The sequence below is a fragment of the Nitrospira sp. genome (genome assembly GCA_016788885.1).
Taxonomy (GTDB): domain Bacteria; phylum Nitrospirota; class Nitrospiria; order Nitrospirales; family Nitrospiraceae; genus Nitrospira_A.
This window is the reverse complement of sequence record JAEURX010000006.1, coordinates 1-115,343: the sequence shown is the minus strand read 5'-3', so window position 1 is coordinate 115,343 and position 115,343 is coordinate 1. Positions and strand designations below refer to the sequence as shown.

103 protein-coding genes and 1 pseudogene are annotated in these 115,343 nt (G+C 59.9%); 64 read left to right on the top strand and 40 right to left on the bottom strand.

From position 1 onward, the window contains the following. Positions 1 to 118 precede the first annotated feature (118 nt). The 6 genes from JNL86_01015 (at position 119) to amrB (ending at position 6,130) form a co-directional block, all read left to right on the top strand. Positions 119 to 1,246, top strand: coding sequence for a hypothetical protein (locus JNL86_01015; GenBank protein MBL8041483.1), 1,128 nt, complete (start codon positions 119 to 121; stop codon positions 1,244 to 1,246). A gap of 5 nt (positions 1,247 to 1,251) precedes the next feature. Next, a complete protein-coding gene (locus JNL86_01010; protein MBL8041482.1) occupies positions 1,252 to 2,490 on the top strand; it encodes a hypothetical protein in 1,239 nt (412 codons plus the stop codon). Then, positions 2,487 to 3,137 carry a hypothetical protein gene (locus JNL86_01005; protein MBL8041481.1) on the top strand — a complete coding sequence of 217 codons (651 nt, stop codon included), beginning with the start codon at positions 2,487 to 2,489 and terminating at the stop codon, positions 3,135 to 3,137. The genes JNL86_01010 and JNL86_01005 overlap by 4 nt, the downstream gene beginning before the upstream one ends. Next, positions 3,134 to 3,979 (top strand): hypothetical protein, encoded by an 846-nt coding sequence (locus JNL86_01000; protein MBL8041480.1) that lies wholly within the window; start codon positions 3,134 to 3,136, stop codon positions 3,977 to 3,979. The genes JNL86_01005 and JNL86_01000 overlap by 4 nt, the downstream gene beginning before the upstream one ends. Before the next feature lie 5 nt (positions 3,980 to 3,984). Further along, positions 3,985 to 4,740: a hypothetical protein gene (locus JNL86_00995; protein ID MBL8041479.1), complete on the top strand. Its 756-nt coding sequence runs from the start codon at positions 3,985 to 3,987 to the stop codon at positions 4,738 to 4,740. Positions 4,741 to 4,897: 157 nt separating this feature from the next. Then, positions 4,898 to 6,130, top strand: a complete 1,233-nt coding sequence (gene amrB, locus JNL86_00990; GenBank protein MBL8041478.1) for an AmmeMemoRadiSam system protein B — start codon at positions 4,898 to 4,900, stop codon at positions 6,128 to 6,130. Positions 6,131 to 6,669: 539 nt separating this feature from the next. Here amrB and JNL86_00985 read toward each other — a convergent pair. Further along, positions 6,670 to 7,017: a hypothetical protein gene (locus JNL86_00985; GenBank protein ID MBL8041477.1), complete on the bottom strand. Its 348-nt coding sequence runs from the start codon at positions 7,015 to 7,017 to the stop codon at positions 6,670 to 6,672. Between the two features lie 121 nt (positions 7,018 to 7,138). Further along, on the bottom strand, positions 7,139 to 7,690 hold the full coding sequence (locus tag JNL86_00980; GenBank protein ID MBL8041476.1) for a peptidylprolyl isomerase: 552 nt from the start codon (positions 7,688 to 7,690) through the stop codon (positions 7,139 to 7,141). Between the two features lie 254 nt (positions 7,691 to 7,944). Here JNL86_00980 and JNL86_00975 point away from each other — a divergent pair, with 254 nt between their 5' ends. The 7 genes from JNL86_00975 (at position 7,945) to JNL86_00945 (ending at position 18,685) form a co-directional block, all read left to right on the top strand. Then, a complete protein-coding gene (locus tag JNL86_00975) occupies positions 7,945 to 9,474 on the top strand; it encodes an MBL fold metallo-hydrolase (GenBank protein ID MBL8041475.1) in 1,530 nt (509 codons plus the stop codon). A gap of 213 nt (positions 9,475 to 9,687) precedes the next feature. Next, positions 9,688 to 11,298: an SAM-dependent DNA methyltransferase gene (locus JNL86_00970; protein ID MBL8041474.1), complete on the top strand. Its 1,611-nt coding sequence runs from the start codon at positions 9,688 to 9,690 to the stop codon at positions 11,296 to 11,298. Beyond that, positions 11,295 to 12,563: a restriction endonuclease subunit S gene (locus JNL86_00965; GenBank protein ID MBL8041473.1), complete on the top strand. Its 1,269-nt coding sequence runs from the start codon at positions 11,295 to 11,297 to the stop codon at positions 12,561 to 12,563. The genes JNL86_00970 and JNL86_00965 overlap by 4 nt, the downstream gene beginning before the upstream one ends. A 5-nt stretch (positions 12,564 to 12,568) precedes the next feature. Further along, positions 12,569 to 13,492: a HipA domain-containing protein gene (locus JNL86_00960; GenBank protein ID MBL8041472.1), complete on the top strand. Its 924-nt coding sequence runs from the start codon at positions 12,569 to 12,571 to the stop codon at positions 13,490 to 13,492. Continuing rightward, positions 13,489 to 14,259, top strand: coding sequence for a hypothetical protein (locus tag JNL86_00955; GenBank protein ID MBL8041471.1), 771 nt, complete (start codon positions 13,489 to 13,491; stop codon positions 14,257 to 14,259). Before JNL86_00960 ends, JNL86_00955 begins: the two co-directional genes overlap by 4 nt. Next, complete coding sequence (locus JNL86_00950) at positions 14,260 to 17,445, top strand: type I restriction endonuclease subunit R (protein MBL8041470.1); 3,186 nt, start codon at positions 14,260 to 14,262, stop codon at positions 17,443 to 17,445. A 112-nt stretch (positions 17,446 to 17,557) separates the two neighbouring features. After that, on the top strand, positions 17,558 to 18,685 hold the full coding sequence (locus JNL86_00945) for an NADH:flavin oxidoreductase/NADH oxidase (protein MBL8041469.1): 1,128 nt from the start codon (positions 17,558 to 17,560) through the stop codon (positions 18,683 to 18,685). A 23-nt stretch (positions 18,686 to 18,708) separates the two neighbouring features. Here JNL86_00945 and JNL86_00940 read toward each other — a convergent pair whose 3' ends face one another. Continuing rightward, on the bottom strand, positions 18,709 to 19,950 hold the full coding sequence (locus JNL86_00940) for an MFS transporter (protein ID MBL8041468.1): 1,242 nt from the start codon (positions 19,948 to 19,950) through the stop codon (positions 18,709 to 18,711). 188 nt (positions 19,951 to 20,138) lie between these two features. Between JNL86_00940 and JNL86_00935 the strand changes: the two genes are divergently transcribed. The 8 genes from JNL86_00935 (at position 20,139) to JNL86_00900 (ending at position 31,333) form a co-directional block, all read left to right on the top strand. Next, positions 20,139 to 23,558: an AsmA-like C-terminal domain-containing protein gene (locus JNL86_00935; protein ID MBL8041467.1), complete on the top strand. Its 3,420-nt coding sequence runs from the start codon at positions 20,139 to 20,141 to the stop codon at positions 23,556 to 23,558. 51 nt (positions 23,559 to 23,609) lie between these two features. Then, the gene (locus JNL86_00930; GenBank protein MBL8041466.1) at positions 23,610 to 24,767 is read left to right on the top strand and encodes an aminopeptidase P family protein; all 1,158 of its coding nucleotides are present in this window, start codon (positions 23,610 to 23,612) and stop codon (positions 24,765 to 24,767) included. A 79-nt stretch (positions 24,768 to 24,846) separates the two neighbouring features. Next, positions 24,847 to 25,821, top strand: a complete 975-nt coding sequence (sdhB, locus tag JNL86_00925) for a succinate dehydrogenase iron-sulfur subunit (GenBank protein ID MBL8041465.1) — start codon at positions 24,847 to 24,849, stop codon at positions 25,819 to 25,821. A gap of 5 nt (positions 25,822 to 25,826) precedes the next feature. Further along, on the top strand, positions 25,827 to 26,267 hold the full coding sequence (locus JNL86_00920; GenBank protein ID MBL8041464.1) for an archease: 441 nt from the start codon (positions 25,827 to 25,829) through the stop codon (positions 26,265 to 26,267). Between the two features lie 48 nt (positions 26,268 to 26,315). Further along, on the top strand, positions 26,316 to 27,767 hold the full coding sequence (locus tag JNL86_00915) for an RtcB family protein (protein ID MBL8041463.1): 1,452 nt from the start codon (positions 26,316 to 26,318) through the stop codon (positions 27,765 to 27,767). 86 nt (positions 27,768 to 27,853) lie between these two features. Further along, positions 27,854 to 28,210, top strand: coding sequence for a PilZ domain-containing protein (locus tag JNL86_00910; protein ID MBL8041462.1), 357 nt, complete (start codon positions 27,854 to 27,856; stop codon positions 28,208 to 28,210). A gap of 29 nt (positions 28,211 to 28,239) precedes the next feature. Next, the gene (locus JNL86_00905; GenBank protein MBL8041461.1) at positions 28,240 to 28,974 is read left to right on the top strand and encodes a hypothetical protein; all 735 of its coding nucleotides are present in this window, start codon (positions 28,240 to 28,242) and stop codon (positions 28,972 to 28,974) included. Between the two features lie 232 nt (positions 28,975 to 29,206). After that, positions 29,207 to 31,333, top strand: coding sequence for an EAL domain-containing protein (locus tag JNL86_00900; GenBank protein ID MBL8041460.1), 2,127 nt, complete (start codon positions 29,207 to 29,209; stop codon positions 31,331 to 31,333). Here the strand turns inward: JNL86_00900 and JNL86_00895 are convergent. The 3 genes from JNL86_00895 to JNL86_00885 form a co-directional block, all read right to left on the bottom strand. Further along, positions 31,299 to 32,996, bottom strand: a complete 1,698-nt coding sequence (locus JNL86_00895; GenBank protein ID MBL8041459.1) for a tetratricopeptide repeat protein — start codon at positions 32,994 to 32,996, stop codon at positions 31,299 to 31,301. The genes JNL86_00900 and JNL86_00895 overlap by 35 nt on opposite strands. 102 nt (positions 32,997 to 33,098) lie before the next feature. Beyond that, the gene (gene sthA / locus JNL86_00890) at positions 33,099 to 34,517 is read right to left on the bottom strand and encodes a Si-specific NAD(P)(+) transhydrogenase (protein ID MBL8041458.1); all 1,419 of its coding nucleotides are present in this window, start codon (positions 34,515 to 34,517) and stop codon (positions 33,099 to 33,101) included. After that, positions 34,517 to 35,386, bottom strand: a complete 870-nt coding sequence (locus tag JNL86_00885; protein MBL8041457.1) for an HDOD domain-containing protein — start codon at positions 35,384 to 35,386, stop codon at positions 34,517 to 34,519. The genes sthA and JNL86_00885 overlap by 1 nt, the downstream gene beginning before the upstream one ends. Positions 35,387 to 35,496: 110 nt before the next feature. On the opposite strand from JNL86_00885, the gene JNL86_00880 reads away from it, so the two are divergent. The 3 genes from JNL86_00880 to JNL86_00870 all read left to right on the top strand — a co-directional run bounded on the left by JNL86_00880 (position 35,497) and on the right by JNL86_00870 (position 37,392). Further along, positions 35,497 to 36,024, top strand: coding sequence for a hypothetical protein (locus JNL86_00880; GenBank protein ID MBL8041456.1), 528 nt, complete (start codon positions 35,497 to 35,499; stop codon positions 36,022 to 36,024). A gap of 130 nt (positions 36,025 to 36,154) precedes the next feature. Then, positions 36,155 to 37,078: a CoB--CoM heterodisulfide reductase iron-sulfur subunit B family protein gene (locus JNL86_00875; protein ID MBL8041455.1), complete on the top strand. Its 924-nt coding sequence runs from the start codon at positions 36,155 to 36,157 to the stop codon at positions 37,076 to 37,078. Further along, positions 37,075 to 37,392, top strand: coding sequence for a cupin domain-containing protein (locus tag JNL86_00870; protein ID MBL8041454.1), 318 nt, complete (start codon positions 37,075 to 37,077; stop codon positions 37,390 to 37,392). Before JNL86_00875 ends, JNL86_00870 begins: the two co-directional genes overlap by 4 nt. 2 nt (positions 37,393 to 37,394) lie before the next feature. Here the strand turns inward: JNL86_00870 and JNL86_00865 are convergent, their stop codons facing one another. The 7 genes from JNL86_00865 to JNL86_00835 all read right to left on the bottom strand — a co-directional run bounded on the left by JNL86_00865 (position 37,395) and on the right by JNL86_00835 (position 44,079). Next, positions 37,395 to 38,156: a DUF3365 domain-containing protein gene (locus tag JNL86_00865; GenBank protein MBL8041453.1), complete on the bottom strand. Its 762-nt coding sequence runs from the start codon at positions 38,154 to 38,156 to the stop codon at positions 37,395 to 37,397. 19 nt (positions 38,157 to 38,175) lie between these two features. Beyond that, the gene (locus JNL86_00860; GenBank protein MBL8041452.1) at positions 38,176 to 39,237 is read right to left on the bottom strand and encodes a transporter substrate-binding domain-containing protein; all 1,062 of its coding nucleotides are present in this window, start codon (positions 39,235 to 39,237) and stop codon (positions 38,176 to 38,178) included. Further along, positions 39,207 to 39,761: a hypothetical protein gene (locus JNL86_00855; GenBank protein ID MBL8041451.1), complete on the bottom strand. Its 555-nt coding sequence runs from the start codon at positions 39,759 to 39,761 to the stop codon at positions 39,207 to 39,209. The genes JNL86_00860 and JNL86_00855 overlap by 31 nt, the downstream gene beginning before the upstream one ends. A gap of 137 nt (positions 39,762 to 39,898) precedes the next feature. Continuing rightward, a complete protein-coding gene (locus JNL86_00850) occupies positions 39,899 to 40,246 on the bottom strand; it encodes a hypothetical protein (GenBank protein MBL8041450.1) in 348 nt (115 codons plus the stop codon). Positions 40,247 to 40,360: 114 nt separating this feature from the next. Continuing rightward, positions 40,361 to 41,332, bottom strand: a complete 972-nt coding sequence (locus tag JNL86_00845; GenBank protein ID MBL8041449.1) for a multicopper oxidase domain-containing protein — start codon at positions 41,330 to 41,332, stop codon at positions 40,361 to 40,363. 172 nt (positions 41,333 to 41,504) lie between these two features. Then, positions 41,505 to 42,173: a Crp/Fnr family transcriptional regulator gene (locus tag JNL86_00840; GenBank protein ID MBL8041448.1), complete on the bottom strand. Its 669-nt coding sequence runs from the start codon at positions 42,171 to 42,173 to the stop codon at positions 41,505 to 41,507. Between the two features lie 28 nt (positions 42,174 to 42,201). After that, positions 42,202 to 44,079: a transketolase gene (locus JNL86_00835; GenBank protein ID MBL8041447.1), complete on the bottom strand. Its 1,878-nt coding sequence runs from the start codon at positions 44,077 to 44,079 to the stop codon at positions 42,202 to 42,204. A gap of 332 nt (positions 44,080 to 44,411) precedes the next feature. Between JNL86_00835 and pyrR the strand changes: the two genes are divergently transcribed. The 11 genes and pseudogenes from pyrR (at position 44,412) to JNL86_00780 (ending at position 57,238) form a co-directional block, all read left to right on the top strand. After that, on the top strand, positions 44,412 to 44,972 hold the full coding sequence (gene pyrR, locus JNL86_00830; protein ID MBL8041446.1) for a bifunctional pyr operon transcriptional regulator/uracil phosphoribosyltransferase PyrR: 561 nt from the start codon (positions 44,412 to 44,414) through the stop codon (positions 44,970 to 44,972). A gap of 14 nt (positions 44,973 to 44,986) precedes the next feature. Then, positions 44,987 to 45,907: an aspartate carbamoyltransferase catalytic subunit gene (locus JNL86_00825; GenBank protein MBL8041445.1), complete on the top strand. Its 921-nt coding sequence runs from the start codon at positions 44,987 to 44,989 to the stop codon at positions 45,905 to 45,907. A 56-nt stretch (positions 45,908 to 45,963) separates the two neighbouring features. After that, the gene (locus JNL86_00820; GenBank protein ID MBL8041444.1) at positions 45,964 to 47,256 is read left to right on the top strand and encodes a dihydroorotase; all 1,293 of its coding nucleotides are present in this window, start codon (positions 45,964 to 45,966) and stop codon (positions 47,254 to 47,256) included. A gap of 12 nt (positions 47,257 to 47,268) precedes the next feature. Further along, on the top strand, positions 47,269 to 47,772 hold the full coding sequence (locus JNL86_00815; protein MBL8041443.1) for a DUF4149 domain-containing protein: 504 nt from the start codon (positions 47,269 to 47,271) through the stop codon (positions 47,770 to 47,772). A 9-nt stretch (positions 47,773 to 47,781) separates the two neighbouring features. Then, a complete protein-coding gene (gene carA, locus JNL86_00810; GenBank protein ID MBL8041442.1) occupies positions 47,782 to 48,966 on the top strand; it encodes a glutamine-hydrolyzing carbamoyl-phosphate synthase small subunit in 1,185 nt (394 codons plus the stop codon). Between the two features lie 43 nt (positions 48,967 to 49,009). Further along, positions 49,010 to 49,927: pseudogene (gene sppA, locus JNL86_00805) on the top strand (signal peptide peptidase SppA). 50 nt (positions 49,928 to 49,977) lie between these two features. After that, positions 49,978 to 50,958 carry a M48 family metallopeptidase gene (locus JNL86_00800; GenBank protein MBL8041441.1) on the top strand — a complete coding sequence of 327 codons (981 nt, stop codon included), beginning with the start codon at positions 49,978 to 49,980 and terminating at the stop codon, positions 50,956 to 50,958. Between the two features lie 21 nt (positions 50,959 to 50,979). After that, complete coding sequence (gene carB, locus JNL86_00795; GenBank protein MBL8041440.1) at positions 50,980 to 54,249, top strand: carbamoyl-phosphate synthase large subunit; 3,270 nt, start codon at positions 50,980 to 50,982, stop codon at positions 54,247 to 54,249. 136 nt (positions 54,250 to 54,385) lie between these two features. Beyond that, complete coding sequence (greA, locus tag JNL86_00790) at positions 54,386 to 54,862, top strand: transcription elongation factor GreA (protein MBL8041439.1); 477 nt, start codon at positions 54,386 to 54,388, stop codon at positions 54,860 to 54,862. Positions 54,863 to 54,941: 79 nt separating this feature from the next. Then, positions 54,942 to 55,742, top strand: a complete 801-nt coding sequence (locus JNL86_00785) for an SAM-dependent chlorinase/fluorinase (protein MBL8041438.1) — start codon at positions 54,942 to 54,944, stop codon at positions 55,740 to 55,742. Positions 55,743 to 56,089: 347 nt separating this feature from the next. After that, positions 56,090 to 57,238, top strand: a complete 1,149-nt coding sequence (locus JNL86_00780) for an efflux RND transporter periplasmic adaptor subunit (GenBank protein ID MBL8041437.1) — start codon at positions 56,090 to 56,092, stop codon at positions 57,236 to 57,238. 24 nt (positions 57,239 to 57,262) lie between these two features. Here the strand turns inward: JNL86_00780 and JNL86_00775 are convergent, their stop codons facing one another. After that, the gene (locus tag JNL86_00775) at positions 57,263 to 58,489 is read right to left on the bottom strand and encodes a hypothetical protein (GenBank protein MBL8041436.1); all 1,227 of its coding nucleotides are present in this window, start codon (positions 58,487 to 58,489) and stop codon (positions 57,263 to 57,265) included. Between the two features lie 175 nt (positions 58,490 to 58,664). Next, positions 58,665 to 60,047 carry an adenosylmethionine--8-amino-7-oxononanoate transaminase gene (gene bioA / locus JNL86_00770; GenBank protein MBL8041435.1) on the bottom strand — a complete coding sequence of 461 codons (1,383 nt, stop codon included), beginning with the start codon at positions 60,045 to 60,047 and terminating at the stop codon, positions 58,665 to 58,667. A 142-nt stretch (positions 60,048 to 60,189) separates the two neighbouring features. Here bioA and lepA point away from each other — a divergent pair, with 142 nt between their 5' ends. The 11 genes from lepA to JNL86_00715 all read left to right on the top strand — a co-directional run bounded on the left by lepA (position 60,190) and on the right by JNL86_00715 (position 71,660). Beyond that, positions 60,190 to 62,001, top strand: coding sequence for an elongation factor 4 (gene lepA, locus JNL86_00765; protein MBL8041434.1), 1,812 nt, complete (start codon positions 60,190 to 60,192; stop codon positions 61,999 to 62,001). After that, positions 61,998 to 62,774: a signal peptidase I gene (lepB, locus tag JNL86_00760; protein ID MBL8041433.1), complete on the top strand. Its 777-nt coding sequence runs from the start codon at positions 61,998 to 62,000 to the stop codon at positions 62,772 to 62,774. The genes lepA and lepB overlap by 4 nt, the downstream gene beginning before the upstream one ends. Beyond that, a complete protein-coding gene (gene rfaE1 / locus JNL86_00755) occupies positions 62,744 to 63,808 on the top strand; it encodes a D-glycero-beta-D-manno-heptose-7-phosphate kinase (protein MBL8041432.1) in 1,065 nt (354 codons plus the stop codon). Before lepB ends, rfaE1 begins: the two co-directional genes overlap by 31 nt. Beyond that, a complete protein-coding gene (gene kdsB / locus JNL86_00750; GenBank protein MBL8041431.1) occupies positions 63,789 to 64,580 on the top strand; it encodes a 3-deoxy-manno-octulosonate cytidylyltransferase in 792 nt (263 codons plus the stop codon). Before rfaE1 ends, kdsB begins: the two co-directional genes overlap by 20 nt. Before the next feature lie 31 nt (positions 64,581 to 64,611). Then, the gene (locus tag JNL86_00745) at positions 64,612 to 66,213 is read left to right on the top strand and encodes a CTP synthase (GenBank protein MBL8041430.1); all 1,602 of its coding nucleotides are present in this window, start codon (positions 64,612 to 64,614) and stop codon (positions 66,211 to 66,213) included. Between the two features lie 149 nt (positions 66,214 to 66,362). After that, entirely contained in the window at positions 66,363 to 67,196 is an 834-nt protein-coding gene (kdsA, locus tag JNL86_00740) for a 3-deoxy-8-phosphooctulonate synthase (protein MBL8041429.1), read from the top strand. 23 nt (positions 67,197 to 67,219) lie between these two features. After that, positions 67,220 to 68,200 (top strand): KpsF/GutQ family sugar-phosphate isomerase, encoded by a 981-nt coding sequence (locus JNL86_00735; protein ID MBL8041428.1) that lies wholly within the window; start codon positions 67,220 to 67,222, stop codon positions 68,198 to 68,200. Between the two features lie 32 nt (positions 68,201 to 68,232). Further along, positions 68,233 to 68,847 carry a CDP-diacylglycerol--glycerol-3-phosphate 3-phosphatidyltransferase gene (pgsA, locus tag JNL86_00730; GenBank protein MBL8041427.1) on the top strand — a complete coding sequence of 205 codons (615 nt, stop codon included), beginning with the start codon at positions 68,233 to 68,235 and terminating at the stop codon, positions 68,845 to 68,847. 48 nt (positions 68,848 to 68,895) lie between these two features. Further along, positions 68,896 to 69,498 (top strand): glycerol-3-phosphate 1-O-acyltransferase PlsY, encoded by a 603-nt coding sequence (gene plsY, locus JNL86_00725; GenBank protein MBL8041426.1) that lies wholly within the window; start codon positions 68,896 to 68,898, stop codon positions 69,496 to 69,498. Between the two features lie 29 nt (positions 69,499 to 69,527). Beyond that, on the top strand, positions 69,528 to 70,166 hold the full coding sequence (locus JNL86_00720) for a TrkA C-terminal domain-containing protein (GenBank protein ID MBL8041425.1): 639 nt from the start codon (positions 69,528 to 69,530) through the stop codon (positions 70,164 to 70,166). A gap of 90 nt (positions 70,167 to 70,256) precedes the next feature. Beyond that, positions 70,257 to 71,660, top strand: coding sequence for a Do family serine endopeptidase (locus tag JNL86_00715; protein ID MBL8041424.1), 1,404 nt, complete (start codon positions 70,257 to 70,259; stop codon positions 71,658 to 71,660). Positions 71,661 to 71,702: 42 nt separating this feature from the next. On the opposite strand, the gene JNL86_00710 is transcribed toward JNL86_00715, so the two are convergent. Both JNL86_00710 and radC read right to left on the bottom strand, forming a co-directional pair. Continuing rightward, a complete protein-coding gene (locus tag JNL86_00710) occupies positions 71,703 to 73,808 on the bottom strand; it encodes an elongation factor G (GenBank protein ID MBL8041423.1) in 2,106 nt (701 codons plus the stop codon). A gap of 133 nt (positions 73,809 to 73,941) precedes the next feature. After that, positions 73,942 to 74,658 (bottom strand): DNA repair protein RadC, encoded by a 717-nt coding sequence (gene radC / locus JNL86_00705; protein MBL8041422.1) that lies wholly within the window; start codon positions 74,656 to 74,658, stop codon positions 73,942 to 73,944. A 185-nt stretch (positions 74,659 to 74,843) separates the two neighbouring features. On the opposite strand from radC, the gene JNL86_00700 reads away from it, so the two are divergent. The 5 genes from JNL86_00700 (at position 74,844) to JNL86_00680 (ending at position 78,113) form a co-directional block, all read left to right on the top strand. Next, the gene (locus JNL86_00700; GenBank protein MBL8041421.1) at positions 74,844 to 75,017 is read left to right on the top strand and encodes a hypothetical protein; all 174 of its coding nucleotides are present in this window, start codon (positions 74,844 to 74,846) and stop codon (positions 75,015 to 75,017) included. 336 nt (positions 75,018 to 75,353) lie between these two features. Then, entirely contained in the window at positions 75,354 to 75,926 is a 573-nt protein-coding gene (gene rsmD, locus JNL86_00695; GenBank protein ID MBL8041420.1) for a 16S rRNA (guanine(966)-N(2))-methyltransferase RsmD, read from the top strand. Further along, entirely contained in the window at positions 75,923 to 76,411 is a 489-nt protein-coding gene (coaD, locus tag JNL86_00690) for a pantetheine-phosphate adenylyltransferase (protein ID MBL8041419.1), read from the top strand. The genes rsmD and coaD overlap by 4 nt, the downstream gene beginning before the upstream one ends. Further along, positions 76,408 to 77,601, top strand: a complete 1,194-nt coding sequence (locus JNL86_00685; protein ID MBL8041418.1) for a pyridoxal phosphate-dependent aminotransferase — start codon at positions 76,408 to 76,410, stop codon at positions 77,599 to 77,601. The genes coaD and JNL86_00685 overlap by 4 nt, the downstream gene beginning before the upstream one ends. Positions 77,602 to 77,729: 128 nt before the next feature. Beyond that, entirely contained in the window at positions 77,730 to 78,113 is a 384-nt protein-coding gene (locus tag JNL86_00680; protein MBL8041417.1) for a transcriptional regulator, read from the top strand. Positions 78,114 to 78,222: 109 nt separating this feature from the next. Here the strand turns inward: JNL86_00680 and JNL86_00675 are convergent, their stop codons facing one another. From JNL86_00675 to purH, 4 genes are all read right to left on the bottom strand, one after another. Next, positions 78,223 to 78,675, bottom strand: a complete 453-nt coding sequence (locus JNL86_00675) for a hypothetical protein (GenBank protein ID MBL8041416.1) — start codon at positions 78,673 to 78,675, stop codon at positions 78,223 to 78,225. Positions 78,676 to 78,723: 48 nt separating this feature from the next. Continuing rightward, positions 78,724 to 79,371 (bottom strand): threonylcarbamoyl-AMP synthase, encoded by a 648-nt coding sequence (locus tag JNL86_00670; GenBank protein MBL8041415.1) that lies wholly within the window; start codon positions 79,369 to 79,371, stop codon positions 78,724 to 78,726. A 24-nt stretch (positions 79,372 to 79,395) separates the two neighbouring features. Continuing rightward, entirely contained in the window at positions 79,396 to 80,673 is a 1,278-nt protein-coding gene (purD, locus tag JNL86_00665; GenBank protein MBL8041414.1) for a phosphoribosylamine--glycine ligase, read from the bottom strand. 212 nt (positions 80,674 to 80,885) lie between these two features. Beyond that, complete coding sequence (purH, locus tag JNL86_00660) at positions 80,886 to 82,430, bottom strand: bifunctional phosphoribosylaminoimidazolecarboxamide formyltransferase/IMP cyclohydrolase (GenBank protein ID MBL8041413.1); 1,545 nt, start codon at positions 82,428 to 82,430, stop codon at positions 80,886 to 80,888. A gap of 359 nt (positions 82,431 to 82,789) precedes the next feature. Here purH and JNL86_00655 point away from each other — a divergent pair, with 359 nt between their 5' ends. Continuing rightward, positions 82,790 to 83,692 carry an OmpA family protein gene (locus JNL86_00655; protein MBL8041412.1) on the top strand — a complete coding sequence of 301 codons (903 nt, stop codon included), beginning with the start codon at positions 82,790 to 82,792 and terminating at the stop codon, positions 83,690 to 83,692. A 4-nt stretch (positions 83,693 to 83,696) separates the two neighbouring features. Next, complete coding sequence (locus JNL86_00650) at positions 83,697 to 84,947, top strand: hypothetical protein (protein ID MBL8041411.1); 1,251 nt, start codon at positions 83,697 to 83,699, stop codon at positions 84,945 to 84,947. A gap of 58 nt (positions 84,948 to 85,005) precedes the next feature. Here JNL86_00650 and JNL86_00645 read toward each other — a convergent pair whose 3' ends face one another. The 3 genes from JNL86_00645 to JNL86_00635 all read right to left on the bottom strand — a co-directional run bounded on the left by JNL86_00645 (position 85,006) and on the right by JNL86_00635 (position 90,627). Further along, positions 85,006 to 86,190, bottom strand: a complete 1,185-nt coding sequence (locus JNL86_00645; GenBank protein ID MBL8041410.1) for an NnrS family protein — start codon at positions 86,188 to 86,190, stop codon at positions 85,006 to 85,008. A gap of 144 nt (positions 86,191 to 86,334) precedes the next feature. Further along, the gene (locus tag JNL86_00640; GenBank protein ID MBL8041409.1) at positions 86,335 to 87,261 is read right to left on the bottom strand and encodes a hypothetical protein; all 927 of its coding nucleotides are present in this window, start codon (positions 87,259 to 87,261) and stop codon (positions 86,335 to 86,337) included. A 336-nt stretch (positions 87,262 to 87,597) separates the two neighbouring features. Beyond that, positions 87,598 to 90,627, bottom strand: coding sequence for a hypothetical protein (locus JNL86_00635; protein MBL8041408.1), 3,030 nt, complete (start codon positions 90,625 to 90,627; stop codon positions 87,598 to 87,600). Between the two features lie 392 nt (positions 90,628 to 91,019). Between JNL86_00635 and JNL86_00630 the strand changes: the two genes are divergently transcribed. From JNL86_00630 to JNL86_00620, 3 genes are all read left to right on the top strand, one after another. Next, positions 91,020 to 94,472 (top strand): DNA polymerase III subunit alpha, encoded by a 3,453-nt coding sequence (locus JNL86_00630; GenBank protein ID MBL8041407.1) that lies wholly within the window; start codon positions 91,020 to 91,022, stop codon positions 94,470 to 94,472. 38 nt (positions 94,473 to 94,510) lie between these two features. Beyond that, positions 94,511 to 95,479: an acetyl-CoA carboxylase carboxyltransferase subunit alpha gene (locus JNL86_00625; GenBank protein ID MBL8041406.1), complete on the top strand. Its 969-nt coding sequence runs from the start codon at positions 94,511 to 94,513 to the stop codon at positions 95,477 to 95,479. 267 nt (positions 95,480 to 95,746) lie between these two features. Continuing rightward, complete coding sequence (locus tag JNL86_00620) at positions 95,747 to 97,063, top strand: porin (protein ID MBL8041405.1); 1,317 nt, start codon at positions 95,747 to 95,749, stop codon at positions 97,061 to 97,063. Between the two features lie 278 nt (positions 97,064 to 97,341). Here the strand turns inward: JNL86_00620 and JNL86_00615 are convergent, their stop codons facing one another. Continuing rightward, positions 97,342 to 97,932 carry a ferritin-like domain-containing protein gene (locus JNL86_00615; GenBank protein ID MBL8041404.1) on the bottom strand — a complete coding sequence of 197 codons (591 nt, stop codon included), beginning with the start codon at positions 97,930 to 97,932 and terminating at the stop codon, positions 97,342 to 97,344. A gap of 8 nt (positions 97,933 to 97,940) precedes the next feature. After that, complete coding sequence (locus JNL86_00610; GenBank protein MBL8041403.1) at positions 97,941 to 98,141, bottom strand: hypothetical protein; 201 nt, start codon at positions 98,139 to 98,141, stop codon at positions 97,941 to 97,943. A 107-nt stretch (positions 98,142 to 98,248) separates the two neighbouring features. Here JNL86_00610 and hrpB point away from each other — a divergent pair, with 107 nt between their 5' ends. The 3 genes from hrpB (at position 98,249) to def (ending at position 101,902) form a co-directional block, all read left to right on the top strand. Continuing rightward, positions 98,249 to 100,747 (top strand): ATP-dependent helicase HrpB, encoded by a 2,499-nt coding sequence (gene hrpB / locus JNL86_00605; GenBank protein ID MBL8041402.1) that lies wholly within the window; start codon positions 98,249 to 98,251, stop codon positions 100,745 to 100,747. 106 nt (positions 100,748 to 100,853) lie between these two features. Next, complete coding sequence (locus JNL86_00600) at positions 100,854 to 101,402, top strand: ACT domain-containing protein (GenBank protein MBL8041401.1); 549 nt, start codon at positions 100,854 to 100,856, stop codon at positions 101,400 to 101,402. A gap of 2 nt (positions 101,403 to 101,404) precedes the next feature. Then, positions 101,405 to 101,902, top strand: a complete 498-nt coding sequence (def, locus tag JNL86_00595) for a peptide deformylase (protein ID MBL8041400.1) — start codon at positions 101,405 to 101,407, stop codon at positions 101,900 to 101,902. On the opposite strand, the gene JNL86_00590 is transcribed toward def, so the two are convergent. Beyond that, on the bottom strand, positions 101,903 to 102,349 hold the full coding sequence (locus JNL86_00590; GenBank protein ID MBL8041399.1) for a sel1 repeat family protein: 447 nt from the start codon (positions 102,347 to 102,349) through the stop codon (positions 101,903 to 101,905). A 253-nt stretch (positions 102,350 to 102,602) separates the two neighbouring features. After that, the gene (locus JNL86_00585; GenBank protein ID MBL8041398.1) at positions 102,603 to 102,995 is read right to left on the bottom strand and encodes a hypothetical protein; all 393 of its coding nucleotides are present in this window, start codon (positions 102,993 to 102,995) and stop codon (positions 102,603 to 102,605) included. Between the two features lie 163 nt (positions 102,996 to 103,158). Here JNL86_00585 and JNL86_00580 point away from each other — a divergent pair, with 163 nt between their 5' ends. Beyond that, positions 103,159 to 103,974, top strand: coding sequence for an rRNA pseudouridine synthase (locus tag JNL86_00580; GenBank protein MBL8041397.1), 816 nt, complete (start codon positions 103,159 to 103,161; stop codon positions 103,972 to 103,974). A 287-nt stretch (positions 103,975 to 104,261) separates the two neighbouring features. Continuing rightward, complete coding sequence (locus tag JNL86_00575; protein ID MBL8041396.1) at positions 104,262 to 104,699, top strand: hypothetical protein; 438 nt, start codon at positions 104,262 to 104,264, stop codon at positions 104,697 to 104,699. A gap of 107 nt (positions 104,700 to 104,806) precedes the next feature. Here the strand turns inward: JNL86_00575 and JNL86_00570 are convergent, their stop codons facing one another. The 3 genes from JNL86_00570 to JNL86_00560 all read right to left on the bottom strand — a co-directional run bounded on the left by JNL86_00570 (position 104,807) and on the right by JNL86_00560 (position 107,372). Further along, entirely contained in the window at positions 104,807 to 105,223 is a 417-nt protein-coding gene (locus JNL86_00570; GenBank protein MBL8041395.1) for a hypothetical protein, read from the bottom strand. 114 nt (positions 105,224 to 105,337) lie between these two features. Continuing rightward, positions 105,338 to 106,246 carry an alpha/beta hydrolase gene (locus JNL86_00565; GenBank protein ID MBL8041394.1) on the bottom strand — a complete coding sequence of 303 codons (909 nt, stop codon included), beginning with the start codon at positions 106,244 to 106,246 and terminating at the stop codon, positions 105,338 to 105,340. A 370-nt stretch (positions 106,247 to 106,616) separates the two neighbouring features. Continuing rightward, a complete protein-coding gene (locus tag JNL86_00560; GenBank protein ID MBL8041393.1) occupies positions 106,617 to 107,372 on the bottom strand; it encodes an MBL fold metallo-hydrolase in 756 nt (251 codons plus the stop codon). 214 nt (positions 107,373 to 107,586) lie between these two features. Between JNL86_00560 and JNL86_00555 the strand changes: the two genes are divergently transcribed. From JNL86_00555 to JNL86_00545, 3 genes are all read left to right on the top strand, one after another. Then, complete coding sequence (locus JNL86_00555) at positions 107,587 to 107,766, top strand: hypothetical protein (protein MBL8041392.1); 180 nt, start codon at positions 107,587 to 107,589, stop codon at positions 107,764 to 107,766. Between the two features lie 29 nt (positions 107,767 to 107,795). Next, positions 107,796 to 107,987, top strand: coding sequence for a hypothetical protein (locus JNL86_00550; GenBank protein ID MBL8041391.1), 192 nt, complete (start codon positions 107,796 to 107,798; stop codon positions 107,985 to 107,987). Positions 107,988 to 108,132: 145 nt separating this feature from the next. After that, complete coding sequence (locus tag JNL86_00545) at positions 108,133 to 108,681, top strand: hypothetical protein (protein MBL8041390.1); 549 nt, start codon at positions 108,133 to 108,135, stop codon at positions 108,679 to 108,681. 26 nt (positions 108,682 to 108,707) lie between these two features. Here JNL86_00545 and JNL86_00540 read toward each other — a convergent pair whose 3' ends face one another. From JNL86_00540 to JNL86_00500, 9 genes are all read right to left on the bottom strand, one after another. Then, positions 108,708 to 109,214 (bottom strand): hypothetical protein, encoded by a 507-nt coding sequence (locus JNL86_00540; protein ID MBL8041389.1) that lies wholly within the window; start codon positions 109,212 to 109,214, stop codon positions 108,708 to 108,710. Continuing rightward, positions 109,204 to 110,289 (bottom strand): DUF2252 family protein, encoded by a 1,086-nt coding sequence (locus tag JNL86_00535; protein ID MBL8041388.1) that lies wholly within the window; start codon positions 110,287 to 110,289, stop codon positions 109,204 to 109,206. The genes JNL86_00540 and JNL86_00535 overlap by 11 nt, the downstream gene beginning before the upstream one ends. A 100-nt stretch (positions 110,290 to 110,389) precedes the next feature. After that, positions 110,390 to 110,668, bottom strand: a complete 279-nt coding sequence (locus tag JNL86_00530; protein ID MBL8041387.1) for a DUF2442 domain-containing protein — start codon at positions 110,666 to 110,668, stop codon at positions 110,390 to 110,392. Continuing rightward, positions 110,584 to 110,934, bottom strand: coding sequence for a DUF4160 domain-containing protein (locus JNL86_00525; GenBank protein ID MBL8041386.1), 351 nt, complete (start codon positions 110,932 to 110,934; stop codon positions 110,584 to 110,586). Before JNL86_00525 ends, JNL86_00530 begins: the two co-directional genes overlap by 85 nt. Before the next feature lie 321 nt (positions 110,935 to 111,255). Further along, on the bottom strand, positions 111,256 to 112,656 hold the full coding sequence (gene hflX, locus JNL86_00520; GenBank protein ID MBL8041385.1) for a GTPase HflX: 1,401 nt from the start codon (positions 112,654 to 112,656) through the stop codon (positions 111,256 to 111,258). A gap of 774 nt (positions 112,657 to 113,430) precedes the next feature. Continuing rightward, entirely contained in the window at positions 113,431 to 113,643 is a 213-nt protein-coding gene (locus JNL86_00515; GenBank protein ID MBL8041384.1) for a hypothetical protein, read from the bottom strand. 161 nt (positions 113,644 to 113,804) lie between these two features. After that, entirely contained in the window at positions 113,805 to 114,797 is a 993-nt protein-coding gene (locus JNL86_00510; GenBank protein ID MBL8041383.1) for a restriction endonuclease, read from the bottom strand. Between the two features lie 57 nt (positions 114,798 to 114,854). After that, entirely contained in the window at positions 114,855 to 115,178 is a 324-nt protein-coding gene (locus tag JNL86_00505) for a hypothetical protein (GenBank protein ID MBL8041382.1), read from the bottom strand. Between the two features lie 54 nt (positions 115,179 to 115,232). Further along, positions 115,233 to 115,343, bottom strand: a 111-nt coding sequence (locus tag JNL86_00500) for an IS3 family transposase (protein MBL8041381.1), incomplete at its 5' end; no start/stop codon positions are given.

The following is a 115,343-nucleotide window of genomic DNA, read 5'->3' as shown; positions in this document are numbered from 1 at the left end:
CTCAAAACGCCCTGCACCGAGGCCGCAAGGCGCGAGAGCCTCGAACCGTACCGGGAGTTGTACGGTGAGGGGAGCGAGCAACTGAGAACGAAGCTGTAGGGCGTTTCAGCAACCGATTATGGCGCATAGTTACACACCAGGCCTGACCGTCACCGAGCGAACGACCGTCCGCCGTCGGCGCATTCTTCCGTTGCCGGGCACCGTGCTTGTGAAGGTGGGCGACACCGTGCGGGCCGACACCGCCGTGGCTCGCGCCGAGTTGCCGGGAAAGGTCGTGCCGCTCAACCTGGCCAATCAGCTCGGCATCGCGCCGGATGAAATCAACGACTACCTCGTCAAAAAAGAAAAAGACTCCGTCCAGAAGGACGACGTGCTCGCTGAAAACAAACCCTTCATCAAATGGTTTAAGACCGAAATCCGCTCGCCGATCACCGGCAAGGTGGAATCCGTCTCGACCATTACCGGCCAAGTCCTGTTGCGCGAGCCACCGAGGGTGTTGGAGCTACGCGGCTACATCGACGGCGCCGTGGCTGAGGTGCATCCCGACCAGGGTGTCACAGTAGAAAGTACGTGCAGCCTCGTGCAAGGCATCTTCGGCATTGGAGGAGAAACGAGCGGCGAACTGATCATGGGCGTCAAGGCGCCGGATCAACCGCTCCTGCCGGAACAGCTCAACCCATCGATGAAGGGCAAGGTCGTCGTCGGAGGCGCGTTTCTCTCGGCAGCCACCATGGCGCGCGCCAAGGAACTCGGCATCGTCGGCCTGGTCGTCGGGGGCATCCATGACAAGGATCTGCGCGCGCTGCTCGGGTATGACCTGGGCGTTGCGATCACCGGCACCGAGCAGGTCGGCTTCACGCTCATCCTGACGGAAGGGTTCGGTACCATTCCCATGGCGCCCAAGACGTTTGCACTGCTCTCCGCCCATGCGGGACAAAAGGCGTCAATATCGGGGGCCACGCAGATCCGGGCCGGCGTCATCCGCCCTGAAATCATCATTCCACATAGCGGCCCAGCTGCCGCGACAAAACTCGCGCAAGCCGAGCGGGAAGGGATTCAACTCGGCGATCCGGTCCGCATCATCCGCGACCCGCTGTTCGGCAAGATCGGCGCCGTCTCAGGACTGCCGTCGGAGTTGCGCGCCATTCCGACCGAAAGTGAAGTCCGTGTGCTTGAAGTCCGCTTCCCCGACGGCACGACGACCGTGGTGCCGCGCGCCAATATCGAAGTGATCGAAGGAGCCTGAACCGCGTGCTGCATCGCTTCCTCATCCTAGTCTTTATGTTCTGCCTGCCGGCGCTCCTGCCGCCGTTCGCCCAAGCGCAGACCATGCCGCAGCAACTGCGTGTGATCGATACCCCCAGCGACGGAGGTGGGAGTCTCACAGTGCTCTGGGCTCCTTCCGCAACTGATAGTGCCACCACGAAATATCAAATCCTGGTTCATGAAGGCGGTCTTCCCCAAGACCCAACGGCATGGAAAGTCGTGGCAGAATTTCCTGCCAATACGCGCTACGTCCGCGAGGGCAAGTCGGCCTGGTGGACGAGAACCGGGGATCCCAATGACCATCAGTTTCTGATCAAAAACGGCAAAGGCATGGAAGTCAAATCCGGCCAGCCCTATGCCGTCACCGTCGCGTCGGTTAGCGGGCAGGAACGATTGATTGCCCCGCCCGTTGTCGCCTCCGCGGAACCGAACTGGATGAATTGGAACCAGGTGAACAACCTCGTGCTGGCGTTGATGTTCGGCGCGATCGTGTTTTACGCCATCAGCCTGGCCAAGCGAAAAGAGATCTTTCTGCGCCGCATTCCCGGTTTGGATGCCGTCGATGAAGCCATCGGGCGAGCGACGGAATTGGGCAAACCGGTGCTCTACATGACCGGCGCGCACGACATGAACGATCCCTCAACCATTGCCGCCGCCGTGATCCTGGGACGCGTCGCCAAGAAGGCCGCCTCGTACGAAACGGAATTGCTGGTGCCCCATCGGGAGCCGATCACGATGGCGGTCTGCCAGGAAATCACCAAGCAGGCCTACATGGAAGCGGGGAAACCGGACCTGTTCAAAGATGACGCGAACTTTTTCATCACCAGCGACCAGTTCAGCTATACCGCGGCGGTCGACGGCATCATGCTGCGGCGAAAACCGGCAGCGAACTTTTTCATGGGGTCGTACTTTGCCGAATCGCTCCTGCTGACGGAAACCGGCGCAAGCACGGGGGCCATTCAAATCGCCGGCACCGACTCGGACCACCAGTTGCCGTTTTTCGTGACCACCTGCGACTACACCCTGATCGGCGAGGAACTGTATGCCGCCAGCGCCTACCTCTCGAAGGAACCGATCCAGATCGGCACACTGCGCGGGCAGGATCTCGGCAAGGCGTTCATTCTGAGCGTCATCGGGATCGGAACGCTGCTGGCCACCGTCGCCGTGCTCACCGGGAACGGCTGGGCACAGCCGCTGCTGGACCTGTTTAAGGATCTCAAATGATTTTCCTTCGCCGACAACTCCCGCTGCTCATCACCATGATTACGGGACTGGTCATGGCAGCCCAATACTACGTGCCGCATCCGGCCTCCGAACAACTGCTCACCACTGTCACCAAGTGGCTCCAGATCATCGGCGGGTTCGCGCTCGTCCTCGGCATCACCAGCCTGTTCCACGTGCATGCAGCCAAGATCCGCCGGAAGGAAGCCGGTTGGGTCTACAACCTGGTGCTGTACGTCGGCATGCTCGGCACGATCATCGTGGGACTCTGGAATAACGGCAAGGAAAGTATCGATGGCGCGTTGACCTCGTTCGGTTGGGTCTACTCCTATACGCTCGTGCCGCTGCAAGGCACCATGTTCGCCATCCTGGCCTTCTTCATTGCCTCTGCCGCCTACCGCTCGTTCCGTGCGCGAAGCCGTGAAGCCGCCGTGCTGTTGGTGGCCGCCGTCATCGTGATGATGGGACGCGTGCCGCTCGGCGAATATATCCTGCCGCTCAGCGGCGACCTGTCGAGTTGGATTTTGAATGTCCTGAACGCCTCCGTGCGGCGAGCGATTCTGATCGGCGTGAGCCTGGGCGCCGTCGCCCTCTCGTTCAAAATCATCTTCGGCGTGGAACGCTCCTACCTCGGCGGGGGCAAGGAATGACGTTCGCCGAGCGTATGTTGCGCATCGACCGGCGGATCATCTTTCTGGTGATCGGCCTCTGCACGCTTGTGCCGCTGCTGTTCCCGGTCGGATTGCCTATCAAGATTTCCTCCGAAGTACGCGGCGTCTACGACTATATCGAAGGACTGCCCGAAGGATCGGTCTTTCTCCTCTCGTTGGATTTCGATCCCGCATCCAAACCGGAACTCTATCCGCAAGCCATTGCGATTTTGCGCCACGCGTTTAAGAAGAACCTGCGCGTCGTGGCCATGACGCTTTGGGTCTCAGGCACCGGGCTCGCTGACCAAATCCTGACGCACACGGCGAAAGAAGCGGGCAAGGAGAACGGGAAGGACTACGTGTTTCTGGGCTGGAGTCCCGGCGGCAGCGCCGTCATTCTGAATATGGGACAGGATCTGTATAACGCGTTCCCTGCAGACTATGGAGGGAAGGCCACCAAGGGTCTCCCGGTACTAGCCGGTGTGCAGAACCTGCGCGATGTCACCTATGCGGTCAGCCTGGGCGCGGGGAATCCCGGCGTCGAAGCCTGGTACGTCTTCGGCAAAGACAAATACAAGTTCGAACTGGGCGGCGGGTGTACCGGTGTCATCGCGCCGGGCCTCTATCCGCTGTTACGCAGCGGGCAGATCAACGGTTTGATCGGCGGCCTGCGCGGGGCAGCGGAATATGAAACGTTGATCGGGCAGAAGGGGAAAGCGGTCGCCGGCATGGATGCTCAGTCGGCCACACACCTGGCCATCATCGTGCTCGTCGCCATCTGCAACATTTTTTACTTCTCCTTACGGCGTCAACAGCGCCGGCAGGACGGGATGGGGTCCTAGGCGCTATGGAACTGTCGTTCGGTGTCATACTCGGCGCCTGGATCGCCACAGGGCTGACGCTCTTCATCCTCTCGTTCCTGTATGAGGACAATCCGCTGTTCAAGCTCGCAGAACACCTCTATGTCGGCGTCTCGCTGGGCTATACGATCGTGAAGACCTATGACACGGTCGTGATGACGCTAATCGTACGGCCGATACTGGACAAGGGTGAATGGTCGCTGTTGATTCCCGTCGGCATCGGGATGCTCATGCTCACCCGGTATGTCCCGAAGGCCGCCTGGCTGTCGCGCTACGCCTTCGCGTTCATCGTCGGCGTCGGGGCAGGCTTGGCGATTCCCCGGACCATCTCCTCATTCATTTTGAAACAGATCGAGGATACCGTGCGACCGCTCCTCGGCATCGCGCCAGGTGGAGGCGTCACCTTCGACTATTCGCTGCTCAACCCGGCGAGTCATTTGAACGGCATCATCATCCTGATCGGCGTCGTCTCCGTGCTGTTTTATTTCTTCTTCTCCGTCGAACATTCCGGTCCTGGCAAAGCCGTCGCCCGTGCTGGGATTCTGTTCCTAATGATTTCCTTCGGCGCGGCCTTTGGCTACACCGTGATGGCCCGCATGTCGCTGCTGATCGGCCGGCTGACCGACCTGATCGAATTCTCCGATGCCTCCTATGGGCGTCCCACTCTCTGGCTGGTGCTTTTGACCGTCGCCACCTTGATCGTCCTCAGCCGCCGCAGCAGCAGCCATCCGCCCAATCAGTAACCGGCGGGATGGAGCCACGAGGTTGTCCTGGAATAGCGACCAGGTTGTACCTTGCGAAGGAACTGTCACACCGCGGCTTGTTCAACATCCCGCTCTCCTGTTGCGCCTGAGAAGTTTGCTCCGTTACAATGCCGCCACTATGGAATCCACACCGACCATGACTGCCAAAGATCCCAAGCAGTACCCGCTGCTGCGCAATCTGCAATTTTCACCGATCAAGGAAGGGGAGGAGCAGTTCATTGTGCTCTGGGACCCCACCGGATTGAGCAAGGAACGCCTGGTCCTGCCGTTGAATTATTTCTTCATCGTGCAGCACCTCGACGGGGAGCATAGCGTCCAGGACATCGGGGCGATTTATCTGAAGCGCTTCGGCGAATTCCTCATGCCGAATAAGGTCGAGCAGTTACTGGCCGATCTGGACACCAAACTCTTTCTCGAAGGGGAGCGCACCGAGCAGGCCAAGCAACAGGCGCTGACCGCCTATCGCCAGGCGCCCTCCCGTTCGCCGCAATTTGCCGGTCGCAGTTATGAAGCCGACCCTGCCAAATTGCGCGCGCAGATCAACAGCTTCTTCGTATCCAAAGAAGGGCCGGAGGTGAAAGCCTCCGAGCACAAGGGCAAACTCATCAAGGCCCTCGTCGCGCCCACCTACGAGATGAAACAAGCCGGACCGATCTATGCCTGGGCCTATAAGGAATTGCAGGACGCCCAGAAGCCGGATCTCTACGTGCTGATCGGCACCGCTCACTCCGGGCTCGAACACCCCGTGGCCGTGACCGACAAAGATTTTCAGACACCATTGGGGCTCGTCAAAGTCGAACGCGCGGTCACCGACCGCCTGCGCGAACAGATCCCTGCTGCTTTCACCGACGAATTGGCACATCACAATGAACATGCATTGGAATTTCAGTTGCCGTTCCTGCAAGAGACCCTCGGTCAAGAGCAGGCGTTTACGATTGTTCCGATCCTCACGGCGTTTTCTGCGGACAGTCTGCGCGATCCGCAAATCCGGGAGCAGGTCGAGACGTTTCTTCAGGCCTTAAAAGAGGCGCTTGCCGCTAGCGGCAAATCGTACTGCGTCGTCGTGGGTGCGGAACTCGCCCACATCGGCATGCGCTACGGCGACTCGGCCCCGCCGACAGACTTCTCCTTCCATCGCTGCATGCAGACCGACCTCGAGATGCTCAAGCATGTCGAGAACCGCGACCCGGAAGAATTCGCCAAGTTCATCCAGAAGGAAAACGATCAGCGCCGTATCTCGGGCTTCTCGCCGATTTACTCCATGCTGCGTCTGATTCAGGCGGAAACGGGGCAGGTGCTGCGGTACGATCGCGGGATCACGGATCAGTATAATTCGACGGTGACGTATGCGAGCATGGCCTTCTTCTAGGGCAGGCTGCTGAAGAATCCCGCCACCTGCGTTCTCAGCTCGACAAAATCCTCAACGTAGCCCGAGGCTACGCCTCCGGTTTTGTCTCGCCTGCGGCCTTGTTGGACGGGCTTTTTGAGCAGCCTGCCAAGAGACATACGCAGTTGTTCTCGCGTCTCTCAGCTCGCTCAACGTAGCGCAAGGCTACGCCTCGCTCCTTCGTCACTGCGGCCTAGGTGGACAATCGTTTTGACCGTTCTGCGGGAAACCTGCGAAATAAACTGCTGTCCTTGCTTCTCGGCGTCAAACTACGCCTGCGGCGTCGCCGGATAATCGATTGAGCAACCAGCACCCTATTCCAACACCTCAGCACAATTCAGAATCGTCGCGCGACTCTCAGTACACGTGTGTACGTTCACGCTCCACAGGGTATGGCACAGGAGGGTCAAAAAGTCCGCCCAGCGCGGCCGCAGCGAGCGAAGGGACGAGGCGTACCCTTGCGGTACGTTGAGGATCGAAGCGATGCGAGAACAAAGCTGGGAGGCTTTTTCACCCTCATGCTAGTAGAGAGGTACGCCGCCGGCTGGATCGGTATATCGGGTTGGTGTGGTGTAGCGGTCCCAGGTGGTGACGGCACCTTGCTCGAAGTAGACGCGAAAGGCGCTGGTGACGCAGGCGTTGCGTCCGATCGGCGGGTAGAGCCAGACCGTGACTGTCCGTCCCTCATCCGCCACGTCCTTCTTGCATACCGGTGAACCAAGCGCGAGATACACCTGGTCTTCCGTCATGCCGCGAAGAATATTCCCCCTATCGATAGCCCAGCGCACGCTCTCCGGGTATGAAGGATACTGTTCCGTCATCAGGCGTTGCCGCTGACCGTCGCAGGCGGACATGGAGATGGTGAGCACGAGCAGACACCACCCGAGGCTGCGTATCAGCGACCTGCTTGGCAAGGGGAGGGGTATCATCACAATGGGGAAATCAGGTAGCAGACTCGTCGGTACACGCGCACGCCTGGTTGGCAGGCGACTATTCCTTCACCGTCACCTTCATGCGAATCGGTTCCAGCGGGTTGTCGCGCTCATCGCGTGGCATCTTCGCGATCATGTCAATGACCTCGATGCCGCGAATGATTTCCCCGAAAATCGAATACCGCCGATCGAGGCCGCCGTTGTCCTGCAGGGAGATGAAAAACTGGGAGCCGTTGTCGTTGAAATCGCGGGTGCTGTTGCCGTCGCGAGGCATCTTGGCCATCGAAATCGCGCCGCGCTTATGGGGCCGGTCGTTCGGTTCGGGATTGAGGAAATAGCCGGGACCACCGGTGCCGTGCAGCAGGCGATCGGGCGTTTTGCTCAACGGATCCCCACCTTGAATGATGAAGCCCGGCACCACACGATGAAACGTGGTGTCGTCATAAAAGCCCATCTTCGCCAGGTTGATAAAGTTCTCCACGTGCCGGGGCGCATCGTCCGGGTAAAAGCGAATCCGGATGTCGCCGAACGGAGTGGAGATCGTAGCACGCGGATCTTTTTTCTGAAATTGCATGGTCATGGCGCAAATGTACCAGGCGGGAGATTCCATCGGCAAGAGGGAGGGCGGCGTGATTTCTCCCGATGAACGGCGTATTCTATCGCCGCAATTATCTGGACGCCACGAAGCACCCAATAAGACGGCGACGTGAAACCGCCACACCGTGCCAAGCTGTTCAAACCGGCAGTCCGGCTATGCCGCCGCAATCACGGCGACTGAGGCGTACCGTTGCAGTACGTGACAGAGAACCGCGCACCCGGGAATGCCGCCGGGAGCCATTCTCAATAGCCTGAAGGGGAGATTCTATGCCTGATCAAACCGTACTCAATGTCGATCTGGCCGATGTGTGGGAAGAGCGAGGGCGCAAACAGTACATCCGCACGGTCGCCTGGGGCGACGAAATCACCGTGGTGAAGCAGGCAGCGACGTACCTCGAAGTGAGCATCACCGTCTTTCGCGAAAAACCCGACGGCAGCATCCTCCCCGAATCCATCACCGGTTACATCGAGCCGACCAAATCGTCCGGCATCAAGGTGGCCGACCTGGTTCGCCCCGTGCTGGACAACAAAGTCTTGAAGGTCAACTTCGTCGATGTCCAGCAAGGCGACGGCATGGTCATCGAATCGCCGGACGGAAAAATCATCCTTATCGACGGCGGCGACAACCAGATGTTCGCGCGCTACCTGGCCGGGCGCTTCCGCAACACCAGCGCCGACCACCCGAAGCAGATCGATTGCATCGTCGTCACCCATGGCGACGCCGATCACTTCGCCGGCTTGAGTGAGATCCTCAAATCCGAAACCAACAAGGTTACACGCAAGCGACTCTTCATGCAGCCACAGCGCGTCTACCACAACGGTCTCGTCAAACGCCCGACCAGAATGAACAACAAAGACGTACCGGACACCAAACTCCTCGGACCGACCAAGACCGTGGACGGACGACTGTACCTCACGGGGCTGGAAGAGAATCTGCTCGGCGTCGACGACAAGGACATGAACGAGCCGTTCAGAGAATGGAAACAGACCCTCGCCACCTACAATAGCCGCAACCCCATTAGTTTCCGCCGTCTGCAGCTCGGCGACAATCAAGCCTTCGAGTTTTTCAACCGGACCGACATGCGCATCGAAGTATTGGGGCCGATCACCACACAGGTGGGAGGCCAACCGGCACTGCGCTTTCTCGGTGAACCGCCGACCGGGCCGCGTATCGGCCATGACTCGCTCAACGACAGCGACGAAGGCTTCACCGGCCATTCCGCCTCCCACACCATCAACGGCCATTCGATCGTGCTCCGCTTGAGCTACGGCGGCTTCAGCTTCCTGTTCTCAGGAGACTTGAACGACGAGGCCAGCCGCTTCCTTGCCCGGGAACATAACAAAGGTACGCTCAATCTGCGCTCGGAAGTGTTCAAGGTGCCGCATCACGGCTCGGCCGATTTCTCCGGCGCCTTCATTCAAGCTGTGTCGCCCATCGTGAGCTGCGTGTCCAGCGGCGACGAAAATGCGCGCAAAGAATACATCCACCCGCGCGCCACCCTCATGGGCGCTCTCGGCAAATGGTCGCGCGTCCCGGAACCACTCATCTTCGTCACCGAACTCGTGGCCTTCTTCCAAACCGAAGGGCCCAGCCGCCTCCAAGACGAGAAGGCCGCCAAGAAGCGGGGACCGTTCTTCGGCTTCAGCCGCACCGCCTACGGCCTCGTCAAGACCCGCACCGACGGCCACCGCCTCTTCGTCTACACCGACAGCGGCAACGTGCAAATGAAAGAGGCCTACGCCTACCAACTGGATAGTTCAGGCGTGCCGCAACCGGCGGAAGTGAATCGGGCGTGAGCGATTGAGATAAAACTTCCGCAATGTGACCCCAGGTGTCACGGGGTACTGTTAAGCTCCCTTTCTTTGGAAACGCGAGAGAGTAGGGGCCGCACCGATCAATGCTCAGTACCTGCCACGGGTTGCTGCCATAGACGTTGATTTCCATGCGGCAAAAGCGTAGATGGGTACGGACTTTTTTCAGGACAGGTTAGGAGGGCGACATCACCGATCATGCAATGGATTGCCCCATCGGAAAAAGACACGGCGACGGACGCGCTGGAAAAACGTCTGTGGGATGCGGCCGATCAGTTGCGGGCCAATAGCGGCCTGACCGCGGCCCAATATTCCACCCCGGTCTTAGGCCTAATATTCCTCCGCTTCGCCGATGTACGCTTTGCCAAGATCAGGGCCGGCCTGGAGAAGATGGCGTCTTCGTCACGGCGCGGCTCACGCGTGGACGAACCATCCGCCTATCATGCCGAAGGGGTGCTCTATCTGACGCCGAACGCCCGATTCGAAAGGCTTCTCCATCTGCCGGAAGGCAGCAATGCCGGCAAGGCGATCAATGAAGCCATGCGCGACATTGAAAAGCATAATCCTCAGCTTGCCGGAGTGCTTCCTAAGACCTATGAAGTCTTTGCCGGCACGTTGTTGAAGGAACTGCTCAAGCGCGTGTCCGAAATCCCGGCGACCATGGACTACGATGCCTTCGGGCGCATCTACGAATACTTCCTCGGCGAGTTTGCCCGAACGGAAGGACAGAAGGGCGGCGAGTTCTACACGCCTTCGGGCATCGTGCGCCTGCTGGTGGAAGTGTTGGAGCCCTACCATGGCCGCATCCTGGACCCCGCCTGCGGCTCCGGCGGCATGTTCGTCCAAAGCGCCCGCTTCGTCGCCGAGCATAAGAAGAACCCGTCGTCAGAACTAGCTATTCATGGACAGGAAAAGGTCGCAGCCACAGTCGCCCTCTGCCGCATGAACCTGGCCATGCACGGCCTCGAAGGGGATATCAAAGAAGCCATCACCTACTACGACGACCTGCACAACAGTACCGGAAAATTCGACTTCGTCCTCGCCAATCCGCCGTTCAACGTGAACGCCGTCGATAAGGAGCGGCTGGAAGCCGAGGTGGGCAAAGGCCGCCGGTATCCCTTCGGCCTGCCTCGCACCGACAACGCGAACTACCTCTGGATTCAACTCTTTTATTCGACGTTGAACCAGACCGGGCGAGCCGGCTTCGTCATGGCGAACAGCGCCTCCGATGCTCGCTCTTCCGAGCAGGAGATCCGCAAGCAGCTCATCGAAGCCCGTGCGGTGGATGTGATGGTCGCCGTGGGGCCGAACATGTTCTACACCGTCACGCTGCCTTGTACCTTGTGGTTTTTGGATCGAGGGAAGCAGAAGACGCCGAGAGCCGACAAAGTCCTCTTTCTCGATGCGCGACACATTTACCGCCAGGTGGATCGGGCACACCGTGACTGGACCGAAAGCCAGATCGGATTCTTGGCCAACGCTGTCCGGCTCTACCGGGGCGAGGAGCCGGACTTCACCCTCGGAGGGCCCGGGGCCGAAGCCAAGCTCAAAGAAGTATTCGGCAAGAAGCTGAAGTTCACCGACGTGCCGGGCTTGTGCAAAGCCGCCACGATCAAAGAAATCGAAACGCAGTGCTGGAGCCTCAACCCTGGCCGTTATGTCGGTGTGGCACCCGGCGAAGAAGTCAGTGACGAGGATTTCAAGGAACAGCTTGAAGCGCTGAATGAAGAACTGGAAACGCTGAATGCCCAGGCCCGTGAGCTGGAGCAGACTATCGCTCGGAATGTTGCGGAGATTCTCGAAACGTGACCGCAGCAGCATGGAAAAATAGAAAACTTGGTGATTTATTAAAAATCAAGCATGGGTATGCATTTAAAGGAGAGTTCTTCTCCGACGAAGGGAACTTTGTTCTTTTAACGCCAGGAAACTTTCGTGAAGAAGGTGGCTTAAAACTTAAGGGCGAGAAGGAGAAATATTATGCGGGTGAGATACCTGAGGATTTTGTGTTGCGCAAAGGTGATTTGCTGGTAGCAATGACTGATCTTACTCAGAACGCTCCAATACTTGGGAGTCCCGCTTTTGTTCCTGAGAGTGGCCGGTTTTTACACAACCAGCGCCTCGGAAAGGTGACAAATATTCGTCATGACGAGGTTGTCCCAGAATTCCTCTTCTACCTTTTAAATACGACAGCGGTCCGTGGTCAGATTAAAGGCAGTGCATCAGGCGCAACTGTCCGCCACACATCGCCAGCGCGAATGTATGATGTGTCAGTCAACATTCCTCCGCTTCCCGTCCAGCGCCGAATCGCAGGCATTCTGTCTGCCTATGACGACCTGATCGAGAACAACCAACGGCGCATCAAGATTCTGGAAGAGATGGCCCGATCCCTCTACCGCGAGTGGTTCGTCCACTTCCGCTTCCCCGGCCACGACAAAATCAAAATGGTTTCTTCCCGCCTCGGACCGATTCCACAAGGCTGGAAGATTGTGCGCGTTGATGATGTCTGCGAGTTGGTGACTGATGGTTCACACTCAAGCCCAAAGTCCATCAAACAAGGCTTGCCTATGGCATCCTCGAAAGATATGCACGAGTGGGGTCTCAACCTGGAAGGATGTCGTTATATCAGCAGGCAAGACTTTGATCAGCTTGTGAGGAATGGGTGCAAACCCAAGAAGAATGACGTTCTCATTACAAAAGATGGCGCCAACTATTTGAAGCATATCTTCGTCGTCCGTGAAGAGCAGGAATTGGTACTTCTTTCCTCGATCGCGATTCTCCGTCCCAATGAGATGATTAATCCTCACTTGCTGACCGCCATTTTGAGCGCACAGGAGAATAAGGACCGATTGAAGAATTATGTGACCGGCGCAGCTATTCCCAGGATCATTCTGAGCGATTTCAAACGATTCACAATCGTGCTCCCAAGCGAAGAAGTTCAAGGTGCTTGGGCCAAGATTGGCGAACCGATAACCCAACTCTGCTGGAGACTTGTCGAACAGACTGCAAACCTCCAGCGCACCCGCGACCTGCTGCTCCCTCGGCTGCTGTCGGGGCAAATCCCGCTCTCCTGTTGAATCGCATGCCGGCCCTTGAATCCTATCCCATCATTTCTCTTCGTAAAGAAGACGTGCTCGCTCCCGAAGAGATGGGCAGCAAGCGGAAGGGGTGGGTGCAGGTGGGTACGGATTCGGAGCCGTGGCTCTTCAAGTACGCGCGCCTGAGCAATGGCGAGATCACCGGGGAGCACTGGGCGGAAAAGGTCGCAGCTGAATTGGCTGGGCTCCTCGAGATCCCGCATGCACGTGTCGAACTCGCCAGACTCGATGGCGCAGTTGGCTGTATCAGCCGACGGTTTCCTGAGCTGTCCCGACCTGGCACCGAGTTAATTCACGGTAACGACCTCCTAGCCGGGGCTGTCTTGGGATATGATCGGGCAGGACGACGGGCCCAGCCAGACCATACGATTGAGAATATCGCGAACGCAATTGCCGTAGTAATTCCTGATCGAGAGGAACGGGATAGGGCATTCAGCCAGTTGGCCGGGTACGTGACGTTGGATGCCTTGATTCTGAACACCGACCGGCACCATGAAAACTGGGCGCTAATTCGTATGCCTTCGAATGATGGAACACATCTTCACCGAGTGGCTCCCACGTTTGATCATGCCTCTTCCCTCGGGCGCAATGAGCCGGTGGAGAAGATCGGCCAATGGCTGAAAGAAGCGTATCGCTTCGAATGGTATGCCGCTCGGGGGCGCGGAGCGATCTTCATCAAGGCCACGGATGAACATGGAGCGAACCCGTTGAGGCTGTTCGAGGTGGCCGCCCGCGCCTGGCCTCGGTACTTTCAACCATGGAGCCAAATGGTGCAGAATGTCGGCTTGGACCGCATGCTGTCCGTCGTCGATCGTGTGCCGGATCAGGCCATCGATCCACGGCAACGGACATTTGCAAAAGGGCTTCTCAGTGTCACCTTTGGGCAAGTAGTGGGTACATTCTTATGAAAACGCTGTTCTTAGCTTGGCAGGATGCGAGGCCAGATGGTGGGGCACGCCCTGGCTCGCGTGCCTGGTTTCCTATCGGTCGCCTGGAATCCGAACCGGGGCAGGGGTGGTTTCGGTTTCTCTATACGAAGGGTGTGTTGGAGGCTCAAGCCAAGGCAGGCTTCCAACCGTTGGATGCGTTTCCTCAGTTCGAGAAAGTGTATGAATCAGGTGAGTTATTCCCTCTGTTCCAAAACCGCCTGATTAGTCCGAAGCGGGAAGATTATGCCGAGTACCTTGAACGCTTGGCGCTCTCGCCAGAGGAACGAGACCCGTTCGCGATTCTGGCCGTCTCCGGCGGGGGACGCCAGACGGATAACTTGGAAGTCTTCCCCCAAATCCGTCCTCACCGGGATGGAAGGTTTGCCAGTCGGTTTTTCCTGCACGGGTGGCGTCACGTGAACATGCCGTCCCAGGAGCGGTTGAATCGGTTGGAAGCCGGGGCCGCTCTGCAAGTAGCCGTAGAGCTGAACAATCCCGCCACAGGCGCAGCGATCCAACTGTTGACCCCTGGTGACTACTTCATGGTTGGGTGGACCCCTCGGTATCTCATCAAGGACATGCTGGCCGCGATCGCCGGAGGAGTCGAGAACATGCGCGCCCATGTGATCCGGAATAATCCTCCCCCGGCGCCACACAATCAACGCGTGTTGGTCGAACTCGAAGGCAGGTTTCAGATCGGATATCAACCGATGAGCAGTGAGGAATTTCTTCCCCTCGTCGCCTAAATGGCTCAAGCCTACTCAGAAGATCAGCTTGTCGAACAGCCGGCCATGCATCTTCTCGCAACCTTGGGCTGGCAGGTTCTCTCCGCTGCCGAGGAGATCTTTGGCCTGGGCGGTACGTTCGGTCGAGAAACCAAGGGGGAAACGGTTCTTCTCCCTCGTCTCCGTACCTCGCTCGAACGCCTCAATCCCTCTCTCCCGCCAGAAGCACTCTCCCAAGCCATCGACCAATTGACCCGTGACCGATCGGCCATGAGCCTGGTAGCGGCGAATCGGGAGGTGTACGGGCTGCTCAAAGACGGCATCGAAGTGACTGTTGCGGATGCCACGAGCGGCGGCCAGGAGCCGGAACGGGTTCGCATCATCGATTGGGACAATCCTCTCGCCAATGATTTTCTGCTCGTCAGTCAACTCAGCGTGACCGGCTCCCTTTATACGAGGCGGCCTGACCTTGTCGGATTCGTGAATGGACTGCCTTTCGTCGTGATCGAGCTGAAGAAACCCGGCGTGCCTGCGCAACAGGCCTTCGATGACAATCTCACCTGTTACAAGGCCGACATCCCCCAACTCTTCTGGTTCAACAGCCTGATGATCGCCAGCAATGGAACGGAAAGCCATATCGGCTCGCTCACAGCCGACTGGGAGCGCTTCTTCGAGTGGAAGCGGATCGAACGTGAAGACGAACCCCGCCGGGTGTCGCTGGAAGTGATGTTGCGCGGCACCTGTGAACCATCACGCCTCCTGGATCTGCTCGAAAACTTCACGCTGTTCTCCGAGCACAAGGCGGGATTGGTCAAAGTGCTCGGCCAAAATCACCAGTACCTCGGCGTGAACAATGCCATCGCCGCCACATTGACCGCCAGAAAGCAGGGCCACGGACGAGCGGGCGTCTTCTGGCAGACGCAGGGCTCGGGCAAAAGCCTCGCGATGGTGTTCTTCGCCCAGAAAATCCTCCGCAAGATTCCCGGGAATTGGACCTTCGTTGTGGTGACGGATCGTGTTGAGCTGGACGATCAGATTGCCAAGACGTTCAAGGCCTGTGGCGCGGTCAGCGAGACGGAAAGCGACCAGTGCCACGCCCAAAGCGGGGCGCAGTTGCGGCAGTTGCTTGGCGAAAACCATCGTTATGTCTTCACGCTCATCCACAAATTCCAAACTCCTGAGCTGCTGTGCGACCGGTCCGATGTGATCGTGCTGACGGATGAAGCCCACCGCAGCCAGTACGACACTCTGGCCCTCAATATGCGTGCCGCCTTGCCCAACGCCCTTTTCCTCGCCTTCACCGGCACGCCTTTGATTGCAGGGGAAGAGCGGACGCGCGAGGTATTTGGCGACTACGTCTCTGTCTATGACTTCCAGCAGTCCGTTGAAGATGGCGCGACGGTACCGCTCTTCTATGAGAACCGGACGCCGGAGCTCCGGTTGGAGAATCCGCACCTCAACGACGACATCTATAACCTGATTGAGGCAGCCGGACTCGACGACGAGCAGGAGAAGCGGCTGGAGCGGGAACTCGGCCGGCAGTATCAACTCCTGACGCGCGACGACCGGTTGGAGACGATCGCCAAGGATATCGTCCGGCACTTCCTCGGACGAGGCTTTCAAGGCAAGGCGATGGTGATCTCCATCGACAAGGCGACAGCCTTGCGGATGCATGACAAGGTCCGGGCGCACTGGAACGAGGAAGCGACGCGCGTCGAACAGGAGATGGCCGGGCTCAGGACGTATGGGGCCAGGCCTGCCGATCCCGATCGCATCCGGGAACTCAAGGCACGCCTCGAGGTGATCCGTACGACCGACATGGCGGTCATCGTCTCCTCCGCCCAGAACGAGATTGCTGAGATGAAGAAACTGGGGCTGGACATCGCGCCGCACCGGAAGCGCATGAACGACGGCGGCCTGGACGAAAAGTTTAAGGAGGCGAAAGACCCGCTGCGCCTGGTCTTTGTCTGCGCCATGTGGCTGACCGGTTTCGATGCGCCCAGTTGCTCGACGATTTATCTGGATAAGCCGATGCGGAACCACACCCTGATGCAGACCATTGCCAGGGCCAACCGCGTATTCCCCGGCAAGCACAGCGGCTTGATTGTCGACTATGCCAATGTCTTCGAATCGCTGGAGAAGGCGCTTGCCCTCTATGCCAAAGGGAAAGGCGGCGAGCGCCCGATCCGTGACAAACAGAGGCTGGTTGATGGACTGCGCCAGGCGATTCACGACGTCACGGCCTTGTGCCAAGTGCATGGCGTCAGCCTGAAGGAAATTGAAGGACTGGGCGCCGGAACCTTGGAGCGGCTCACCAGGATTGCGGAAGCGGTCGAAACGCTGATCTCACCTGATCCACTCAGAAAGGACTTTTTGGCCCACGAACGCTATGTGTGCACGCTCTTTCAGGCGGTGAAGCCAGACCCCTCCCTGCTGGAATGCGCCTCTCGCGTGAGCTGCCTGGCCACCATCGCCGCGAGCCTGCGTGAAAGGACGGGGGAGGGGCCGGCGGATATTTCAGCCGTGATGGCCGACCTGAATAAGATTCTGGATGCGTCCGTGGCTGCCGACGGCTTTCACATTCCCCAAGGAAAGTCTGGTAATGGCGTGATCGACCTGACAAAGATCGACTTTGAGGCCCTCGCACAACGGTTTGGGAAGTCGAAAACCAAACAGATCGACCTGGAGCAACTGAAGGCGGCCATCCGCGCTCAACTCGATAAGCTGATTCGTCTGAATCGCACGAGGGCCGACTATCTGACTAAGTTTGAAGAATTGATCGACGCCTACAATGCGGGGAGCCGTAACATCGACGAGCTGTTCAGAGAGCTCCTGGCGCTCAGCCGCAGTTTGAATAAAGAGCAGGAACGCCACGTCCGGGAGAATCTTTCCGAAGAAGAATTGGTGATCTTTGACATTCTGACACGCCCTGCCCCGGAATTACGGGCCGCAGAACGGGCGGAATTGAAGAAAGTCGCCAGGGATTTGCTGTCCAAACTGAAACAGTTGCTGGTCCTGGATTGGCGGCACACCGTCGCGGCTCGGTCAAAAGTGAAGCTGGCTATCGAAGATGTGCTCGACCAGGGCCTTCCTCGTGCCTATACGCCGGATATTTACAAACAGAAATGTAGCGCCGTATTCGAGCATGTCTATGAGACATACGGGGATCGGGGACCAAGTCCCTATGTTTCCCAGCCCGGCCTCTAGACCATGGGCCATCGGTGACTGGCGGCTTCCCACAGCTCACCGCCTCTAGTCGCAGCCCTCTCACCCGTCTTCCCCTTTTCTTATCGATCACACACCTGCTAAGAAAGTGATTATGGCTACTCCAAAACTGTTCGAACCAATCCAAGTCGGCGGGCTCACGCTGAGCAACCGGATCGTCATTGCGCCGATGTGCCAGTATTCGGCGGTCGATGGGCAAATGACCGACTGGCACCTCATTCACCTAGGCCACCTCGCCCTCTCCGGGGCGGCGGCGCTGACGATCGAAGCCTCCGCCGTTGAGCCGGAAGGCCGCATCACCTATGCGGATACAGGGCTCTGGAACGATGCCACTGAAGCTGCCATGGCACGCACGATCGAGAGCATCCGCCGTTGGTCGGACATCCCCCTCATCATCCAGCTGGCCCATGCAGGCCGAAAGGCGTCGACCGACGTACCCTGGGAAGGAGGGGAACAATTTCCTCCCAGCCACAATCACGGGTGGCAGACTGTCGCCCCGTCGCCAACCCCGTTTGCAAGCGGCGAGCATCCGCCGAGAGCATTGGATCACACTGCTCTGAAACACATCCGCGAATCGTTCGCCGCTTCGGCCCGGCGCGCGGCGCGGCTTGGCCTCGACGGCGTGCAGATTCATGTCGCCCATGGATATTTACTCCATGAATTTCTCTCACCGCTTTCGAACCGCCGGGACGACGAGTACGGAGGGCGACTCGAACATCGCATGCGGTTTCCGCTCGAAGTGTTTGATGCCGTGCGTGCCGCATTCCGGTCTGATCGGCCTGTAACGGTTCGTGTGTCCGGCACAGACTGGGTTGAAGGCGGCTGGGACATCGAGGAGACCATGGTGTTCGCCAAGGCTCTGGAGGCACGTGGGTGCGCGGCGATTCATATCAGTAGCGGCGGGCTCGATCCGCGCCAGCAGATTCCTGTGGGCCCCGGCTACCAGGTGCCGCTCGCCCGTGCGGTCAAGCAGGCGGTGTCTATGCCGGTGATCGCCGTGGGACTCATCACCGACTACGACCAAGCCGAATCGATCGTGAGCAGAGGCGATGCGGACATGATCGCGCTTGCGCGAGCCATCCTCTACGATCCGCGCTGGCCTTGGCATGCGGCAGCTCACTTGGGAGGCCAAGTGCAGGCGCCGAAACAGTATTGGCGCAGTCAGCCGAGCCGCTATCGGAATTTATTCCTCAAAGAAAACGGCAAAGGAGATAGCAAATGAGCGGGCAGCATTGAAGGGTATACTCACTCTCTCAATCCTTCCTCCGGATCGACCTTCATCCACATCAGCCCTCCACAGAGCGCAATCACCGCAGCGACCAGTAGCGACGCTGTCCAGCCCCAGTGATCCGCGAGCCAGGGTGTGAGGCTCGGCGAAATCACCCCGCCTACGTTAGCGCCCGTATTCATCACGCCCGACAAGGTGCCCGCGTGGGTCTTCGACAGATCGGTCGTCACGCTCCAATAGGCGCCGACGGTGAAGTACAGCCAGCCGGCGCCGAGCGACAGGCACACGATCGCCATGGTGTGCGACTCCACCCAGGCGCCGACCGCAATCAACCCACCAGCCAGCGTCATCCCGATCATGCCGATTGACAGTCTGGCCTTACGCAACCCGAGCTTGGGCACGAGCTTGTCTGTGATCAAACCGCCAAGCGGGCAGAACAGCAGGATGGCGAGAAAGGGTCCGGCCGCCAACCACCCGCCACGCAACAGGTCGATGCCGCGCACGTTCACCAAGTAGAGATAAAACCAACTCATATAAATGTAGGCCACGTAGCCGAGGCAAGAGTAACTCGCGACGAGCCACCAGAGGGAGCGTGAGGCGAGAATCTTCCGCCAGGGGATCGGGGCATGAGCGGTCTCTGCGGTCACCACGCCCTTCCGCCCATCCCGCGAGCAGAATACCCATAACAAGGCCACCACCAGACCGATCAAGGCCGAAAGATAAAACACCGATTGCCAGTGATAGTTCACCATGACCCAGGAGGCGAGGGGAGGCGTGATGGCCGCACCGATGCCGATGCCCCCGATGGCGATGCCGATGCCGAGCCCACGTTGCCCTGGCGGCATCCAATCGGCCACGGCGCGATTGAAATTCGGCAGGGCCACCGACTCGCCCACGCCGAGTAGGAAACGCACAATGACCAATGCGCCCACGGTACCGACCAACGTGGCCAACGGCAGGGTGGCGACCACGGCAGTCAATACCGTACAGAGCGACCACCAGAGGAGGGCACAGGCCAACACCACACGTGCTCCCCAGCGATCACCCAGGCGACCGCCGGGAATTTGGCAGAGCGCGTAGCCGAAGACAAAGGCGGAAAACACGTAGCCCATGTCCTGATCGGTGAGACCATAGGCCGGCATCATCTGCCGGGCCGTGACGGAAATGTTGACCCGGTCCATGTAGGTCACCGCGCTGATTGCAAACAGCAAGGCAAGGATGCCCCAGCGCGGTTGTCTCGTCGAGGTGTCAGACCTCACTCGTGATTCTCCCAGTGCCCCGCCGACCGGCGGCCGGCGCATTATAGACCCGTGCATGCACGAGGTGAAATGTGAAAGGAGAGGGATAGAGACCTTTCACGTTTTACGCCTCTGAAGCACGCCTCTGTATGGATTTCACGCGCACGCATCCAGTACACTGCGTTGTTGCTCTACTTAGAGGAGGATCAGTGAGGGTTCGTCCCCGCACGGTGGTGCTGTCGCTAGTTGGCCTAGTGGTCGCGGGGGTACTCATCCTCCTTTATTCGCGCGAGTTGTTCGGCGTCGACATCCTCAAAAACTTCTTCCTTCAGCAACTCGAAACCAGCCTGCGCCGTAAGATCGAAGTCGATCGCATCAAACTCGTGGTGCTGCCCAGCATTCGCCTCGAACTCACCAACGTCGGCATTTACGGCCACGACGACCCAACCCACGTCGTTTTTTCCGCCAAAGAAATCGATATCGTGCTGCGCCTGCTCCCGCTGCTGAAGAAGCAGGTGGTGGCCAAACGCATCTTTCTCAATGAACCGACGGTGACATTGATCCGCAACCGGTCCGGCCACTGGAACGTGCTGGCCGGATTGCCCTCAGCGGCCAAAGACGAATCGGCCTACCAGATGTTCAGTCGTCTGCTCCAAATCCGGGAGGCGACCATTCAGAAAGGCCATATCACCGTCACCGACGAGGCACGACCAGACGGCGTCCGGACGACCAAGCTGGAATCGGTCGAAATGGCGCTCAAAGTCTATCCAGGGAAGGCCCAAGGAGACCTGCATATTTCCGCGGCGCTGCCGACCACCGGCGTCCCCTCGTCCGTTTCCCTGACCGGCACGATCAGTCTGAGCGAATCGTCCTCCTCGTTGGCGGCCGAGGAGCCCTATTCGGTCCATCCTGCGTTTCAATTCGAGGGCGAGATCGACACGACCAACCTGCGTCTGCGCGAGGCCGCCGACTTCTTCGGCCCCAGGCCGGTTCCCCAGCAACTGCAGGGCGGTGCTAGTCTCCAAAGCCATATCCGCGTGGCCCCTGGTGTCGCAGGCTATGACGTGGTGCTCACCCAAATTGCCGCCAATGTCGATGAGTTGGCCGTCACCGGCAAGGCCAACATGGCCGGACTGCTGACCTCGCAACCGACGTTTTCCATCACCTTCGCCGCGCCCTCGATCGACCTTCGGCAGCTCTTCGCGCGGATACCGGCGCAGTGGATCCACGCGCAATTGCCGGCGCTCGTTGAACGGCGGCAACTGGGCGGCACAGTGGAGATCCTCTCCGCCACCCTGACCGGCGCCACGGCACCCAGCCCGCAACTGTCGCTCACGGGCGATTTCCGCATCGACAAAGGCACGGCCCTCATCGGCAACGACCTTGTACCGACCCAGGATCTGACGGCCACCGTCTCGGTGGAACCGGGACGCATCCGCGTCGGCAAGCTGAGCGGCGAGTACGGGAATCTCACGATCACCGACGGCAAAGCTGTGGTCTCGTTTCTGGACGACGGGCCCTGGATGGAATTGGACATCAGCGGCGACATGACGGCCGCCGACCTCGTGAGATTTCTCACCAAGACCATTCGCGCGGACAAGCTCACGTCGCTGCTCGCGCAGTCGCGTGAAATCGAGGGGCAGACCCATCCGACGTTCCGCCTCGTCGGCCCGCTGGACAAACCGGACGGCATCACCTTCGCGGGCGGGGAGGTGTTGACCGAGCAGGTCAGCCTCCTGAATCCGTCGTTGCCGCAACGGCTGACGGCCATGCACGGGCGCATCATCTTCTCGCAAACCGGCGGCGTGCAGTTCGATCAGGTCACGGCCAACGTCGGGGAGGCTCAACTCCAGTTCAACGGCATGATCGGCGGCGGTACGCCCAGCGTCTTCCAGGATTTCGTGATTCGCGCGAAGGGCAGCGCCACCCAACTTCGACAGATGCTCTCGGCCGGCACCTTTCCCGACGACCTGTTGTACGGCATGGTCACCGCCAAGGTGCAGCTGTCCGGCCCGTCCGGTGCACCGCACCTGCGCGGAGAAATCGGCCTGAACGAGGCGAAGCTCGTGCTCCCGACGCTCGGCGAAAAACCGTTCGGCTCACCGGCCTCCCTGGAACTCGACGCCGATGTGACCAAAGGCACCGGCCTGGTCATTTCGCGTCTTGAACTCGTGGTGCCGCCGCTACGGCTGCCGCTGAAGGGCCGCATCATCCTGGGCGATCAGTTCTCGATCGACGCCTCACTCGCCACGGGCACCGTGTCCGTCTCCAGTCTGCCGGAATGGGTCTACCGCAGTGGATTCGAGGCCGGCAGACTTGAAGTCTCCATGGACGTGAAGGGGGCGGATGCCGAGTGGAAAAACTGGCGGACGAGTGGGTGGCTCGCGCTCACCAACGGCCTGATGACGCTGAAAGGCGTGGACGGCGCGGTCGAAGACATCTACCTTCGCTTGAAGTTTTCCAAGAACATCGCCGACATCAAGCAGTTGTCGTTCCGGATCAAGGACAGCGATGTGAGCCTCTCGGGGGCATTAAAGAATTGGACGACCAAACCAGTCATCGCGGTCAAAATCGAATCGGCGCAGATGGATCTCGACCTGCTCATCCCCAAGGGGCACCGCTCGCCGATCCGGGAATTCCTGGAGACGTTGGCCTCGACCAGCCAGGTGAGCGCCACCGCCACCATCGAAAAAGGCCTCTATAAGCATCTGCGGTTCGGCGGGCTCTCGGGACGGCTCACCATTCAAGACGGCATGCTGGATCTCGACCGCGTCGTGACACAATCGGGCACCGGCCATGCGGCGGGCCGGATGGTGGTGCACCTGCCGAAGGGCGAGCCGGCTGAAACGGAAACCTCGGTGCGCATGACCGGCATTCCCGTCGAAGCCCTGCTCCCGCTGCTCGGCGCGAACGATCAACCGGTGACCGGCGACATGAAGCTCACCGGCGCGCTGCGCGGGCACGGACGCAATCCGCACGGTATCCTGCCCACACTGAATGGGAAGGTTGAACTTGTCCTGCAGGATGGCCGCATCCTCAAAACGGAAAAGCGTGCCATCTGGAAGATCCTGTCCATCCTGAACCTACCGGCCGTCTTGCAAGGCAAGGTTGATCTTGAAAAGGAAGGGCTCCAGTACAACCGCGCCAGCGCCACCCTGACGGTGCAGAACGGCTTGGTGAAGACGCAGAACATCATTCTGGACAGCCCGGTACTAAAGATCTCGGCCGTCGGCAGTTACGACTTGCCCACCGATCAGCTCGACATGATCTGGGCGGTCAGCCCCTTCGGCTCCTACTCGCAGTTTTTGAAATCGATCCCGCTCTTCGGGCGCCTGATGGCCGGAGACCGCAAGGGGCTCGCGACGGCACTCTTCCAGGTGAAGGGATCGATCGACGACCCGGAAGTGACTTATCTGCCGATGAAATCCTTCACCACGGGACTCACCGGTGTCGCGCAGCTCGCGTTCGATCTGTTGAAGAATACGGTCATGCTGCCGATCGACATTCTCTCGCCGCAGGAGGAAAAGGAACCGCTGTTCGACCCGGCGCTGGAAATCCAAACGCCACCCTCCGCACCGCCGCCGATCGACGTCCCGCAATCGCCGGCCCGCGTCCCGGCCACGCCTTGACCACCTTCGGACCGCGTGATAGCATCCGAATCATCTGATCGCTTTGACCTCATGAGTCACTCCACGGAGCACAACCAGACGTCCGGCCCCAACGCGACCCTCTTCATCGCCGCCAGCGAAACGGACTCGAATCTCTATTACGCCACGAAGTTCATCGCACCCGACCCCTTCATTTACCTGGAGGTGAAAGGGGAGCGGCTGATGATCATGAGCGACCTGGAGGTTGACCGGGCTCGTCATCAGGCCACCGTCGATCGCGTGTTGTCGTACTCCGAATTGGAACGGCGCGCGAAGTCCCAGGGCGTCAAAGATCCTGGTAATATCGATGTCATCCATCTGGTCCTGCAGGACGCAGGACTGCACGAGATTCTGGTGCCGCCGACGTTTCCGTTTCTCCACGCGCAACGGCTGCAGGAACTCGGGTACCGGCTCCGTACAAAGCGCGAACCGTTTTATGAACGGCGGGTGATGAAATCGGACGAAGAAGTTCGCCACATCGAGGCGGCGCAGCGGGCAACCGAAACCGCCGTGGCTGCCGCGCACGCTAGTCTTCGTCGAGCCGAGATTCGCGACAATGTGCTCTGGCTTGACGGCGAGATACTGACCTCGGAACGCGTGAAGAAGTTGATCAACGTCGCGCTCATGGAATGCGACTGTGTGGCACAACATACCATCGTGGCAGGCGGGGAGCAGGCTTGCGATCCGCACGACGAAGGCAGCGGCCCGTTGCCGGCGCATCGCAGCATTATCTTCGACGTATTCCCGCGCTCGGCCGATTCCCGTTACTTCGCCGACATGTCGCGCACGGTGGTGCGCGGGCGACCTTCGCCGGAATTGACGAAGCTGTACCAGACCGTCAAAGACGCGCAGGAAGAAGCCATTACCAACATTCGCGACGGTGCCGACGGCGCGGTGATTCATCAAGGCATTTGCGATCGGTTCGAAAAGGCTGGGTACAAGACCGGCCTGGTCAACGGCCGCATGCAGGGCTACTTTCACGGCACGGGACACGGCGTCGGTCTCGATATTCACGAAGCGCCGCGCATCAGCCGAACAGGATCGCTGCTCCAGGAGGGCCACGTCGTGACGGTGGAACCGGGCCTCTACTATCCGGGGTTGGGCGCGGTCCGTATCGAGGACATGGTGCTTGTCACCAAGGACGGCTGCCGCAATCTCACGAACTATCCGAAAGTGTTTGAGCTCGGCTGATCCAGGGTAAACGGCCTCTCAACGGAGGTGCGGCTCCCGTTATCCGTTTCACGTTGTACGGTTCACGCCTCACGATTCTATGCGCCTGACCTTCACCATCCAGCGCTTCAACCCCGAAACCGACCAGCACCCGCACCAGGAAGACTATCGTCTCGACATCGGGCGAGGCATGACCGTGCTCGAGGGGCTCATCCGCATCAAGAACGAGTTGGACGGCCGCTTGGCGCTGCGCTATTCCTGCCGCTCTGCGATCTGCGGCTCCTGCGCCATGCAGATCAACGGCACGCAGAAACTCGCCTGTCGCACCTCTGTCCGCAAGGAATTGGAGCGTCACGGCAAAATCACGATCCAGCCCCTGCCGAATCTTCCGCTCATCAAAGACCTGGTCGTCGATATGGCGCCGTTCTGGGAGAAGATTCGAGCCGTGACACCCTGGCTGACGCCGGTCACCCATCCCACAAAGCGTTACGGGCCATCGGGGCAACTGCGGTTGCTGCCGGAGACCTACCAATTTCACAACGTAGATGCCTGCATTATGTGCGGGGCCTGCGTGGCCGCCTGTACCTCACACGAAGTGTCGAAGGGATTTCTCGGTCCAGCGGCGCTGGCCAAGGCGGCCCGATTTGTGGCAGACCCGCGCGAACCGTCGGACGCCAAACAGGTCCGGCTCTCAGCGCTCCAGGAAGACGACGGGATCTGGGATTGTACCCGCTGCAACATGTGTGTGCAGGTCTGTCCCAAAGACGTCCAACCGATGGAGGCGATCATTCGCTTGCGCCGCTCTTCACTGCGGCATGGCTTGACCACCGCCGAGGGCGCCCGCCACATCACCGGCTTTGTCGACCTCGTCCGGCAGGAAGGGCGCTTGAACGAGGCCTTGATGCCGCTGAAAGTGGTCGGCATCAATCTGCAACGCGTGTTGCACGTCATGCCGCTGGGCCTGCGTATGTTTTTCAAAGGCAAGGTTCCGCTGCCCTTCGGCCATACGATCCCGGGGATCGAGCAAGTCCGGGCGATCTTCTCCGCCGCGCGCCGCCGCGCCGGTCTCGGCTGACGCCCATGCCGGGCACCTTTCGATTCCTCGACGACATCGCGATAGCCGATATGGCCTTCGAGGCCGAAGGCGATTCATTGGCAGCGCTCTTCGAGGCCGCGACAGACGCACTCCTGCACAGCCTCGCCGATCCGGCCTCCGTCGCGCACACCTGGCACCGCACCGTCGATCTGTCCGAGCCGGACGTCGACACGCTGTTGTTCGAGTGGTTGGGACGATTGGTGTATCTCAAGGATGCGGAAGGCGTGGTGTTTCATCAGGCCGCACTACAGCTGACCCAGGAGGCCGACGGCTCGGCCTGGCATCTCCACGCGGACCTGAGCGGCGCGCCGGTCGATCCAGCCACGCAAGAACTTCGCTCGGACGTCAAAGGCGTGACGAAACATCTCTACGCGGTAACTCACGAAGGAAACCAGTGGACCACTCGGGTGGTGCTGGATGTCTGAAGCAGTGGTTCGTATGCTGTCGTGCTTGCCGAACAGTGAGGTACATCGATGAGGCTCAACACCGACATGCACGTCAACCGCATCGACGACTACCTGTGGGAAATTCCACCGACCGAAAAAGACGGCATGCTGGTCCCGGCGAGAATTTATGCGAGTCCAGCCATTCTCGGTTCCATGGATCGCGGGGTCTTCGATCAGGTCACCAACGTCGCCTGCCTGCCCGGCATCCATCGCTACGCGCTCTGCATGCCCGATGGCCACTGGGGGTACGGCTTTCCCATCGGCGGGGTCGCGGCGTTCGATCCTGAGGACGGTATCATCTCTCCTGGGGGAGTCGGGTACGACATCAACTGCGGCATGCGCTTGATCCGCACCGACCTGACCCTGTCCGAAGTGCAGCCGAAACTCGAATTGCTCATGACGGAATTGTTCCGACGAATTCCGGCCGGAGTCGGCTCGCGCGGCTTCGTCAATCTCAACCGGCGCGACTTCCGCGAGGTCTTGCGCAAGGGCGCGGGGTGGTGCATCGCCAAGGGCTACGGGTGGGAAGAGGATCTGGATCGCATCGAGGAACGCGGCTGCCTCGACGGCGCCGACCCGACGCACGTCACGGACTATGCGATTGAACGCGGCATCAACCAACTCGGCACCTTAGGATCCGGCAATCACTACTTGGAAGTGCAGGTCCTCTCCGACAAAGGTATCTTCGATCGGGAGACGGCCGCGGCAATGGGACTGACCGGTCATGATCAAATCGTGGTGATGGTCCATTGCGGCTCGCGCGGCTTCGGCCACCAAGTCGCGAGTGACTATCTGAAAATATTCGAGAAGGCGATGCGTCGCTACGGCATCGCCGTCAAGGATCAGCAACTCGCCTGCGCCCCCTTTCGTTCGCCGGAAGGACAAGAGTATTTCGGCGCGATGAATTGCGCCGCCAACACGGCGTTCGCCAACCGGCAGGTCATCACCCATCAAATCCGTGAGGCCTTCGCCGCCGTCTTCGACTCGACTCCGCACGCACTCGGCATGCACCTCATCTACGATGTGGCGCACAACATCGCCAAAGTGGAGCGGTATGGTGACGGGGAGTGGCTGGTGCATCGCAAAGGCGCCACCAGAGCGTTCGGCCCCGGCAGTCCGGAGCTGCCGGCTTGTTATCGAGACATCGGCCAGCCGGTGATTTGCGGCGGTTCGATGGAAACCGGCTCCTACCTCCTGGTCGGCACCGATCGCGCCATGCACGACACCTTCGGCTCAACCATGCACGGGTCCGGCCGCACCATGTCGCGCGCGCAGGCCAAACGCACGGTCCGCGGCGAACAGCTGCTCCGGGACATGAAACAACACGGCATTCTCGTGAAAGCCGTGTCCATGTCGGGCCTCGCCGAGGAAGCCGGACTGGCATACAAAAATATCTCCGACGTCGTAGAAACGGTGGACCAGGCGGGAATCACAAAAAAAGTGGCGGAATTGAAACCGATTGGCAATATAAAGGGCTAGCGCTGGATGCACGAGCGGGCAGGCAGCGGTCAGACATTGCCGATAGCATCGGGGAGCCATCACCCGTCGTTTCACGCCACATCATCATGGACCAACGCCGGCACCATCGTGTTTTCGTTCACTTCCAGAGCTCCTTTTCATCAGTCAACCGGGTAGACGGGGAAGGTCGCGTCGTCGATTTGTCCTTGTGCGGCTGCGGCATCGTCACGCCGGCGGCGGTGCATCCCGGTACGCTTCTGACGCTCCGCATCCATCAGCCGAATGACGAAACGCCGTTGACGGTCCAGCAAGCCGTGGTCCGCTGGTGCCGCGACGGGCGCGTCGGACTGGAGTTCGTCACCTTGGAGCCAGACCACTGGATTCGCCTGCAAGCCCTCGTCAAAAATCTCACCAAGCAACCTTACGAACGCGCCAACGAGAGAGAAGAAGGTCCGGCTATTTGACTGCGCTTTCCCGTTGAGGAGGAGACAGCATGACCGACTCGCCCGTTTCCGCATCGCGATTGCCTCGCACCTGGCTTCCCGCGGTCCTGATCAGTGCCCTCGTCTCAGGATGCTGCGCTGCGGCGCTCTATCACCTGCTGGCGGAACATGACCGCTCCCTGGTCTCCCAGCGTAATGCCTCAGCCGTCATGGCGACGGAGCACAGCGCCCATGCCACGGCAAGAACCCTGGCCTGGTTCATCGAATCGTTAGGCGGCGAGAGCCTGGCTGCAATCCAGCAGACCCTGGAAGAGCATGCGCAGCAGGCAAGTCTGCTGTCTTCCGCCATCATCACCGAGGACAACGTGATTGTGGCCGCAGGCAATCCCGCCGCCATCGGCACCCGCCTGCAAGATCCGGCCTGGCTGAATGCACGCCGGAGCCAAGGCAGCGTCATCATGCTCGGGATGGAGAAGGGGAAGCCGGCGCTTATCGTAGTCGAGCCGATTCGCCGCGACAACCGGATTGCTGGCTGGGTCAGACTGGCCGCGGTTGCGCCCCAGGAGGCGGCGACCGCACGATCGGAGGACGATCTGGCTCGTGACGTCGCCCTGGTGATCGTGCCGCTGCTGCTCGTGATGGTCACGCTCCTGATGCTGACCATGGGAGGGCTCATGAGCCGGGTCCGGAAGCTGCTCACCGGCATTGTGCTCGAGGCGAGAGCGCAGATGCCACAGCCCCTCGACGCGGGGATCGACACGCAGGGCCGGGGCGGTCTGGCGTAACCGACCAGAGCGGACCGCTTTTCCCTGAGCTCCTTTGACTCAGGGAGATTTCTTCGGGCGGCACGGCCACCACAACTGCTAATTCTCTGGCACTTCCACAAAACTTTGATAGGCTGGTATGAGCGTATGGCACAAGCGGCGTTTCGGTTGCTCCGGACTCCAGCACCCGGGCCGATAGCGACTTACATGCCGATGCCCGGCACCATCTCCATGTTCGAATGAGACTGACCGTATGACTCAAGCCCGCCCGACCATTTTGATCGCCGACGATGACCCTCTGACGCGGTTGTTCGTGAAGAATGCCCTGGAACCTGCCGGCATGGTCGTCATCGAAGCGACCGGCGGCAAGGATGCGCTGGCCAAGTTTGAAGCGCTTCCGTCGGATCTCGTCATTCTCGACATCATGATGCCCGAGGTGGACGGGTACTTAACCTGTTCCCGGATTCGCTCACTGCCACGCGGCAAACGGATTCCCATTTTGATTCTCACCGGCTTGGACGATGTGAACTCCATCGCCCAGGCCTACCAGCACGGCGCCACCGATTTCATCACGAAGCCGGTCAATGCCACGATTCTGTGCCATCACGTCCGCTACATGCTCCGCACCAACAACGTCCTGCACGCATTGATCCGGAGCGAATCCCGACTGGAACTGGCGCAACGTATCGCTCGCATCGGCAACTGGGATTGGAACCCCAAGACGAATCGTTTCGCCATGTCGAACGAACTGTGCCGGCTGGTCGGCGTGCGCCCGCAGGATTTCACCGGCACCTTCGAGGCGTTTCTCACTCTCGTGCATCCGGACGATCGTGAGCTGGTCACCGGTGCGCTGCAGCAGCTGGTCGCCCAACATACCCCCTGCGACATCGATCATCGGATCGTGCTGCCGAACGGCACGGACTTCGTCATCCATCTGCAGGCCGAGGCGGTGCGGGAAGAGGAAATAGATGAGGTCACGGTCATCGGGACGGCCCAGGACATCACCGAACGCAAACAGGCGGAACGGGCCATCCATCAGCTGGCTTACTATGACAGTCTGACAGGCTTGGCCAACCGCGTCCTGTTCAAGGACCGGCTCTCAAATGCCATCTCCTATGCCGCGCGACACCAGCAACACCTCGCCACGCTGTTTATCGACTTGGATCGCTTCAAAATCATCAACGATACGCTCGGCCACACGGTGGGCGACATGCTCCTGACCCACGTTGCGGAACGGTTGAGCGAGTCGGTCCGGCAGAGTGACTCGGTCAGCCGGCATGCCGACCATGAACCGATGCACGCCCTCGCCCGACTCGGCGGCGACGAATTCACCATTCTCCTGACGTCCTTGCCGCAACCGGAGGATGCGGGGCGGGTCGCCCGGCGCATTTTGGAATCGTTGGCGCACCCGTTCGTCATCGAGGGACACGAAATTTTTATTTCGGCCAGTATCGGCATTTCGATCTATCCGTCCGACGGCTCCACAGTCGAAGCGCTGCTCAAGAACGCCGACACCGCGATGTACCATGCGAAGGAACAGGGCCGGAACAATTGCCAGTTTTATTCATCCGGGCTCAACGCCGCGGCGGCCGATCGCCTGGACTTGGAAAATGAACTGCGTCGCGCCTTGGAGCGGGAAGAGTTCGTCGTCTTCTATCAGCCGAAGCTCAACATCCACTCCAGAAAAATCCTGGGGGCTGAAGCGTTGGTGCGATGGAAACATCCCAAGCGCGGCCTGGTGCCGCCCGGCGTCTTCTTGAATGCGGCGATCGACACCGGACTCATTCGCTCCATGGATGAATGGGTGTTGCGTGAAGCCTGCCGCCAAGTGAAGACCTGGGAGAACGCCGGTCTTCCCGCCATCTCGATTTCGGCCAACGTCTCCAACTCGCTGTTCCATGGCAGGACGCTCCCGGCCACTGTGGCCGACGCGTTGCGGGATTCCGGCTTGAACCCCGCACAGCTCGAACTCGAGCTGACCGAATCCATCGCGATGCGGGATGTCGAAGCCTCCGTCACCATGCTGGAAGGGTTGCGGACCATGGGCGTGCGCCTGTCGATCGATGACTTCGGGACCGGGTATTCGTCCTTGAGTTATCTCCAGCGGTTTCCGCTGAGCCGGTTGAAAATCGATCAATCGTTCGTGCGAGACCTGCTGACGAACGAAAACAACGTGAAGATCACGCGCGCCATTATCGCGATGGCGCACAGCTTAAATCTCTCGGTGCTGGCCGAAGGCGTGGAAACGGAAGGGCAGTTGGCACGGTTACGGGAAGAAGGGTGCGACGAGGTGCAAGGGTACCTGTTCAGCCGCCCGGTCTGCGCGGAGGATTTCGAGAAGCTGCTCAGGGGCGATGTCGATGCCCGTACAGCAGCGTGACGTTGATCCGCCGATTCGTGAATCCCTCCTTGAAGGCAATGTCGTCGGTTTCGTGAAACAAATCTGAGTTGAACAACACCGCCCGGTTGGCGCGGTAGGGAATCGTGATCTCGCGCGCCCCCTGCTCCTTCAGCCACTCGTAGATCCGGCCGCGCGCGCTGTCGCTGTTGTACGTCTTGAAGTCCCAGTCCCTCGGCGCTTCCTTGTCCCACACCACTAGCCCCCCGCTCGCAGGATCGAGATTCGCTTCGTCCGGAGTAATCCAGAAATTGACGTTCACGGCGGCCGCATCGGCATGGATATTCAAGCCGCGCCTGGCGCTGTCGTGCTTAAAAGCCCAGGCCTGCGTGAGGCGGTGTGCACCGAAAATGCCCGGCAGCCGCCGGCGAAGTTCCTCCGCGATTTGCAGCAGCAGGGGAGTCGCAAAACCGTCACCCAGAAACGCCCCGATGTACCCGTTCTCGTAGTCTTTCTTCCAGATCGTCGAGGACAAACAGAACTCCCGCAGCCGCCGCAACGCCTCCTCGGACAATAGTCCATCGATATGCGTGACCTCCGGCTGTGTCGAGAGGTACCGCGCTTCAATCGCGGCCGTGTCCAAATCAGCCGCCAACGCTCCCTCCGCGATCGCCTCACAGGACGCGAGGTGCAGCATTCGATTAAACGAGGGGGCAATCTGCTGAAGATCGGCAGGGGAAACCGGCACCCGGTTTCCCGCACTTGAGCCGGTCGCCGGCTCCACATGCGCCTGCAAGCGGAGCAGCGCGTCATGGTATCCACGCCATTCTTCCCCAAGGAGACCTCGGTCAAAAAGATAGGCGAGCTGCTCGGCGTCATGCTTCAGTCGGGAGCGGAAGACCGCCGTGTCGGTGACCGGGCGGCCCTGCGCATGTTTGGCCTGGGCCGTCTCGCGAAAACAGCGCAATGCCTGAGGCGTGTCCTCACGCCAGATCCAGGCGATTCCCAGGTTGTAGAGGGCGGTGCCATAGCCGGGATGGGCCTGCAGCGCACGTTCGAAACTTCGGATGGCCTCGTCGGTGTGTCCTTGCTCCAAGAGGACGAGCCCGAGGTTGTTGTGTGCCTCGGCGTGATTCGGCTTCAGCGCGATGGCGCGACGGTAGGCATCAGCGGCCGCATCGATTCGTCCCTGTTCTTTCAGGACCACCCCGAGATTGTTATGCGCTTCGGCATGGTCAGGTTTGAGCCGAATGACCTCTTCGTACGTGGCCTGCGCCTCGGGAAGTCGACGGAGGTCTTTGTAGGCGTTGCCGAGGTTCGTGCGAGGTTCGATATACCGGGGATTGAGTTGGATGGCGCGGCCGTAGGCGTCCACTGCTTCGGCCAACAGTCCGGCACGCTGTAGGACGACACCGTGATTGAAACAATAGACCGGATTGCGAGTATCGATCGCGCGGGCCTCTGCAAGCCGGGACACCGCTTCTCTGAGGTGTCCCCGCCGATAGAGGAGGAGCCCTAGTCCGTGAAGGGCATCAGGGTTTGACGGGCGCCGGTCCAGCAGGAGGCGATAGCCGCGCTCCGCTTCGTCTAACCGACCGGCCTGGTGATGCAACTGCACGTCACGCAGAAAGGCCGACTCATCGGCGGCATGCTTCGCATGCTTGCCGTGCAATTTTTCTTCGCGGCGCCGCTCCTCACGGTTCATGCGAACACCCTCCAGTGATCGGACGACCGGCCGACCCGGAGAGTAGCGCACATTGGGTGTGGGGGTCAAAGCAGAAGGGAAGAGGGAGGACCAGAACAGACGTTACGCGGCTTTAGCGTTCTCCTGTCGTTTGCGGCGCTGACCCAAAATATCGAGGGCGGCGACGCGATACGCTTCGGCGAACGTGGGAAAGCCAAAAATGGTATCGATGAAGCGATCGATCGTCGCACCGTCCTGCAAGGCCATCTGTCCCAAGTGGATCAGTTCGGTGGCATGTTCACCGACAATTTGCACACCGAGGAGGCGTTCGCCCGAAGGATCGGTGACGAGTTTCAACAGGCCCTCACAGGCACCGGTAATCTGCCCCTTGGCGATTTCCGTAAACGGAGCACGGCCCACGAGAGGTCCGCGGTAGCGGGCCGCGGCTTGCTCCTCATCGAGCCCAATGGAGGCAATTTCAGGGATGGTATAGATCCCGATGGGAACCTGGTTGACCGATTCTCCGACCGGCAGCCCCAACGCCTGACTGACGGCCCGACGTCCATCCTCCATGGCCTGCGACGCCAAGGCCGGGGGACGACCCAACATGTCACCTGCTGCATAAATGTGCGGTACCGCCGTTTGCCCATGATCGTCCACCGGCAGCAGCCCCTTCTCATTCAACGACAGGCCCGCGGCCTCCAGATTCAGTTCCTCGACATTCGGTTGACGCCCGAGGGCCACCAGCATCTTTTCACTCTTGACCACCATGCCGTTAGCCAACCGCGCGACGACGGACGAGACCCCGTCCCACGCGACTTCGGTCACCGTCTGGCCGAGGTAAAACCGTCCGCCCTGGCGCTCAAGACCACGCTGGAACACAGAGACAATCTCCGGATCCATGAACGACAGCGGCCTCTTGGCTCGATCGATGAGCGTGACCTCGACCCCGAGCAACGCAAACGTCGATGCATACTCACAGGCGATCGGCCCGCAACCCAGGACGGTCAGAGAGCGGGGCAGGTAGATCATCGACAGGATCGAATCGCTGTCCAACACATGTTCATGATCAACGGGAGCCTCGGGAACCGAGCGAGGCCGCGATCCCGTTGCCAACACAATGGTTTCAGCAAGCAGGGTTTGTGAGGCCCCATCGACGGTTTCCAACTGCACTTCGTGGGGCGACACCAGACGCGCACGGCCATGCCGATAGGTCACGCCGTTACGAGAGAGTTGATCGGCCATATAACATTCGTGGGCCTTGACCACTTCGTCCAAGCGGTGCAGGAGCACGGTCATGGGCAGATCGAGCCGCAGCCGTCCCTCGAACACTTCACTCGACCGTTTGAGACGTTCGAACTGGAGCGCGGTCTCGCGTAAGGTCTTGCTGGGAATGGTACCCCGGTAGACACAGTTGCCGCCGATTCCCTGTTCCTGTTCGATCAGGACGACCTTCTTGCCGGCCTTGGCCCCTTGAATGGCGGACTTTTGACCGGCGGGACCGCTCCCGACCACCACGATGTCGTAGGCACTGGCCGGCATCATAACGGCATCGCCTCCACGACGGCGCGGACCTTGTCTTTATGGGCCAGTAACGCATCCACATCTTTGGGGTAGAGGTTCAGATCGGCGAAGATCACATGCTCACGCACGGTGGCTTCATCCATGCTGTCAGGGTCGAGAAAATGTTTGGCCAATCGACCGGCGAGGCAGGTAGTCATACATTCCTGCTTGGCGGTTTTGGCATATTGGTAGTCCACATGAAACCCGATAGACTCCACGACCGGCGGCGGCAAACCCCAATCGTCTGCAACCAGAAGTCCGACCTGGATGTAATACCCGTCCAGGAGTTGATGCACCAACTCCTTGCTGAGAGTACTGCCCTGTTCCTTGGACAAGGCCACCAGGGTCTGTAAGACCACGGGACGACCGATCCCATGCAACAGGCCACACAGGTAGGCGCTTTCGACATTGAACCGCCGCATGCGTGCAATTTCCTTGGCATAGGCACCGCTGGCGAGTGAATAGTGCCAGAGGCTCTTGACTTCATCATCCCATCCCGGCACTTTGAAGGCACTGCCTTTGATGGACGCGGAGAAGGCCAGTTCGGACATCAAATTCATGCCCAACATGGACACGGCATGTTGCAGCGAAACAACCGGGTTCCGGGTCATGTAGGCCGGAGAATTGGCGATGCGAATCACGTGGGCGGCGAGAGCCTGGTCCTGGTGAATCAGCTCGGCGAGCTTGGCCGCCTCGGCATCGGGATCGTAGACCATCGCCAGAATCCGTGACGCCACCTGCGGCAAGAGCGGCAGTTCGATGGCGCCCTTACGGATCCGTTCGATCAGCAGTTGTTCCAGAGAATCAGTGGGTACGGGGGTTGTCGCTTGAGGAAGTTCAGCACTCATAGGTCTTACACCACCGGTCAGGGTTGCGAGACAATTTTTGTTGTAAATCCTTTTCGGCTCTTCTTGCCGAAAACATTAACCGCCCTTGCAATGGGGAAAGGGCATAGAACATGCTCAATGCATTGAGGAATTCCACTCCCATTCGCGCCAACCTGCGCCAGGCTTTTGACCCAGGCCGTGCTACCCGCCGGACTGTCAGCAGGGCCGTCCTGTGCTGGATTGTTCTGGGCCTCTCGCTCATTGCGGGCGGTGCCGAGGGCCGTGCTGCCGCAGACCAGCCACAACCGTCGACAACGGACAAGGTCCTTCAGGAGACGAAGGAGGCGGTCGAGTCCACAAAGCAGTACACACTGCAGCAGAAAGAATCGTTTCAAAAGACGTTCCAGGCCGAGTTGGCCGAGATCCAGATCAAGATCGCCGAGTTGCAAAAGAAAACCAATGCCGCCTCGGTGGAAGCCCGATCCGACTTACAGAAGGCACTGCTGGATCTCGAACGCAAGAAAGACGAGGCGAGAAAACAGTTCGACGAGGTGAGCCAATCAACCAGTTCAGGCTGGAACAAACTGAAAGAGAACCTGAACCACACGCTCGACGATTTGAAGAAGAGTTATAAAGAGACCGTGTCCAAACTTCCGTAACCAAGGTCCACGTGCCAACGTACCAACGCCTTCCTGCGTGTTCCTGAATCCGCCGGCTCCACGCTATTCACGGAGGGGGGAAATAGGCTATGGTGGCGCAGACAGAACATACTACGACACGACGAGACCCATGCCGCTGAAATTTGCCCTCTACCCCGGTTGTGCCGCCAAAGGTGCAACGCCTGAACTCTATCAATCGACGATGGCGATCGTCGGACGCCTCGGCATCGAAGTCGTTGAACTGGCAGCCTCGTCCTGTTGCGGAGCCGGCGTTATTGGAGAAGCGGACCCGGACCTTGCCCTGGCCTTGAACGCCCGCACCTTTGCGCAGGCCGAGCGGATGGGGCTGGACGTGATGACTATTTGCGGCACCTGCCAGGGGGTGATGAGCGCCGCCAATCGCCGCCTGAAGAGTGAACCCGCCACCCTTGAGCGGGTGAATAAGATCCTCGCGCAGGACGGCATCTCCTACGGCGGCGGCGTGCAGGTGAAACATCTCTTGTGGATCGCGGTCCGCGATCTGGGACTCAGCCGCATCACTGACACCGTCCGGTCGCCGTTTCGCGAGTTCCGTATCGCTCCCTTCTATGGCTGCTACATGCTCCGCCCCTCGTGGGAACTGGGCTTCGATGATCCCGAGAATCCCAGCTCGTTGGAGAAAATCATTCGCGCCGTCGGCGGAGAACCGGTCGCCTACGCAGGCCGGACCAAATGTTGCGGCTTCCCGATTATCTTGGAGAAGGAGGCCATCGCGGTGGCCATGGCCGGGACCAATATGAAAGACGCGAAGGATCACGGCGCGGATTTCATGGTGACACCCTGTCCGCTCTGCCACATGAGCTTGGATATCTATCAGGAGCGCGCGGGGCGGGCGGTGAAGACCGACCTGAATCTTCCCATTCTCCATCTCCCGCAATTACTCGGGCTCGCCATGGGGATTCCCCCGCAAGACCTGGGGCTCTCACGCCATCTGATTTCAGTCGATCGTATCGTGACTCGTTTGCAGCAGCCGAATACTCCACATTCATCCTTACCCGCGGAGCCCAGGACATGAAGGTCATCGCCCTCTCGGATTTTCAGCAGTTCAGCCAAGAGAAAATGAAAAAAAATAACCTCTTCGAGACCCCCAGGTTCTTTTGCGACATGTATTGTTTTGAACCGGGGCAGGAACAGAAGGGGCATATACACGGCGAACAGGATAAGGTCTACGTCGTGCTGGAAGGCGAAGGTACGTTTCAGGTCGGCGCGGAAAAGCGTGTCTTGGGAGCGGGCCAGGGAACCATGGCAGCGGCAGGTGAGGAACATGGCGTGAAGAATCACAGCGCGCAGCGTTTGAAAGTGCTCGTGTTTGTCGCGCCGAATCCTTGAGGTTATCGGACTCCGAGCGGTGCGGTGACCGTGATGGCTCCGGCAAGATCACCTTCTTTATGCCCTTCTTTGGGATACCCGGAGATGTCGAGATCGCCTTTCGGCTCACCATGACAAGCCAGACAGTCTTTCGCATAATAAATCGGCATGACGACCCGCAAGGTGCGTCCTTCTTCCGTCAACTCACTCACATAGGCCTCCGCTCGCGGCCTGGCCGATAGCCATTTCAACACTGACGCTTCGTATTCGTCCGGCTCATTTTTTGGATTCCGTGCTTGAACGGCGGTCTGCTTCAGCCGCACATGCGCGGCTTTGGAGAACCGCGCTGACGCCTGACTGCCATAGGTGGCCGGAATAAAATTCTTGTAGCCGATGCCGCGCTGATTGATGACGACCTGCGCGTCGCGTATGACTTCCCGACTGGCCTGGACCAACGCAGGCAGTAGCTCCTTCGCCAAGGGCGGAATGAGAATGGACACCGGCGCCGTCGGCAGGGCCCTCAGATCAATCCCTGTCTTCGCCTGAAACTCCCGCACCAATTGCTGCTCGAATAATTCCGGCGTGAAGCCTTTGTCGCCCTGGTGAGGATCATCGATCAACGATTGGTTACGCTCGATGACGGCCCGCCCGGATTCCAGAAGTTTCGCCAGCAAGCGCGCCGTTTCCTCTGCCTCGGCTCGCTCGACCGCCAAGCCAAGCGCGGGCTGCAAGGAGATGAACAGCACCGCCGCAACCAGAATCCATCGTGCAGGACTTCTCATCATCGTTCTCCTCTTCATACGGTCATGACCTGGGCTTGATTCGACAGGTGCCCTGGATATAGTGAGACGCCATCTTCTCCACATCGAAGGGCAATCCTTCCAAGGAGGCCCGCCGGGGAAAGGCATACTCCTCTTCAAGCCAGCGTTTGCGCATCGCATTCAGGCGGCCGGATTCGTCGAGTTTTAACAACAGATCGTTCACCAGCCAGCGCAAGCGATAACTTTCTTCGGCTACCACGACCCCGTAATCGGCCTTCGTCAAGAACAAGGGACGGCCGTTTTCACGCGTCAGGAGCGACCAGTCTTTGCGAACCCGCTTGACCATGTACTCCAATACCGGTTGGGCGCCCAGAATGATGTCGATACGCGGCTCGGTCTGGGCATCGGCATATTCGAGGGCCGCAGGCAGGGAGTCGCAGACGATCAGGCGGTTTGCGTCCCCGTTCGCCTCGGCATAGTAGTAGGCGCTCGTTTCATCCTGTACCGCTATCGTCAGCCCGTCCAACGCATGGCTCGTGGCCGCCAGCCGGTCGGCTGCGGGATGCATTGCCTGATCTCGAACATTCGCTCGCACTCGTTCCGACACGCCTGCACTCGTGGTGATCCCGCTGATGCCTCCGCCGTAAAAATAGGGGAGAGAATAGGCGACGCCGGCACGGGAAGGGGCGGGGGTATTCGTCGCCACAGCCGACACGAACCAATCCAAATGTCCTTCATTCAGGAGCCGGAAGAGATCCCGGAAGCGCACAAGATGCAGGACGGGTATTACCGGTTGTCCGCACCGCCGCGAGAGTTCGTCGGTCATGGCTCGCGTCAGTTCGACATCGAGCCCCGTCACGCGAGCCCCTTCGTCCGTCCAGATCGTCGGAAAGACGAAGGGCCGGAATGGCTCCATCGCCAAGCCGACCTGGACGCGCCCGCGCTCACAAATGATATCCACTTTGCTGCCGGCCACCGGCCAGACCCGTTCGACCGCATCGATGAGCAGCCCGCAGCCGGACAGCGACAGACTGAGCAGTCCCAGCCAGACGGCCGTGCACCATGACCACTTGATTAGAATCGCACACCTGTCAGGAAGACCCATTGTTGCGCCTGGCCTGCTTCCCCTCGAAAATCCACCCCGTACTGACTGTACTGCACGCTGATATCAACCGACAGACTCTGTGCGACCGGAAATCGCACCCCGACCTGACCACCAATCAAATGCCCTGGCGCATGGTTTCCCGGACCGGGCAGGACACCTCCGGCCAGCATCCCGACGTACGGCACCGCCCGGTCCTCCAATGGCCCGAACAGCACATGGCGGATCATGCGGCTGATCGGCTTGTGTTTCGGAAAATCCAGGATGTCGATGAAGTTGTTCCAGCGGGGATTGAGAAACAGGGAATGTTGGTCGGTGCTGAATTCCTGCGTGTGAATGCTGAAGAATTGATAGATGGTCCGAACCTCGACATTGCCGTAGCGTAACGCCGTGATCCCGAGTTGCACGCCGATCTCACGATCATCGGGGGCAAACGTCTGCTGCCGCAGCATCACATCGACGTTGAAGGGACGGATAGGAAATTCGAGGACCGCTTCCTGAGCGACCACTGCCGTGACAGAGAGCATCCAGGCTCCGGCCGTTACAGCCAGCCAGCAGGATACGGTTCTCCATGTGTGCCGCGTGGAGCCTGTCGTTCGCATGACAGATCTTCGGGTACGCGTGGTCCAGTCTATCTGATCAGGCAATAGGATGCACGCGCAGTTTATCGCTCAGCCGGTGAAGACCGGGCGGAGATACATGACTTCATGATCTCCGCCTGACAACGCACGCCATTGAGCGCATGACGACGTGCGGCCGCCAGGAGATCCTCCGGAGTCACTGCGCCGCTCAGGACATCGACCAGTGCATGATCAGGAACGCTCTCCAAGTCCACGCGGGTGACGCCTGCTACTTGAGCCAGCTCCGCAACGAGAATCCGATGGGAGGAGGGACAGTCTTGGCCGGACAAGAAGAGCGCCACTCGCTCTCGCGAGGTGTCGGCACTGACCGGACTCACGAGGCACCCGACGGATAGGAGTAAGCAGTTCAGCGTCATCCCAGGACATCGCATCGGCATCTCCCAGAAACCACGATCCATGAATAAATGGTGTCGTCATGATGTGTCTCTCATTCGTAACCGGCCGGCCCGGTGGGGCCGGCCGGATCATTCTCTACCAGACCCGGATTACTTCGCCGGTAATTCCCACGGCACCATCGGCATCAACGGCGCCGGCTTCGCATCCGGGCCCGCCAGCAACACCGCAATCGCGCCGCGCAACGCACCGGTCAAGGAATGCGTCACGAGCGGATAAGCCCCGGCAGATTCCACCACGACATCAAACGTGGCCGCGCTGCCCGGTCCCACCACATAGGTCTGCACGCCCTTCAGGTTGTTGGCAGGATTGCCGCTCTCGTACACGTTGTCCCAAATCTCGCCGATCGGGTGGAACGAGGAGAACTCGTTCGGGCCGGCGTTGACGAAATAAATCCGCACGCGCTCCCCCGGCTTGGCATCCAGTTTTCCCCCGCCGGTCACAAACGGGTGATACTTGAAGATGCCGCCGTTGAACAGCATGCCGTCGTACTTGCGGTCGAACATCGCCTGGACATCATTCGGATTCTTGTAGAACTCAGACTGCACCAACACATATTCCCGATCCGCTTTCGGCCACACCTTCTCATCCTTGGGATCGACAATGATCGCGCCGAACATGCCGCGCGCGACGTGTTGGATCATGGGTGGAGCCCCGCAGTGATAGAAGAACACGCCCGGCTTCTTCGCCGTAAATGTGAAACTGATGCTTTCACCGGCGTTGACCGCCCGATAATTTTTCAGAAAATCGATCTCCGCCGCGTGGAAGTCCATGGCATGCGGATTCTTGTTGGTTTCCGGATTGGTCAACGTGAAATTGATGGTATCGCCTTCCGTCACCCGCACGACCGGGCCGGGAAACTGCCCGTTGAACGTCCAGGCGGCATACTTCTCGCCGCCGCCGTCGATGACAATATCCGTCTCCACGGCGGTCATCTTGACCTCATGGGTCTTGGCCTGGGCCGACAGGGTCATTCCTGCCACCAACCCCAGGGCCATGCCCATGCTCAACGCCGCCTTCACCCCTCCGCCTTTTCGTTCATGGTTCTCACTACGTGGTTGCATCAGTGCCTCCAGATTCCATCAGGTTGACTCGGCGCCCGGGAACGCGTTGCTCCCGGATCCACATTCGTCGCGCTCGAATGCTGCGCCACTGCCTGCACCATACGGGAAGGATGATCAACAAAACATGATAATTGTCATGTTTTGAAGAATAGACCCGTTGTCGTGAAAATAATTACGTGGAGGCGAGGAGTCTGAGTTTGGGAAGATCCCGGATGACGAGACGGGCAGCCGTTCCGGACACCAGCCGATCTTTCTTAAACCGCGCCATGATCCGGATGGCGGTTTCAGTGGTCACGCCGACCATATTCGCCATATCCTGACGCGTCAGACGAACGGTCACTCGAATTCCGTTGGGGTCCTTGATCCCGCTGCGTTCGGCGAGATTCACCAGGAGCGATGCGAGCCGCTGATCGGCCCGGTCGAGCGCGAGCACCTTGGCCTTTTCCTGCGCCTCGTTGAGCCGGTTGCCGAGGTAGCGAATGACCTCCATGGCCGCATCCGGATTGGCACGGAGCATCTTGAAGTAGACCTCTTTCCTCATACGCAGGACACTGACGTCACCCATCGGCTGAGCGGTGCCCGGATGGTAGGCCCCGTCGAACGTTGCGGCGTCGCAGCAGAACAGATCGCCGGGCATGAGCACCTTCAGCGTACACTCTTTGCCATCGAGCGACGACTTGACGCACTTCACCGACCCTTCCTTCACAATGTGGAAGTATTCGGTCGGATCACCCTCGCGGAAGATGTATTCGCCCTTGCCGTAGCGAGTTTCTGTCATTTCGCCCAAGACCTTTTGGCGATCCTGGGCGCTGAGAATCTGGAGGAGGGGAATCTGATTCAACCCGGCGTGAGCCTCGGGGCGAGATCCTTCAACGGGTGGCGGTGCTGGCGATTTCTTTTGCGGCTTCGACAATCGAACGTACTCCAATTCCGAAATGATCAACGAGTTCCTCGGGCTTTCCGCTACGTGGAATCTCACGGACGGCCAACTTACGAACCCGCACACCCTCCGACGCCAGGGCACTCAACACGGCATCGCCGATGCCGCCGTGCGCATAATGATCCTCGACCGTCAGGAACCGACCACCGGTCGCCCGCGCGCAGTCGAGCAAGGTCGCCTGATCGACGGGAACAATGCTGTACAAATCTACCACGCGGGTTGCGACGCCGGCCGCCTTCAACTGATCGTGGGCCTTGAGCGCTTCGAAAAGCGTGACACCCGCGGCCACAATCGTGAGCTGATCGGCGGCGCTCTGCCGAAGCACTTTGGAGCCGCCGATCCGGAACGTCTCCTCTGCACCGTAGATCACCGGCGTCTTGGGACGACCGGCGCGAAGGTAGACCATCCCTTTGTGCCCCGCAGCTGATTCTACCAGTTTATACATCGACATGGCGTCGGACGGGTACAGCACGGTCACGCCCGGCTGGGCCGACATCATGGCCAAGTCTTCCAACCCCATCTGGGACGGACCGTCTTCGCCGATGCTGACACCGACGTGCGTCCCCACCAGCTTCATGTTCGACTGACTGATCGCCGCCATGCGGATGAAGTCATAGGCCCGGGTAAAGAATGCGGCAAAGGTCGCGACAAACGGAATCTTCCCGCAGGCGGCCACACCGGCCGCCGCACCTAACATATTCTGCTCGGCAATGAAGTTTTCCAAGAATCGATCTGGAAACCGCTTCCCGAATTTGTCAGTGTAGGTGGAATTTTTCACGTCCGCGTCGAGCGCAACCACCTGCGAGTTGGCCTCACCCAAGGCCAGGAGCGCCGCGCCGAACGCTTCCCGTGCGGCGGCCGAGTCGCCGACTTTGTAGGGTGCAGGTGCCATAGGGCCTTTGGTCGGGGCGGAAGGTTTGACCGCCGTCGGTGCCTTGATCTGTGGCTCGACGGACACGGACTTGAGTTGCCGCGTCAGTTCGTCGACTGCCTTCTGAGTTTCTTCGCCCTTCTTCAGCGGTTTCCCATGCCAGTCCGGATGATTCTCGATAAAGGAAATGCCACGTCCTTTAAAGGTTTTCGCCAACAGGACCGTCGGCCGCCCCTTGGTACGCGCCGCTTCCTCGAAGGCCGCGAGGATGGCAGCAATGTCGTGTCCGTCCACCACGATGGCATGCCAACCGAACCCGCTCCACCGGGCGCGGTATGCCTCCATATCATGCTGCAACATGGTCGGATCGCTTTGCCCCAAACGGTTCACGTCCACGATGGCGCAGAGATTGTCCAGGCCCGCTTGCCGCGCCACTTCCGCCGCTTCCCACACCGAGCCCTCGACGGATTCGCCGTCGCCCATCAACACATAGGTGCGGTAGTCGGTCTTGTCGATCGATTTCGCATTGAACGCGAGCCCCACACCAGCCGGCAATCCCTGCCCCAACGACCCGGTCGCCATGTCGACAAACGAAAGACGGGGAGTCGGATGGCCTTCGAGATCGGAACCGAGGGTGCGCAACTTCAAGAGCTCCGACTTGGGAAACAGGCCGGCCTCCGCCCAGGCCGCATAGAGCAGCGGCGCCGCATGGCCCTTGGAGAGGACAAATCGATCACTGTTCGGCAACTTCGGATTCTTGGGGTCATACCGCATGACGGAAAAGAACAGCACCGCAACGATGTCTGCGGCGGAGCAACAGCTGGAGGGATGGCCGCTCCCGGCTTCGCTCGTGGCCTTCACGCTCTCAATGCGGAGGGTGGTCGCTTTATTGGCCAAGGCAGTCAAGAGTTCAGGCGTAGCGGTAGAGGCAGTCATGCGCGATCCTTTCAGGATGGAGGAGACTGATAATTTCCGTGTGACTGGATGATCATGGAGAGAGGCAGACCGCCCCTCAATGGTTCGAAGCTAACAAATGGCATGCAGGGAGTCAATGAAGGGCTCCGCCAGCAACTCGGCCCGCCACCGACAGGCCATTCTTGACACGGTGGAGGCAAGTCGTTAAGATCGGCTCGCCTTTAACGCTCATCCTGTGAGGTGGGTAAGGAGTTCATGATGACGATCCGCGGCACCCAGCCGTCCGACAACCTGCACCTTCTCATCCAAGCCGGTGGGAAGGTTTTTTTATGCCTCCGGCAGAACGGGCTCCGATGACGACCGAATCCACCACCGACAAACGACAGGAACGGGTCGTGATGGACGCCGGCGACATCGCCCGCGCCGTGACCCGCATCGCCCATGAGATCCTGGAGCGCAACAAAGGCATTCAGGATCTGGCGCTGGTGGGCATCAGGACCGGGGGCGTGCACCTGGCCCATCGCCTTGTCCGCCGCATTCATGACATCGAGGGGACCCAGATCCCGATCGGCGAACTGGACATCACACTCTACCGGGACGACCTCTCGCTGCGGAAGGATCAACCGATCCTCCGGACCACCTCGGTCCCGTTTAAAATTTCCGATTTGAAAGTCGTGTTGGTCGACGACGTGCTCTTCACCGGCCGGACCATCAGGGCCGCCATGGACGGACTGATCGATCTGGGACGACCGGCGGAAATTCAACTGGCGGTGCTCGTCGATCGCGGCCATCGGCAGTTGCCCATCAAGGCGAATTACATCGGCAAGAACATTCCCACCTCGCGCGACGAGGCCATCGAGGTCCACCTCGAAGAAAACGGGGAAGAAGACCGCGTGGTCATCCTCAGGGCATAACCGGAGACATTGTCGTGGGGCTCAAACGGAAAGACCTGCTCAGCCTGACTCAACTGTCCGCCGACGATATCTCCCTGATCCTGGAGACGGCGGATTCGTTCAAGGAAGTGTCGGGACGGGAGATCAAGAAGGTGCCGGCGCTCCGGGGCAAGACGGTGGTCAACCTCTTTTTCGAGCCCAGCACGAGAACCAGAACCTCCTTTGAGTTGGCCGCCAAACGGCTCAGTGCCGACGTCATCAACTTTTCGCCCTCTTCCAGCAGCGTCGTCAAAGGAGAGACGCTGCTGGATACCGCCCGCAACATCGAAGCCATGCAGGCGGATATCATCGTCCTTCGACATTCCTCGGCTGGCGCGGCCGAGACCCTGGCGCGGGGCGTGAAGTCGTCGGTGATCAATGCCGGAGACGGGTGGCACGAACATCCGACGCAGGCCCTGCTGGATCTGTACACGATTCGTAGCCGGGGGATGGGATTCAACGGACTGCGCGTGGCGATCGTGGGGGATGTGGCGCATAGCCGCGTGGCCCGCTCGAACATTTTCGCCCTCACGAAACTCGGCGCCGAAGTGCGGGTCGTGGGTCCACCCACCATGATTCCCCTGCACATCAGCCAACTGGGCGTCCGCGTGTATCACAACCTCGACGACGGGTTGCGCGGCGTGCATGTGATTATGATGCTGCGACTACAACTGGAACGGCAGGGCCGAGCCCTGTTTCCGACCATTCGCGAGTATGCGCGCCAGTATGGATTGACCGGCGACCGGGTGAAGCTGGCCGAACCCGGCGCGATCGTCATGCATCCCGGTCCCATCAATCGGGGCGTCGAAATCGCGCCGGACGTGGCGGACAGCCTGTCGTCCGTTATTCTCGATCAGGTCGCCAACGGCGTCGCGGTGCGAATGGGCATTTTATATCTCATGTCCGGAGCAGGATGAGGCTGCCCGCATCGGCACCTCCACAGGCATCTACATTTTTTAGGTATGAGTGAACGATGAAACTCTTGATTCAAGGCGGTCATGTGATTGATCCCGGACGCGTGAACGGCGTCGCGGATGTGCTGATCGACAACGGCGCCATCGCCGCGGTCGGGCCAAAACTCGCCGTCCCGGCCGGTGCGACGGTCATCCCCGCCGCGGGGCGACTGGTCGTTCCCGGCTTCGTCGATCTCCATGTACACTTTCGTGAACCGGGGTTCGAATATAAGGAAACGATTCAGTCAGGCACGGAAGCAGCCGTGGCCGGCGGTTTCACGACGGTCTGCGCGATGCCGAACACGAACCCCGTGAACGACAATCAGGCCGTCACCGAGTTCATGCTGGAACGGGCAAAAGCCGCCGGCAATGCGCATCTCTATCCGATCGGGGCGATCACGAAACGGTCCGAAGGCAAAGAACTCGCCGAAATCGGCGACCTGCGCCGAGCCGGCTGTGTGGCGATCTCTGATGACGGAAAACCGGTCATGAACAGTCTCGTCATGCGGCGCGCCATGGAATATGCGCGCGCCTTCGACGTGCCGGTCGTCGACCATTGCGAAGACCTGCACCTGTCGGAAGGCGGCTGCATGAACGAAGGCGTCATCTCGACCGAGCTCGGACTTCCGGGTATTCCCTCGGCGGCGGAGGATGTGATGGTCGCGCGGAACGTCTCGCTCGCGGAGTTGACCGGAGCCCGCCTCCATCTGGCGCACATCAGCACCGCAGGATCGGTCCGCATGGTGCGCGAAGCCAAGGCACGCGGAATCAAGGTCACGGCGGAGGCCTGTCCACACCATTTCACCCTCACGGAGGAAGTGACGCGCGGCTACAACACCCACGCGAAAATGAATCCCCCGCTGCGGACGAGTGCGGACGTGCAGGCGATTAAAGATGGACTGCGCGACGGCACGATCGACGTGATTGCGACGGACCATGCCCCACACGCGACGCAGGAGAAACAGCAGGAGTTTACCGAGGCGCCGTTCGGCATCGTCGGTCTGGAAACGGCCTTGTCGCTGACGCTGGCTCTCGTGGAAGAGGGCGTGCTCACGCTGGAATCGGCCATCGACAAACTGTCCACGGCACCCGCGAAGGCCTTTAGCCTCAACGCGGGGACGCTGGCCGTCGGTGCTCCGGCCGACGTGGCCATTGTCGATCCCGACCGCCAATGGGAAGTCGATCCCTCGCGGTTTCGATCGAAGAGCCGTAATACACCCTTTGCGGGCTGGACAGTCAAGGGGCGCGTGACGACCACCATCGTGTCAGGCCGCGTGGTCTACGAACTGGATCGTCCCGGGCAGCCGGCGTAGGGACGAACGACTGTGCGCCAAGGATTGATCGCCTGTATCACCTGTGAGTTGCTGGCCCTGGCGACCTGGATCGGCGGACTCCTAGTGCTCGTGGCGGCCGTGATCCCGGCCGTGTTCAACACCTTCGGCGGGCAGGATACCGGCGGATTTTTTTTGACCCGCGCCTTCGACGGATACAACCGGTTGGTGCTCGGCGCAGCGGCCATTCTGGTCACCGGCATTCTCTGGCGAGCCTGGATGTTTCAAAAGGGGCTGGCTGAGCAGGAAATCACGCGCACTGAATGGCTGCTACTCGGCGCCATGCTACTCACTGCCGGGGTGATTACGTTTGTCCTCCATCCCCAGGCGGCAGCCCTGCAAGCGCAGGCCTTTGCCTCCAAAGGGGAAGAGGCGAGGAAAGCAGCTTTCGAGGCCTTTTTTCAGCTGCATAAACCAGTGCGGGTTTTGTATATCGTGAATGTGGGACTCGGAATCGCGCTGCTGACCGTCCGCGTGCGATCCTGGATCCCTCGGTAAGGAGTGAGCGTGAAAAAAGCGATTCTGGCGCTCGCCGATGGAACCGTCTTCGAAGGACGCGCCTTGGGTGCGGAAGGGGAGACCGGCGGCGAAGTCGTCTTCAACACGGCCATGACCGGCTATCAGGAAGTGCTGACCGATCCGTCGTATCGCGGGCAGATCGTGACCATGACCGCGCCGCACATCGGCAACTACGGGGTCACGCCGGAAGACATCGAGTCGACGAAAATCTGGGCCGAAGGATTCGTCGTCAAGGAATCCAGCCGGTTGGCGAGCAACTGGCGGGGCAAGGCGACGTTGCAGGAGTATTTGCACGCCGCACAGATCGTCGCGATCGAGGGCATCGATACCCGGGCGCTCACCAGGCACCTGCGGGAGCGGGGCGCCCAACAGGGCGTGATTTCCCATGTCGACCTGGACCCGCGCCGCCTGGTCGAAAAAGCGCGTCAGGCACCCAGCATCATCGGGCGTGATCTGGCAGCGACCGTCACCTGCGACCGCCGGTATGCCTGGTCGGAAGGCACGGGGAACTGGTCGCCGAAGATTGTCCTGCCCTCTCCTGACGCCGCGAAGGCACCACGGAACGCCTGGCGGGTGGTGGCCTATGACTTTGGCGTGAAGCAGAACATTCTCCGGCGTCTCGTCGATGTCGGGTGCGAGGTCACGGTCGTCCCAGCCTCGACTTCGGCCGCCGACGTGCTGGCGCTGAATCCTCACGGCGTCTTCCTCTCCAACGGTCCCGGCGACCCGGAAGGCGTGCCCTACGCCATGACGGCATTGCGCGAGTTGATCGGCCGGTTACCGATTTTTGGGATATGCCTGGGACATCAGTTACTCGGGCTCGCGTTAGGATTCTCCACCTATAAGCTGAAGTTCGGACACCACGGCGCCAATCACCCAGTGATCGACTTGCGGACGAGAAAGGTAGAAATTACATCCCAGAATCACAATTTCGCCGTGCGGTTTCCCGCCGGAACTCCGGCTCCCGGGCAGGGCCTGCCGATCGCAGAGACACCGTTCGGGCGCGTGCAATTGACCCACACCAGTCTGAACGACGAATCGGTCGAGGGCATGATGTGTCTGGATCGTCCGGTCTTTTCGGTGCAATATCATCCCGAAGCATCGCCCGGCCCTCATGATTCCGCCTATCTGTTCGAACAGTTTGTCACATTGATGGAGACACACCATGAGTAGTTCCCGGCGGCTCTCTACCGGTCTTCTCGTGCTCGCCTTGTGCCTGATGCAAGCGGCCTGCGTCACAATCAACCTGCCGCCGGGCCCCGGCGCCCTGGAAGAACACAAAGTCAGCGGAAGCGGCAAGGACAAGGTCCTGTTGATGGATATCTCGGGGGTCATCAGCTCTGAGAACAAAGACGGGTTCTATTCCTCACCCGGGATGTTGGCCACCGTGAAGGAAGAACTCGAACGGGCCACGAAGGATGACCACGTCAAGGCCGTCGTCCTCCGGATCAACAGTCCGGGCGGCACGGTGACGGCGTCCGACATTATCTATCACGAGTTGAAACGCTTCAAAGCCAACCGGAAGATTCCGATCGTCGCTTCGATCATGGATGTGGGCGCATCCGGCGGCTACTACATCGCCGCGGCGGCCGACAACGTGCTCGCGCACCCGTCATCCGTGACGGGGAGCATCGGCGTCATCATGCTGACCGTGAATGCGAGGGGACTGCTGGAGAAGGTCGGCGTGGAGACGAACGCCGTGACCTCCGGCCCGCGCAAGGATATGGGATCGCCGTTCCGGGCGATGCTCCCGGAAGAGCGAGCCATTTTCCAGGGGGTGATCGATGGGTTTTATCAGCGCTTCCTCCAAGTCGTGGGGGAAGGCCGCCCGGGATTGAATGGCGAGACCATTAAGAGACTGGCCGATGGACGTATCTATTCCGGCGATCAGGCGAAAGCCGCCGGACTGGTGGATGACATCGGCTACCTGGAAGATGCGATCGACCTGGTGAAGAAGAAAGCCGGCCTGACGGAAGCGAAGGTCGTGACTTACCGCCGCCCGGGGGAATATCAAAACAATGTGTACTCGCGTCTGACCGCGCCGACGCCGAGCCTGGCCAACCTGGCAAATATCGACCTGCTGTCGGTCGTGCGGGGTGGGTCGCCCCAGTTCATGTACTTGTGGATGCCCTAAGCCGGCACGTTGCATCTGCCACGCGAGGCTGATTGAATGGTGGAGACGTGATGTATCCGCCAGACCGACATTCAATCGACCACCTTTTGAACCGCCCGATGGGTCGCCGGGGGGTGCTGGCATTGGGGGCACGCGCCGCTTCTGTTCTCTCGACGGTCGTGGGGCTGGGAGCGGCCACAGGCCTGTTGCAATCGCTCATGGGGTGCCAACGGGCTCCGGGCACGGCGCGCGACCAATTCATTTATCTGTCGGAAGAAAAAGAAATGGCGATGGGTCTCTCGGCGTTCCGGGAGGTGCTCCGGCAAGCGCCCTTGAGCGAAAACCCGGAGCTCAATGAAATGGTGCACCGGGTGGGAAACCGGATCGCCAAGGCCGCCAACAAGCCCGAGTATCAGTGGGAATTCGCGGTGATCCAAGACGATCGGACCATCAACGCCTTTGCCCTGCCCGGAGGCAAGGTCGCGGTATTCACCGGCATCTTGAAAGTGACGAAGACGGAAGACGGGCTGGCCACCGTCATGGGCCATGAGGTCGCACATGCTTTACAGCGCCACGGAGCCGAACGCATGAGCCGCGGCATTCTTGAACAGATCGGACAACTGGCGGCATTGGGCGCCGGCATTGCGTCAGGACGACCGGATGCCGCGATGGCGGCGATGACCGCTTACGGTGTCGGTGTTTCCTTGCCCTTTGACCGCCGCCAGGAATCAGAGGCGGATTACATCGGCCTGCGCTTGATGGCCGAGGCCGGCTACGATCCGCGCGAAGCCGTCTCCTTTTGGGAACGGATGAGCGGCTGCCCGCGCGCCATGATCAATAAACTGTGCTTCCGTTCCCAGCAGTCGATCCCGGAATTTCTCTCGACGCACCCCTCTGATGTCACCCGTATCAATCAGATCGAGGCCTGGATCCCCGATGCCATGAAACACTATCATCCCGCAGGAAAGGCCCCGGCCATCCCGTCCGGTCCGATCCAACCCTACCGGCCTCCGGTGGGGCCCATGCCCGAGGCGCCCCTGCCGACCGGCTAACTTCTTGATTCGAGGTCAATTGTGCCACGACGGACAGACATTCGCTCCATTCTCCTGATCGGCTCGGGCCCCATCGTGATCGGCCAGGCTTGTGAATTCGATTATTCCGGCACACAGGCCTGCAAGGCCCTCAAAGAAGAGGGCTACCGCGTCATCCTGATCAACAGCAATCCCGCCACGATCATGACCGACCCGGATTTTGCCGACCGGACCTATATTGAACCGATTACCCTCGATGCGGTCGAAAAGGTCATCGAGTGCGAACGTCCCGACGCGCTCCTGCCGACCATGGGCGGACAAACCGCGCTGAACACGGCCATCGGTCTGGCCAAACGAGGGGTGCTGGAAAAATTCGGTGTCAAGCTCATCGGTGCCTCGATCGACGCCATTCATAAGGCCGAGGATCGTGATGCGTTCCGACAGGCCATGTGGAAAATCGGCTTGCGCGTGCCGGACAGCGGCGTTGCCACCTCGCTCGCCGAAGCCGAGCGCGAACTGGAGCGGATTCGGTTCCCGGCGATCGTCCGTCCGTCGTTCACCATGGGCGGCACCGGCGGCAACATTGCGTACAACATCGAAGAATTCCGGACGCAGGTGGAATGGGGTCTCTCCATGAGCCCGGTCCGTCAGGTGCTGATCGAACAGTCCGTCATCGGCTGGAAAGAGTTCGAGCTCGAAGTGATGCGTGACCTGAAAGACAATGTGGTCATCATCTGCCCGATCGAAAACCTCGACCCGATGGGCATCCATACCGGCGACAGCATCACCGTGGCGCCGGCGCTGACACTCACCGACAAGGAATATCAACTGATGCGCGACGCGGCGGTGCGCATCATTCGGGAGATCGGCGTCGATACGGGGGGATCCAACATCCAGTTCGGCATGAATCCCGCCAACGGCGAGATGGTCGTCATCGAAATGAACCCGCGGGTCTCCCGGAGTTCGGCCCTGGCGTCCAAAGCCACCGGCTTTCCCATCGCGAAAATCGCGGCCAAACTGGCCGTCGGATATACCCTCGATGAGATCACGAACGACATCACCGGCGTGACGAAAGCCTCCTTCGAACCGACGATCGATTACGTCGTGGTGAAAATTCCACGCTTTGCCTTTCAGAAATTTCCCGGTGCCGACCCCACGCTGACCACGCAGATGAAATCGGTCGGCGAAGTCATGGCCATCGGACGCACGTTCAAGGAGTCGCTGCAGAAGGCGATCCGCTCGATGGAAATCGATCAATTCGGCTTCAGCTCAAAGATGGGGTTGGACCTCGGCGTGCCGCCGTCGCTCGATCGGGAAGAAGCGGCAGAGCAGGTCCGCAAGGCCGTGCGCACCCCACTGCCGGATCGGCTCTGGCGGCTGGCCGACGGCATGCGTCTCGGCATGTCGAATCAGGAGTTGTTCGCCCTGACCAAAATCGACCCGTGGTTCCTCGAACAGATTCGCGAGATCGTCGACTTTGAACCGAAAATCGTCGCTGAGCGTGGAATGATCGGCACGGCCGGACTGCGACCGGAACTCCTCCTGGAAGCCAAACAATTGGGCTTTGCGGATGAACGTCTGGCGCAGCTACTGGGCGTTCCCCAAGGCACGATCCGGGGTTGGCGCTCGGCCCTGAGTCAAGGAACCTCCGCCCGCGGGGTGACGTATAAACGCGTCGACACCTGTGCCGCGGAGTTCGAAGCACATACCCCATACCTCTATTCGACCTATGAGCAGGAATGCGAGGCACGACCAACCGGGAAGAAAAAGGTCGTAATCCTCGGCGGCGGACCGAACCGGATCGGGCAGGGAATCGAGTTCGACTATTGTTGCGTACATGCGGCCATGGCGTTGCGCGAGGAACAGATCGAAACCATCATGGTCAATTGCAACCCCGAAACAGTCAGTACGGACTACGACACCTCCGACCGGCTCTACTTCGAGCCGCTCACGGAGGAGGATGTGCTGAATATCGTGGAGCGGGAACAACCCATGGGTGTCGTACTCCAATTCGGCGGGCAGACGCCCCTGAAACTCGCGCTCTCCCTGTCGCGCGCCGGAGTGAACATTCTGGGAACCAGCCCCGACGCGATCGATCGCGCGGAGGACCGCGCCCGGTTCCGTGAGTTGCTCGACAAGCTCGGTTTGCGTCAGGCGGAAAGCGGCATGGCCCATTCCGTCGAGGAGGCATTGAAGATCGCGGCGGAGATCACCTATCCCGTGATGGTGCGGCCTTCCTACGTTCTGGGCGGACGCTCGATGCAAATCGTCTATGACGAACCCGGCCTGCTGCAGTACATGAATTCCGCGGTCAAAGCCTCAGCCCAACATCCGGTGCTGATCGATAAGTATTTACGAGATGCGATCGAGGTCGATGCCGACGCGATTTCCGACGGCACCACGGTGGTCGTCGCAGGCATCATGGAACATATCGAGGAAGCGGGCGTGCACTCGGGCGATTCGGCCTGCTCCCTGCCGCCTTATACGTTGGACTCCGCGACGATCGAAGAAATCCGCCGGCAGATGACCGCACTGGCGCTTGAACTGGGGGTCATCGGGCTGATGAATGCCCAGTTCGCCGTCAAGGATCAGACCATCTACGTGCTGGAGGTCAATCCGCGTGGCTCACGCACGGTGCCGTTCGTGAGCAAGGCCATCGGCGTCCCCCTGGCCAAGCTGGCCATGAAGGTGATGGTAGGGAAGTCGCTGCAGCAATTGCATTTCACGACGGCCCCCACACCGACGCATCTCTCGGTGAAGGAAGCGGTGTTCCCGTTTACGAAATTCGCCGGAGTCGACGTGCTGCTCGGCCCGGAAATGAAATCCACCGGGGAAGTCATGGGCATCGACAGCGACTTTGGGTGGGCGTTCGTCAAATCTCAGGCCGGGGCCGGCGCCATCCTGCCCACATCCGGCACCGCGTTTCTGAGCGTCAAGAGTGAGGATCGGGCCGGGGCTTGCGATGTCGCCCAACGGTTGGTTGCGCTGGGGTTCCGGATCACCGCCACCTCGGGAACGGCGGCGTATCTGACCGAGCAGGGGATGCAGGTGGACGTCGTCAACAAGGTGCAGGAGGGGCGGCCGCATATTGTCGACCATATCAAGAACGGCGAGGTGGCCCTGGTGGTCAATACCGTGCGGACGGCGTCCGCGCAAACCGACTCGCTCTCCATCCGGCGAGAGGCCCTGCACAAGGGTGTGCCCTATTACACAACGATGCGAGGTGCGCTGGCTGCCGTGATGGGAATTGAAGCCCTGCTGAAAAAGGGACTTGCCATTCGAGCCTTGCAGGAGTATCACCGGGTAAATTAAGCGGAGCGCGGGCAAACAGGCTTGCGCCAAGACGTACCGGGGCGGCCTCCGGCTGAATGAGGTCCCGCCTGGATGTGAGTCGGCAGAGCGACTCGCAGTTCAGGACACCGGTTTCACTGGTCATCGGGGGGAAGATATGCCGACACCGATCACGAGAAAAGGATATGAAGCGCTAAAGGCCGAATTGGACCGACTGCACAAGGTGGAACGACCGCGCGTCATTGAGGCGATCGCGGAAGCCCGCGCGCATGGCGATCTGAGCGAGAACGCCGAATACGATGCGGCGAAGGAACGCCAGGGATTCATCGAGGCCCGATTGGCCGAGTTGAAGGGCAAGTTGGCCGACTGCCGTATCATTGACATCGCCGGCCGTACCAGTGACACCGTGGTGTTCGGCGCCACTGTGGTGCTGATCGAACAGGAAGCGCAGGCCAAAAAACAGTATACCCTCGTGGGGCAGGATGAAGCGGACCTCAAGTTTTCCCGTATCTCGGTGCAATCGCCTGTCGGCCGGGCGCTGATCGGCAAACGGGTCGGGGATCTGGTGGAAGTGACAACACCGGCCAAAATCGTCGAGTATGAAGTGATGGAAATTCGCTTCGAGGAAATCTAGTCGCGATGCCACGGCTCATCGCCTCAGCGTTCCGCACGCCGGCCCAGCGCGCCTTCACGCGTTCGGTCTTACGCACATCATGCCGGTAACGATTCCACTCATCACGCTACTGACGGATTTCGGCGACCGCGATTACTTCGTGGCCAGCATGAAGGGCGTCATCCTCAACATCAACCCGCAGGCGCAGATCGTCGACCTCACTCACCGCGTGACGCCGCATGATGTGGCGGATGCTGCATACCTGTTGAAATCCTGCTATCGCTATTTCCCGGATGGCACCATCCATGTCGCGGTGGTCGACCCTGGCGTCGGCACGACGCGCCGGCCGCTGCTCGTGACCTCGTCGCGGTACTGTTTTCTCGGACCCGACAACGGGATCCTGACTCACGTCTGTCAGGAGGAAACCGGGGTCGAGGTCCGACACCTGGAAAACCGGCAGTACCGCTTGGACTCCGAAGGCGCAACGTTTGATGGACGCGACCTCTTCGCGCCGGCGGCAGCCTGGTTGACGAAGGGACAGCCGCTCGGTTCATTCGGCCGGATTGTGCCGAATTATGAACGCCTGCCGATCACAGAGCCAGGGTGGGATAAACATCTGATGACAGGGGAGATTGTCTACATCGACCGCTTCGGTAACGTGATCTCCAACCTCACCTCGTACCATATTCGTGAAGTTCGCGGCGTGTCGAAACGCTCCGAGCCGTTGATCCGCATCGGCGGCATCACCATCGATGGACTTGTCCGAACCTACGCCGAAGGATCGACGGACAGCCCACACGCGCTCATCAACAGCAACGGATACGTGGAAGTCTTCCTGAAGGAAGGCCGCGCGGCGGACCGGTTGAACCTCGCGCGCGGCGCGCGGATCGAACTCTGTTAACCCAGCCCCATTCTTCACTACCAGGGGCAGCCCGCTCCTGCCGATCCTCCTTAATTGACAGCTGAAAGTCGTCGATGTTTTAATGAGTTAGGTTCTCAAAGCGTGCTTTCTGTGGCCTCTTTTTGATGGGAACTGCCGGTATTCCTACAAGGGAGTGTGGCTGTGCGCTCGCAGGAGCGCCCCTGTCGGAAATACCCTTCACTTCAGAACCAATTGCCGACGACCAGGAGGAGTGTCCCCCTCGCGAATCTTCCTAGCAGAAGACTCCCGACAAACGCCCGGAAACGTTCGCCGGTGGAGCTAGCTGACGAAATAACCGATATACAAGAACGTAGACACGAAATGCTATGAAACGACCCTTGCGCCATCTGCAGATCATCTTGGTTGGCCTCGCCCTGACGGCCTGTAGCCAACCGGACGCCCCCACGCCTTCAGCCAAACAGACTGTGCAGCCCGCTGCCGCCGATCGCCAGGTTGACCTGCAGACCTTACGCATCGATGCCTCACCCTCGCTCCCGGCCCTGACCCTGCCTGCCCGCGTCACCTATTCCGAGGATGGTTACTCGAAAATTTCCTCTCCTCTCCAGGGACCGGTGCTGGATGTGCGGGTCAAACTCGGCCAGGCCGTGAAAGCCGGGGACGTGCTGATGGTCATCGATGCCGCCGACATCGCACGGGCCTATGCCGCCTATGTCGAAGAAATTTCTGAGTGGGGGCTCGCCGAGCGAAACTTTGAATTGACGAAGGATCTGTACGACGCCCAAGCGATGTCCCGCAAGGATCTTGAGCATGCGGAGAACGACCTGAACCGCGAACGGGCCGAATTCAAACAGGCGAAGGAGCGGCTCCTCTCGCTGCGCGTGCCGGCCGCCGAACTCAGCAAACCACTAGCCCAACAGCAAATCACCTCACGGTTTGAATTACGCAGCCCGTTGACGGGAACGGTCGTGGAGCGCGCCGTGACACCGGGACAAATCGTCGGAGCAGGGACGGACACCCCGTTGTTCACCGTGGCGAATCTCGACCGGTTGCAGGTGGTGGCTGATGTCTACGAACATGACTTGTCGGGAATTCGGGTCGGTACGGTCGCAGCGATGACCGTAGAGGCCTATCCCGGCATTGAATTCCCGGCGAAAATTGCCGTCATCGGAGATGTGGTAGACCCGGCAACCAGGACCATCAAAATCCGCGCATCCGTCCCGAACCAGGATCGGCGCTTGAAACCGGAGATGTTTGCACGCCTGACCATCGCGGGCCATACCATGCGCCCCAAAATCGTCATTCCCAAACAGGCCGTGTTGGAACGATCCGGAAAACAGTGGATTGTGGTGCAGAAGGACAACGGCCGGCTGGAAGATCGCGCCATCACCATCGACAGCGTCACCGACAATCAGGTGACGATTCGTGAGGGCGTGACCACGGGAGAGCGAATTCTGCTTAGCCCGTCGTCCTTGAGCCATCTGGTTGAAGGGGACTCGGCAACCGAAGGGGCCTAGCGACGCAGGAAGGAACTGCGCGACTTAAAGCGCCGCGACGAGAATCCGGACCAAGCCTGAAAGGTCTTCGGTATCAACCCCGGCGACCGTCCGATTCGTTGTGTTGGTGTAGGACGCCTCCAAGGACAACGTCGTCGGGTGGCCGTAGATCGGGTTCAGGTTAAACGCGCACATCCCCCGCCCCACAATGCTCTCCGTTCCAATGAGGCCATCGCTCGACTTCGTGCTCGTGTATCCGCCTGCCGCACTGACCAGCAACCGATGACTCTGTTTGTACAGCAATGACACCGACGCTGTCGGGGTTTGAATCTTGGCGCCCGACCACCTCTGCGTTTCCGAGCGGTAGCTGAGCGTCGGAGCGAAGGTTAAGGTATTGAGCGGTCGATAAGTTGCGATCAGAGTTTGGGCAAACGTCGTCGATTCTGCACCGCCCCGCATCTCATCGCTGGTCAGGATGTAGCTCGATGACACCCGAGCATTCCAGGTCAGCCCGGTATAGGCAAGAGCCGCCTCCATGCTGTTACTTTGGCTCCGCTGCTGGCTTATCCCGGTGGGGGTGAAATTGCTGGCCATGGCGCTGCGCGCATAGGTGAGGCTGAATTCCGGCCACGCCGGCTTCACCAATGCGATCCCGACCCGGTTAACGTTCTGTTGAATACGGGGCCGGGTCGGATCCAGATCCACATTGTTCCAGGTCTGTCCGGACGAACTGCGCAGCTTGGCAATGCCCAGCCCCCATTCCGCCCACATTTCCCGAACCGTCTGGTCCGGCGAGTTGAAGAACGCCTTCCCCGCCGATCGATACGTGATGCCATAACGCATCGGCCCGTTGATGCCGGTCAACCCCATGCGCACCATGCGTGTCGCCCCGTCATCGCGCCGATCGATGCGGGTGCTCATGCCCGCGTCATTGGTCGCATTGTTCGCGACTTCACCTTCTGCCGTCAGATGGCCCTTGAGCCAGGTGGAATTGGCGCCGACACCTTTGGTTTGAGGACGGTCAGAGTCGGGCACCAGATCTTTCAATCTGGTAGATGTCTCCGGCGGTGCAAATGACGTCGCGTGAAAGGACGTATGCAAGACCGGGGAGGCGATCGAATACGGAATCGCGGAGGCGCCTGATTCCCGGGCCGTGTCGCTGAATTGTATGCGCTGAAGCAGGAGCTCCGACTGGTGCTGGTCTTCGGCCCAGAGTGATGAGGGCAGGAACAGAAACAGACACAGGACCCGAATCATCCGACGGGTCGTCATGAAATCGTGCTCGCCGGGGCCAGTGCGTAACGCAGCATAAAATCAAGTGTAGCACCTGATTTTCAGCTTTCGGCGAGGCCCCGACGCTGCACAAAACACGTCGAGGCCCTGTTCCAGTGTGAACACGTAGTGAAGGCGGCTCGCGAGCGGAAATCAGCGCAAAAGACAAGCAGTTCTACGTGGAGGCGGGAAAATTCTCGGTCGTCTCGCGAATCGCACTGTACAAAATTGCCACCATCCTGGTGAGTTCCCGAGGTGTGATGGAGAGGGGAGGGATCAGCGCCATCACGTTGCCGAGCGGCCGCAGCAAGAGTCCACGGAGCCGGCAGGCCTGCGCCACACGATGCCCCATGCGATGTTCGAGCGGATAGGGAGTTTTGGTATGCCGATCCTGCACGAACTCGATGCCGACCATGAATCCGCGTTGGCGAATGTCGCCCACATGCGTCAACTCGGCTAAAGGCTGTAAGAGTCGAGCCAGCAAGCGCGATTTCTTCCGTACCTGTGTGAGGGTCTGCTCTCGTTTGAAAATCTCCAGATTGGCCAGGGCGACGGCGCACCCCAGAGGATTTCCGGTGTAGCTATGGCCGTGAAAAAACGTTTTCCATTCGTCATAGCGGCCGAGGAAGGCACGATACACTTCCTCGGTAGTCAACGTGGCAGCCAACGGCATATACCCGCCCGTCAGCCCCTTGCTGATCGCCATCAGGTCAGGTGTCACCCCCTCGTGCTGGCACGCAAACATCTTGCCGGTCCGTCCGAATCCGGTCGCCACTTCATCGACGATCAGCAACACCTTGTACGTGGTGCAGAGCTCGCGTACGCGTGCCAAGTACCCGGGCGGGGCCACCATCATCCCGGCCGCCGCCTGCACGAGCGGTTCGAGGATCACGCCTGCCAATTCTCGATGTCGAGTCTTCAGCAGCGCTTCGAGCGGGTCGATGCAGGCCATGTCACAAGCAGGGTAGGTGCGTCCCAGCGGGCAGCGATAGCAGTAGGGCGGCTCGACCTGATGCGTGGGGAAAAGCAGCGGTTTGAACCGCCCGTGGAAGAGTTCAATGTTGCCCACACTGACCGCACCGATCGTGTCGCCGTGGTAGGCCATTTTTAAATGCACAAAGGACTGTTTCGGTCCCGCTGCCGGCTGTGCCTGTTGCCAGTATTGCACCGCCATCTTGAGCGCTATTTCCACCGCCGTCGAACCGTTGTCGGAATAAAACACGCGGCGAAGCCCCTTCGGCGCAATCCGGATCAGCTCCCTCGCAAGGCGAATCGCCGGAGGATTGGAGAGACCGAGGAACGTCGAGTGTGCGATCTGCTTGAGCTGCGCCGTGAGTGCGCGATCGAGCACCGGATGCCGGTGCCCATGGAGGTTCACCCAGACGGACGACGTACCGTCCAGGTATTTCCGTCCCTCCGTATCAATGAGGTACGACCCCTTGCCCTGTGCAATGATCACAGGTGCATCCGCCTCCCATTCCTGCATCTGCGTGAACGGGTGCCAGAGATACGTATGATCCCAGGCAGCAAGCGGCAGACGTTTGGATGGACGTGTCATGTGAATGATGCGGGGTGTCGCCGTGATCGCGCGGCAGGGGACTGTTCGATGTGAAACGCCGCGCCGCGCGCGGATTATACCGGCGGGCGATTTCTTTGACAACGTTAGAGGCGGTCACTATAATGAATCGATTTTGGGGAACATGAGCCAGGATTTGCAAAGTCTCATCCGAAATTTCTCGATCATCGCCCATATCGATCACGGTAAATCGACCCTCGCCGACCGGCTCCTTGACGCAACTGGCGCAGTGACTGCCCGGGAAGCGAAGGAGCAGATCCTCGACGCGATGGACCTGGAGCGTGAGCGTGGTATCACCATCAAAGCTCATGCCGTGGCCATCCGCTACAAGGCTCAGGACGGGAAGACCTATTTACTGCATTTGATCGATACGCCGGGGCACGTCGACTTCACGTACGAAGTCTCGCGAAGTCTCGCGGCGTGCGAGGGATCGCTCCTGCTGGTCGATGCGACACAAGGTGTTCAGGCCCAGACCATCGCCAACGTGAACCTGGCCATGGGCAACCACCACACCATCATCCCGGTCATCAATAAGATCGATCTTGCCAGCGCCGACGTCGAAGGCACCAAGCAACAGATTTCCGACGTGCTGACGTTGGATGCCACCGATGCCATGCTCGTGAGCGCGAAGGAGGGACTCGGCGTTCCGGAAGTGCTCGAGGCCATCGTCAAACGCATTCCGCCACCGTCCGGGGACCCGACTCGCCCGCTCAAAGCGCTGATCTTCGATTCCTGGTTCGATAACTATCAGGGCGTGATCGTGCTGACCCGCATCATCGACGGGTCCGTGCGCCCGGGCATGAAAATCAAGGTGATGTCGAATGACCGCTTGTTCGAGGTGACGGAAGTCGGGCAATTCACGCCGAAACGAACGAAGGGCACGCAACTCCTGACGGGAGAGGTCGGCTATCTCTGCGCCAACATGAAGGAAGTGGCCGACGTGAAGATCGGCGACACCTTAACCGATGCCGCCCGCCCGACAGACCAGCCATTTCCCGGCTACAAGGAAGTGAAGCCACTGGTCTTTTGCGGACTCTATTCGACGGACACCGCACGCTATGAAGATCTGCGCGATGCCTTGCTCAAATTGCGACTGAACGATTCCTCATTTATCTACGAGCCGGAAACCTCGTTGGCGCTCGGCTTCGGATTTCGTTGCGGGTTCCTCGGTCTGCTGCATATGGAAATTATTCAGGAGCGGCTGGAGCGGGAATACGGGCTGACGCTGATCACGACCGCGCCCACCGTCATCTACCGGATCCTCACCACCAGCGGCGACGTGTTGGAGCTCAACAACCCGGCAGACCTGCCCGAGCCGAGTTCGATTGAGTCCTTCGAGGAACCCTTCATTCTGGCCACGCTGATTGCGCCGGAACGGTACCTCGGGACGTTGTTGCAACTGTGTCAGGAGCGGCGGGGTATTCAGCGAAGCATTCACTACCTGGATCCCACTCGTGTGGTCATCGCCTATGAATTGCCGCTCAACGAAGTCATCCTGGATTTTTACGACAAGCTCAAATCCAAGACCCAGGGGTATGCGTCGCTCGATTATGAACTCCTCGGCTACCGCGAGTCCGAACTGGTGCGGCTGGACATTTTGCTCAACGGCGAGCCGGTCGATGCGCTCTCGTTTATCACCCATAAGGAACGGGCCTATCAGCGCGGGCGCCAGGTCGCCGAGAAGATGAAGGAACTTATTCCCAAACAAATGTTCGAGATCGCCATTCAAGCGGCCATCGGCAATAAAATCATCGCCCGCGAAACCATCGGCGCCATCAAGAAGAATGTCACGGCCAAATGTTACGGCGGCGACATTTCCCGCAAACGCAAACTGTGGGAGAAGCAGAAGGAAGGCAAAAAGCGCATGAAGGCGGTGGGACGCGTGGAAGTCCCACAGGAAGCGTTTCTGGCCATCCTGAAGGTGGGCGAGGAATGAGCGTCGATCCCAATGCTCGTCCCGATGAGGTTCCCGCGACGAACGACCACACGACGCCCACTCCCACCGAACAGACGACCAACGAAGCACGCCTCGTCGTGGCTGAGCAACCGGCCCACAAGTCGATCCTACGCGAATACGCAGAGGCGATCATCATCGCGATGTTGCTCGCGTTCGCGATCCGCGTGTTCGTGGTGCAGGCGTTCAAAATTCCATCCGGTTCGATGATTCCCACCCTCCTGGTCGGGGATCATATCCTCGTCAGCAAGTTATCCTATGGCCTCCAGTGGCCCACCGACTGCAAGTTTCAACCGGGCTTTCCTCCGGTCACCTGTTATTCCTCGCGAACCGTGATTCCGTTCGGTTCGATCCAGCGCGGCGACATCATCGTATTTCGATTTCCCGAAGATGAAGACAAGGACTTCATCAAGCGCGTGATCGGGCTGCCTGGCGACACGATTCAGGTGCGCAACAAGGTCGTCCATATCAACGGGACGCCGTTCGAGGATAAGGCCTTCACGCAACACACCGATCCACCCATCCATGACGGGCACATCAGCCCGCGCGATAATTTCGGCCCGGTGACGGTACCGGAGGATGCGTACTTCGTGATGGGAGACAACCGGGATCACAGTCTCGACAGTCGGTTCTGGGGCTATGTGCGCACGGAGAAGGTGCGCGGCAAAGCGTTTCGCATTTACTGGTCGTGGAGCGGCCAAGGATCGTGGACGGAATGGGTACGATGGGAAAGGTTAGGAAAAGCCATCCAGTAGGACGGTCCGGACAAACCGGTCCGTGGAGCGGGCAGGGAAGCGAAGATCCGATGGTGGATCAGGTCGCACTCAGCACGTATATCCAGCGCTTCCCGCAGGCCAGCGTGCTGGTCATCGGGGACTTGATCCTGGATCACTACGTGTGGGGACGAGTCAGCAGAATTTCTCCGGAAGCCCCCGTGCCGGTGGTCCACGTCGAATCAGAATCACTCAAGCTCGGCGGTGCGGCCAACGTCTTCAACAACATTCTCGCGCTGGGCGGCCAAGCGGATATCTGCGGGGTCATCGGAGCGGACGAGAGCGGACGGCTGCTGTTGAAAGAATTGGGTGGCCGCCGCCAGGGTCGCGGCGGAGTCATTATCGATCAGAGCCGGCCGACCACACGGAAGTCACGCGTCGTTGCTCACAACCAACAAATCGTCCGCTACGACGTGGAACGCCGGAACGAACTCTCCAGCCTTCTGCAACGTCGGATCCTCCGGTACGTCGAATCACGGCTGAAGGAACTGTCCTGCCTGGTGGTCTCCGATTACGCCAAAGGCGTCGTCACGGCCTCGCTGATGACCGAGTTGACTCGTTTGGCGGGACAGCGCAAGATCCCCATTGTCGTCGATCCCAAGGTGGAGCATTTCAGCTATTACAAGGGCGTGACGGTCGTCACCCCCAACCATCTCGAGGCCACCCAAGCGGCCGGCGTGCAAGGGGAGGATGATAAGACGATCAACAAAGCCGGGATGGTTCTGCGCCAACGATTGGGGTGCCAAACCGTACTCGTCACACGAGGTGAGCGAGGCATGAGTGTCTACCAGAGCCATGGCGACCACTGGCATATTCCGACACGTGCCCGGCAGGTCTATGACGTGACGGGAGCCGGCGACACAGTCGTCGGGACCCTGGCCTTGGCCCTTTCGACCGGCGCCAACATGCGAGAAGCGGCCATACTCGCCAATCAAGCGGCCGGAGTTGTCGTCGGCATGATCGGCACCGCCACCGTCACCGCTGCGCAGTTGACCGATGCCTTGGGGCAGAACTGACGTGAAACGTCCGGTTACGGTGGTCATTCCTGCCCGTTACGGATCTTCTCGATTTCCGGGCAAGCCCCTGGTCGAACTGATGGGCAAGCCGATGATCCAACATGTGTATGAACAGGCCAAGGCCTGCCGCGTGGTGGACGAGGTGCTGGTTGCCACGGATGACGAGCGCATCAAGGCCGCCGTTGAGCAATTCGGGGGGAAGGTGCTTATCATGACCGAGCCCTATCGTACCGGCACAGATCGCGTAGCCGCCGTCGCACAATCTCGAACCGGCGGGTGTTTCGTCGACCTGCAAGGCGACGAAATTCTTCTCCATCCCGACCTGATCACGGACCTGGTGGAACCATTTCTGACAAGCGACGCACCAATGGGGACGTTAAAAAGACGGATCGACAGCGATGCAGACCTACACAACCCCGGGGTGGTCAAAGTGACGACCGACCGGGAAGGCCATGCCCTCTATTTTTCGCGAGCGCCGATCCCGCTGGTGCGCGACGATCCAAAACGGTCGGCCGTGCCGGGATTACATTTCATTCACCTGGGTCTGTATATCTACACGCGCGAGACCCTCGCGCGCCTGACGGCCTTACCGACCGGGATTCTGGAAGAGGCGGAAAAACTGGAGCAGCTACGCGCACTGGAGAACGGAATCCGGATTCGCGTCTGGGAGACCTCTCATGCGTCGTTGCGCATCGATAGCCCCGAGGACGTACCCGTGGCCCTCGCGCAACTTCGCGCCCAGACGAGCGGACCGGGGAGCACTCAACCATGACTATTGGCCGCATTCACAAGAAGGTGCCACGATGAGCAAGCTGATCTTTGTCACCGGGGGTGTCGTCTCGTCGCTCGGAAAGGGACTGGCGTCTGCGTCCATTGGGAATCTGCTGGAAAGCCGCGGGTTGAAAATCACCTTCTTGAAGCTCGACCCCTACATCAACGTCGACCCCGGGACCATGAATCCCTACCAGCACGGCGAGGTCTACGTCACCGAAGACGGGGCAGAGACCGATCTCGACCTGGGGCATTACGAACGCTACACCTCGCTGACGCTGACGCGCGAAAACAACTACACGACCGGCAGGATCTATCACTCGGTTATCACGAAGGAACGGCGGGGTGATTATCTGGGCGGAACGGTGCAGGTGGTGCCGCATGTCACCGACGAGATCAAGCAATGTATCATGCGCACCTCACAAGGCATGGACGTCACGATCGTGGAGATCGGCGGCACGGTGGGCGACATCGAAAGCCTGCCGTTTCTGGAAGCCATTCGGCAGATTCCCTACGACGTGGGGCGGGACAATGTGCTCTACGTGCACCTGACCCTCGTCCCGTATATCGGCGCCGCCGGTGAGTTGAAAACCAAACCGACCCAGCATTCCGTCAACAAGCTGCGCGAAATCGGTATTCAACCGAACATTCTGCTGTGCCGCACGGATCGCTACCTTCCGCCGGAACTCAAGGCGAAGATCGCCATGTTTTGCAACGTCGAGAAAGATGCGGTCATCACGGCCAAGGATGTCGAGACCATCTACGAAGTGCCGATCGTTTTCCGCAAGGAAGGGTTGGATGAACTGATCGTACGGCAGTTGAAGCTTGAAACCGGGCCGCCCAATCTGCGCGAATGGGATGCGATGGTGCAGAAGATCAAGCATCCCAAGCATGAAGTGTCCATCGCGCTCGTCGGAAAATATGCCGGACTGAAAGAATGTTATAAGAGCTTGGCGGAGGCCCTGGTGCACGGCGGGATCGACCATGAAACCCGCGTCAACGTGACGTGGATCGAATCCGAAGACGTCGAACGGCAGGGGACGGAGCGAATCCTGCGCGAGGCGGACGGCATTCTCATTCCCGGCGGGTTCGGCTCACGCGGGATCGAAGGCAAGATTGTCACCATCCAGTATGCGCGGGAACATCAGATTCCATTCCTCGGTCTGTGTCTGGGCATGCAGTGCGCGACCATCGAGTTTGCGCGCAATGTCGCCGGACTCAACGGCGCGAACAGCGCGGAGTTCGATGCGCAGTCGCCGCATCCGGTCATTCATCTCATGTCCGACCAGCAATCCGTCAACGACAAGGGCGGCACGATGCGCCTGGGCGCCTACGCCTGTACCTTGGGAGAGGGCACGCTGGCGCAAAAAATGTACGGCGTCAGCGAAGTGCGCGAGCGGCATCGCCACCGGTATGAATTCAATAATGCCTATCGCGAGCAATTGACGGCACAAGGACTGATTCTGAGCGGCCTGTCGCCGGATGGGCGCCTGGTTGAAATCGTTGAACTGCAGAACCATCCCTGGTTCCTGGCGACGCAGTTTCATCCGGAATACAAGTCGCGGCCGCATCACCCGCATCCTTTGTTTAGTGGATTTGTCGGGGCGGCACTACGCCGCAAATGCGGCCATTGAGTAAGGGAGGCTGAAACTGCCTTTCATCGGCGTTCTCGACTCGGCACAATCCTCGACGTAGCTCCGCTACGCCTGCGGTTCTGCCTCGTCTGCGGCCTTGCTGAAAGATCAGTTTGAGCCTCCCATGGACCATCAATAACTCGGAGATTATGGCGTACGAAGTTGATTTGGGACAATTTAAGATCGGGGCGGGCCATCGTCCGTTTTTGATCGCCGGACCTTGCGTGATTGAAAGCGAGCAGCTCGCCATGGACACGGCGGGACGCATCGCGGAAATCACTACATCGCTCGGCATGCCCTACGTGTTCAAGTCGTCCTTCGATAAAGCCAATCGCACCTCCATCTCGTCTTTTCGCGGACCTGGATTAGAGAAGGGACTTGCCATCCTGGCCAAGATCAAGCAACAGATCGGTGTCCCGATTTTGACCGACGTGCACACAGAGGATCAGGCGACCGAGGCCGGGCAGGTGGTCGACATCCTGCAGATTCCTGCGTTTCTCTGCCGACAGACCGACCTGTTGATCGCTGCCGCAAAGACCGGCAAAGTCGTGAACATCAAGAAAGGGCAATTCCTGTCGCCGCCGGAAATGGGGAATGCCATCAAGAAGGTGGAGGATGCCGGCAACCACCGGATTGTCCTGACGGAGCGCGGATCTTCCTTCGGCTACAACAATCTGGTCGTCGACATGCGTTCGTTTCCCATCATGCGCCGTTTCGGCTATCCGGTGGTCTTCGATGCCACCCATAGCGTGCAGCTGCCGGGCGGGGGCGGCACCAAATCCGGCGGCCAGCGTGAATTCGTCGAACCCTTGGCATGCGCGGCGGCAGGAGCCGGCTGCGACGGGTTTTTCATGGAAGTGCATCCGGATCCCGATTCCGCCCTGTCCGATGGACCCAACATGGTTCCACTTCATGCGCTTCATTCACTCCTTGAACGGGTATTACGTATATGCGACGCAGCCGCCACACAACCGGTCCGGTAACAGGCAAGACCAGGACATCCGCCGTGCGTTCTGCCAAAGGCGATGCGAGCGTGCGCGAGGGGATTCGCGTCCTCGATATCGAAGCGCGCGCGGTGCTCGATCTCAAAGCCCGTCTGGATGAGCGGTTCGCGAGAGCCGTGACGCTGCTCTACGAGTGCCAGGGGAAAGTCGTCATTTCGGGCATGGGGAAATCCGGCCTCATCGGCCAGAAAATTGCGGCTACCCTGGCCAGTACCGGGACGCCTTCGTTCTTTCTGCATCCGGCCGAAGGAGTCCACGGGGATCTCGGCATGCTCGCACGGCGTGATGTGCTCATCGCCATTTCCAACAGCGGAGAGACGCAGGAAGTGCTGCAATTGCTGCCCTTCGTCAAACGAATGAATGTGCCCGTCGTCGGCATGACCGGAAAGATGAATTCGACACTCGCGAAAAACAGCGATGTGGCACTGGATGTCTCCGTGGATGAAGAGGCCTGCCCGCTGGGTCTGGCCCCGACGGCCAGCACCACCGCCACCCTCGCCATGGGCGATGCCCTGGCCGTGGCGCTGCTGCAAAAACGCGGGTTCAAGCACGACGATTTTGCGCAATTCCATCCCGGCGGCAGCCTGGGGCGGCGATTGCTGGTGAAGGTGCGCGATCTCATGCAGCATGGCGAACACTTGCCGCGCGTGCGCGCCGAGGTGTCGGGAGCAGATACGATCCTGGAGATGACCTCGAAGAAACTCGGACTGACGACCGTCGTCAATGCGAAGGGTGCGCTCTATGGAATCGTCACCGACGGCGACTTGCGGCGCTTCATTCAGGCCGGCGGGGACTTCAGCCACGTCACGGCCGGCGACCTGGCCAGCCGCACCCCGAAAACCATCGGCCCGGACGAACTGGCCACGACGGCCGTCGCCTTGATGGAACGTTTTTCGATCACCGCGCTGGTGGTCATCGAACCGCCGAATCGCCTTGCCGGGGTGATTCACTTGCATGACCTGCTCAAACACGGCATTGTATAAGGAAGGCCTCAAGGAAACGGACGAAAGAGACCATGGGAGAAGGCTGGAAAGAAGCCGGACTGGTGTTGATGCGATCGGCAGGGCAGGAAAGTAATATTAATCTGCCCAACGTGCTGACGCTCGTCCGCATTCTCTTGATCCCGGTGTTCGTCATGCTTCTCCTCGACCCCACACCGGATCGATCCCTGGCGGCCGCGTTGGTGTTCGTCGTCGCAGCAGTCACGGACCTGCTGGACGGCTATGTCGCACGAAAGACCGGCCAGATCACGAAACTCGGACGGCTCCTCGATCCCATTGCGGATAAGCTGCTGGTCTTGTCTGCCTTGATTCTCCTGGTGCAAGTCGATCGCGTCAGCGCGCTGGTGGCCATTCTGATCATCGCCCGCGAAGTGGCCGTGACCGGGTTGCGGGCGATCGCCGCATCTGAAGGATTGATCATGTCGGCCGAGGTCACCGGCAAATACAAAATGGCCTTGCAGGTCATCGCCATCGTCCTCCTCCTGCTGGAAGGAACGGTGGTGGAAGCCATCGGCAACCTGCACTTGGCCGGCATCGTCACCTTGTATCTGTCCCTCATCCTAGGCTATGTGTCGGGCGCGCAGTATGTGTGGAGTTTCTGGCGTCAGATCGGGACGAAGGGTCTATAGTCGCTCGCGCCGGCACATGCCGGTAATCGACGATCCGGTCAACCATTGATGGACAGTCCCTGGCTCATCGGTTTCCTCATCCTCTTCGGCTATCTTCTGGGGTCGATTCCTTTCGGCGTGGTGGTGTCCCGCCTGCTGGGCGCGGTCGACCCACGATCAGCAGGCAGCAAGAATGTCGGGTTCACCAATGTCCTGCGCGTGAGCGGCAAGAAAGCCGGCGTGCTGACCCTGATCGGCGACATTGGAAAGGGCTGGCTGGCAGGGTGGGTGGCCACGGTGCTCCTGCACCAAGAGGCGGCGGTATTGGGGGTCGCCCTGGCGTCGATCATCGGCCATCTCCATTCGATGTTCCTTGGCTTCAAGGGCGGGAAGGGCGTCGCGACCGCGTTGGGTGCGGCCTTGGGCGTCGCACCGTGGATTGGACTCACACTGATGGGGCTCTGGATCGGCGCCGTCTTCCTATGGAAGTATTCTTCGGGAGGCGCACTGTTCGCGTTCGCGATGTTTCCGTTCGTGTCATTGCTTTTCCATCGCTCCTGGCTCTTTATCGGGTTTTCCTGTGTCGTGAGTCTGCTGATCTGGGCGAGACACAAGGACAATCTCGTTCGTCTGTGGAGCGGCACGGAATCTCGAATCGGACGAGTTAGTTGACATAATATATCTTATCGGACATTATTGCCATGCTGTCTTTCGAGCTGTTGGCTCGTATCCGCAAAGAACTCTCCCTGACCGGCAGCGCGCTCTATGAGACGATTGTGGCCATCGCAGAACGGGTCAATCGCAAGGTCCACGTGCTCCGGCTGCATGGGCAAGCCACGACGATTCTGCACCAAATCCATACCATTCATCAGCACGTCGGCCAGCGCATTGCCACGGCAGCCTCAGCACCTGCGGGAGGGTTTCATGCGCAATCTCCTTCCGATCCAGGGCCGCTGGAAGATATCGTCCGGGTGGCCGCTGAACGCATCAAGGGACAACGCGGGGCCCTGCAGCTGGTCGAACGCCAGATTCGCGAGCTCAAGATTGAACTGGCTCACGAAGACCTGCTGACGATGCAGCGGGAGTTAGGCCTGCGGGATGCCGCGATCGAGCGCGTCGTGGTGGTACGCGGAGCACCGGTCATCGGCCATCCGATCGGTGAATTCGACCTACCGCCCACGACCCACATCGCCGCCGTGTTTCGCGGTCCATTCCTCCTCCCCCTCTCCGATGCCATGACGCTCAGACCGGATGATATCGTCATCCTGGTGGGCCTGCGCCACGACCTGACCCACTGGCTTCCGTATTTTCAACGCCCGGCCGCCTCAAAGACCGCCTGATCACGGCCACGCTTTCGCTCCTGCGCAACATTCTGGTATCCTGACGAAGAGCGACCGTGCGGAAGGATCGCTCTCGGAGCTTGCCAGACCATGAAGACACCATCCTTGTTTTCCACCATGACCGTTCTCGGACTTGGTTTTGCCGGGTGGCTGCTCGGCATGCCCGTATCGACACTGGCCGCAGGAGAGAGCGGATCCACGCCGCGAAAGTCATCCGCCGGGTTACGGATGCTGGAAGAACTGCAAACCGTGATCACAGACCTGGCCGAGGAAGCAAAGCCGTCCGTCGTCAGTATCTTCCCCGTCCAAGCCACAGGGCGATTGCGGGATGCCGGAGAGCGCACGCCCAACGCCACCGGTTCCGGCTCTGGGGTAATTGTTGATGCCAACGGCCACATTATCACCAACAATCATGTCGTCGGCGACGCCGCAGAAGTCGAAGTGCGCCTTTCCGATAAGACCAAACTCTTCGCGCAAGTGATCGGGAAAGATCCGGACACCGACTTGGCGGTCCTCAAAGTGACCACCGACCACCCCCTCCCCGCCGCCCGCTTTGGGGATTCGTCGGGAGTAAAGGTGGGACAGTGGGTGCTGGCCGTTGGCAATCCCTTCGGGCTGGACCGAACAGTCACACTCGGAGTCGTCAGCGGCATCGGGCGGGAAAACATCAACCTGTCTCGCTATGAAAATTTTATTCAGACGGACGCCTCCATCAACCCCGGCAACTCCGGCGGCCCGTTGTTCGATCTGCGCGGCGATATCATCGGCATCAATACGGCCATCATCAACTTCGCCCAAGGCATCGGCTTCGCCATCCCGTCCAACATGGCCAAGCAGGTGATGCATCAGCTGATCAACAAGGGCAAAGTGGTTCGTGCCTGGTTAGGAGTCGGCCTGCAGCCACTGACGCTCGATCTGGCCAGCAAATTCGGCGTCGACGAAAACGAAGGCGTGCTGGTCAACGAAGTCTTTGAGCGGGATCCGGCCGCGCTTGCCGGGATCAGGCCAGGAGACGTCATCACCAAAGTCGATGGTGCGCTCGTCGACACCCCGAACAAACTCTCACGTCTGGTTGCAGCACTCGATCCGGGATCCCTGGCCTTGGTGGAAGTGGTGCGAGACGGCAAGCGGATCAACCTGAATGTCGCGTTGAGTGAGCGCCGTGATGCCGCCGTGGTCGCCTCCCTGCCTCAAAGCCGAAGCGACTTCAAACTGGGAATCGACGTCCAGGATCTGACGGCAGGCCTGGCGGAAAAATTTCGACTCAACGAAAGCCGTGGCGTACTGATCTCCAAAGTGGAATCCGGCAGCCTAGCCCAGGCCGAAGGCCTGCGGGAAGGCGACCTGATCAAGGAAGTGAACCGTGTCGACACCGGCACCGTCGGAGAATTCACCATCGCCGTCACCAAGGTCAAACGCGGCGACACGATCCTCTTGCGGGTGTTACGCGAAGGGCGAGCCTTTTACGTCGTCCTCAAACCCGCTGATCGGTAGCGGCCTCACGACCGACAGGCCGGATCACGCCATAGGCTCCGCCTAGTGCGTGGCGACCCCGTGGCGTTCAGCTCGGTGCTCCTCAACGATTCGGCCGGTCAACTCCTTCGGCACTTCCTCATACTGGGCGTACTCCATCACATAACTCCCCTGCCCACCGGTCAGAGAGTTCAGCGCCGGCGCGTAATTTAGAAGTTCCGCCTGTGGAACCAGGGCCTTCACGATTTCCAGATGGCCCTTCGCCTCGACCATGATGATCCGTCCTCGCCGGGCATTGAGATCCCCAAGCACCGCCCCGACACAGTCTGCAGGAACCTCCACCTCCAGCGTCATGAGCGGTTCAAGCAGGACTGGATGGGCCGCCTCCAGAGCCTTTTTCACTCCCATCGAACCCGCGATCTTGAATGCCAACTCAGACGAATCGACCACATGGTAGGAGCCGTCGTACACGCTCACCCGCACATCGACGGTGGGAAACCCAGCCAGAGGCCCCTCGTGTAGTGCTTCGACCACACCCTTCTCTACCGCCGGCACAAAGTTACGCGGGATGGCGCCACCTACGATGTTGTTTTCGAATTCGAATCCCTGCCCGCGCGGCAACGGACCGACTTCTAACCAGCAATCCCCATACTGGCCATGCCCGCCGGTCTGCTTCTTGTACTTCCCCTGCGCCTGCGCGACGCTGCGGATCGTTTCACGATACGGAATCTTGGGCGCATGCAGCGTGACATCGGCGCCATATTTGCGATGCAGTTTTTCCAACGCCACGTCGATATGCCGTTGCCCCATCCCACTCAACACCATTTCCTTCGTTTCCAGATGACGGACGAACTCAAGACTCGGGTCCTCCTCAATGAGCTTGTGCAACCCAAGACTCACTTTTTCAATATCCGCCTTTGATTTCGGCTCGATCGCAAAAGACATCACCGGCCTGACGACCGGAATACCGGGGTACCGGATGGGCGCCTGTTCATCGCAGAGCGTATCGCCCGTGAGGGTGTCCTTCAACTTTCCAATCGCCACGATGTCTCCCGCCACGGCACGGGCGATCGGCGAATATTTTTTCCCGAACATGGCGAACAGGTGCCCCCCTCGCTCCCGCACCTGTTTGGTGGCGTTGTACACGGTGCTGTCTGCCTCCAACGTTCCCGAATATACCCGCACATAGGACAATCGCCCGACAAATGGATCGATGAGCGTCTTGAATACCAATGCCGAGAGCGGAGCCGTCGCACGCGGTTCACGTTGGACCGGAGCGCTGTCTCCTGACGGGCTGACGCCATGCAATGGCACCGACCGGGCACGGTCGATCGGTGACGGCAGCAGGCGGACGACACCATGCAGGAGCGAATGAATCCCACTATGATGCAGCGCCGAACCTCCCACCACGGGAACCAACGTCCGACGGCAAACCCCGATCCGCAAGCCTTGCACCAACATGTCGTCCGTCAATCCTCCGTTGTTCACATAGTGCTCGAGTAGCACTTCGTCCTGTTCGGCCACGAGTTCAGTCACACGCCGCCTGGCCTCCGCCACCCGGTCGAGCCACTCCGGGGGCACCGGCCCCTCCTCTGCCTGTGGACGATCCGACCGGACCGTCAGCACACGATTCTGCAGCAGATCCGCCACCGTGCTCATCTGCGGACCACTGCCGATCGAGACCGTCAGCGGAACCGCCACAATTCCCAACTCGCCGGTCAATTCCTCCAGGGTTTTGTCACATTGCGTTCCCTCTTTATCCAGCCCATTCACAAACACCATGCAAGGAAGCTCGGCGGCCTCGACCAACGACCACACCCGTTGCAGATCGCTCCGTACGCCGGTCGCCGCGTTGACCACGAGCACCACCGCATCCGCCACACGCAGGGCGGAGCGGACGTCGGCGACAAAAGCCGGCGCACCAGGAGTATCCAGGAGATTGAGTACGGTGCCGTCGTAGGAGCAACGGACGACGGTGGTATTGAACGAACTGCGATGGTGGATTTCTTCAGGCTCGAAATCAGATACCGTGTTGCCTGCGAGCACAGAGCCCGGAGAGGAGAGGTGACCGCTACAGTAGGCGAGGGCTTCGACAAACGAGGTTTTTCCCGATCCCACATTCGACACCACAGCCACATTCCTGATGGATTCGGCGAGGGGAACGTTCATCATGACCTCCTTCGGTAAGTCGGCGGCCACCATGGGCCTGGTTAGAGGGAGACGTGTGGGTGAGACCTTCCTTTCGTATCGCGGACGATCGAGTATTGGTGTGCTGATAAGACCAGTACTGTGCCACAACCAGTCATGACCGCGTGGCCTCCCCCGAAAGCCATCCTTGGTCGGCAAAACTCACGTAGCGGCCGTCACCCACAATGACGTGATCGAGCACCTGAATGCCGAGAAGCGAGCCGGCAGACACCAGTCGAGCCGTCAAGATACGGTCTTCCTGACTCGGCGTCGGGTCGCCGCTGGGATGGTTATGGAGGAAGATCACGCCAGCAGCCGAAGCCCGCATGGCTGGAATGAACACTTCCCGCGGGTGCACGATGCTGAGGGTGAGGCTGCCTTCGGAGATGGTCACATCGCGAATGACCTGGTTCTTAGCATCCAGCAGCACGACGGCAAAGATCTCGTGACGCAAATCACGCAAGCGTGCGTGGTAGTGCTTAAAGAGATCCGCGCTGGAATTGATGCGGGTTCCGGTCGTCAACGGAGCCGACACCGCACGCTTGCCGACTTCCACGGCCGCTTTCAATTGCGCCGCCTTGGCCGGTCCGACCCCGGGAATGGCGCAGAGTTCTTCGACGCTGCAATGGAGCAATCCATAGATACCGCCCACGCGGGCCAGAACCTCCATTCCCACCTTGACGGCCGAGGCGTCTTGCCGACCCACCCGTAGCAGAATCGCCAATAATTGTGCGTCGGAGAGACTGGCTGCCCCCTCGCTGAGCAACCGCTCACGGGGACGTTCAGTTTCCGGCCATTCTCCGATACCACGCCCTGTCTTTTTTGGTGTCACGGCCTGCTCTCTACGACAAAAAAATGTCAGCCCGCACCATTTTGTGCCGTCAACTTGACGCCTGACTCATCTCATGTATGACGCTTCCAGCATATAAACTATTGAAATATATAGACTTGACATTTTGGTGCAGCTCTTGCTTGAGAGCAGGTTCAGCTGTGAACGTCACCACCCAGGAGGAACACATGGAATGTCCGAAGTGCAAAGGCATGATGATGTTGGAACGGTTCTCTGATTTCTTTCTCATTTTCTACGCCTGGAAATGCATCAACTGTGGCGCCATCATCGATCGGACCATTTCGGCGAACCGTCGGAAGAGCCTCGCCGCACGCGACGCTCAACCGGTTGCGACCCGCTGATCCGGCTGACGCAGCGCTCCGTTCTCTGTGAGATGTGGTGGTGTGACGACCCGAGTGTAGCCACCTCCTCAGCCCGCGTGAACTGAGTTCCAGTGTCGCCCGATTATAGCGAGCCTTCCCGTACGCGTCAAAACACGGACCTCCTTCGGTGACGTCTGCAGCGCTCCCCGCCCCGCGGCGGGGAGAAGACGCTCCTCTCTCTTGCAGTTCCTCTCTCTTGCAGTTCCTCTCACTTGCAGTTCCTCTCACTCGCATCTCCTTGACCCCTGCAAAAACGCTGTGTTAGAGTCTCTCACTTCGTAGCCAACAACGAGTGGCTCTCTCCCGAATACGATCATGCGCGTCATCGCAGGGCTTCATCGGGGCCGACGATTGCTGGGTCCCAGAGGACAGGCCATCCGCCCCACATCCGACCGAGTGAAAGAAGCCCTCTTCTCTATTCTTGGCGAACGCACCACAGGCGCCCGTGTGCTGGACCTCTACGCCGGAACCGGCTCGATCGGCATTGAAGCCCTTAGCCGCGGGGCATCACATGTCACATTCGTCGAGACCGACAGGGAAGCGTTGCGCCTCGTCCGTTCCAATCTCCAGCAATGCGGAATGGAAGCCGTTGCCAATATTTGCGCCTGTCAGGTCGCTCAGTTTTTTCGCCGCGGCACCCAATGGGCCGGCCCCTACGACATTGTCTTCTGCGACCCGCCTTATCGACTCACACCGGAAGTTCTGTCGTTGGCGGGAAACTGGCAACCGGGATGGTTGGCCGACGATGCCATCGTAGTCATCGAACATAGTAACAAGGCCGACATTCCCGCGACGCTGGGGCCGCTGGCCCAAGTAAAACGCTATGACTATGGCGACACCGCGCTGACACGCTTCCATCTGACGCCGAAGGACGCCCCGCACGCATGAAGATCGCCGTCTATCCCGGCACATTCGATCCGATCACGCATGGTCACTCCGATATCATCCGGCGTGGATTCCGCATGTTCGAGAAGATGATCGTGGCGATTGCCCCCAACCCGTCCAAACATCCGCTGTTCAGCGCGAAGGAGCGACTGGAGATGGTCCGCCTCGTCACAAAGGATTTGCCCAACCTGGAGGTCACGACCTTCGAAGGGCTTCTGGTGGATTTTGTACGGAGCAGCGGCGCCCATGCTATTCTGCGAGGACTGCGGGCGATCTCGGATTTCGAACACGAGTTTCAAATGGCACTCGTCAATCGTAAACTGGCGGAGACCGTCGAAACGGTTTTTCTGATGCCCAGTGAGGAATATTCCTATCTTTCTTCCACCATCATTAAGGATGTCGCCAGCCACGGAGGATCGCTCAAGGATTTTGTGCACCCCGAAGTGGCGCGGAGGCTCCAAGAACGAATTCGGAGTTTCAAAGGATGAAACTGGCAGCCCGTGTCGGACGCATTGTCCCCTCCCCCACACTCAGCATTACCGCAACCGCAAAATCCATGGCGGCACAAGGCATCGATGTCATCGATTTTGCATCCGGAGAACCGGATTTCGACACGCCTGAACCGGTCAAGGCCGCAGCAGAGGCCGCAATCCGCGCAGGCTTCACGAAGTACACGCCCTCATCAGGCATTGATGAACTGCGCGGCGCCATTGCCGACAAGCTCAAGGCGGAACAGGGACTCCAGTATGAAAAGTCCCAGATCCTCGTGTCATGCGGGGCAAAACATTCGTTGTACAATGTGGCCGAGGCGCTGCTGGAAGCGGGCGACGAAATCATTATCCCTGTGCCCTTCTGGGTCTCCTACCAGGATCAGACGCTGCTGAATGATGCCACGCCGGTTCTTCTGCGGACGCAGGAACAGGACGGATACACGATCAGCCCGGAGGCGCTGGAGGCCGCCATCACGCCACGGACCAAAGCCATCATCGTCAATAGCCCCTGCAATCCAACCGGGGCGACCTATGATCGAAAAACCCTCGAGGGGATCGCCGCCGCCGCCTTGCGTCACGATCTCGTCATTATTTCAGACGAGATTTACGAGAAGGTGCTGTATGACGGGGCGCAGCACATCAGCATCGCCAGCCTGAGCCCTGAAGTCGCCGCGAGAACCGTCGTGATCAACGGGGTCTCCAAGGCGTACGCCATGACCGGCTGGCGCATCGGCTATGCCGCCGGACCGAAAGCCTTGCTGACCGCCATGGGCAATATTCAAAGCCAGAGCACGTCGAATCCCTGCTCCATTTCGCAAAAGGCCGCAGTGGCCGCATTGCGTCTGGGCAATCCGTTTACCGCCGTCATGGTGGCTGAATTCGACCGGCGGCGGCGTCTCATGGTCGAACGGCTCAATACCATGCCTGGTGTCACCTGCCGGATGCCGACCGGTGCGTTCTATGCCTTCCCGAATGTGAGCGGCGTCCTCACAAAACGCTGGAAGGATCAGCCCATCGGCTCCGCAGCCAACCTGGCGACCTTTTTGCTGAACGAGGCACAAGTGGCCCTGGTCCCCGGCGAACCGTTCGGCAGCGACATCCACATCCGGTTGTCCTATGCGACCTCCATGGAGGCCATTGAACGCGGACTGACCCGGATCGAGGCCGCCATCCGCCGCTTGACGTAAGGCAGGCCACCGAGGCTCAGCTCCCCCTTGATTCTGTTGAAATCGAGGCTACTAGGAGAGAGTCCTCGTGGATCGCAAGGAAACCAATTCGCATACTGTGCGCTGTGAGAGCAGAGGAGGAATACCCCGTGCCAATCTATGAGTATCAGTGTACGAGTTGCGCCCACCGGTTCGAGGTGAAGCAGAGCATTAAGGACGACCCGATCAAGGAATGTGTGCGGTGCGGGAAGGAAGTGACGAAATTGATTTCGCCGCCGGCCATCATGTTCAAAGGCAGCGGCTGGTATATCACCGACTACTCGGACAAGATGAAACCGGGAGGAAGCGACACGGCGGAAAAACCAGCGGCAGCAACGACCGAGAAACCCGCGACACCAACGACCAGTGAGAGCACGGCCAGCGCTCCGGCCGCCGCTCCAGCGACGACCTCCACGACCAGCGCCGCGCCCGCGACAAGCACACCCAGCTCAGGGACATCCAGCTCGAGTTCCACCTCGTCGTCCGGCAACTAAGGGAAGCGGCGGGCAGAAACCGTTCGCTGCCGCAGCAAGCGCGACTCAGGTTCGCTGACCACCGTCTGCCCGCTCTTGTATCAGAGCGAGCGACAGGCTCAGCGCTTCCCTAGGGGCTTACACGTTTAGCAGGAGCCGCGTTGGATTTCTTCTGGGTGGCCGACCTCCCCGTGGACTTCACGCCGCTCTTGCCTGCAGGCTTGGTCGATTTCTTGACAGCTGGTTTTGTCGCAGGTTTCGCGGGAGTCGTCTTCACCGCTTTTGCCGCACGCTCGCGGGCCGCCGCCATGGTGTGCTCAAGATTCGCGATCATTGCGGATTTTTCCTTATTCACCCGCGTCAGATCTTCCACACGAATCTGCAACTCCTCCTTCGCTTTGTTCGCCGCGTTGAGCTGATTCTGCAGCAAGGCCTTGTCCGCCGCAGCCTGTTGGGCTTCTGCATGCAACTGTTCGATTTGAGCTTGAAGCGCCGGCGGCCAAAAGTCACATCCCGTCAGCAGCATGCTGCTGACCCCAAGCACAAACAATCCTCTCACCGCGCGGCGTGAACGAATGAGCATAAATGATCCTCCCATGTGGGTGAATTATAGCGACTACGCACCATCAAATCATGATGAAAGTGTGTACCCTGCTCGCTCCAGGGCCGTTCGAATTCGGTCCGCTGAAATCACTCCGGCCCGAAGGAGTTGAGGATGTTCGCCGGCATCAACGACGGTGGACGCCTGGCCGCCGGGCGTGCGGCCGCCGTCGAGAATCAGATCAATACTGGCTCCGAACGCATCCTGCACAGCGCCCGCAGTATCGATGGGTGGCTCGGATGAGCGATTCGCACTCGTTCCGGTCAGCGGGCCGGTGTGGACCAACAGTCGCTGCAGCGTCGGCAACGGAGACCAGCGGACCCCGATCGTCCCGCTCCCGGCCGTCAGCAACGACGAGAGTCCAGGGGCGGCCGGAAACACGATGGTCAAGGGGCCTGGCCAGAACAACTCCATCAAGAGGGAGGCGGTTGGAGAGACAGACCCAACCAGGGGAGCCAATTGCTCCCGAGATCCGATCAACACCAGAATGGGTTTATCGGGCGGACGCCCCTTCACTGCGACCATGCGGCGCAGGGCCGCTTCGTCGGTCGGACGAACGGCCAGACCATAGTACGTCTCGGTGGGAAGTGCGACGACGCCATGTGCAGCCAGCACACGCTGCACCTCCGGCAGTGCGACGTCACAGGATGGATCGGTAAACGGGAGAACCAGTGCCATGTGATGGCCCGATCCGATGACGGATCAGGAATTGCGCGGCAGCGCTCGATGCGCGATATCGGTCCGATAGTGCCGACCTTGGAACGAAATCGCCGGCACCGCCTGATACACTTCTGTTCTCGCTTGGAGGAGCGACGGCGCCCAGGCCGTGACGGCCAACACTCGCCCTCCGGCAGTGACCACCTGCTCAGCATCCCGCTTGGTGCCGGCGTGAAACACGGCGATCGGTGCCGTATTCGACGGAGCAGGCAATCCTTGAATCGGCAATCCAGTCGGATAGGCGCCCGGATACCCTGGAGACGTCAGGACCACGCACACCGCCGTCTCCTGCCGCCATTCCACGGTGAGCTGATCGAGACGATGCTCAACCACCGCCTCCATGACTTCGAGCAGGTCCGTCTGCAAGAGCGGCAACACGACTTCGGTTTCGGGATCTCCCATTCGCGCGTTGAACTCCAAGACATACGGCGTCCCCTTGACGATCATGAGGCCCGCATAGAGCACACCTTGAAACGGACAGCCCAGGCGCGCCAGCGCATCGACGGTGGGCTGAAGGACCTGCCGTGTGACCTGTTCACGAAGCGCAGCCGTGGCAATGGGAGCCGGAGCGTAGGCACCCATTCCGCCGGTGTTGGGACCGGCATCTCCGTCCCCCACCCGCTTGTGATCCTGTGCCGGAATCATCGGCACGACGGTCTTCCCGTCGGTAAACGCCATGATGGTCAGTTCTTCCCCGTCGAGAAACTCCTCGATCAGCACCCGCTCTCCTGCCTGGCCGAAGACGGACTTCTCCATCGCATCGCGCACCGCCTGCTTGGCGTCCTCGCGCGTGGTGGCCACGACCACCCCCTTGCCCTGCGCCAGCCCGTCGGCCTTCACCACGATCGGCACAGGCTGCGCATCCAGGTAGGCCAGCGCCTGATCCATCTGCTCGAAACTTCGCGAGACTGCGGTCGGAATCCGGTTGGCGGTCATGATCTCCTTCGAAAAGCTTTTGCTCGACTCCAGCCTCGCAGCAGCTTTGGTCGGACCGAAGATTTTCAAACGCGCCTTCCGGAACTCATCGGCAATCCCAAGCGCGAGCGGCGCTTCCGGACCGACTACCGTGAGATCGATCTGCTCCTGTAACGCAAAGTCCTTGAGTCCGGCGATGTCATCCGCCTTGATCGGCACACAGGTCGCCAGTCCTTCGATCCCGGCATTGCCCGGCGCACAAAAGATCTGCGGCTTTCTCGGACTCTGGGCGAGCTTCCACACCATGGCATGTTCCCGCCCACCACTGCCGACAACTAGAATCTTCACAGCTCAACCTTTACTTCAATGATGTACCCACGATGCTCATACCAAGGCTTCCAGAATGTCTCGCTCAGCCCAGATCTCGAAATTCCTGAGGGCGTTCAAACGGGTCTACCGACAAGGCCACAGACGAGAAAAAACCGGAGGCGTAGCCTCAGGGCTACGTTGAGGATTTTTTTCGAGCCGAGAACGCAGTCGGAGGCCCGTTTCAACGTCCCTCAATGGCGGAAGTGGCGCATACCGGTGAGAATCATCGCCATCCCATGCTCATCCACCGCCTTCGTCACTTCGGGGTCACGGATGGATCCGCCTGGCTGAATCACACAGGTAATGCCGGCTTCTGCCGCCGCATCGATCCCGTCACGGAACGGAAAGAACGCGTCGGATGCCATCACGCAGCCCTTCACGGACGATTGGGCCTTCATCGCCGCGAGCTTCACCGAATCGACGCGGCTCATCTGGCCGGCACCGATACCCACGATTTCGCCGGGACGCCCATAGATGATGGCGTTCGACTTCACGTGTTTACACACCACCCAGGCGAAGGCGCAGGCCGCATATTCCTCTTCGGTCGGTTTGCGCGCGGTCGGTACGGCCAGGGCCTTGATGTCCTTGATCACACCGAGGTCCCGATCCTGCACGATCAGCCCTCCGACCAATTTCTTCAGATCATACCCTTCAGCGGTAGCCTTGCTCAGAGGCCCAACATCCAGCAACCGGATGTCCTTCTTCCGTTTGAGTTCGGCCAAGGCATCTTCGGCAAACCCCGGCGCAATGACGACCTCCACGAAGGTCGAGGTGATCTCTTTCGCCGCAGCCAGATCCACCTGGCGATTGAACGCAATCACGCCGCCGAAGGCCGAGACGGGATCCGTCGCACGCGCCTTCACATATGCCTCAACCGGCGTTGCGCCCAACGCACAGCCACAGGGATTGTTGTGCTTGATGATGGCCACCGCCGTCTGATCAAACTCCTTCACCAGTTCGAGCGCGGAATTCGCATCCAGAAAATTATTGTAGGACATGGCCTTGCCATGCAGGATCTTTCCGCGCGACACCGCCGGCTCCTTCGCGTTCAATTCGCGATAGAAGGCGCCCTGCTGGTGGGGGTTCTCTCCATAGCGGAGCGTCTCCACGCGCTCGAATTGCAGCGAGAGAATGGCCGGGAATTTCACCTCGCTCCCCTGCACCTGCTTTTCGAGGTAACCCGCGATCAAACTGTCGTAGCGCGCGGTGTGCTGAAACACTTTCATGGCCAATTCACGTCGCAAGGCCGGCGTGACTGATCCGGCCTTCAATGCCTCCAACACGCGACCGTAGTCGGCAGGATCGACGACCACGAGCACATCCTCATGGTTCTTCGCGGCAGAGCGCAACATCGACGGCCCGCCGATATCGATATTCTCAATCGCTTCCTCAAACGGACAATTCGGCTTGGCGATCGTCGATTCGAACGGATACAAATTCACCACGACGACATCGATGTTGCCGATGCCATGCTGCTGCATCTGCGTCACGTGAGCAGGTACGCCCCGACGGCCGAGCAACCCGCCGTGAATTTTCGGGTGCAGGGTCTTCACGCGCCCGTCGAGAATCTCCGGGGAGCCGGTGTACGCTGCGACGTCGGTCACCGCCACGCCCGCGTCACGCAGAGCTTTGGCCGTACCGCCAGTCGACAACACTTCCGCACCAAGGGCCGCCAATCCCTTGGCCATATCGATGACTCCCGTCTTGTCAGAAACACTGATCAGTGCCCGCGCAATGCTGGCCATGATGAACTCCTTCAACTATGGATATCGTTGTGGGTGGGATCACATTGGACGAAAAAACGCCGTGACAATAGCAGATGCCTCGACGCCACTGCAAGTTGAGCGGGGCTCTGACCGCCTCGACTTCCCTGCCGCACGCCTGCACATTTGAATGGACGGGCAAGCCTTTTACCCACGATTCCGGGCTAGCATGAGTCTTGACGTTGTGATACCCTTCGCATCGTAGTGGCGCATCGGCCGAAGCCGGCGCATTCCATCAATCAAGTAACACTCGAAGTCTTGAGAAGACACCCGCCCTGCGGCGATTTCATGCCGCAGTGAGGCCTCGTGCCTGGGTCGACAAAGGCTGGCGCATGTCGCGCGGAATTATTTTCGCAGTCGGATTCTTCGCACTCACACTCCTGGCGCTCATCTGCATCCCGAGACACCTTCCGGTGACGTCGTCGGCGAGCGGCCACCCCACGTTCCGCGCACACGTCGAGAACGGTCAACTGACCCTCTCCGGCGCGGTGGCCAGTGAAGAAGCCAAGGCTGCGGCCGTCACCCGCGCACAAGAGTTGTCCAAAGGACTCAAGCTCCGTGTCACCGACAATCTCGACATCCTTGAAGACGCCTATCCCGCTGCCTGGGAAACCGCCTTGCCGGCCCTCTTAACACACGTCGCGCTGCTCCATCAGCATCAAGCCACGGTCTCGCTCGCTGAGCAGACGGTCACGGTCAAAGGGACGGTCGCAAGCGGAGAAGCCAAATCAAAACTTCTGCACGACCTCGCCGCCTCCCTCGGGAGTTCGATCCATGTGCAGGATCAGCTCACCGTGGCTTCAGCCGCTTCGACCGCGCCGGTGGCGCTGCCTGCCGTCCAGGTTGCGCCCACAGTCCATGCCTCCCGCGCCCAGATGCAGGCCGGACTGGATGAGGTGTTGCGTGGAGAACATATCGCCTTCGAAAGTAACAGTGCGGTCCTCACGCCTAAAGGACGAGCCGTCATCGATAAGGTGATTCCGGCCCTCAAACGATCCCCGGAGTCGGTCATCGAAATCGGCGGCCACACCGACTCCTATGGCGATCCTGATTACAACCTCCAACTCAGCCGCACGCGCGCGGAATCCGTCCGCCAATATTTGGCTGACCATGGCGTGACCAATCGACTGACCGCCGTCGGCTACGGAGCCAGCCGTCCGCTCAGCCAAGACCGGACGCGCGCCGCGTCGAAGAAGAACCGGCGGATTGAATTTCGTGTGAAAGAGGAACGGTGAACGTATGGGATCCCTGATTCTGCAAATGATCGGATGCTTACTGGTGGCGGCGACCATCGGGTTGATGATGGGGTGGCTCCTGCGCAGTTTCGCCACCTCGGAGAAGCGCCAGCAGTTGTCCGAAATTGCCACCCGGCTCCGCGGCCGTGAACACGAATTGGACACCCTCAACCATGAGTTGAAGGTCCGCACGTCCGCCGTGCAAATGCTGGAAGGGAAAATGATCACCTCCGAGGCGGCGCTGAAGGACCTGACCGCAGACTTGGCGACCAAGGTCGAACAGCTGACGGCGCTGCAGACAGAGGTGCGGGAAAAGGGTGTGCGTCTCCATGCCATCGAGCGGGAACGCGACACGCTCCGGCGCGAAGTCGAAGAAGCCGAAAACAAGTTCAAGGGGCAGCAGGCGGGCTTCGCCGAGATGCAGGCCCAAATGGAAAACGCTGAAGACGTGCTGATCAGCCGGGACCAGGAAATCGCCACCCTCAAGACCTGGGTGGAACAACTCGCCCCGAAAGATGCCGAGATCGCCCGCCTACGCGCACGCACCGAAGAGTTGGAACCGTTCCGCGAACGAAGCAGCCGGCTGGAACAAGAGCTCAAGCAGGATCGTGCACAGGCTGCCTCCACACTCCAGAGCAAAGAGCAGGAACTCGACCGGCATCAATCGCGTATCGCCGATATTGAAGCCGAACTGGCCCGACTGCGGACGCAAAATCAGGACGATCTCACACGTTTCACCGAAACGGTGCAACAACGTGATCAGGAGATCCAACGGCTGCGCGCGACCGTGGAAGAACTGGAAGTGTTCCGCAGCGAGGTGGAAAAGAAAGAACTCGCACTCCGCGAAGCAGAAGAACGCCGGATCATGGATGTCAGCGAACGGGAAGAGGAGATCGCGGCTCTTCGCAAACGGCTCGTGGAATATCGAGTCGCGCAACGACATGGTGCGCAGGCCAAAGCGGCAGCTGCCGCCGACTCAGGCACGCACGGCAGCTCAACCGCCGGACGGGGCACGGGTAAACATCGGTCGGCTCAAAAAGACGACCTCAAGCAAATCCATGGCATCGGACCGGTGATGGAACGTGTACTCAATCGCATGGGCATGTTTACCTTCCGACAAATCGCCGAATGGAAAGATCAGGACGTCGAGCAGATGGCGTCGGAACTCAACACGTTCCCGGACCGCATCCGCCACGATAACTGGATCGCCGGCGCCAAGGAGCAACATTTCCTGAAATACGGGGAAGAGTTGTAACATTCTCCTCTGCTCCTGACACGTCGAACGCCGCACCGACCAGAACACTCCCTGCCCCTCACTCATCCAGGCTCGGACGCAGCAGATACGGTCCATAGACCAACGCAAACAAGAAATAGGCTCCACTCCACGCCGCGGCGGCCACACCGAACACGAGAGTGGGTGGAAGGCCGGTGCTGAGGCCAAACACCCGCACCAGCGCCCCGACTGTCACCAGACTGTACATGCAGATCGTCGCTGGCCCCGCATGCCGGGGACGTCCCGTGTGGCCCAGGCTGGCTCGGGTCATCACCCCCAACGTCATCACGCCGATCGCGCCGGTGGTCAGCGCATGGACCGCGTCCTCCTTCGATAACCCGATTCCGACAATCGCGCATCCGAGCAAGAGCAACGCCGCCGCCACCCAGCCATATCCCCAATGCAGCACGAACACCAGCGGTTCACGCCAGGTGAGCCATCCGTACCAACGCAGCAAGCGAGCCACCTGCATCACCCCGGCGGCCAAGAGGATCCAACCGGTAGGCTGTGCGTGAGGAGAGACCGTCCAGGAGACCGCCGCCATCGTCACCAGTCCAATCGCAACCGTATCGAAATGCGAGAATCGCGCGGGCCGTTCGGCTCGCCCCTCCCCGCCGAGAAACTCTCTTGTAAAATTGGGCACCAGTCGTCCGCCGATCAGCGTGAGAAGTACCATCATCAGCGCGAGCGCCATACGAAACGGACGATCCGTATCCGCATCACTCCACGCCGACAGATGGAACCAAAGATTCGCGCAGGCATAGCAACTGATCACGACACCGACCGGAGCCTGATTCCAACTCTTCCCGGCAGCCAGTTCCCGCCACACCACCCCGGCGAGACACACGAGAAACGCCCCGTCGAGCAACGCTGTGAGCAGCGGCAAGCCGGTCGGAAGAGCCATGGCCACACGTCCGATTCCCCACACCCCAAATAGCAGCATCAACTCCCGGCCCTTGACGGCAGGCCGGTCGGTCCAGTTCGGCACAGCTGTGAGGAGGAAGCCGGCGATCACCGCCGGGAGAAAACCAAAGAGCATCTCGTGCACGTGCCAGTCCCGGGCCGTCGAGAGCAGCGCTGCATTGCCCGTGCTGACGAGAATGCTGATCCAGGCGGGAATCGCCACACCGGCAAACAACGCGCCGCCCAGAAAAAACGGCCGGAACCCATAAGAGAAAAACGCTATTTCTCGCGGAAGCGGACGCCGTTCGATGCCATTGCTCATTCCTTCACGTCTCCAGTTTCAGTCCTAGACATGACCACGTGCCCAAGTCGCGCAACCGCTATAGTACTACCATGCCGCCGACCATTGCGCGCGAGCAATGAACCGCTACGCCTGCTCTCGGAGTAGTCATAGCACCACGCGAGGCTAGTCGACATCATACCCGCGAACCGGCAGGTAGGGCCCTGGTGCGTGCAGCAACTGGAAGGGATCACCAGCATCGACGCGAGGATTCTCGGCGGGGTGGTGAACGAACGCAGAGGGCCCGATTTCAACCGGCTCACGCCTGATCTCCTGACCGGTTCGACTCCGGTACACCAATTCATCGGTCTCCAAATCGTATTCTGGAAAATCGGCACTCTCCCAATGCTGCAAGAAATAGTGCGCGTAGAAGGTATACAGGCCCTGGTCCTTACGACTGCGCCGCAGGACATATTCCGGCATGTGCTGCACAGCCAGATCGGCGGGACCATGCTGCAACCAGAGATACTCGCCCAAGATCACCAGCTTGACCAGCGGAGCATCCGGATAGAGCTTGAGCCTCACGACTTTCCCCATCGCTTTGAGACGCTTGAGCAACGCAATGCTCTGTCGAACGTCCTCTCGGAATCGCGGGTACGGATTGTCGGGATGGGCCAATGTCGCCATGCGGGCGCGCACCTCCCGGTGGAACGGATTGACCAGGAGGATCTTCGCTTCCAGGCACTTGTCGAGGACCGACGACAAATCGCCGACGTGATCCACCAGGTTCCCGGCCCCACTGGAGCCGATCACCATGACCGAACGACCGGTGCCCTGCTCGTCCTTCAACGCCTGAATGCGCTGATGCACCTCCGGCCCGCGCCGCGGGAAGAAGGAGACGAGCCCGGCACCACGCGCAGCATTGGCAAGCGCCCGATCGCGCAGACTGAGATGGACGAAGTTGATGCCGGCCATCAACAGCACCGCGGCGACCATCTCGACGGCAATGAGCAAAACTTTGTCCTGTTCGACATGCGACCAGAACGACGAGAATCGGGCGGCTCCGACCGGCAGCAGCAGCGCAATGCCCGCGCTCATCGCCACGATGACCATGTGAGACAGGCTGCCTGCAGATTGGCGGAAGCATGCCCGGAGAATGGAACAGAATTCGTGAAACAACGACACACCTCTAGAACGGGTAAAAAGATTCCCACGGCGGTGACGAGCTGAAAGTGCGAACGACGGAGGAACAACCTTCGGCGGTAGGCTCAGCGGTGGCGGCACAACTGCGGGCACATACAACAATCGCGTAAGACGTCACTGATTCGGAAGCGGCTGCCTCCAGGTACAGAAGGGCGTACACGAACAGCTGCACTCTAACAGGTCCGCTCCGATGAAGCAAGGAAACGGATGTCCGGCATACCCGGGAGCGTCGGCCAGGTCCCGTCATCATAACAGGGTCGCCAAATACTCCAGCAGGAACACCAGACCGGTGCCGCCCGTCGGCAGCGCGATCGCCCCAAAGAGCGGATGGCGGGTAAAGGGAAGAAACGCCCCCTCCTGCGTCTGTTCGATCAACGTGACCATGCGCTCGATCTCCCGGCGCTTCGCACGTTTGAAGACCGGCTCATCGGACAGGCCCTTGAGCCGGCGTTTCAATTGATCCACCGCCTCCTGTTTCGCCCGCTCGGCGGACCGACGCAGGAAGACGCCGTTGCCGAACGCGTACAACGCGTTGAGGGTAAAGATCGCGATCAAGCCAACCGGAAAATCCCAGCGGTCGAAGTAACTGTGTCGCGCCACCGCCATCAGGAACACAATCACAAACGGGTAGTAAATCATGGCACTGATCACCGCCGTGCGTTTCGCGATGAACTGAATGCCGAGCCATTCGTGCACATAGGCTTGATCCACGCCAAGCTTGGCGGCTTCCCGCGCGAGCAACCGTTGCGGCCACTCGACCCTCGTGCCGATCATGATCAGAATCAGGCGACGACAGAGGCGAGTCGCGTCCACCACATAAAACATCAGCAACGTCATAGCGACGACGCTTACCCCCAGGATGAGACGATTGAGCGAAAAGCAGGCGTCACCCCGACAGGGCGTGACGGGAAAGCCGAACTGCAACATCAGGGCAAACCCGAAGAACCCATACACCACCACCTGCGGCACCACGCGCCGTACACGTTCCTTCCACGCCCCTAGGAGACGATACTCGTGCCAGAGCTCTCGGGCCTCCGCATGGCCAAGGAGAGGCGGCAACCAACGGTGGATACCGATCCACGAACGGAACGGGCGCGAGAGCACGGCATCAAGACGTCGCAATCGAAATCGCCGAATTACTGTTCGATCGCTTTCCCACAGCCGCCACCAGGAATGGGCAAAAAAGATCACGCAGAGCATAAACGCGAGCAAGCGCAGACTCGTCGTCGGCCAGACGCTGATCCCGTCGGTAAACGAAAACGGTTCCCCCTCCGTGCCATCCAGCATCGCACTGCAGAGCAGCCCGGCCGCAAGCAGGCCCACCAGCAGCGGACCGGCAAGGAACCCCAATCCGGATCGCCGCTTGCACATCGACCAGAGTTCGCTGTTGATCAAGATGGCACAGCAGAACATGAGGCCGGCGGCAGTCAGGAGCAAAAGGATCGTGCGCAACGCGGGGAGCCGAAGGGCACCGCTGGCAGGATCGACATCGAGACGCGGCAGATGAATACTGGACGGCGCACTGGATTGATGCACCGGGTCCGGACTGAGATCAACGGCGCCATGCCGACCGACCTCGTACAGACGCGGCAGCACCTCGGATGCAAAGGATTGACCGCCAGGCAGGTGAAGCTCCTGTGTTCCATCCGACATGTTGAGATGCCCCACAGCCCGCAACACCGAATAAAACAGTGCGGTTTGATAACTGTCGCGGAACGGCGGAATGGGTGCCTGGAGTCTAGGGTCGAGTTCAAGCCCGAAATGGGAAGCCACGACCAGATTGCGCGTCCAAGGCAATTGACTGGAGTGAGTCAACCGCGAATCGAGATCGGTCGTGAAAAACAGCGCGTGAGGGAAATTCTTTCGCAACGCCTGCAGGATCATGAGCTTGTCGTAGACATCGCTGCCCAGCACCCCGATGGCCCTGAACTCGCCATCGGCCGTGCGTTCTTCCTGCTTCAACTGTTCCACCAATCGGCGCAAATAGTCGAGCTGGCTTCGCCCCACGGGCGTCTCTTCCACCGACTCGGCACCCATCCCCTTGTCACCCGATTTGCCCTTGGTACCTCCCGCATCCTTCCCGTCATCCTTGGGCGGCAATTCGCCATCGAGGCCGGCGAGATACGAATAGCGATGCACCCAGTTCGGATACTGCTCCGTGCGAAGTTCGTCGAGATAATACTTCAGCGCCTGTTCGTTCTTTTTCGCCAACCTGTTCGTCACCGCCACGAACGTCCGTGGCAAAGATCGGCCATAGAGCGTGTCCCATTCGGAGATCAGCGCAATGTGAGGAATCTCAGCGGGTGCAGTCAGGTCGATCTTTCGACGCGCCAATTCCAGCACCAATTCCTTCGCCAGCACGTCGTCGGAGCCAATGGTGCGGATCAACTGTAGGCCTGCAGAGGTGAACCGCTCCTCGACCGGCTTGGCCATCCGCTGACCAGAGGTCTCATCCAAGAGTATCGGGTCGGCAGCCGTGGCCCAGGAAGAATAAAATTGCGCGCCGGACAACGATGCCGATGCGACCGGTTTAGGCGTGGCCGCAGTCGGTTTGAGTTCCTCCAGCATGGCGCTTAGCGTACCGGAGGTGCGGGGCCCTACTATTCGATGGGCAGAGGGCGGTACCTTCAGCTTATCCTTGAGATAGCTCACCAAGCACGTTAGTTCATGCAATGGCTTCGAACCGAGATCCTGCTCTTTGAGCCACAGGACCAGAATGTGCTGAGCCTCCTGCTTGCCCTGCGGGTCCAGCTTGGAGACCCCTGGCCCAGGAAGGAACCATTCGGAGGGTACGATCGTGTGCGCATTCGCCGTCGAGTTCCATTCGAAGTACCGGATGGATTCCCCTGCTTCCGGCAGATACCCGGCGGCGCCCAGCGCCGACACCAACGCATAGCGATCGCGCAACCTCGATTCCACACCACTGGCATAGGGACTCCCGTCCACAAACACCGGCAGCAACAGATAGGAAAATGTACCCTCGCTGGTTTGGGCTCCATCGACGAGGCCGGGTGAGGTATGGTGTTCATGCCCCCCACCACCCCCGGCAGCTTTCTCTTTCTGCTGATGGGTCGCCACTGCCTCGAACGGATCCTGCCAGAGCCGGGATTGGACGCGCTCGCGAACAACCGAGGCAATTTTCTCCGCCTCCTTATCGATCGGTCGCGATGTCTTGATGGGGGCCTGATAGATGATCAGGCTGCTGACCGCCGCAAATAGCAGCGCCAGCAGACCGGCTAGCGGCAGTTTCGGTTTCTCGTCTTTTGATTCCGCCATTCGAGCGACCCGTTCTCCAGTCGGATTGAAACGACGCTTCGGTTTTCAAGCGTCAAACGCCGCATCTTGCTCTACGCAAAATCAACGATAGGCTAGTCTTGAGGAAGGAAACTGTCAACGGCGGAAATAGTGAGTGCTGGATACGACCCGCACTGCATCCTCGGATATACATCATCACAATACTCCCTCCAAGTTTCCTAAACTTCCTCACCATAGCGATGGTCGGGGTGTCTAGTCGCCTACTGCGCGCATCGGCCGAGCACAGCCCTTTGTCTACAAATCATGAATGATCCGGGTGCGCGGTCTGCGAGCAAGGGCCGACCAGACACCCCGACCATCCTCCCCCTCCCTCCGTTTGACTTCAACTTTCCCCCTCACTACAATCGGACCCCGTGGCATCACAATTCGTTCATCTCCATCTCCACACCCAATACAGCCTTCTCGACGGCGCCAATCAGATCGACCCCCTGATGCAGCAGGTGAAGTCGTTCGGGCAACCGGCCGTCGCGATGACCGATCATGGCAACATGTTCGGGGCGGTGGAGTTTTACCGGAAGGCCAAAGAAGCCGGGGTCAAGCCGATCATCGGTTGCGAAGCCTACATGGCGCCGGGCAGCCGGCTCGAAAAGAATTCGCACCTCGCGCACAACGACTACTACCACCTCATTCTGCTGGCCACAAACCTCAAGGGATACCAGAACCTTATCAAGCTTGTGAGCAAAGCATACCTTGAAGGTTTTTATTATAAGCCGCGGATGGATAAAGAAATTCTTCAACAGCACCACGAAGGCCTGATCGGCCTGTCCGGTTGCCTGAGCGGAGAAGTCGCCTATCTCATCGGGCAGAAAGATCTGGCCGGCGCCACCAAAGCGGCGGGCGAGTATCGCGAGATTTTCGGCAAGGACAATTATTATCTCGAACTGCAAGCCAACGGGTTGGAGCACCAACGCATCGCCAACGACGGGCTGCTCGACATCCACAAGAAGCTCGGCATCCCTCTCGCGGGCACCAACGACTGCCACTACCTGAAAAAAGAAGACTCGCGTCCGCACGACCTCATGCTCTGCTTGCAGACCGGGAAAACGATCAACGATCCCAACCGGATGAAATTCGACACCGACCAGCTCTACGTGAAATCCACCGAGCAGGCGCTGGTTGAGTTCAAAGAAATGCCGACGGCCGTCTCCAACACCGTGAAGATCGCCGAAGCCTGCACCCTCGAACTGGCCCTCAACAAAACCTATCTGCCGCAGTTCAAAGTGCCGGAAGGGCTCACGCGTGAAACCTACGTCGAGCAACTCGCGATGGAAGGGCTCGCCGCACGCCTCAAGGAACGCCCGAGCTCCATTCCCGAGCTCGCCTATCAGGTCCGGCTGAAGGAAGAAATCGCGGTGATCTGTTCGATGGGATTCGCCGGGTATTTTCTCATCGTATGGGACATCATCAAGTTTGCGCGCTCGCGCGGCATCCCCGTGGGACCGGGGCGCGGCTCCGCCGCCGGCAGCCTCGTCGCTTATGCCCTCCGCATCACCGACCTCGATCCGCTGGTCTACTCGCTCCTGTTCGAGCGGTTCTTGAATCCCGAGCGGGTGTCCCTCCCCGACATCGACATGGACTTCTGCATGGATCGCCGGGATGAGGTCATCAACTACGTCATCCACAAATACGGCGAAGACCACGTCGCGCAAATCATCACATTCGGAACCATGAAGGCCAAGGCCGCCATCCGCGATGTCGGGCGGGTGCTTGAAATGCCCTACGCCGAAGTCGACCGGATCGCCAAACTGGTCCCCGACGATTTGAAGATGACGCTCGACAAAGCGCTCGAACAGGAACCGCGCCTCAAGGAACTCGTCGACAAAGACGTGAAGGTCAAGGAACTCATGTCGGTGGCGCAGTCGCTCGAAGGACTGGCGCGCCATGCCTCCACACATGCGGCCGGCATTGTCATTTCCGATCAACCGCTCACGGAACATGTCCCGCTCTACAAAGGTCCTAAAGACGAAATCGTCACCCAATATTCCATGGGTGATGTCGAAAAAATCGGCCTGGTGAAATTCGACTTTCTCGGGCTGAAGACCTTGACGATGATTCAGCGGGCCGAGTCGTTGGTCAACCAAGGCCGCCCCGACCAACCGCCGTTGCGGGTCGAACAACTGCCCTTCGACGATCAGGCGACGTTCGAGCTGCTCTCCTCCGGTAAAACGACGGGCGTGTTCCAGCTGGAAAGCTCCGGCATGCGCGACCTGCTGATGGGCCTCAAGCCCGACCGGTTCGAGGACATCATCGCCATCATCGCGCTCTATCGCCCTGGCCCCATGGATCTGATCCCCGACTTCATCAAGCGCAAGCAGGGGAAGGTGCCCATCGCCTACGAAATGCCTGAACTCGAGCCGATCCTGAAGGACACGTACGGCGTCATCGTGTACCAGGAGCAGGTCATGGCCATCGCCAACAAGGTGGCCGGTTTCTCGCTGGGACAAGCGGACATTCTCCGCCGCGCCATGGGTAAGAAGAAGCCGGAGGAGATGGAGAAGCTCCGGGTCAAATTTCTGGAAGGGGCCAGCCAGAAAAAAATCCCGGAGAAAAAAGCCGACAAACTGTACGAGCTGATCCAGAAATTCGCCGGCTATGGTTTCAACAAATCACACGCCGCCGCCTACGCCGTGGTCTGCTACCACACCGCCTACCTGAAGGCGCATTATCCGACGGAATTCATGGCGTCCCTCATGACCACCGACATGGGCAACGCCGACAAGATCGTCGGCTACTTCACGGAATGCCGGGGGCTCGGGATTCCCGTGCTGCCGCCGGACGTGAATCAAAGCCAGAAGGATTTCGCCGTCGTCGATAAGAGCATTCGTTTCGGGCTGGCCGCCATCAAGAATGTCGGCGAAGGCGCCGTCGAGGCGGTCATCGAGTCGCGCACGGAAGGCGGCCCGTTCCGCTCGTTCTTCGATCTATTCCGCCGCGTCGATCTCCGCAAGCTGAACAAACGGATGATGGAAGGCCTCATCAAGGCCGGAGCCTTCGACTCCATGGGAGGCCGGCGCTCACAATATCTGGCCGTCCTCGATCAGGCGATGGACGAAGGGGTGAGCATTCAAAAGGAACGCGCGGTCGGCCAAACCAGCATCTTCGGCGACGAGACCGTCGGCCTTCCGCAAAGTTTGGCCGATCCGACCCTGCCCGATGTGCCCGAGTGGAGCCAGGGTGAGCTGTTAAAGTACGAGCGCGAGTTGACCGGCTTCTACATCAGCGCGCATCCGCTGGCCCGCTATGAAGCCGCCATCCAACTCTTCTCCAACACGACGAGCATGCAGGTGGCCGATGTGCCGGACGGTCGCGAAGTGAAACTCTGCGGCATCATCACGGCGGTGAAATCCATGCTGACCAAAAAGGGCGACCGCATGGCCTACATCACCCTTGAGGATTTACACGGAGTGATAGAAGTGATAGCCTTCCCCGACCTCTATCGAGACCATGCCGACATGATCGTGCCGGAACAGGTCGTACGGTTGACAGGCACCGTGGATCGCGGGGACAAGGGCACCAAGTTGCGTGGGACCAAGATCGAACCGTTGGCCGAACTCCAGAACAAGGGTATCTCGCGGGTGATGATTCGCCTGCACGACAGCCCGTCGGCCTCAACGAGATTGCCGATGCTTCGGCAGGTCTTCCAAAAGTATCCCGGCTCATCGACGGTGTCCCTGGTGATGGCGCTCGGTGGCACCATCGAAGCCCGTACCTCCCCCCTGCCCAACGTCAAAATTACTCCCAGCGAGCATTTTGTCGCCGATATTGAGGAAGTACTGGGCAAAGGTGCCATCACTTTGGTAACCTAGGCGGAACCTAGGCAACACCCGTAAGGGAGTTCAGGAGCATGAGAGACTACCTCGACTTTGAAAAACCGATCCGCGAACTCGAAGAAAAAATCGAGAAGCTGGTTTCCGCCGAGTCACCCAAGTCCGGCACGCAGGAAGAAATCCGGAAGCTTCGGACCAAACTCGCGCAGGTCGAGCACCAACTCTACACGACCCTGACCCCCTGGCAGCGGACCCAATTGGCCCGTCACCCTCAGCGCCCGACGACCCTCGACTATATCAGCGAACTCTCCCGCGAATTTCTCGAATTGCACGGCGATCGCAGCTTCGGCGACGACCGCGCCATCGTCGGCGGATTCGCCCGCTTCAACGATCGCTCGGTCATGATCATCGGTCATCAAAAAGGCAAAACGCTCAAGGAACGGATGCAGCGAAACTTCGGCATGCCGAATCCCGAAGGCTATCGCAAAGCATTGCGCCTCATGCGCTTGGCCGAAAAATTCAACCGCCCCATCATTACCCTGATCGACACCCCCGGCGCCTATCCCGGTATCGGCGCGGAAGAACGCGGACAAGCCGAAGCGATCGCTCGTAACCTCTTCGTCATGTCACGGTTGACCGTGCCCATCATTTCCGTCGTCATCGGCGAAGGCGGCAGCGGCGGCGCGCTGGCCCTCGGCGTGAGCGATCGTATTTTGATGTTGGAACATTCCGTCTATTCCGTCATCTCCCCAGAAGGCTGTGCCGCAATTCTCTACGACGATCCGACCAAGGTGCCCGATGCCGCAGCGTCGCTACGCATGACCGCGCAGGATCTCGTCGGGCTCGGCATCGTCGACGAAGTCATTCCCGAGCCGCTCGGCGGCGCCCACCGCGAGCCGCGGGCCATGTGCGACCGAGTCGCGAAGGCGCTGACCAATCAGCTCTATGCCCTGGCTGAGCTGCCGAGCGATCAGCTCATCGCGCAACGCGATCAGAAGTTTCGCAAGATCGGTGTCGTCGGTGGACTCGTACCGGTCGCGACGTAACCGTAGCCCCTTCCCCTTTCATGCTCCCGCAATTCCTCATCAGCCAACTGTCTCTTCCTGTCCCTGCATCCTTGCTTCACCCTTCAAGACTCTACAAGGTTTCCCTGATTTCCTGATGGCCTGCGACTTGTTAGACTGCGCCCGCTGACGTGCGGCGTCTCACCCCTTATCGATCAGCACCATCGAACGTCGCCGGGCAACACCCGCACCACACCCGGCAGACTCACGCATCGTGCACGGATTCTTTCACAGGAGGTATGTGGCGGTATGTCGAAGACGCATGTGAACAGGTTCATCATGGCTATGGTCCTCACAGTCAGCGGTGGCACCGGAGCCGCCTACGGTCAATCGTTACCCACCGGAGTGTCGTTGGGCGATACGTCCGCGCCCGTGTTCTCCGCGCAAACGTCCGGCGTAGAGGCGAGTCCAACATCCGACCCGCTGTGGACCGATTCCCTCTGGCACGCGGACGAGAAGGGCATTCGTCGTTTTCTCCCGCAAGACGGCTTCCTGCGCGTCCGGGGGTGGATCGACGGTGGATACACCTACAACGCCAGCAGCCCGAGCAGCAATTTCAACGGACCATACAACGCGATCGACCGCGATATCCCGGTCCTCAACCAGTTGTACATGATCGTCGAGAAGCCGTTGACGGCGACGGGCAGCAACTGGGGCATCGGCGGACGCCTTGATTTCATGTACGGCTACGATTACTTCCTGACGCAGAGCAACGGGGTCGAGCGGCGGGAGAACGGCGCGCAGCGCTGGAACGCACAGGGCCAACACTATGGGCTGGCCATGCCGCAAGCCTATGCGGAAATCGGCAACCAGACCTTTTCCGTCAAGGTCGGACACTTCTACACGATCATCGGGTATGAAGGCGTGCCGTCGATCAACAACTTCTTCTATTCCAAATCCTACGCCTATCAGTTCGCCGGACCGTTCACCCACTGGGGCGGCTTGGCGACGTGGCACGTGAATGACCGGGTCACCCTGCAAGGCGGCGTGGTCAATGGATGGGACTCATTGGACCGCTACAAAGACAGCGCCACGGGTCTCGCCAGCATCAAGTACACCGCCCCACAGGATTTCTGGTCGCTCTCCTTCTCGATGGCCACCGGAAACGAACCCAGCGCCGTCGCCACGCAGTTTGAAACCCGCACCCGCTACAGTGCGATCTTCACGCTGCATCCGGCGGAGCGCTGGGAATATGTCCTCCACCACCACTATGCCTATCAGAACCAGGGCCGGCTCGACGGCGGCACCGCGCGCTGGTACGGCATCGACAACTACCTCTACTATGCCCTCACCGACGAGGTGCGGGCGGGACTTCGTTTCGAATGGATGCGCGACGAGGCCGGCACTCGCGTCGGCGGCAACCCGGTCCGTGACAACCCGAACCTCGGACCGTTCGCCGGCTCCTTCTACTCGGTCAGCGTCGGCCTCAACTACCGGCCGCATCCCAACGTGCTGATCCGTCCCGAAGTCCGTGCCGACTGGTTCGACGGGCAACGACAGCCCTTCAACGATGGCCTGAATAAGAATCAGGTGTTGGCGGCGATCAACGGGAATGTACAGTTCTAACAGGATGCGGAAAACGTCCGCCAGCGGCGTGCTCGCGTCACTTAGAGGCTCACCGTACCACGAGAGTACGACTCGCCTCTTCGCTCGTTGCGGCCTTGCTGGACTGCCTTTTTGCGCATCCTGCACTTTGTGCTGACGTGAACCGACACCTGGAGCACAGCACAAACCATGACACAACCGGCCAGTGTTTCCGCAACGAACTACGACACGCATAGAACCAACGAGCGTGCGGGATGGTCCTAGGGATCATCCCGCACGGTCAGAGGGACTCGTAATTGTCAGGAGGCAACCGGAATCGTGGCCTCGGCCAGCAGCCCGAGCGCGACAAACCGTTGCCCGATCGCCGACAGGATCTGTCCTCGCAGCTCGGTTCGATAAGGTGCCAATGCAGGGTCCTTGAGGTACCGATCCACCGTGCGCGGCAACTTCTTCCACCACGTTCGCGCAGTCTCTCGCGCCTGTTGCGCCCCGACGCCACCGCCGGCAAGGATCGTCCTCAGTTCCTTCTCGAAAAATCCGACATGTACCCGCTCATCGTCCAGAATGTCCGACAGGTCGGGTCTGATGCCCGCCAACAACGACGCAAATTCCAGCCCCAACGCTTCGTATCCAAACAACAGCACCGCCAGCATCTCCCACTGTGACGGCACGGTCGGCAGCGTCGCCGGTCGGTGAGACAGGGTGCCGAGCATGCCCTCGAATTGTTTGAGGTGGTCCTGTTCATCCGTCTCATGCCGCTGGAGAAAGGTCTGCACATGGCGCGGGAGGTCTTGGGTCTGCGCCGCGCGCACCGCCCACAGGGCCATGGCCTCGGCACGCAGGAACCGCTCAAGCAGCGCCTGTTCGCACGTCTGAGGAAGGGTGATCATCGGAGCGGTCAGCTCTCACTGGGCGGCGTGAGCGGGCCGGCCCACTCGCCCTTGGTCAGGCCCACTTCCTGGGACGCTCCATCGGGCCATTGAAAATACCCCACTTCATCGACGAAGAGGATGAGGGGATCCGTGTCTTCTCCCAGGCCACGCCACCAATACCACCCGGCCTGCTTCGGCTTGTCGCTCGTCCAGATCAATCGTTGCATCGTCTCTCGCTCTCCTCGATCTCGCGGGACCGCAGATTCGCACTCGGCGAGCAGGTCCCGTTTCTGCTACAGTCCGGTTCGCGCGTCATCGCAGCGCGCACCCTATCATGGACCGACTACCAATAGAAGAGGCCATTCCCACGCTCCGCGAGCGGTTGGCAGCCGGCCGTTCCGCACTCCTGACCGCGCAACCAGGCGCAGGCAAAACCACTCGTGTACCTTTGGCTCTGCTCGACGAACCCTGGCTGACCGGGCAGAAGGTGATCATGCTGGAGCCTCGCCGACTCGCCACGCGCGCTGCCGCCGCCTATATGGCCGCGAGCCTCGGCGAGCCGGTAGGCCGAACCGTCGGCTATCGCATCCGGCACGAATCCAAGGTGAGCGCAGCCACGCGCATCGAAGTCGTGACGGAAGGCATCCTCACGCGTCTCTTACAACAGGACCCGTCGCTCGCCGGATACGGCCTTGTCATCTTCGATGAATTTCATGAGCGCAGCTTGCAGGCCGATCTTGGATTGGCGTTCGCAAGGGAATCGCAACGGCTTTTCCGCGAGGATCTTCGTCTGCTCGTCATGTCGGCGACGCTCGACTGCGCCGCCGTCACCGCGCTGTTGCCGGACGCGACAACGATCTCCTGCGAGGGTCGGCTCTTTGCCGTCACCACGCAGTATCTCGACCGCCCGATCGAAGGACATCTCGACTCAGCCGTCGTGCGAAGCATCAGGCAGGCGCTGGCCGTGGAACCAGGCAGCCTGTTGGTGTTCCTTCCCGGCATGGCGGAGATCCGGCGTGTCGAACGACAGCTGCACGAGAGCCGACTGAGCCCTGACATCATCATCGCGCCGCTGCACGGGGAACTGCCGCAGGATGAACAGGAGCAGGCCATTCGTCCCGCACCTTCCGGTCGTCGCAAGATCGTCCTGGCCACTTCAATCGCCGAAACCAGTTTGACCATCGAAGGCGTGCGCGTCGTCATCGATGCCGGACTCATGCGCGTCCCCCGTTTCGATCCCCGCAGCGGACTCACCAGGCTCGATACCATTCGCGTCACACAGGACGCAGCCGATCAACGACGCGGACGCGCCGGACGGTTGGAGCCTGGTACCTGCTATCGGCTCTGGACCAACGCCGAACATCAGGGGCTACTGCCACGGCGGCCGCCGGAAATACTGGAGGCGGACCTGGCACCGCTCGCGCTGGATCTGGCGGAATGGGGCGTGATCGACGCCACCGAATTGTCTTGGCTCGATCCGCCGCCTGCCGGGGCGCTGGCGCAGGCACGAGAGCTGCTCCGGCAACTCGGCGCACTTGATGCACAGGGTGCGTTGACCGCGCATGGACGCCGGCTGGCGCATGTCACGGTGCACCCGCGACTCGCCCACATGATGGTCGCCGCCGCATCGCTGGGACTCGGCTCCTTGGCCTGTGACCTCGCCGCGCTGCTCAGTGAGCGGGACATTGTGCATGGTGGCCCTGGTTGGCGTAACGCCGACCTGCGGCTGCGCGCGGAGGCGCTCCACGGCAGCAAGGAACACCTCGCCGGGGCAACGATCAACCGGGCGGGTTGTGATCGCGTCAGACGGGCGTCGGATCAATGGCAACGGCAACTCCGATTGGGTCCCCCATCCGATGCCGGCATCGACCAGATCGGCATTCTGCTGGCCTTCGCCTATCCGGATCGCGTGGCGCAACGCGTTCCCGGCAGCGAGGGACGGTATCGTTTGGCCAATGGGCGCGGCGCCGCATTCCAAGGTCATCAGAGCCTGTCGCAGGACGAGTACCTCGTCGTGGCACAACTCGACGGCACGGGCGACTGGGCACGCATCCTCGCCGCCGCACCGGTGCGTCTGCAAGATCTTGAACGCTATTGCGTGGAGCCGATCCGCTCCGTCGACGTGCTCGAATGGGACGACCGCTCCGAATCGGTGCGTGCCAGACGGCAGCGGCGCTTCGGTGAATTGATCCTAGAAGATCGCGCGGTCCACGAACCGGATCACGCCCAGGTCACGGTTGCGCTGCTCGTTGGTCTTCGTCGCATCGGACTCGCCGCCCTGCCCTGGACCAAGGAGCAGCACCAGTGGCGGGCACGGGTCGCCCTGCTCCATCGTCTCGACCCGACCTGGCCCGATCTCTCCGACGACGCGCTGACGAACACCCTCGAGCAATGGCTGGAGCCGTTCCTGACGGGGCTCACCAGCCTGGCGCAACTCCGTCGCCTTGACTTGCAGGCGCCGCTCGACAGCCAGCTGACCTGGCAGCAACGTCAGGAACTCCCCCGCCTCGCACCAACGCACATCACGGTGCCGAGCGGCTCGCACGTCCGGCTGGATTACGAGCAGGGTGAGTGGCCGATACTGGCCGTCCGCCTGCAGGAAATGTTCGGCTGTCAGGAGACGCCGAGGATTGCGGGAGGAACGATACCGGTGATGGTGCATCTGCTCTCACCGGCCGGCAGACCGGTGCAAGTCACCAAGGACCTGGCGAGTTTCTGGCGGTCAGCATATCAGGACGTGAAAAAGGAATTGCGCGGCCGCTACCCGCGCCACCATTGGCCTGACGATCCCCTCAGCGCTCAACCGACCAATCGGACCAAACGGCGCACGTAACCTCGCGCACGCACCGGACCTCATACCCGCCGCCCTCTTGCGAATCCTCACCATTTCACGCATGCTACGCCGCACCTATCACCGTCCATCACCCAACGAGCCGCGCATGGATCACTTCGCCATCGTCACCGCCTTCGGCCAGGACCGTCCCGGCATCGTGGCCCTCATGGCCGACAGCCTCTATCAACTCGGCTGCAACATCGAAGACACCTGCATGACGAGGCTGCGTGGCGAATTCACCATGATGCTCATGGTCCGCCTGCCGCAGGACATCGACGCCAACGCGTTAAGCAGTAGACTCACAGCCTCGACGCGACTATTGGACCTTGCCGTGCTTTGCAGAGCGCTCCCCGGGCAGGCCGCAGTCCGCCACTATACGTCCGAACTACCGACCTACATTTTGTCGGTCTACGGCGCAGACCATCCCGGCATTGTGGCGAAGGTCGCACAGACCGTGGCGGACCAAGGCGGCAACATCACCGACATGAATACGCGCGTGATCGGGTCAGGCGAGGCTCCAGTCTACGTCATGGTGCTGGAACTTCAGCTACCACAGGGCCGAAAAGCGGACCCGCTCAAACAGGCATTGGATGCCCTCAAGCCAGTGCTGGGCGTGGATCTCACGTTACGCCCGCTCGAGAGCGCGACCTTCTGATCGTGGCAATCCGTCCGATTCTGCATTACCCCCACCCGACACTGAAGATCGACAGTGCCGCCGTAATCCCCGATGATCCGGCGACACAGGCCGTGGCGCAGGATCTCCTCGATACCCTCGACGCCTCACCCGGTGTCGCGCTGGCGGCGCCGCAGATCGGCCATGCCGTCCGTGTGATCGTCGTGGATGTCTCGCGCAAAAAAGGCGAGAAGGGGCACGGGCTGATCGTGATGGTCAACCCCGTCATTCTCGCGTTGGAGGGTCGGAAGATTCTACGGGAGGGCTGCCTCAGCGTGCCGGATTACACCGGCAATGTCCTGCGGTATGACCAGGCGGTGGTGGAAGGCCTGACACTGGACGGCCGCGTTGTGACGCTCACCACCTCGGGATTCGAAGCACTCGCGTTGCAGCACGAGGTGGACCATCTGAACGGCCTGCTGTTTCTCGACCGCATTCAGTCGCTCAGCACGGATCTCTTCAGACGAAAAACCTCAAGCTGATCACTTCCTCGGTCGCCACCCCTTGAGGCGTGCCGCGATGGCTTCACGCTGATCCGGCGTGAGCATGGCCGACAAGGCATCGCGACGGAGACTGGCCCGCCCGCTGTCCTGCCGACTGGCGAGAGAATACCAAAAGAAGGCCTCGAGCGAATCCTGCGTCACGCCTTGCCCCTGCTCGTACAGCATGCCCAAATCCCGCTGCGCCAATGCATGCCCCTGATCCGCCGCAAGCTGGAACCAGCGCACGGCTTCGCCCTCGTCGGTCGTCCCCAGACTGCCGGTGAGCAAGGCCTGCCCCAGCATCCACTGGGCATTCGCGTCCCCCTCGCCGGCAAGCGCCTGGAGTTGATATTCGGACGAAGGATCGGCCGACACGACCGACACCACCCCGCAGACCAGCGCCGTCACGGCCACCATTATCACGTGCCATCGCCTCAGCTCCGTCATGCAGACTCCCCGTCGGACAGCCTTGAAATCGGCGAGGATGGCTTCCGCCGCGTGACGCCCGGAGCGCAACGTCCCGGAGGCGAAAACGTTGCCGCAGGAATACACACCAAGATGGAACCAAGGCAAGCGCGGGCCATCCCGGCAAGACCGGCACCGATGATGATGACACGTGGATCAACAGGCATGGTGGGCGATATTCTAAACGGCGACCGGACAGGACTCCAAGCCCCGACGGTAGTCTCGTCGCGAGGCACTACACCTTCTTGCAGACCACCTTGAACTCTGCTTCGCCGTCACTCCCCGGCGTGACTCGCGACCATTCCCGCGTCGCCTTGCCCGCCTGCATGGGGCGGCCCTTGCCCATCTGCCCGGCGTAGTACTTGGTCTGCAGCGGCCGGCTCTTCCCGGCTTCGCAATCGATTTGTTTCTTGATCTTCACCGACCGGTACGTGCCCTGCGGAATCTGCCGATCGACCTTGAAGTCTTTCAACGTCCAGAACGTGACGGTCTTACCGGTCGGCCCGATCGTGGCCATATCGACATAACCGTCGTACTTGTGCGTGCCCCCGACCAACACCCACTCCGCAGATGCGGTCCCACCGACCAATAAGATCGCAGCTATGATCAGCAACACATATTTCGGCATTGTCTGTCCTGTGTTTCCGCATCGAAGACCGAGCCCAGCACCATCGGCCTCCTGCTATCGGCATTTCATGACATGTAGCCGCCTGGAGTTCAAGCCCCCTGGTGCCCATCTCACACCATCTTCACAGCTGCTTTTTCGTCCGGCCTCCGTGTAGAGTCGTCTCATGCCCAACCCACGCAGCAAGAAGCCTGTGCCGCCGCGATCGACGGGCAGGCCTGCGCCGAGAGTCCCAACAAACACCGAGGCGACAGGGACCCCCAAACGGGTCACGCTAGACCGTCTCCTGTCGAAACTCGGCATCGCCAGCCGGAGCCAGGCCCAGGAGTGGATCAAGGCCGGGCGTGTCCGCATCAATCAGCGCGTGGCGCGCACACCGGACACCTGGGTCGACTGGCCCGGCGATGCCGTGACGCTGGACGAACACCCGCTCGAACAGAGCCCGCCGCGCTTCATTCTGTTTCACAAGCCGAAAGGCTGCGTGACCACGCATCACGACGAACAGGGACGGCGCACGATCTTCGACGTGCTTCCTCCGGAAATGACACGCCTGCACGCGGTCGGACGGCTGGACCAAGCAACCAGTGGGTTACTCCTGCTGACCAACGATTCCACGCTCTCGAGTTTTCTCACCGATCCGCAGCACCAGGTCCCGCGCGCATATCTCGTCACGGTTCGCGGCGAGGTGACCGATCACATCCGACACGCAGCGATCGACGGATTAGAGGATGAGGGCGAGTACTTACACTGCAGCGACGTGACTATTCAGAAACGCTCCGGACGCGAATCGCATCTGGCCGTCACGCTGACCGAGGGCAAGAATCGTGAGATCCGTCGGCTCTTCAAAGCCCTCGGCCATGAAGTGACGAGGCTGCGACGCATTGCCTATGGTCCCTTCACGCTCGGCGATCTCCCGCCCGGATCATGGCGCGAACTCCCCATCGCGGAAGCACACGCGCAACTCATCCAGGGTTTTCCCTGAGACGACCCATCGCCGGTTCTCCTGTCATCACAAGGGTTTTCGCGCGCCTCGCCTTTTCCTACATCCGCGCGCTGCTCGCTCGATGAAACAACTTGCCAACCACCGACGCTGTGCTAAGGTCAATACAGCAGGCGAAGCGTTCGGGAACAGACAGTCCGCATCGTACTGAACAACCCACTCCGCTCTCGTCCTCCACAACATTTCACCACCGTCGCTCCCGAGCAGGGATGGGCCGGCTCAAACAGCACGCCGGTCGGATACAGGAGATCAGACACATGAAGGAGATCATGAAGCGATTCGCCACCGGACTCACCACCCTGGCCTTTGCCGCCGCCTTAGCCGCGCCGGCGCTGACCTACGCCAACGGCCCCGACAAGGCGCCGCTGGAGATCAAGGTGCGCGTGAGTGAAAAGGGATTCTTCGATGAAAAGGGCAAGCCCTATGGCGGAAAGCGAATGCTGCAGATCCCCAAAGATACGATGGTGAAGATCACCTTCGTCTTCGGCGAAGAGCTGACCAGCCTCGCCGCGGGAGATACCCATCAGATCGCCCTGCGGGCCGAAGATGGGTGGAAGCAGGAGACCAGTCCGCTGTGGATGATGAACCGGGAATCGACCGTGAGCTTTCTCGCCGGTGAGAAGGGCCGCATGCAGTATCGCGCGTACTGCATCCTCGACTGCATCGGCATGGAACACCTGACCAACCTGATCATCCAGGTCGTCTGAGCTTCACCCCGACGTCACAGTGCGAGGAGGCTCCACGTACCCGTGCAGGACGTCGAGCCTCCTCCTAAGCCGAACCCACGCCGCCGGCGGCCTGTATCAACAGCCGCCTAGTATCCGCGGCCCGTGCTGCCACCCCCGCCACCCATCCGCCCCAACGGCAACGCGTCATAGCGCGTCTTGAGATCCGGATGCGCCGCCAGGTAGCTGTTCACCGCCGCCTCGTCGGCAAACACGTCCTTGCTGCGTGCGCGATAGTCCTCCACCGTCAGCCCGCGCTTGGACAGAAGCGCGCTGAGCTTGGCATGGATGTCGTCGCCCATCTCTTTCATCTTTTCCTGCGACGGCCGCTGGCCTGAGCCATACGATTCCCCGCCCTTGAAATAGTTCGCCATCATCTCGCCGATCTCGATGCGGGCGTTCACGAATGTCTCCAGGTCCGCAGGCTCTGCCGCCAGGCCGGTCCCGACACACAACGCGAGCCCCAACGAGACCCCGATGAGATGACGCGATAGCTGCATGGTCATAGTCTCTTCTCCCTATGAGTACAAGAAAGTGGATACAGGTCCGGCATCATACCATCCTCGAGGAACGCTGTGCATAGGCGGCTGTACCCAGGCAGCGTGCCCCGTTCTGCCCGTTCACTGCGGCAGCTGCTTGAGAAACTCTCCGAGCACGGTGCGAAACCGATCCGGGTCTTCCGCCATCATGAAATGGCCGGTCTTGAATTCCACGAGTTTCGCGCCGGGAATCTGCCCCTGAATCCCCAGGGCGATGGCCGGAGTCGCCACATCATCCTTCGCACCCACCATGATCAACGTGGGCACCCGGATCGCCGTGAGTCGGCCATGCACGTTGAACTGCGACATGGAGGTGAGGGCTTCCCGGATCACCGTGCCGTTCCAGGTGGGAATCCGCTCGAGCAGCGGCTGATAGGTTTTCATCGGCGTGCCGTGAGGAAAACTTTCGACGATCATGCGTGTCGAGACCTCACGATAGTCGCGCGGCATGCCGATCGTCTGGATGTCCTGATCCAGAATCATGGCGCCGTCGGTCGTGGAGACCAACACCAACGCCCGCACCCGTTCAGGATGATCCAAGGCCAACCGTTGCAGGATCATCCCGCCCATCGACACACCGACCCAAACGGCTTTGTCGATCTTCAGCTCGTCTGCCAGCACGATCAGGTCGTGGGCAAATCGATCGATCGTGAAACCGGTCGGCGGCTTTTCCGAATCGCCATACCCGCGCAAATCCACCGCGATGCCGCGAAACTCCGGCGAATAGGCGCCGACGTATCTGGGAAAGATGTTGCTGGTCGTCACCACCCCGTGCACGAAGATGATCGGATCACCCGTGCCCGCCTCCAACACGCTCAGACGCAGACCGTCCACGTTGACCAAATGGCGCGTGAAGGGTTGATCGGGAGGAATGACGTCGGCCAGTTGAGGCGGATGCGCGCCGCTATTGGTCCGCACCGGCGGGGCCGTCCCCGCACAGCCGACGACCCCAATCAGGCCTAGCGCGAGCAGGATTCGAGCAACCAGCATACGGCTCCCCCTTCAGGACAGGCTGACAGGCAATTTGTGTAGCCTAAGCCGTCAACCGAACAGATTCAATACTGGATTCAGAGATGGCCTTGGTACAACTGCGCGTGTCGCCGCCAGCGATCCGCACTGGCCGTGAACAAGCGGGCGGCAAGGCCCTGAGGACCGCGTGGTACCAGCCTGAGGCCTTCCGACCCGGCACTCTGTTCGATCGTCGACGGAGATGTGGTTCCGTCTTTCATGTGCGCGCCCTCCCATGCGCCAGACTCGACGCCCGTCACGAGGGCAGCCGGGTAGGTGTCTCTCCCGGATCATCCTGCCCAACCGTCATGTGGCCACATGAGAAGCGGATGAGTGCACCATGAACAACTCTTCATGGAGCGGGAGCGGTCGCAATGGCGGCGCCGCCGCCGAGCACCTCACGGAAGACCTGAGCCAGATCGCGTAGCGCCTGCGCCCCGTCGCCGACAAAAACCGAGCCGTGCATCGTCGCCAACGTGTTTGGTTTCAACGCCGCCAGCCTGGTGAGTGTGGGCTCCGTCAGCGTGCAATAGGGCATGTAGTTGGCCAAGGGGCCTTGCTGATACTCTTTCAGCACCTCGCGACAGCGCCCCACGACATCCGACTGGGTCGTCGGTTCACCATTGCCCGCCTGGTGAAACAGATCTGAGCAGAGCAGAGTCCGATGGGTGTCTTCGAATAAGAGACCCGACTCCCAGCAATGCGGCACATGCGGCGTCGCCAGAAATTGAAACCGGTATCGGCCCGTGTGCAGGACCTCCCCGTCCGCCATCCCCTTCGCCGGACGGAGCGCGAGGCAATCGTCCACACTAACCACTTTCCCGACCAGACTACAGACCGCGTCCGACTGCGGAGCAACCCGTTGCCAGTCCGGCAGGGAGCCGCATTCGTCGGCCTCGAAATGGCTGAAGCTGATCCAGCGGAGCCTGCGCACATCGATCAGCGACGCAACCGCGTCCTTCACGTCGGCAAACAGCGCACGCGGGCCGGTGTGAAACAGCAGCGGCTCTTCATCGCGCACCAGGAACTGACTGAATTGCAGATTGAACGGTTCGAGGAAGGTCGTGAGACGGAACAGATCCGGAGCGACTTCGGTGATCTTCGCCATGATGCCCTCCAGAAAGAATGGACCCGGCATCCTAGCCCGCGAATCGGCCAGGTGCAAGCGAAGGACGACCGGCAGAGTGCAACAGCAGGACCACCTCATACACCAGGGCGATGCCCTCAATGGACCAGGGATTCCGCTAGTCGTGGCCTCAGCGCCTACGCGGTAGAACAACAACAGGCACGTGCTTCACCCGTCATCACCGCAGGAGGCCACCATGAACAAGCCACGTCAGCACCCGATTCGTCGCACTGACAGGCAGCGTCCCGATCGAGACCATGACAACATCGGGCCGCTGTCGGCACGCGAGTTCATGAAACGACCCTCGTCGGAACTGCTTGCGATCGGGAGACACATCCAATGGACACGCCTGTCGCCGCCCGACCCAGCGGCCTGAGTCGAGGCACGGCATTGATGAGGTGCACCATGTACACCAAAGACAGTCTCCTCACCCATGACGAATACAAAGCCGCCGAAGCCGCATTCCGTGCCCTTCCGCTGAACTCCCACTGGTCCCGACGCGCGCAGATCATCTATATGGGCATTCTCGAGGTCACCCGCGGCCAGGACATTGTCGAGAATTACCATTGCGAGATGGCTGTCGCCGCCGAATCCTGACCCGCATTCCGCTCACATCTCCGATCTCGCACACCGCAGGCCCCCGCAGGTCCCTCGTCGACGAACGCCCGGGGCCTGCGGCCCGCGTACAGGATTGAAATCCCGCGGCAAGTGGCGTAGAGGATGGCGTACGGGAGGTCCGATCATGACCCGACGGTTGTTCTTTACGTTGTCTGCGCTGCTCTTCTTCACCCCGCCTGTTTTTCCTCAAAGCCCTTGTTCGGATTGTTTCTACACCGCCGAAGTAGAAGTCCAGAAATGCCTCGATAACGCCATCAGTGCAGGCGATAAAAACAGCTGCCTGGAAAACCGGCGGGTGCGCCTCAAGGCCTGTAGCGACAACCAATGCCAGACGGTCAGGGAAGCAGTGGCGACCACGGAGGCGCCCGCGACGCCTCCCCGTCCAGGGCTCGCACCCTACATGCCGTCGGAAGGCGAATGGCTGGCCGTCGTGATGAGAGCCGGCTTGCGACGAGAAGCCAGTCCCGACCGTCCCTATTCACTCGACATCGTCCTCGCCGATCCGCAAACCCTCCAGATCATCGTGCACCATGCCGCCACGATGGATCGGGCGCAGGTGAAGAACGTCCTCGAGACCGCGAAGGACGCGATCAGAAGCACGGCCAGAAGTTACGGCTGGGACAAGTGGGTCAAAATTCGAGAGACGGTCGACAGTTATGCGGTGAAAAAATGAGGGACGACAGCGACGATCCTGACGGATCACTCCATGATCAGCATGATCTGCGCTGGCGTGAGAAGCGCGCCCGGTTGATGGCGGCCCAGCCAGGCCAGGGCGTCCGGTCCGGACAGCCCTAAGACCGATCGGGCCAGCAACGTCGCAAAGAGTGCCGTCCGTCCGAGTCCGGCGGAACAGTGGATGAGAAGATTGCGCCCCTGTTCGGCCTGCTTCCGCGCCTCTGTGATGACGTCGGATACGCGGCCATCGACCGGAACGCCGTAGTTGGGAATCGGCAGCGAGAGCACCGAGAGGCCTTCCGCGCGATAGAGCGCCGGCAGATCCCTCCCCGCTTTCTCCCGGCATTCATCAAGCTCGGCCAACAGGACCACGCTGTGGATGGCGGCGGCTCGCCACTCCGGCAGCAATGTGCCTTCAGGATCGTAGAGGCCGAACGGCATCGCGCTGCCGTAGATCCGGCCGGGAAGATTGAGCGGGTATGCCGTCAGCGGCGTCCCGTTCTGCTGCGCGCGTGGTGTGTTATCCGGCATGGTGCTCCGCCCAGTCGTTCCAATCCGCCAGGATCGCCTTCGTCATCGCCTTCGCCGCCTTCCGCAACCACGTGGATTTTCGCGCGGCCAGATCGCGCTGCACAGCCGGGATGATCGTCCCACTGGCGAGATGCACATTCGCCGTTTCCCAGCCCATGGCATACAGCAACTTGCCCTCGTCTCGTTTCCTCGGCAACGCCGTCAGTTCAATGCGCGAGCAATAGGGCGACAGCCGCCGAAGCAGCCAGTAGCCGTCCATTCGCACGAAGGGATCGCGACAACGCACAGCTTGCTCCAACATCGATTGATACAGCAGCGTGCCACCGCCCTTCTGCCCTTGAGCCCACAAACCGGCGGAAGCGACCAGCCGCTTGGCCTCACGAGCCACCTTCCCGCCGCGCCACTCGGCCAGCGCCACGAATCGCGGCCGTCCCAGACTGCCCAAACCCGACCGACGACGACGAAAGCCATACGAGAGGTTTGCCTCCGGCATCACCTGTTCAATGGCGTTTGTCACGTCGTGAGACACCGTGCCCTGAACCATCGGCAGGGCCTCCATTTTCGCCCAGAACTTCACCGGATCGCGCAGCGAGTTCGTCGCAATCTCGCGCAACCAGGTATGCTGTTCCGACAACACGAACGGCCGGCCACCAGCCCGCAGGCCTTCGCGGTAGCCGGTCAGGATCGCCTCGCAAGCCTCGTCCAACTTGACCGCGAGGTGTTCCGCCCGACCCGCAAGCTTGGCACTGACCACTAGGCGAACCAAGTCGCTCGTGTAAGGAAACACGCAGGCCTCGTCAAAATCATTGATACCCCAGATCAGCCGGCCGTCGCTGTCGCGCCATGTGCCGAAATTCTCGACATGCAGATCCGCGACCGCCCGCAGCACCGGCGCCGTGGCGAGGTCGGCACAGACCTCCGACCAGACCTGCATCCAGCGGTAACAGGTGGCTCGAAAAAATGAGAAGGCACTCTGCGCCATCAACCTGTGCTTCAGCTGCAGATCCGCCGGTACAAACGGCACCTGCCGCGCCGACCATCGCTCATAGGCCTGAGTTGCTTGGAGAATGTTCATCTGTGCAATCGGTTGAGTCGCGCTAAGGTCTCACGTCTACCGCTTGATCCCAAGACGTGGCGAGGAGAGATACGAGGAGCTGACTATTACAGCCACGCGCTCAACGAGCCGATTTGATCGCGTATGTGGGGAGAGAGGTTCCTGTGAGCCGCGCGTACAGCACGACAGGGTCGAGATCTGCTCCATTGGGCCAATAAATGGTCCCGAGTGCTGGATCGACTGACAACTCTCGAAAGCGGACGAGGTCCTGCAGGGGTGCAAAGACACCCTCAAACCGGATGATCGTGGCCAAGTCTAACTCGCCCTCAACGCCATCTTCGAACCGCAGCCGTACCCGATACCCGTCAAGTGCTGTGGCTTCGACAAGATCTTTGAGCATGATGCGTACTCCAGCGGTCTAATCTTTTTCAGCGGCGCTCGCTGCTCGGCTAGTGACCAATCTTCCCGCAACTCGTCCCGATGTAAGGCACCCCACTCCGCAACTAGTCCAAGCGCCCGTGGGGGCAGGTATCCATCCAACAGCATCAGCGAATCGATGCCCATGATTGCCTTGTAATCGCTGTAACGAACGTGGAAATGAGGCGGTGCATGATCGTCGTAGTACATCGTGATGATTATACCGAAGAACCGACAGAGCTCAGGCATTGGAGACGATTCTAGCCAATTCAACTTGAGAACGCCAGCGAACCGCTTTTGCAGACATTGAATTGAATAGAAGGGATCGTGCTGCCTGGCATCATTGATCATCGCGAGATAGGTTCCAGGTGGGCGTCGATGGATGGGGACCAACAAGCGACCGAAGCATGGGCGTTATTTACGATGCGCCGAGTAGATACATGAATAAACAGAATATATTGAGGCTCGGGCTGCGGGATGGTGCCAGAAATGATGATCGTCCTCCGCTAAGGTCTCACGTCCGGCGGCAGACCGCAAGCCATGAGCGGGAGAAGGTAGATGTGATGAATGCTACAGTTTCGGAATGTGCGCGAGCTTCTGTTTGATCGCAGTCAGGTTCTCAGGAGTTGATCGCACCCGTAGCGTGAGCCCCTCGGCATCATATTCTTCGGACAGGATTCGCATCCGGGCGCGGATCTCCGCAACGAGCTTCTGAGCGGTAAACGGAATGCGTAATTCCTCGTCGAGCATATCGCTCTCAAAGTAGCCCATGATGCGCTCGCGGAGCGCCTGCAGATCGTCTTTGTTTCTCGTGGACAGTATGACCGCGTCGGGATATTCCGCCTTGAGTGCCGCGAGTTCATTCGTCCCTAGACGATCTCGCTTATTCAACACCAGCAAGCTGGGGACATCCGTGGCGCCGACTTCCCCCAACACCTTCCGCGTGACGTCGAGTTGGGAGCGAAAGGAAGGATCCGAGGCATCGACGACGAACAGCAAGAGCGATGCGCTGGCCGCTTCATCCAGTGTCGACTTGAACGACGCCACCAGGTCATGCGGGAGCTTCTTGATGAATCCCACCGTATCGGACAGGAGCACTTTCGGACGCGTCTCAGGATACAAGGGCCGGATCGTGGTATCGAGCGTGGCGAATAGCTTGTCGGCCACGAGCACCTCGCTGCCCGTCATCGCACGCATGAGCGAGGATTTCCCGGCATTGGTGTATCCCACGAGCGCGACCGTCAATTCGTGTTCCCGCCTGGCGCGGCGCGTCTGATGCTCGTCCCCGATCGCCGCCAATTCCTCCCGGAGTTCTTTCGTACGATCGCGGATTCGGCGCTTATCGAGTTCCAGACTCGTCTCTCCGGCTCCTTTGCCCCCGACTCCCCCGCCCTGCCGCTCGCTACCCCCGCCGGTTTCCCGCAACCGCGGCGCGAGATAATTGAGCCGCGCGATCTCCACCTGCAGCCGGGCCGCTCGGGTGCGCGCGTGCCGGCTGAAAATCTCAATGATGACCCCGGTACGATCCAGCACCGGCACGCCGGCCGCACGTTCAAGGTTTTTCAATTGAGACGGCGACAGATCACAGTCTACGATAACAATCTGCGCCTGTTCGTGAGGGCCTGGAGCAGCCTCGATGGTTTCGTCCGATTCGTCCTCGTCTGGTTCTTCCTCGACATCTGAATCATCCGCCTCGTCCTTCGCCGCCGCCTTGTTCTTCGAGCGACCAAATGCCGATTCGATTTTCCCGGACCCACCGGTCCAGAGGGCCAACTCGGCGAGTTTGCCCTCTCCCAGGACCGCCGCATAGCGATCCGAACTCCGCTTTTGCGTCACACGGCCCACGACGTTATACCCGAGGGTCTTCACCAGACGGGTGAGCTCCTGCAGCGAACTGTCCACATCCTCCGCAGTCACGCGGGGGGTGCGGATCGCCACAAGCACGGCATTCGGTTGTGCGGGCTTCGACATTGCAGGCCTTTCCTTGAGCACGGCTTCGTGAGGGTCGGCATTGTAACAGGGAATGTCGTGTGAAAACCGCTCGCGTGGTAGTACTTCTCTAAGACTCCCGGCCATCATATGCGTGGCAACCGGGATAGATGCCTTGTACAGAGAACCCGTCAAGGCAGAGGCCGTTGCGAGCGGGTTAGCTCGTTAGACAATCAACTGCTGCCTGTGGTCGAGGCAGGTCTTCATCGTATCGATACGTTGAGGCATGCTGACCGTGGGGAATTTGTATTTTAGGCCGTGACAGTTCATGGGCAACAGTCGCTTTGAGGGAAAAATGTGGGCGCCGCGTCCTCCAAACCGTTTGGAAATGACTATGCGACGACCCTATACTTCCTCACTTTCATCCATAAGCACGCTCTCGCAACTCTTGCACCATGTGCGATATACCACATCGAGTAGTCGTGTCTCGGAGTCCACATGTTTACTCTCAAAATCTGCTCGGGAATAATTCCTCCCGCATTTCTCGCATGACGCAGGGAGTACTATGTATCGCCACTCCGATGCGTTGGGAGACATGCAGTTATCCTCCTAATAACGCATCAATGGTAGGCCCATCGTTCAAAGCTATTCCCCAGAGATCTTACATCCTTGTCTAAACCCAAGCCGCTGTCTATCTGGTCAACCCTTCCTTGGCCGAAGACCGCCGCCGATGGGTTAAGTGCTGTCGGAGGCAGGGCAAATATAGAAGCCTTTGGTAAGGAAAGTCGAAAGATATAGTGAGACCTCCTGCCTCCCTTAATCAGCATTCAGTCTATCCCATTTGATAAGCTTTGAAGGTTTCTTCCCCTTGTACGGATACCAACGAAGCCCACCAATCGAGACCACAAGTGTTCCCTGACGCTTTGTTTTTCTTTTTCCCCATACAACAATCGAGATACCAGTCTTGTCGAGCCAAATGGTTTGCTTGATATCAACACTTGCCCACTTGCTTGGTCGTCCCTGAGGCATGCTTGCTTTCCTTCCCTGTGAGCATTTTTTCTCACCCTCGACAGATTTATCGCTTTTGGCCGCACTAACCGTAAGTCCGAGTCGATTCAGATGCACAACGTATACAACAGATTCGGCTTGTGAATGCCTGGAAGCTAGCTTGTCATTAGATACGGAGCGACCTAGCCTTTTGTGAGAAATGTCTGCAACCCATTGTCTATGATGGTCATGGCTATTTGTTCGCCATCCATAAGGTTTATTTGTATTCCCTTCTCCAGAAATAGTTTTTCCGACAATGCGTGACAATCCTCGGCAAAACTGCCCGACGATACTAGCCATCCTACTGTAAGATTCTCAGCCTCTAACCCACCAGCTAGCTGATCCACATACTCACTGGTCGTCTGGCCTTGATGCCATTTGACCTGTATGCCAACTCGAATCTGCATAGGACCGAGAGGAAACTCAGACAGAATATCGACGCCCTTATCATGTAACCTCGGCACTAGCTCGGCGCGCGAAGCACCGATCGCTTTCAGCAATGTCTGAACAAGCCGCTCGAACCGTCTTTCATCCATGTACCCTGAGTGAATTTCTTTCAGGACGGCTTGGCTCATTTTTTGCCGCAATTCCTTTTTGAACAAATTCTCCGGGTCAACACTCTCTGCCTTTGAAGCGAGCTCTAGAGCCTCAACGATCTCCTCGATCAAATCATGTGCGTAAGCGGACGTTTGTTGAGTTTTCATACGAGAGATTAAGCCTGAGCGGGCAAAATCTCGGCGGATTGGTTTCTTGTCGTTTAACCACTTAACCGGCCTACGGTAGCAAGTGTCAGTTTTGTGAGCTTGTTCGGAATCATCATAAAAAGGGGCACCCGAGACCTCGGCGAGATAAAAAGTCCCATTCTTATCAGGGACTACAACCCAATCGCCTTCGTGCATCTCGTTTAGGAATCGCCACATCGTACTTGCCCCGTATCCGGATTTCCTAAGATTCTTCTCTCCGGAATAACAACTTTCACTGACTATCTCGCGAAATTTTGAATAGTCATTCTCCCCAATCAGATCTCTTGCATCGGACCAACCATTGACAATGACATTTCGTGGGAGCGATATGATCTCCAGGGCACGGATCCCTCCAGGGGATTGTCTCAGAATGAAGGCATTTGAAGGGGGCATTGATTCCTCGCATCAGCTGTGAGAATTGGAAATCAAAGGCGGGCAAGAGTCTAGCCATTAGACGCCAAGGACCTTCGCCATTTCTTCGCTCCCACCAATGATTGGTTGTGTATACCGATCTTTCAGCTCTAACAACGACTTGTCCTCCGAGACAAGGTAGTGGGCTTCACCATCTATTGCACAGAGAATAAATATTTCATCGTCCAAGTCGGAGGGAGGTACAGCAGCTGCTGTCGTGGTTATGTCAACCCTTGTGAAGGCACCCATAATGTAGGTGATCATTTTCTGAACCCGTTCTGAGGGATGACTGAGATCGACCAACTTCTCAAGATACTCACCAATGATCTTTCCGCAGTAGAGTCCACGGTGGGATTCGGCCACTCGGATCAGCACGCGGCGGCATGTTGGCCTGCTGCCGGTTTCGTTGACACCCTTCTACGCTTCTGTCGCTTGTCGTTCGAACTCCATTGGACTGAGATATCCTAACGTGGAGTGCCGCCGTCGCGGATTATAAAAGCGCTCGATGTAATCAAACACATCGGCCCT

What these genes read in the sequence shown, in the direction of transcription:
- JNL86_01015 (MBL8041483.1), top strand. Translation starts at nt 119, where the DNA reads ATGGCGCATAGTTACACACCAGGCCTGACCGTCACCGAGCGAACGACC.
- JNL86_01005 (MBL8041481.1), top strand. Translation starts at nt 2,487, where the DNA reads ATGATTTTCCTTCGCCGACAACTCCCGCTGCTCATCACCATGATTACG.
- JNL86_01000 (MBL8041480.1), top strand. Translation starts at nt 3,134, where the DNA reads ATGACGTTCGCCGAGCGTATGTTGCGCATCGACCGGCGGATCATCTTT.
- JNL86_00995 (MBL8041479.1), top strand. Translation starts at nt 3,985, where the DNA reads ATGGAACTGTCGTTCGGTGTCATACTCGGCGCCTGGATCGCCACAGGG.
- amrB (MBL8041478.1), top strand. Translation starts at nt 4,898, where the DNA reads ATGACTGCCAAAGATCCCAAGCAGTACCCGCTGCTGCGCAATCTGCAA.
- JNL86_00980 (MBL8041476.1), bottom strand. Translation starts at nt 7,690, where the DNA reads ATGGAATCTCCCGCCTGGTACATTTGCGCCATGACCATGCAATTTCAG.
- JNL86_00975 (MBL8041475.1), top strand. Translation starts at nt 7,945, where the DNA reads ATGCCTGATCAAACCGTACTCAATGTCGATCTGGCCGATGTGTGGGAA.
- JNL86_00970 (MBL8041474.1), top strand. Translation starts at nt 9,688, where the DNA reads ATGCAATGGATTGCCCCATCGGAAAAAGACACGGCGACGGACGCGCTG.
- JNL86_00960 (MBL8041472.1), top strand. Translation starts at nt 12,569, where the DNA reads ATGCCGGCCCTTGAATCCTATCCCATCATTTCTCTTCGTAAAGAAGAC.
- JNL86_00955 (MBL8041471.1), top strand. Translation starts at nt 13,489, where the DNA reads ATGAAAACGCTGTTCTTAGCTTGGCAGGATGCGAGGCCAGATGGTGGG.
- JNL86_00950 (MBL8041470.1), top strand. Translation starts at nt 14,260, where the DNA reads ATGGCTCAAGCCTACTCAGAAGATCAGCTTGTCGAACAGCCGGCCATG.
- JNL86_00945 (MBL8041469.1), top strand. Translation starts at nt 17,558, where the DNA reads ATGGCTACTCCAAAACTGTTCGAACCAATCCAAGTCGGCGGGCTCACG.
- JNL86_00930 (MBL8041466.1), top strand. Translation starts at nt 23,610, where the DNA reads ATGAGTCACTCCACGGAGCACAACCAGACGTCCGGCCCCAACGCGACC.
- sdhB (MBL8041465.1), top strand. Translation starts at nt 24,847, where the DNA reads ATGCGCCTGACCTTCACCATCCAGCGCTTCAACCCCGAAACCGACCAG.
- JNL86_00920 (MBL8041464.1), top strand. Translation starts at nt 25,827, where the DNA reads ATGCCGGGCACCTTTCGATTCCTCGACGACATCGCGATAGCCGATATG.
- JNL86_00915 (MBL8041463.1), top strand. Translation starts at nt 26,316, where the DNA reads ATGAGGCTCAACACCGACATGCACGTCAACCGCATCGACGACTACCTG.
- JNL86_00910 (MBL8041462.1), top strand. Translation starts at nt 27,854, where the DNA reads ATGGACCAACGCCGGCACCATCGTGTTTTCGTTCACTTCCAGAGCTCC.
- JNL86_00905 (MBL8041461.1), top strand. Translation starts at nt 28,240, where the DNA reads ATGACCGACTCGCCCGTTTCCGCATCGCGATTGCCTCGCACCTGGCTT.
- JNL86_00900 (MBL8041460.1), top strand. Translation starts at nt 29,207, where the DNA reads ATGACTCAAGCCCGCCCGACCATTTTGATCGCCGACGATGACCCTCTG.
- JNL86_00895 (MBL8041459.1), bottom strand. Translation starts at nt 32,996, where the DNA reads ATGAACCGTGAGGAGCGGCGCCGCGAAGAAAAATTGCACGGCAAGCAT.
- sthA (MBL8041458.1), bottom strand. Translation starts at nt 34,517, where the DNA reads ATGCCGGCCAGTGCCTACGACATCGTGGTGGTCGGGAGCGGTCCCGCC.
- JNL86_00885 (MBL8041457.1), bottom strand. Translation starts at nt 35,386, where the DNA reads ATGAGTGCTGAACTTCCTCAAGCGACAACCCCCGTACCCACTGATTCT.
- JNL86_00880 (MBL8041456.1), top strand. Translation starts at nt 35,497, where the DNA reads ATGCTCAATGCATTGAGGAATTCCACTCCCATTCGCGCCAACCTGCGC.
- JNL86_00875 (MBL8041455.1), top strand. Translation starts at nt 36,155, where the DNA reads ATGCCGCTGAAATTTGCCCTCTACCCCGGTTGTGCCGCCAAAGGTGCA.
- JNL86_00870 (MBL8041454.1), top strand. Translation starts at nt 37,075, where the DNA reads ATGAAGGTCATCGCCCTCTCGGATTTTCAGCAGTTCAGCCAAGAGAAA.
- JNL86_00865 (MBL8041453.1), bottom strand. Translation starts at nt 38,156, where the DNA reads ATGATGAGAAGTCCTGCACGATGGATTCTGGTTGCGGCGGTGCTGTTC.
- JNL86_00860 (MBL8041452.1), bottom strand. Translation starts at nt 39,237, where the DNA reads ATGGGTCTTCCTGACAGGTGTGCGATTCTAATCAAGTGGTCATGGTGC.
- JNL86_00855 (MBL8041451.1), bottom strand. Translation starts at nt 39,761, where the DNA reads ATGCTCTCTGTCACGGCAGTGGTCGCTCAGGAAGCGGTCCTCGAATTT.
- JNL86_00850 (MBL8041450.1), bottom strand. Translation starts at nt 40,246, where the DNA reads ATGCGATGTCCTGGGATGACGCTGAACTGCTTACTCCTATCCGTCGGG.
- JNL86_00845 (MBL8041449.1), bottom strand. Translation starts at nt 41,332, where the DNA reads ATGCAACCACGTAGTGAGAACCATGAACGAAAAGGCGGAGGGGTGAAG.
- JNL86_00835 (MBL8041447.1), bottom strand. Translation starts at nt 44,079, where the DNA reads ATGACTGCCTCTACCGCTACGCCTGAACTCTTGACTGCCTTGGCCAAT.
- pyrR (MBL8041446.1), top strand. Translation starts at nt 44,412, where the DNA reads ATGACGACCGAATCCACCACCGACAAACGACAGGAACGGGTCGTGATG.
- JNL86_00820 (MBL8041444.1), top strand. Translation starts at nt 45,964, where the DNA reads ATGAAACTCTTGATTCAAGGCGGTCATGTGATTGATCCCGGACGCGTG.
- JNL86_00800 (MBL8041441.1), top strand. Translation starts at nt 49,978, where the DNA reads ATGTATCCGCCAGACCGACATTCAATCGACCACCTTTTGAACCGCCCG.
- greA (MBL8041439.1), top strand. Translation starts at nt 54,386, where the DNA reads ATGCCGACACCGATCACGAGAAAAGGATATGAAGCGCTAAAGGCCGAA.
- JNL86_00785 (MBL8041438.1), top strand. Translation starts at nt 54,942, where the DNA reads ATGCCGGTAACGATTCCACTCATCACGCTACTGACGGATTTCGGCGAC.
- JNL86_00780 (MBL8041437.1), top strand. Translation starts at nt 56,090, where the DNA reads ATGAAACGACCCTTGCGCCATCTGCAGATCATCTTGGTTGGCCTCGCC.
- JNL86_00775 (MBL8041436.1), bottom strand. Translation starts at nt 58,489, where the DNA reads ATGACGACCCGTCGGATGATTCGGGTCCTGTGTCTGTTTCTGTTCCTG.
- bioA (MBL8041435.1), bottom strand. Translation starts at nt 60,047, where the DNA reads ATGACACGTCCATCCAAACGTCTGCCGCTTGCTGCCTGGGATCATACG.
- lepA (MBL8041434.1), top strand. Translation starts at nt 60,190, where the DNA reads ATGAGCCAGGATTTGCAAAGTCTCATCCGAAATTTCTCGATCATCGCC.
- lepB (MBL8041433.1), top strand. Translation starts at nt 61,998, where the DNA reads ATGAGCGTCGATCCCAATGCTCGTCCCGATGAGGTTCCCGCGACGAAC.
- rfaE1 (MBL8041432.1), top strand. Translation starts at nt 62,744, where the DNA reads ATGGGAAAGGTTAGGAAAAGCCATCCAGTAGGACGGTCCGGACAAACC.
- kdsB (MBL8041431.1), top strand. Translation starts at nt 63,789, where the DNA reads ATGCCTTGGGGCAGAACTGACGTGAAACGTCCGGTTACGGTGGTCATT.
- JNL86_00745 (MBL8041430.1), top strand. Translation starts at nt 64,612, where the DNA reads ATGAGCAAGCTGATCTTTGTCACCGGGGGTGTCGTCTCGTCGCTCGGA.
- kdsA (MBL8041429.1), top strand. Translation starts at nt 66,363, where the DNA reads ATGGCGTACGAAGTTGATTTGGGACAATTTAAGATCGGGGCGGGCCAT.
- pgsA (MBL8041427.1), top strand. Translation starts at nt 68,233, where the DNA reads ATGGGAGAAGGCTGGAAAGAAGCCGGACTGGTGTTGATGCGATCGGCA.
- plsY (MBL8041426.1), top strand. Translation starts at nt 68,896, where the DNA reads ATGGACAGTCCCTGGCTCATCGGTTTCCTCATCCTCTTCGGCTATCTT.
- JNL86_00720 (MBL8041425.1), top strand. Translation starts at nt 69,528, where the DNA reads ATGCTGTCTTTCGAGCTGTTGGCTCGTATCCGCAAAGAACTCTCCCTG.
- JNL86_00715 (MBL8041424.1), top strand. Translation starts at nt 70,257, where the DNA reads ATGAAGACACCATCCTTGTTTTCCACCATGACCGTTCTCGGACTTGGT.
- JNL86_00710 (MBL8041423.1), bottom strand. Translation starts at nt 73,808, where the DNA reads ATGAACGTTCCCCTCGCCGAATCCATCAGGAATGTGGCTGTGGTGTCG.
- JNL86_00700 (MBL8041421.1), top strand. Translation starts at nt 74,844, where the DNA reads ATGGAATGTCCGAAGTGCAAAGGCATGATGATGTTGGAACGGTTCTCT.
- rsmD (MBL8041420.1), top strand. Translation starts at nt 75,354, where the DNA reads ATGCGCGTCATCGCAGGGCTTCATCGGGGCCGACGATTGCTGGGTCCC.
- coaD (MBL8041419.1), top strand. Translation starts at nt 75,923, where the DNA reads ATGAAGATCGCCGTCTATCCCGGCACATTCGATCCGATCACGCATGGT.
- JNL86_00685 (MBL8041418.1), top strand. Translation starts at nt 76,408, where the DNA reads ATGAAACTGGCAGCCCGTGTCGGACGCATTGTCCCCTCCCCCACACTC.
- JNL86_00675 (MBL8041416.1), bottom strand. Translation starts at nt 78,675, where the DNA reads ATGCTCATTCGTTCACGCCGCGCGGTGAGAGGATTGTTTGTGCTTGGG.
- JNL86_00670 (MBL8041415.1), bottom strand. Translation starts at nt 79,371, where the DNA reads ATGGCACTGGTTCTCCCGTTTACCGATCCATCCTGTGACGTCGCACTG.
- JNL86_00655 (MBL8041412.1), top strand. Translation starts at nt 82,790, where the DNA reads ATGTCGCGCGGAATTATTTTCGCAGTCGGATTCTTCGCACTCACACTC.
- JNL86_00650 (MBL8041411.1), top strand. Translation starts at nt 83,697, where the DNA reads ATGGGATCCCTGATTCTGCAAATGATCGGATGCTTACTGGTGGCGGCG.
- JNL86_00645 (MBL8041410.1), bottom strand. Translation starts at nt 86,190, where the DNA reads ATGAGCAATGGCATCGAACGGCGTCCGCTTCCGCGAGAAATAGCGTTT.
- JNL86_00640 (MBL8041409.1), bottom strand. Translation starts at nt 87,261, where the DNA reads ATGGTCATCGTGGCGATGAGCGCGGGCATTGCGCTGCTGCTGCCGGTC.
- JNL86_00635 (MBL8041408.1), bottom strand. Translation starts at nt 90,627, where the DNA reads ATGGCGGAATCAAAAGACGAGAAACCGAAACTGCCGCTAGCCGGTCTG.
- JNL86_00625 (MBL8041406.1), top strand. Translation starts at nt 94,511, where the DNA reads ATGAGAGACTACCTCGACTTTGAAAAACCGATCCGCGAACTCGAAGAA.
- JNL86_00620 (MBL8041405.1), top strand. Translation starts at nt 95,747, where the DNA reads ATGTCGAAGACGCATGTGAACAGGTTCATCATGGCTATGGTCCTCACA.
- JNL86_00615 (MBL8041404.1), bottom strand. Translation starts at nt 97,932, where the DNA reads ATGATCACCCTTCCTCAGACGTGCGAACAGGCGCTGCTTGAGCGGTTC.
- JNL86_00610 (MBL8041403.1), bottom strand. Translation starts at nt 98,141, where the DNA reads ATGCAACGATTGATCTGGACGAGCGACAAGCCGAAGCAGGCCGGGTGG.
- hrpB (MBL8041402.1), top strand. Translation starts at nt 98,249, where the DNA reads ATGGACCGACTACCAATAGAAGAGGCCATTCCCACGCTCCGCGAGCGG.
- JNL86_00600 (MBL8041401.1), top strand. Translation starts at nt 100,854, where the DNA reads ATGGATCACTTCGCCATCGTCACCGCCTTCGGCCAGGACCGTCCCGGC.
- JNL86_00590 (MBL8041399.1), bottom strand. Translation starts at nt 102,349, where the DNA reads ATGACGGAGCTGAGGCGATGGCACGTGATAATGGTGGCCGTGACGGCG.
- JNL86_00585 (MBL8041398.1), bottom strand. Translation starts at nt 102,995, where the DNA reads ATGCCGAAATATGTGTTGCTGATCATAGCTGCGATCTTATTGGTCGGT.
- JNL86_00580 (MBL8041397.1), top strand. Translation starts at nt 103,159, where the DNA reads ATGCCCAACCCACGCAGCAAGAAGCCTGTGCCGCCGCGATCGACGGGC.
- JNL86_00575 (MBL8041396.1), top strand. Translation starts at nt 104,262, where the DNA reads ATGAAGCGATTCGCCACCGGACTCACCACCCTGGCCTTTGCCGCCGCC.
- JNL86_00570 (MBL8041395.1), bottom strand. Translation starts at nt 105,223, where the DNA reads ATGACCATGCAGCTATCGCGTCATCTCATCGGGGTCTCGTTGGGGCTC.
- JNL86_00565 (MBL8041394.1), bottom strand. Translation starts at nt 106,246, where the DNA reads ATGCTGGTTGCTCGAATCCTGCTCGCGCTAGGCCTGATTGGGGTCGTC.
- JNL86_00560 (MBL8041393.1), bottom strand. Translation starts at nt 107,372, where the DNA reads ATGGCGAAGATCACCGAAGTCGCTCCGGATCTGTTCCGTCTCACGACC.
- JNL86_00555 (MBL8041392.1), top strand. Translation starts at nt 107,587, where the DNA reads ATGAACAAGCCACGTCAGCACCCGATTCGTCGCACTGACAGGCAGCGT.
- JNL86_00550 (MBL8041391.1), top strand. Translation starts at nt 107,796, where the DNA reads ATGTACACCAAAGACAGTCTCCTCACCCATGACGAATACAAAGCCGCC.
- JNL86_00545 (MBL8041390.1), top strand. Translation starts at nt 108,133, where the DNA reads ATGACCCGACGGTTGTTCTTTACGTTGTCTGCGCTGCTCTTCTTCACC.
- JNL86_00540 (MBL8041389.1), bottom strand. Translation starts at nt 109,214, where the DNA reads ATGCCGGATAACACACCACGCGCGCAGCAGAACGGGACGCCGCTGACG.
- JNL86_00535 (MBL8041388.1), bottom strand. Translation starts at nt 110,289, where the DNA reads ATGAACATTCTCCAAGCAACTCAGGCCTATGAGCGATGGTCGGCGCGG.
- JNL86_00530 (MBL8041387.1), bottom strand. Translation starts at nt 110,668, where the DNA reads ATGCTCAAAGATCTTGTCGAAGCCACAGCACTTGACGGGTATCGGGTA.
- JNL86_00525 (MBL8041386.1), bottom strand. Translation starts at nt 110,934, where the DNA reads ATGCCTGAGCTCTGTCGGTTCTTCGGTATAATCATCACGATGTACTAC.
- hflX (MBL8041385.1), bottom strand. Translation starts at nt 112,656, where the DNA reads ATGTCGAAGCCCGCACAACCGAATGCCGTGCTTGTGGCGATCCGCACC.
- JNL86_00515 (MBL8041384.1), bottom strand. Translation starts at nt 113,643, where the DNA reads ATGCCTCAGGGACGACCAAGCAAGTGGGCAAGTGTTGATATCAAGCAA.
- JNL86_00510 (MBL8041383.1), bottom strand. Translation starts at nt 114,797, where the DNA reads ATGCCCCCTTCAAATGCCTTCATTCTGAGACAATCCCCTGGAGGGATC.